Below are 91,497 nucleotides of genomic sequence, written 5' to 3' on the forward strand. Positions count from 1 at the left end.
AGCACAGGTCGACCTGGAAGCAGTACCCCTTCGACGCGATCCCGGCCAACTCGATCCGCTCCAACGCGCTGCGGGTGAAGACCCGGAACCCGCCGGTGGCGTCCCGCACCGCGATCCCCAACGCGATCCGGGTGTAGAGGTTCCCGCCACGGGAGAGCGCTTCCCGGTACCAGGGCCAGTTCTCGACCTGCCCGCCCCGGACCCAGCGGGAGCCGAGGACGAGGTCGTTGGTGTCGGCGAGTTCGAGCATCCAGGGCAGGTACTCCGGGTGGTGGGAGCCGTCGGCGTCCATCTCGACGAGCTTGTCGTAGCCGTGCTCGAGCCCCCACGCGAACCCGGCGAGGTACGCCCCGCCCAGACCGTCCTTCACCGTGCGGTGCAGCACGTGCACCCGGTCGGTCTCGGTCGCGAGATGGTCGGCGATGTCACCGGTGCCGTCGGGTGAGTTGTCGTCCACGACCAGCACGTGCACCGACGCGTCCGTGGCCGCGAGCGTGCGCGCCACGATCGCACGGATGTTCTCCGCTTCGTCGTACGTCGGGATGATGACCAGTGACTCGTCCATGGTGGTGCTCCTTGCTCGCTCGCCAAGGTATCGGTCGCGCGGTGCGAAGGTGCCGCGACGCCACTTCGAACCCGGACAGGGTCCCTACGAACTGGCTGACCAGCGCCTGGGAGCGGACGCGACCGCACGGACGACGGGAGGCACGGTGCGGAACCCGCACCGTGCCTCCCGTCCGTCCGCCGGGTCGTCGATCAGGCGACGCGCGAGGCGGGCGACACCGTCTTCGCGACGTCGCGCTCCGGGATGTCCCCGAGCGCCGCGTCGATCGCGGCCAGCGCGTCGGCGTCGAGCCGCACGCCGGACGCCTTGACGTTGTCGGTGACCTGCTCCGGGCGCGAGGCCCCGACGATCGCCGAGGCGACGTTCTCGTTCTGCAGGGTCCACGCGATCGCGAGCTGGGCGAGCGTGAGGCCGGCCTCGTCCGCGACGGGCTGCAGGCGCTGCACGGCCTCGAGGACCTCGTCGCGCATGAACCGCTTGATCATGTCGGCGCCGCCCTTCTCGTCGGTGGCGCGCGAGCCCTCCGGCAGCGGCTGACCCGGCTTGTACTTGCCGGTCAGCACGCCCTGCGCGATGGGCGACCAGACGATCTGCGACAGGCCGAGCTGCTTCGAGGCCGGGACGACCTCGCCCTCGATGACCCGCCACAGCATCGAGTACTGCGGCTGGTTCGAGATGAGCTGGAAGCCGAGCTCCTTCGCGAGCGCGGCGCCGGCGCGGATCTGCTCGGCGTTCCACTCGCTGACGCCGATGTAGAGCGCCTTGCCCTGCCGGACCACGTCGGCGAAGGCCTGCATGGTCTCCTCGAGCGGCGTCTCGTGGTCGTACCGGTGCGCCTGGTAGAGGTCGACGTAGTCCGTCTGGAGGCGCTCGAGCGACCCGTCGATCGACTCGAGGATGTGCTTGCGGCTGAGGCCGGTGTCGTTGTGCCCCTTCGGCCCGGTCGGCCAGTACACCTTCGTGAAGACCTCGAGGGACTGCCGACGCTCCCCCTTGAGCGCTTCGCCGAGGACGGTCTCGGCGGCGGTGTTGGCGTAGGTGTCGGCCGTGTCGAACGTGGTGATGCCGGCGTCGAGCGCTGCCCGCACGCACTGGGACGCGACGTCGTTCTCGACCTGCGATCCGTGCGTCAGCCAGTTGCCGTAGGTGATCTCGGAGATCTTGAGTCCGGAGTTGCCCAGGTACCTGAATTCCATGGTCCCGACGCTACTGGCTCATGCGGCGACCAGAGGGGCAGTGCCGGTACCCGTGAGCGTGATGCGACCTGTTCGGCAAGAATTGGTTGACGCTTCAACCAAACAGGTGCAGAATGGCGTACAGTTCAAGTCGATGCAGGCGCATGGAACACTCGGCGCCGCTCGGGACCGCAGACACCGTTCGAAGGACACACCATGACGCTCACCGCCTCCGCCATCCCCGGCTACCAGACCGGTACCTGGAAGATCGACCCGACGCACTCCGAGGTCACCTTCTCGGTCCGCCACCTCGCGATCAGCAAGGTCAAGGGCTCGTTCGAGCGCTTCGACGCCACGCTCGTCACCGCCGAGAACCCGCTCGACTCGACCCTCGAGGCCTCGATCGACGTCGCCAGCGTCAACACCAACCAGCAGCAGCGCGACCAGCACCTCGCAACCGGCGACTTCTTCCTCGCCGAGGAGCACCCGCAGATGACCTTCCGCTCGACCGGCATCCGCGAGGACGGCGACGACATGCTCATCGACGGCGAGCTCTCGCTCCGTGGCGTCACCAAGAACGTGACCCTCAAGACCGAGTTCGGCGGCGTCACCACCGACGGCTACGGCCAGGTCAAGCTCGGCGCCGAGGCGACGACCAAGATCGACCGCACGGAGTTCGGCGTGAACTGGAACGCCGCGCTCGAGGCCGGTGGCTTCACGCTCGGCAACGACGTGACGATCAACCTCGACGTGCAGTTCGTCCTCCAGGCGGCCTGAGCACCACACACCCCGGCGACACCGGTCAGGCCGGTCGCCCGAGCCTGAGGTCCGCCTGACCCGCGCGACCTGAGGACACCGAACAGCAGTACTGCAGCACCCGCCTCGACGCCCCGACTCCTCCCCCACGGAGCCGGGGCGTCGTCGTGTCCGGAGGTCGTGTCCACAGATCGGCCGGCGGTCGCTCGTCGAGGGGGCCCGGCGCAGTAGCGTGTGGGGCACGGGAATCGCCCGACCCGAACACGGGTTCCGGTTCGTGGCGTCCACCGCCGCCACACGACCGGCACACGGAACGACCCGCACCACGGAACGACCCGCACCTCGGAACGACCCGCACCACGGACAGGAGCACCCGCATGGATACCGACTGGATCGCACTGCAGGCCCTCGCCGCCGCCGAGTTCGGCCGCCGCGTCGCCGCCGTCACCGACTGGGACGCTCCCACCCCGGACTCCGAATGGACCACCCGCGACCTCGTCGCACACGTGGTCGACGAGCAGCGGTGGATCCCCCTGCTCCTGACCGGGTGCGAGTACGCCCAGGCCGAGGCCGACCTCGAACCGATCGGCGACGACCTGACCGCCGAGTGGTCGAAGCACGCCTCCCGTGCGACCGAGGCCTGGCGCGACGCCCCGGCCGACGTCCCGGTGCACCTCAGCACCGACGTCGTCCCCGCGCACGAGTACCTCGCGGAGCAGACGAGCGACATCACGATCCACACGTGGGACCTCGCGCGCGCCACGGGATCGGACGAGACGCTCCCGGACGAGCTGGTCGAGGCCGTGTGGCACCGGTTCGAGCCCAAGATCGAGGACCTCGCCGCCACCGGCCTCTACGCGCCGCCGGTCCAGGTCCCCGACGACGCACCGCTGCAGGTCCGGCTCCTCGCGGTCACAGGGCGTGATGCCAGGGTGGACGCATGACCACCGCCACCACCCGACTCGGCGCCACCGGCCTCGAGATCAGCAGCGTGATCCTCGGCATGATGTCCTACGGCGACCCGGCGAAGGGGTCGCACGAGTGGAGCGTCGGCATCGACGAGGCCCGTCCGTTCGTGCGCCGCGCGTACGAGGCGGGCATCACGACGTTCGACACCGCGAACGTGTACTCCGCCGGCAGCAGCGAGGAGATCACGGGCCAGCTCCTCAAGGAGGTCGCCCCGCGCGAGGACGTCCAGGTCTTCACGAAGGTGTTCAACCGGATGCGGCCCGGTCGCAACGGTTCCGGGCTGTCCCGCGCCGCGATCATGCACGAGATCGACGCGTCGCTCACCCGACTCGGCACCGACTACGTCGACCTGTACCAGATCCACCGCTTCGACCCGCACACGCCGGTCGAGGAGACGATGGAGGCACTGCACGACGTCGTCAAGGTCGGCAAGGCGCGCTACATCGGCGCGAGCAGCATGTGGGCGTGGCAGTTCGCCGAGATGCAGCACGTCGCCGAACTGCACGGCTGGACGCGGTTCGTCGCCATGCAGGACCAGTACAACCTCCTCGAGCGCGAGGAAGAGCGCGAGATGCACCCGTTCTGTGCCCACGCCGGCGTCGGCGTGATCCCGTGGAGCCCCCTCGCCCGCGGCCGGCTCACCCGCCCGTGGGACGCGCAGGGCTCCGGCTCGCGCGCCGACACCGACGAGTTCGGCAAGACCCTCTACCGGCAGGACGAGGACGCGAACCGCGCGATCGTCGACGCGGTCGCGCAGGTCGCCGACGAGCGCGGCGTGCCGATGGCACAGGTCGCCCTCGCGTGGGTCGCGGGCCGGTCCGTGGTGAGCGCGCCGATCGTCGGTGCGACGAAGGAACACCACATCGACGACGCGGTCGCCGCGTCCGCGATGGAGCTGACCGCGGACGAGGTCGCGCGGCTCGAGCAGGCCTACACGCCCCGGGTGCCGTCCGGGTTCTGACGCTCGCACCGGACGGCCTGGAGGCCCGGGGCGGGCCCGCACCGCGCCTCCAGGCCGACAGCGGGTCGCGTCCGCCACCTCCGGGGCGGGATCGCGGACTAGGACGCCGCAGCGGACCCGGCCGACCCCGCCGCCTCAGCCGACTCCGCTGCGAGCCGCGCGATGCGCCGCCTCGCCGCCGTCTCCGTGTCCGGCCGCCCGCCGAGGACGCCGGTCATCCCGTCGATGACGAGTCCCGCTGCCCGACGCGACGGGAACTCCAGCGGCCCCACGGTCGGCACCCGGAGGTCGAGCATCTCCCGGTGCCGCGGGTCGAGCGTCGACACCGCCCCCGCGAAGAGCGCCCGGTAGCCCGGTCGGAGCAGCTTCGCGAGCGGCGGGTCCTTGATGAACCGCACGACCTCGTGGGTGCGCGCCGTCGCGACGAGTTCGCCACGCTCGAGGTAGCCGTCCATCTGCGCCCGGAGCTCGGCTTCGGACTCCGGGGCGTCCGTCACGCCCATGAGGTGTCCGGCGGTCGCCCATTCCCGCACGTACGCGTCGGGCCCGCCCGGGATCGGCGCACCCCACGTCTGGGCACTGCGGAGGAAGGCATCAGTGAACGCCAGGTGCACCCAGCGCGCGAGGTCCGGGTCGTTCGCCGCGTACGGCCGCGTCACCCCGTGTCCGTCGACGTACTCCCCCCGGACCTTCTCGTGCAACCGCACGACCCAGGCGCTCGCGTGCTCCGCCGCGGCCCGGTCGCCGTGCGAGACGGTGTAGATCCAGCGGATGGTGCCGGCGAGCCGCCCGAACGGGTCCTCGCGGTAGCGCGAGTGGTCGACCACTCCGGCGAGCGCACCTGGGTGGAGTGCTTGGACCAGCAGCGCCCGGACGCCGGCGAGCACGGTCTGCCGGCCGCCGTGGACGTTCCACGTCGCGGACCCGGGGCCGAAGTACCCGGCGTCGGAGCCCTGCTCGAGGGCATCGATCCACTCGGGACGGCCGGGAGAGCCGCCGGTGAAGGTGTCGTCGAGTCGGGAGCGGAAGGCGTTCGAGAGCGAGGCCATGTCCCCATGTTCCGTCCGGCCCCTGACACTCCGCCGAGGGATCGACGCAGCGCGGCACCTCCCAGGCGCCCTGGGGCCCGGCCGCTAGGTTGGACGGCGTGAGCATCGACACGCCTCGTCCCTGGCTTGCCTCGTACGCCCCGGGGGTCCCGCACGACATCGACGAGCCGACGGGCTCCCTGTACGACCTGGTCGAGGAGTCCGCACGGCGGTTCCCGAAGCACGTCGCCCTGGAGTTCTTCGGCCGCACGACGACCTACGCCGAACTCGAGGAGCAGGTGCTCCGCGCCGCGAACGGCCTGCGCAGGGCCGGCGTAACGGCGGGCGACCGGGTGGCGATCGTCCTGCCGAACTGCCCCCAGCACGTCGTCGCGTTCTACGCCGCTCTCCGGCTCGGTGCGATCGTCGTCGAGCACAACCCGCTGTACACCCCGCGCGAGCTCCGCCACCAGTTCGAGGACCACGGCGCGAAGGTCGCGATCGTGTGGGACAAGTCCGTCGCCACCGTGCAGGACTTCCCGGCCGACGTGGCGCTCGACACGATCGTCTCCGTCGACCTCACCCGGGCGATGCCCCGCAGCACGCGGCTGGCCCTGTCGCTGCCGGTCGCGAAGGCCCGCGAGAGCCGCGCGAAGCTCACCACGAAGGTCCGCGGCACGACGAGGTGGGACGACCTCGTCGGGAGCCGGAAGCTCGCGAAGCGGCACCCGCGCCCGGCGACCGACACGGTCGCGTTGATCCAGTACACCTCCGGGACGACGGGCACGCCGAAGGGGGCGGTGCTGACGCACGGCAACCTCATCGCCAACGCCGCACAGGCACGGGCGTGGGTCCCGCAGATCCGCCGCGGCGACAACACCGTCTACGCGGTCCTGCCGATGTTCCACGCCTACGGCCTCACGCTCTGCCTGACCTTCGCGATGAGCATGGCCTCGCGGCTCGTGCTCTTCCCGGCGTTCGACCCGGCCCTCGTGCTCAAGGCCATGCGGAAGCACCCGCCGACCTTCCTCCCGGCAGTGCCCCCGATCTACGCTCGACTGCAGCACGCGGCGGACTCGGCGAAGGTCTCGCTCGAGGGCATCGAGATCGGCATCTCCGGCGCCATGCCGCTGTCGCAGGACGTCGTCGAGCCGTGGGAGGCCCGCACCGGCGGCTACCTCGTCGAGGGCTACGGGCTCTCCGAGTGCTCCCCCGTCCTCATGGCGAACCCGGTCTCCCCGGAGCGCCGACTCGGCTCGATCGGCCTCCCGCTGTCGTCGACCGAGGCACGCGTGACCGACCCGGACGACGCCACGAAGGTCCTCGGGACCGGCGAGGCCGGCGAACTCCAGGTCCGTGGCCCGCAGGTGTTCCGGGGCTACTGGGGCAAGGCGGAGGCCACGGACGAGGTCTTCACCGCCGACGGCTGGTTCCGCACCGGCGACATCGTCGCGATCGACCCCGACGGCTACGTCCGGATCGTCGACCGCCTCAAGGAGCTCATCATCACCGGTGGGTTCAACGTCTCACCGTCCGAGGTCGAGGACACCCTCATGCGCCACCCCAGCGTGCGCGAGGTCGCGGTGGTGGGCATCACGCAGGGCGGCAACGAGCAGGTCGTCGCCGCGGTCGTCCCGAAGGACCCGTCGTCGTTCGACGCGGACGCGCTCCGTGCGTGGTCGCGCGAGCACCTCACCCCGTACAAGGTGCCGCGGCGCATCGTCGTGGTCGAGGACCTCCCCCGTTCCATGATCGGGAAGGTGCTGCGCCGCAAGGTGCGCGACCAGATCACCGGCGGCTCCTGACGCGACCGGCACGACGGCCGGGAGGCCCGTGGCGGCGCCGCCACGGGCCTCCCGTCCGTCCCGCGGTCACGTCCATGGCGTGCACCGTCACGTCGACGGCGTGCACCGTCACGTCGACGGCGTGCGCCGTCACGTCGCGTCAGGACACGTGGACGCTCGGTCGGCGGTGCACGTCCGGCTCGGCCTCGCGCAGGACCTCGCGCGTCACCGGCGCGACGTCGCCGACGCCCGTGAACACGAAGCGCAGCGCGTTCTGGATCGGGCTGCCCTCGTTCCACTCGAAGTAGATGCTCGGCACGACCCCCGCGAGGTCGCGGATCGCGAGCAGCGTCGACGCGATGGTGTTCGGCACGTTGCCGGACCGGACCCGCAGGACCCGGTGACCGTGCACGACGTGGCCCTCGACGACGAGGTCCTCCTCGAAGTCGGACGAGTCCGCCGGCAGGACCTCGAGGAACATCGTCGGGACGCGCGCCGGGATGCCCGAGTCGCGGCGTTCCTCCCGCCCCTTCGACCGGTACGCCTCGGCCGTTCCCGCCCCGGGCTCGTTGGCGATGATGCAGACGGAGCTGAACTGGTCGGCGTCGGCCTCGACGAACTGCCGGGCGACGGCGTCGAGCTCGATCGACGAGGCGCGGAGCTCGAACGACCGCCGCACGCGGGACACCAGCGAGACGACCACGATCGCGATGATGAACACCGCGGCGATCCGGACGCCGTCCGGGCGTTCGATGACGTTCGCGACCGTCGTGTAGACGAAGACCACGGTGATGATCCCGAAGCCGATCGTGCGCTTCTTCTGTCCCTTGCGTCGTGCCGAGAGCGTCACCGCGACCGCCGCGCTGGTGATGAGCACGAGCACGCCGTTGGCGTACGCGCCACCCTGCGCGTCGACGTTCGCGTCGAAGAGGACCGTGATCGCGAAGGCGATGAGGGTGAAGATGACGACGAGCGGTCGGGTCGCGCGCGCCCACTGCGGCGCCATGCCGTAGCGCGGCAGGAAGCGGGGCACGAGGTTGAGCAGCCCGGCCATCGCACTCGCGCCCGCGAACCACAGGATCGCGACGGTCGAGAAGTCGTAGATCGATCCGAAGACGCCACCGAGGTACTCGTGCGCGAGGTATGCGAGCGCACGGCCGTTCGCCTGCCCGCCGGCCTGGAACTCGCGCTGCGGGATGAGGAACGTCGTGACGATCGACGAGGTGATGAGGAAGCTGCTCATGATGATCGCCGCCGTGGTGAGCAGTCGCTTCGTCCCGCGGATCCGACCCTCGGGCCGGGGCGACCCCGCGTCGGACGCGTCGCCGCGGACCTGCGGCATCACCGCGACGCCGGTCTCGAAGCCGGAGAGGCCGAGCGCGAGCTTGGGGAACACCACGAGCGCGATGCCGATCATGACCAGCGGGTTGCTGTGCTGGGCGGTCAGGCCGCTCCACCAGTCGCTCGCCACCATCGGGTTCTCGAACACGTGCGCGAGCGCCACCACGACCACGACCGCGTTGAGCGAGAGGTACACGGCGACGAGTCCGACCGCGATGCCGATGGCCTCCCGGAAGCCGCGGAGGAACACCACCCCGAGCAGGAGCAGCAGCGCGAGCGTGAGCGGCACCGGGATCTCGGTGAACCAGTGCGGCGTGAAGGGGTTCTCGGCGATGTGCGCGGTGGCGTCGGCGGCCGAGAGCGTCATCGTGATCATGAAGTCCGTGACCGCGAACCCGAGCAGCACGAGCACGAAGAGCTTGCCCGCCCACCACGGCAGGAGCTTCTCGAGCATCATGATCGACCCCGCACCCTTGAAGCTGTCCTGGGCCACCCGGCGGTACACGGGGAGCGCACCGAACAGGGTCACGAGCACGAGGACGATCGTCGCGATGGGCGAGAGCAGCCCGGCCGCGAGCGCGGCGATGGCCGGCTGGTAACCGAGCGTCGAGAAGTAGTCGACGCCGGTCAGGCACATCACGCGCCACCAGGAGTGGGTCTTCTCGACCTCGACCTGGTGCGGCCCCTGGTGGGAGGCGCCACGGTCGGTGCCCTCGAGCATCCAGCGCTTGAGGCGGCTTCGACGCTCGGGCAGGCGTCGGGGTTCGGTCGCGGTCACGGGATGATGCTAAGCGGTCACGGAGTCGTCCCGGTGCACCCTGTCGCGCTCCTCACTTCGCGCTGATGCGGGTGTACTTGTTCACCGCCCACGGGACGAACACGACGAGCATCACCGCGATGCCGATGAGCACGGTGACGACGGGGTGCTGCATGGTCCAGATGTCCGGCACCGGTGCCGACCCGACGTTGCCGAAGAGCTCACGGGCGGCCTGCACGAGGGAGGACACCGGGTTCCACTCCGCGAACACCCGCAGCACGAGCGGCAGCGTGTCGCTCGGCACGAACGCGTTCGAGATGAAGGTCAACGGGAAGAGGATCATGAACGAGGCGTTGTTGATCACCTCCGGCGTCTTGACGCTCATCCCGAGCAGCGCCATCACCCAGCTGAACGCGTAGCTGAACAGCAGGAGCAGCGCGATGCCGGCGAGGAACTCCAGCGGCGAGGAGTTCACCCGCCACCCGACGGCGAGCCCGGTGAGCATCATGATCACCATCGAGATGCCGTTGAGGACGAGGTCGGAGTTCGTGCGTCCGATGAGCACCGCCGAGGCCGACATGGGCAGCGTGCGGAAGCGGTCGATCAGGCCCTCCTTGAGGTCCTGCGCCATCGCCGACCCCGAGAACGTGGCACCGAACACGACGGTCTGCGCGAAGATGCCCGCCATGAGGAACTGCGTGTAGTCCGTGCCCTTGACGTCGATCGCGCCGCCGTAGACCTGGCTGAAGAGCAGGACGAACATGATCGGTTGCAGCACGGCGAACACGAGCATGTCCGGCGACCGCTTGATCTTCGTGAGGTTCCGCTTCGTGACGGTCCAGCCGTCCTCGAGCCAGACGGCAACCGGCGAGGTGATCGCGACGGGGAGCGCCCGACCCGGCGCCGAGACGGTGGCGGTCATCGCGCCGACTCCTTCTGCTTCTGCTTCTGCTTCGTGCGGCTCGGTCCCGTGGCGGTGTCGTCGGGTTCGTCCTCGGTCGCGGCGTGACCGGTGAGCCGGAGGAACACGTCGTCGAGGGTGGGACGACGCATCCCGGCGTCGTGCAGGTCGATGCCCGCCTCGCCCAGGTCGGCGAGCACCCGCTGGAGCGCGGTCGGCCCGGCGTCCACCGCGATGGCGTACGTGCGGCCGTCGCCGGAGACCTCGACGTCACCCACGCCGTACCGGCGGAGCGCGGTGGTGGCGGCGTCCCCGTCCGCAGCGTCGACCAGGGTCACGACCACGCGGTGTCCGCCGACCTGTGCCTTCAGCTGGTCGGCGGTGCCCTCGGCGATGACGGTGCCGCCGTCGATCACCGCGATGTCGTCGGCGAGACGGTCGGCTTCCTCGAGGTACTGGGTCGTGAGGAGCACCGTCGCACCGTCCGCGACCAGGCCCTCGATGATGTCCCAGAGGGCGAGTCGGCTCCGCGGGTCGAGTCCGGTGGTGGGCTCGTCGAGGAACAGCACGCGCGGGTTCATCACGAGGGCGCCGGCGAGGTCGATGCGGCGACGCATGCCGCCCGAGAAGCCCTTCACCGGCCGGTCGCCGGCCTCGGACAGGTCGAACACGTCGATCAGCTGCCGGGCTCGTTCCCGCGCGGTCCGACGGCCGAGGTGGTACAGCCGGCCGATCATCTCGAGGTTCTCGAACCCGGTCAGGTTCTCGTCGACCGCGGCGTACTGCCCGGACACCCCGATGGACCGGCGGGTCGCCTGTGGGTCCCGCACGACGTCGACGCCGTCGATCGTCGCGGTGCCGCTGTCAGGGGTGATGAGGGTGGTCAGCACCTTGACCGTGGTGGTCTTGCCCGCGCCGTTCGGGCCGAGCAGGGCCTTGACGGTGCCCTGGGGGACGGCGAGGTCGAGCCCCGCCAGTGCGTGCACGGGGCCGGACTTCGACCGGTAGGTCTTGGTCAGTCCGCTTGCTTCGATGATCGCCATGTCGCTCCTCGTTCGAGCATGGAGAATACCAGTGTGTCAGCGAGTGACCGGACACCTGTGGGCGACCGTTGCCGATCGTTCCGCGCGCTCAGACGTCGAAGTCACCACCGAAGTCGCCACCGAAGTCGCCGCCCCAGTCGGAGCCGCCGTCGGCAGACGCTTCGTCGTACCCGCCACCAGTGTCCCCCGAACCGCCGTCATCCGCAGCGTCGGTACCGCCGTCGAACGAACCGGGATCCGGCAGGAAGGCACTCATGATCGCCGAGCCGATGACGTAGCCCGCCACCGTGCCGAGGATCGAGGCTCCGACCATGCGGCCGAACGACGGCCCCTGGCGTCCGCCGAACCCACCGCCGACACCGCCGCCGCCCATCCCGCCGAGCGAGCGCTCCATGAACCCCGGCTGCCGGATCTCGGACCGCGTCGCCGCCTGGGCGAGGGAGCGCGGGTCGTCCCCGCGCGGGGCCTCGCCCGCGGGGGCGCTGCGGGTGAACTCGTCGTAGACCATGCGCCGCTGCTCGGGCGTCAGGGTCGCGAACGCCTCGGCGTGCACCTCCTCGATGCGCTCCGGCGGCGCGGTGCGGAGCAGGTAGCGGTAGCGCTCGACGGCGCGTTCGTCCTCGGCCGACCCGGCCTGCGGCGCCGGTCCCCCAGCAGGAGCGCCGGCTGGTGATCCGGACCCCCACTGCGGCGCTCCGGACGGCACCTGGTACGACTGCTGCCCGTAGCGGTAGCCCTGTTGCTGCGGCTGCTGCGGCTGCCCCCACTGGTTCTGGTCCTGCTGCGGGCGCTCGGGGCGGCCGAGCAGTCGATCGAGGAAACCCATGGTCCGTGCTCCTTCGGGAGGTCGGTGCGGTGCTGGGATGCCGAGCCTACGAGCGGCGAGCGGCCGGTCCCTGTACGCCGACTCAGAGAACGCCGAGCGCCGACGCCCAGACCGTGTGCAGCTCGTCGGCGGCACCGGGGTGGGCGACGAGGAACGGCTCGCCGAGCGGAGGGAACCCGTCGACGGGACCGCTGCGCGTCAGCACGACGCCACCGGCCTCGTGCACGAGCAGCACCGCGGCGCCGTGGTCCACCGGGTCGAACGCGGACACGCAGCCGCCGATGCCCCGTCCGGCTGCGACCTGCGCGATCGTGAGCGTGCCCGAACCCAGCACCCGGAGCGTGCACGACCGCTCCGCGAGGGCGTCGAGGAACCTCCCGAATGCGGGCCAGGGCCGGTGCCCGTCGAGCTCGGTGCCGACGACCGCGCCGGCGAGCGGCCGCGGGTCGTCGTCCAGGCGCAGGGGTCGGTCGCGCAGGACGGCCCCGCGCCCGCGTCGGGCCTCGAGGACCTCGCCGCGCCACGGGTCCGCCACGACCCCGACGACCGGCTGCCCGCCGCGGGTGAGGCAGAGCGACATCGACGTCCACGGGACGCCGTTCGCCAGGTTGGTGGTGCCGTCGACGGGGTCGAGGTACCAGCGGTGCCGGTCGCCGGGCGCGTCGCCGTACTCCTCTCCGGTGAAGCCGTGGGTCGGGAAGGCTGCTCGGACCCGTCCTCGGACGTGTTGCTCGACCAGACGGTCCACGTCCGTGACCAGGTCGGCGGCGTGGGCCTTCGTGGCGACCTGCCCGACCGGGTGCTCGCGGGTGAAGGCGACCACCTCGTGTGCGATGCGGTGCGCGAGGGCCTGTGCCCGTGAGGCGACCTCGGCCTCCGTGGGCTCGTGCGCGGCCGTCGGCCAGCCGTCCCGCTCCGCCGCCGCGAACGTCGCGTGCAGGGTCGCGAGGTCGTCGGTCGCGACGAGGTCCGCCCCCGTCCTGGCCGCCCAGAGCGCCGGCTCCGGGTCGTCGACGGTCCGCACCGCGACCCGCAGGCCGAGCCGGTGCGCGGCCGCCACGGTGCGCGGCGTGAGGAACGCGACGTCGAGGTCGAGCGTCGACGGCTCGGCACCGGCATCGGTACCCGCAGCGGCACCGGCGAGGTCGTCGCAGGTGGGCGGCTCGAGCGACTCCCACGCGAGCCACGTGTCCGCGTCCGGCAGGGCCTCCCGGACAGCGCGCAGGGCGTCCGGGGCCCCGCGCCAGGCCACCGACACGTCGGCGGACGACGTCGCGACCGTGTCCGCCGCGACCTCGGCGTCCTCCGCCGAACGGCACGTGACCACGAGGGCGGACCGGCAGCCGTCGAGCCGCTCCAGCACGGCGTCGAGTCGGGGGATGCGGTCGAGACCGTTGCCGAGGCGGGCGACCTCGCACCACGGCACCTCGTCCACACGGCGGGCGTCGCCCCACAGTCGTCCGAGGGTCTCGTCGTGGAGCAGGACGGCGACACCGTCGGACGTCCGGCGGACGTCGACCTCGATCACCTCCGCGCCGAGCGCCTCCGCGACCGCGACGGCGGGCATCGTGTTCTCCCGTCGGACCCGCGGCGCGCCGCCCCGGGCGACCAGCGCCGGACGCGTCCCCGGTCGCAGGTGACCCGTCGTCGGTGCCTGGTCGAGCGTCGTCATCCGAGCATCGTGCCGCCGCCGGGCGAACCCCCGGTGACGCGCCGGTGAACGCCGATCGTCAGCGCACCCGCACCCGACCGTCAGCGCACCCGCGTCCGACCGTCAGCGCATCCGCGCCCGACCGTCAGCGCGCCGGCGCCCCGACCGAGCGCCGCTCGCGCCGGGCGACGAGCAGCCCCGCGACCAGACGCCACCCCAGCAGGAACACCGCGAGCACGATCGTCGCGACGATGACGAACGACACCGGGAGCGGGTTCCCGTCGACGACGCCCTGCCCCGTCTCGACCCGGACGGCCATCCCGATGAACACGGTCAGGACCCACACGACGACCCCGGTCGGCCAGAGGCGCAGCGGACGACCCCACGCACCGCTCGAGACGTAGCCGATCGCCCAGCCCGCGAGGAACGGGTACGCGGTGGTCCAGAGGCCGAGCGGCGAGAACGCCTCGGCGTGCGAGGACCGACCGATCGCGGCGAATGCGACGATGAGGACGATGTCGACGACGGCTGCGAGCCAGCCCCAGGTACGAGTCACCCCGCCATTGTCCCGCGCCGATCAGAAGAGTCCGTCGCGCCGGTCCTCCCCGAGTCCGTCGAACCCGCGGAACATGTCGGACACGAGCGCCTCGATCTGCGGCTCGACCAGCCGCTCGACGGCCTCGGCGATCCGCGGCCGGTGCTCGATCAGCGCCAGGCACACGGCCGTCCCGGTGGCACGGGCACACTCGTCGGAGAGCTCGATCTCGTGTCGGAGCGCGGCCTTCGCCTCGTCGGACAGCGGTTCGCGCGGCGTCTGCTCCCCCGCCCCGGTACCGGTCATCTCGCCGAGCGTGAACAGGAACGGCGATCCCGGCGAGGGCTCCGGGTCGACGTCGAGCCCCTGGAACTCGGGCGACAGCCCCTCGGTCGGCTGGTAGCCCGCGTGCCGCTTGCGCGCCGCCGCGCGCTCGAGTTCGCGGTGCAGCAGCGGAAGGTTCCGCGCCGTGTAGTCGTCGACCGCGTCCTCGATGATCGTCGAGATGCGTCCGATGAGGGCGTGCTGGACCGCGTGCGGCACGTCCGGCCCGAACCCGGCCGCGCTCGCGATCGGCGACCCGGTGCACTTCCGGCAGATGCGGGTCCGCGGGCGTGCGGTGCCGATCTGCCACCGCGGCAACCACCGCAACCAGACGTCGACGGCGCTCCGCACGCGACCGTCGATGCCGTCCATCCCTCAACAGTAGGCCTGGAGGCCCGGATCACCCCCGCCATCCCGCGCGCGTGGACGAAACGGTCGGGTCGTCAGGCCTTCGGTTCCGTCACGAAGTCGATGAGCTCCTCGACACGGCCGAGCAGCTGCGGCTCGAGGTCCGCGAACGTGCGGACCCGGCCGAGGATGCGCTGCCACGCGCGCGCGATGTCGGCCTGCTCGGCGTGCGGCCAGCCGAGGTGCTGGCAGATGCCCTGCTTCCACTCGACGGAGCGCGGGATCGTCGGCCACGCTTCGAGGCCGAGCCGCGCGGGCTTGACCGACTGCCAGACGTCGACGAACGGGTGCCCGACGACGAGCACGTGCGCGCCCCACTTCCCGCGCATCACGGCGTCGGCGAACCGGGACTCCTTCGAGCCCGGCACGAGGTGGTCGACGAGGACGCCCACGCGGCGCTCCCGGGTCGGCCGGAAGTCGTCCAGGACGTCCGCGAGGTTGTCCACCCCGGAGAGCTCCTCGACGACGACGCCCTCGACGCGGAGGTCGGCTCCCCAGACCTTCTCGACGAGTTCGGCGTCGTGCTTGCCCTCGACCATGATCCGCGACGGCAGCGCCACACGCGCGCGCTGCTGCTCGACCGCGAACGATCCGGACGCGGTGCGGAGGCGACCACCGTCGGACGCGTGCTGCACCGCTGGAGCCGATCCGGGCCTCCTGGCCGGTGGAGCAGCCGCGGCAGACCGCCCGGCCGTACCGGTCACACCGGCACTGTTGCCCGCTCGACGCCCGACGGGCGCCTGCGGACGCCCCAGCGTGACGAGCTCGCCCTCGAGCAGGAACTGCCCGGTGAAGGGGAACGACCGCGTGCGGCCCTTCCAGTCCTCGAGCTCGACGTTGCCGGCCTCGAGCCGCACCACCGCGCCGGCCCAGCCGGTCGTGGGGTCCTCGAGCACCATGTCCCGCTCGAGCGGCACCTGCCGCACCTTCTTCACGCCCCGCGAGCGCCAGTCGCCCGAGAGGACGTCGTTGCCGTACCGGTCGTCGTCCACCCGCAGGAGCGTAGTGTCGATGCGGCCCAGGACGACGTCGCCGGGCCGGACACCCACCCATCCGACGGAAGGCACCCCCGTGCGCGCAGCCATCATCCACGCCCCGAACGACGTCCGCGTCGAGGACCGCGACCGACCGACCGTCCTGACGCCGGGGGACGTCGTCGTCCAGGTCGTCGCGGCGTGCGTCTGCGGCTCCGACCTCTGGCCCTACCGCGGCGTGACCGAGACGAAGCGGCCGCGGCCGATCGGCCACGAGCTCGTCGGCACGGTGGTGGAGGTCGGCGACGCGGTCACCGACCTCCACGAGGGCGACTTCGTCATCTCCCCCTTCACCATGAACGACGGCACGTGCCAGGCCTGCCGCCACGGCATGACCACCGGGTGCGAGCACCTGTCCGGGTTCGGCGGGAAGGACGCGTACGGCGACCCGGTCGGCGGCGCGCAGGCCGAGTACGTGCGCATCCCGGACGCCTCGGCGACGCTCGTGGCGGTCCCCGGGCCGGTCGATCCCGCGCTCGTCCCGTCGCTCCTCACCCTGTCGGACGTGTTCTCCACCGGACACCACGCAGCGGTGTCGGCACAGGTCGGCCCGGGCCGGACCGTCGTCGTGGTCGGCGACGGTGCGGTGGGGCTCTCGGCGGTGCTCGCGTCGAAGCGACTCGGGGCGGAGCGCATCATCGCGATGAGCCGGCACGCCGACCGGCAGGCCCTCGCACGGGAGTTCGGCGCCACCGACATCGTCTCGGAGCGCGGTGCCGAGGGCGTCGCGGCGATCCGCGAGCTGCTCGGCGGGGACCTCGCCGACTCCGCGGTCGAGGCCGTCGGCACCGAGGAGAGCATGGACCAGGCCCTGCACTCGGTCCGCCCCGGAGGTGCACTCGGGTTCGTCGGGGTCCCGCACGGGGTGCCGACCATCGGGACGCGCTACCTCTTCGACACGAACATCTCCGTCGCGGGCGGGATGGCCCCGGCACGGAAGTACATCCCCGAGCTGCTGCCCGACGTGCTCTCGGGCGCGATCGACCCGGGCCGGGTGTTCGACCTCGAGCTGCCGCTCGACGAGACCGCTGAGGCGTACCGGGCGATGGACGAGCGTCGCGCGATCAAGGTGCTGCTCCGCCCGTAGCCCGCGTTCCGCGGTGCGGAACCCGTGTTTCGGATCTGTGAACAAACCTTTCAGTAAAGAAGGTTGTCCGTTACAGTCCTCGCATGAGCACTCGTGGACGCACTCCCGGCCAGCCCGGTCTGCTGCGCGTGCTCAACGACCGAGCCGCTCTCGAGCTGCTCCTCGACGAGGGGCCGCTCACCCGGAACGAGATCGCGGGCCGCACCGGGCTGAGCAAGCCCACCGCAGCTGAGATCATCCGCCGACTCGAGTCCGCCGACCTCATCCGCGCCGCGGGCACCGAGGCCCAGGCCGGCCGGCGTGGCCCGAGCGCGGCGGTGTACGAGGCCATCACCGACCGTGACCTCGCGGTGGCCGTCGACGTCCAGCTCGTCGACGTCCGCTCCACCGTCGTGGACGCGGTCGGTCGGCCCTACCCGGTCGCCACGCACACCATGACGCCCGACGAGGTGCGCGCCCCCGGAGCGGACATCGTCGCCGCCGCGATCGCCCGTGCAGCGTCGGCTGCCGGCATCGACGAGGACCTCGTCACGGCGGTCGCGGTCGGTGTGCAGGCCTCGGTCGACCACACCACGGACACCCTGATCTTCACCGACGGCCTGCCCGGCTGGCCGCGTGAGCGTGTCGCGGCGACGCTCTCGGCCGAACTCGGTGTGCAGGTCGTCGTCGAGAACGACGCCAACCTCGCCGCGATCGCCGAGCGGAGCATGGGCGCCGGCCGGACCGTCGGCTCCTTCGCCCTGTTCTGGATGGCCGAGGGCCTCGGCATGGCACTCGACCTCGACGGCCGCTTGCACACCGGGGCCTCCGGAGCCGCCGGTGAGATCGGCTACCTCGGTGTGCCCGCCGACGCACGCCCCATCGACCCGACGGCCACGATCATCGCGGACCTCATCTCCGAGTCCGCGATCACCGCGCTCGCCGCCGAGCACGGGATCACCGCACCGGACGGCTCACCGGCCGACTGGCGCGAGGTGCTCCTGCGGCTGCCCGGACTCCCCGAGCAGCACCCCTTCACGACCGCCCTCGGCGAGCGCATCGGGCACAACGTGCTCCCCGCCCTCGCCGTCGCCGATCCCGAGACGGTCGTCCTGCACGGCCCGACCGGCATCGCGGGCGGTCCCGCCCTGGCCGCCGCCGTGACCGCCTGGCTCCGGACCCGCACCCGCTGGTCCACCGCCGTGGTCGCACCCGGTGTCCCCGACACACCCGTCCTGCACGGAGCACGGCACGTCCTCATCGACGTGGTGCGCTCCGCACTCGCCGCCCGGGTCGACCGCATCAGTGACGATGCACCGACCCCCGTCGAGCGCACCTGACCAGCACCACCCACCCGCACCACTCGAGGCACCACCACCAGCCCTGTCCCAGGGCTCTTCGGCGCGCCCGGAAACGGGCCGCGCCGGAGCGAGCGCAGAGAGCGAGTCCCACATGTCACTCCCCAGTCCCAGGATCCGGCGGATCGTCGCCGCGACCGCCGTCGCCGCCACCGGAGCGCTCGTCATCGCGGGCTGCAGTTCGGGGTCGAGCGCCGACAGCATCGACAAGACCGCGCCGAAGGAGCTCACGGGCACCGTCTCCCTGTGGCACTTCTTCACGGGCCGTGAGGCCGGCGTGGTCAAGTCGGCCGTCGCGGGCTTCGAGAAGGCCAACCCCGGCGTCACGGTCGACATCCACGCCGGCCAGGACGACGAGAAGCTGCAGAAGGCGATCTCGTCGGGCCAGAACATCGACGTCGGCCTGTCCTACTCGACCGCGATCGTCGGGAGCTTCTGCTCGTCCGGTGCCTTCCGCGACCTCACTCCGTACGTCGAGCGGGACAAGGTCGACCTCTCCGACATCCCGAAGGCCGTGCGGTCGTACACCGAGTACAAGGGCAAGCGCTGCACCCTCCCGGCCCTCGCGGACGTCAGCGCGCTCATGTACAACAAGCCGCTGCTCGAGAAGGCCGGCATCAGCACCCCGCCGAAGACCCTCGACGAGCTGAAGACCGACGCACTCAAGCTCACGACCTACAACGCCGACGGGTCGATCAAGCAGCTCGGCTTCAACCCGCTGATCGACTTCTACGAGAACTCCCCCGAGCACTGGGCGCCGATGATCGACGGCCGTTGGCTCGACAGCAAGGGCAACAGCGAGATCGGCACCTCTTCCGCGTGGAAGCAGCTCATCGCCTGGCAGAAGGACTTCGTCGACGAGATCGGCTACGACAAGCTCAAGGCGTTCACGTCCGGCCTCGGGCAGGAGTTCGCGGCCGACAACGCGTTCCAGACCGGCCAGGTCGCCATGCAGATCGACGGCGAGTACCGGACGGCGTTCATCAAGGACCAGAAGCCGGACCTCGACTACGGCACCGCCCCCACCCCGGTGATGGAGGGCCTCGGCAACTACGGCTCGACCTACATCGCGGGCAACGTGGCGGGCATCGCGAAGGGATCGAAGCACCCCGAGCTCGCCTGGGCACTCCTGAAGTACCTGTCGACGAACACCGACGCGCAGGTCACGATGGCGAACGGGCTGAAGAACATCCCGACGATCACCTCGGCACTCGAGTCACCGAAGCTCGAGGTCGACGAGAACTACAAGACCTTCGTCGACGTCGCGGGCAACAAGGACACGATGACGTCGCCCGGCACCGCCGACGGCGCCGCCTACATCGGCACGTTCACGAAGTTCTGGCAGGCCTACCAAGAGAACGGCGGGAACCTCGACCAGAAGCTGAAGCAGCTCGACGAGGACATCGACAACGCCAACCAGCTGGCGGGTCCGTGATGACGGACGTCACCACCCCCGGAACGGACAGCCTGGAGGCGCGGCCCACCCGCGCCTCCCGGCCGGCCGGCCCAGCCGGGTCGCCTCGCACCCCGTCCGGTGCGCCCGCGCGCACGTCGCGTCGGCGCCGCAGCGCCGAGTCCCGGCGTCGCACCGTCGCCCTGACGATGCTCGCGCCGGCGATCCTCGGGCTCGTGGTCTTCTTCGCGTACCCGTTGGTCGCGTCGATCGTGTACTCGTTCACGCGGTACAACCAGCTGCAGGAGCCGCAGTTCGTCGGACTGCTCAACTACCGCTTCCTGTTCACGCAGGACCCGCAGATCGGGGCCGCGGTCGTCAACACGATCTGGTTCGTGGTGATCCTCGTGCCGGTCCGGATCGTCTGCGCACTGCTCGTCGCCGGGCTGCTCAGCCGAGCGAAGGCGGCCACCGGGTTCTGGCGGACGCTGTTCTACCTGCCGGCGCTGGTGCCGCCGGTGGCGAGTGTCGTCGCGTTCGTGTTCCTGTTCAACCCCGGCACCGGGCCCGTGAACCAGATCCTGCGGTTCTTCGGCATCGACGGTCCCCTGTGGTTCAACGACCCGGCGTGGTCGAAGCCGTCGCTCGTGATCATGGGCGTCTGGGTCATGGGCGACATCATGATCATCTTCCTCGCAGCGCTGCTCGACGTCCCCCGTGACCTCTACGAGGCAGCGTCACTCGACGGCGCGAACGGCCCACAACAGGTGCGCCACATCACCCTGCCGACCATCGCGCCCGTCATCGGGTTCGCGGTCGTCACGGGGGTGATCGCGGCGCTCCAGTACTTCACCGAGGCAGCCGTCGCGTCCGGGGTGGCGTCGGGCAAGGCGACGATCGGTGGTGGCACGGCGGCGCAGCTCGGGTACCCGGGCACCTCGCTGCTGACCTACACCGAGCTGCTGTACCAGCACGGGTTCGCGAACTTCCAGTTCGGCTACGCCTCCGCGATGGCCGTGGTGCTGTTCGTGGTCACCGCGATCGTCCTCGTCCTCACCATGCGCCGCATCTCCGTCTTCCGACCCGAGGAGTCCTGATGACCGCCGTGTCCCAGTCCCCGCTCGCCCGGGCACCCCGCGGAGCCGCTCCGGGCGGCTCGACGCCCGGCACCGCCCGCGGCCCGCGCCGGAGCCTGCTGGTCTGGATCGCCGAGCACGCGGCCCTCGTCGCGCTCGGGGTGGTCACCATCGCCCCGATCGTGTTCGTCGTGCTGACGTCGCTCATGTCGAGCAACCAGGCCCTGACGGCGTCGATCATCCCGAAGCCGTTCGACCTCGCGAACTACGGCCGGGTGTTCACCGAGCTGCCCCTCGCGCAGTGGTTCGGCAACTCCGCGCTGTACGCCGTGCTCGCGACCGCGTTCATGCTCCTCAGCTCTGTTCCGGCGGCGTACGCCCTGGCCCAGATCAGGTTCCGGGGCGCGAACGCGATCTTCACGATCATCATCGTGGCGATGCTCCTGCCACCCCAGGTCACCGCCGTGCCCGTCTACGTGATGTGGTCCGAACTGCACCTCACCGGGACGCTGTGGCCACTGATCCTGCCGAACCTGCTCGGCGACGCGTTCAGCATCTTCCTGCTCCGCCAGTTCTTCCTGACGATCCCGAAGGAGTACGGCGACGCCGCCCGCATGGACGGCTGCAGCGAGTGGGGCGTGCTCGCCCGCGTCGTCGTCCCGATGGCACTGCCGGGTATCGCGTCGGCGGCGATCTTCATGTTCTTCCACTCCTGGAACGACTACTACGGGCCGCTGCTCTACGCGTCCGAGAACCAGGCCGCGTGGCCGGTGGCGTACGGCCTCGCCACGTTCCGCGGTCAGCACGGTACCGACTGGTCGATGACGATGGCGATGACCGTCGTCGTCATGGTCCCGGTCGTCGTCATCTTCTTCTTCGCACAGAAGGCATTCGTCGAGGGCATCGCGCTCACCGGCGTGAAGGGATAGCACCACAGTGAAACTCACGGTCATCGGTGGCGGATCCACCTACACCCCCGAACTCGTGGACGGCTTCGCCCGGCTCCGCGAACAGCTGCCGATCGACGAGCTCTGGCTCGTCGACCCCGACCCCGAGCGCCGCCGGTTGGTCGGCGGCGTCGCGCAGCGGATGTTCGCGCACGCCGGGCACCCGGGCACGGTGCACGTCACGGACGACGTGGTCGCCGGGGTGTCGGACGCCGACGCCGTCATGTTCCAGCTCCGCATCGGCGGACAGGCGGCGCGGCAGCAGGACGAGACGTGGCCGCACGAGGCGTGCTGCATCGGCCAGGAGACCACCGGACCCGGCGGGTTCGCCAAGGCGCTCCGGACGGTTCCGGTGGTCCTCGAGTACGCAGATCTGGTCCGCGAGCACGCGAAGCCCGACGCCTGGATCGTGGACTTCACGAACCCCGTCGGCATCGTCACCCGTGCGCTGCTCGACGCCGGGCACCGCGCGGTCGGGCTCTGCAACGTCGCGATCGGGTTCCAGCGCCGCTTCGCCCGCGAGTTCGACGTCGCCCCCGAGGCGGTCCGGCTCGACCACGTCGGCCTGAACCACCTGACGTGGGAGCGCGGGGTGCACGTCCGGTCCGCCGACGGGACGGAGCGCGACGTCCTGCCGGACCTCCTCGCTGCCGACAGCGGAGCCCTCGACCGGATGGCCGAGAGCGTGCACATGCCCGCCGACCTCATCCGACTCCAGCACGCCGTGCCCTCGTACTACCTCCGTTACTTCTACGCCCACGACGTCGTGCTCGAGGAGCAGTTGCACGAGCGCACCCGCGCCGAGGCCGTCATGGACACCGAGCGGGCACTGCTCGCGAAGTACGCCGACGAGGCCGTCGTGACGAAGCCGGCCGAGCTCGAACAGCGGGGCGGCGCGTACTACTCCGAGGCCGCGATCGACGTGCTGTCCTCGATCCTCGGCGACCGCGGCGACGTGCAGGTCCTCAACGTGCGGAACGACGGCACGTTCCCGTTCCTCCCCGACGACCACGTCATCGAGGTCCCCGCGCGCGTCACCCGGCAGGCGATCACCCCGCTGCCGGTCGCGCCGCTCGCTCCGGACACGGCCGGACTCGTCTCGCACGTCGCCGGCTACGAGCGGCTCGCCCTCGAGGCCGCGCTCCACGGTGGTCGCGACCGGGTGCTCCGGGCGATGTGGGCGCACCCGCTCGTCGGACAGGTCGACAAGGCCGAGCGCCTGACCGACCTGCTGCTCGCCGCGAACGCCGACCTCCTCCCCTGGGCGGGCGGCGCGCTCGCCGGAGCACGATGACCACCGCGGACGGCGTGGTCCGCGCGCCGAGCTCCTCCGGGTACGGCTCAGACGACGTCGTGCGCTCCGACGACGTCGTGCTCGCCGTCGACGGCGGCGGCAGCAAGACCGACGTCGTCGCGATCGGGCTCGACGGTTCGCTGATCGCCCACGCCCGAGGGCCGGGATCGAATCCGCAGACGCGGGGTTGGGCGGCCGTCGGGCCGGTGCTCGACGAGGTCCGCGCCGCCGTGCTCGACGAGATCGGCACACGCGAGGTCCGGACGACACACGTCTACCTCGCCGGGCTCGACCTGCACGACGAGCTCGTCGCGGCCGAGGCAGCACTCGCCCACTGGTCGGAGGACGGCGGAGCACCGGACGTCCTCGACAACGACCTGTTCGCCCTGCTCCGTGCCGGGACGCTCTCGCCCGACGCCGCGGCGCTCGTCTGCGGCACGGGCATCAACGCCCTCGCGGTCCGGGCCGACGGCGCCACGATCCGCTACCCGGCGATCGGGGACGTCTCGGGCGACTGGGGCGGTGGCGCCTACCTCGGCAACCGGGCACTCTGGCACGCCGCCCGCGCCGACGACGGCCGCGGCCCGGCGACCGCCCTCGTCGACGCCGTCCCGCGGTCACTCGGGTTCCGGTCCGTCCGCGAGGTCACGGAGGCCCTGCACTTCGGACGCCTCGACCCCGCTGCCGTCGGTCGGCTCTGCCCGGTCCTCTTCGACGTAGCGGGCGACGGGGACGCGGTCGCCCGGTCGGTCGTCGAGCGGCAGGCGGAGGAAATCGTGCTCATGGCCTCGGTCGCACTCGAACGCCTCGGTCTCGGCGGCACGGACACCCCGGTGCCGATCGTGCTCGGCGGCGGGGTCCTCGCGGCACGGCACCCACTCCTCGTCGAGCCGGTCGTCGCCGGGTTCGCCGAGCGGGTGCCGGGTGCGGTCCCGACGTGGGTCACGGCGCCGCCGGTGCTCGGCGCGGGACTCGCGGCGCTCGAGTCGGTCGGGGCCGGACCGGAAGCGCTGGACCGGTACCGCGCAGCGGTCCTCGGACGCGAGTTCGCGTCGACGGCCGCGCCGATCGTCTGAACGCACCACACGACGGACGGGAGGCCCGTGGCGGCGCCGCCACGGGCCTCCCGTCCGTCTGCTGCGTGCGTCGCGCGCAGAGTGCGGACAGCACGACGAGACTCGTGGTGCGCGACATGCCTCGCGCTCCTGAGCACGAGACCGGTCGCTCAGCACGAGACCCGCGCCGCGCAGCTGCTGCTGCTACGCGGCGGCCGTGACCGCCCGCCCGAGCAGGCCGAGCGTGTCCACGACCCGGTTCGAGAAGCCCCACTCGTTGTCGTACCAGGCGACGACCTTCACGTGCCGGCCACCGTCGACCCGGGTGAGGAGCGAGTCGAAGATGCTCGACGCCGGGTTCTGCTGGACGTCCGTCGACACGATCGGGTCGCTCGTGTACGCGAGCACCCCGGCGAGCGCTCCTCCGGCGGCGGCGCGGTAGGCGGCGTTGACCTCGTCGACGGTGACGTCCCGCCCGACGACCGTGTTGAGCTCCACGATGGACCCGACCGGGACCGGCACCCGGATCGCGTCGCCGGACAGCTTGCCGTCGAGGCGCGGCAGCACAAGACCGATCGCCTTCGCCGCGCCGGTGGTGGTCGGCGCGATGTTGACCGCGGCCGCGCGGGCCCGGCGGAGGTCCCGGTGCGGGCCGTCCTGCAGGTTCTGCTCCTGTGTGTACGCGTGCACGGTCGTCATGAAGCCGTGCTCGATGCCGGCGAGGTCGTCGAGGACGGAGGCGAGCGGTGCCAGCGCGTTCGTCGTGCAGGACGCGTTCGACACCACCGTGTGCCGGTCCGGGTCGAACGCGTCCGTGTTGACGCCGTACGCCAGGGTCACGTCGGCACCGGTCGCCGGAGCGCTGATGAGCACCCGTCGTGCGTCGGCGTCGAGGTGCTGCGCCGCGGCGTCGCGGGAGGTGAACCGGCCGCTGGACTCGAGGACGACATCGACGCCCAGCTCGCCCCACGGCAGGGCGGACGGTTCGCGCTCGGCGAGCACACGGATGCGGTGCCCGTCGACCACCAGGAAGTCGGTGCCGTCGTCGTGCGCGACCTCGACGGTCCCGGCGAAGGGCCCGAGGGCGGAGTCGTACCGGAACAGGTGCGCGAGGGTGTCGGGCGCGGTCAGGTCGTTGACGGCGACGACCTCGAGCCGGTCACCGTCGGAGCGGTGGGCGGCGTCTCCTGCGCGCGCGAGCAGGGCGCGGAGCGTGTTGCGACCGATGCGGCCGAAGCCGTTGATGCCGATGCGGGTCATGGCGTTCCTTTCGTTCGACCTCCATGCTCACCGGCGGCCGCGGACTCCCCCAGTGGCGCTCGCGCCCTCTTCCGGAAGGATCTCGCCAAGCTCCCTCACTCCTGCTGGAAGGTCCTCCGGTACGCCGTCGGCGTCACCCCGAGCACCCGCCGGAAGTGCAGCCGGAGGTTCGCGTCCGTCCCGAGTCCCACCCGCGCGGCCACCTGGTCGATCGCCAGGTCGGACCGCTCGAGGAGCTCCCGTGCGAGGTCGACCCGTGCCCGCAGCACCCACTGCATCGGGGTGTACCCGGTCCCCTCGACGAAGCGCCGCGAGAACGTCCGGGTGGAGACCGCCGCGTGTCCGGCCAGGTCGGCGAGGGTCAGCGGATCCCCGAGGTGTCGCAGTGCCCACTCCCGGGTGTCGGCGTACGTCGCATCGGTCGGCTCCGGGACCGAGCGCTCGATGTACTGCGCCTGCCCGCCGCTGCGGTGCGGCGCACTGACGAGCCGTCGCGCGACGTGGTTCGCGAGCCCGACGCCGTGGTCACGCCGAACGAGGTGCAGGCAGAGGTCGATGCCGCTCGCCGCTCCCGCGCTGGTCAGGACGCTGCCCTCGTCGACGAAGAGGACGTCCTCGTCGACGTCGACCGCGGGGTACCGGTCACGGAGGACCCGCGTGTAGTGCCAGTGCGTCGTCGCCCGGCGCCCGTCGAGGAGTCCTGCGGCGGCGAGCGCGAACGCTCCGGTGGAGATCGCCGCGATGCGCTTGCCGTCGGCATGGGCTCCCCGGAGGGCGCGGACGACGGCCTCGGGCGGCGGGGTGTCAGCCGGGAAGCGGTAGCCCGGCACGAAGACCGTCTCGGCCCAGTCGACGGCTTCGAGCCCGCGGCCGACGGCGTACGAGAGTCCGTCGCCGCCCCGTACCGTGCCCGCCCGTGGCCCGCAGACCCGGACCTCGTACGGCATGCTCGGGCGGTTCGAGAACACCTGCGCGGGGATCCCGACGTCGAGGGGCTTCGCGCCGGGCAGGACGAGGACGGCCACGCGGTGCGGACGGTCGGCCATGCGCCGACGCTAGCCGATCAGCCGCGGCCACCGGGCGGACCGGCCGCGGCCACCGGGCGGACCGGCCGCGGCAGCCGCCGGGTCAGGTGTCGTGGACGGCCAGGACGCGGTGCGGGGACGCGGCCTCGGCAACCCATCCGGTCGGCAGCGCCCGTCGGAGCTCGTCCACCGTGAAGCTCCGTCGGATCGACCGGAGGCCGTCGACCCGCACGAAGGTGCCCGCGGCCACGAGGGGCGACGCCAGGGCGTAGGAACGGTAGGCGCTGCGCGAGCGCCGGATGTCGGAGTGCACCACCCGTGACGCGGCGAGGCGCACGGAGTCGGCGAGGAAGCCGGAGCGTTCGTCGTCGCCGAGGTGGTGCAGCACGTGGTTCGAGACCACCACGTCGAAGCGTTCACCGGCCGCGACGAGGTCCCCGCTCGACGCTTCCCGGAACGTCGCGCCCCGGAGCCGCGATCGGCTGGCCGCGGCGATCGCACGCGGGTCGGGGTCGACGCCGACGACCTCGACGTCGAAACCGTCGCTCGCCGCCCACCGGACGAGTGCGCGGGCGAGGTCGCCGCCGCCGCATCCGAGGTCGAGCACCCGGCCCCGCCCGGTCGGCGGCAGCGCGGGCATGACGTGTGTCCGCCACGCCGTCCGCCACCCGCTCACGAGGGCGTTCACCACGGCGAAGCGCCGGAAGGTCCGGTCCAGCGCGCGCGGGTCGCAGTCGGGGTCGTCCATCAGCTCGCGCAGCGCGAGGTCGCGGACCGAGAGGTCGACCGGGAGGCCCGGCCCGGCCCCGTGGCGCCGGCTCACGGCCGGCCTGCGGTCACCGCTGTGCCGATGGCGAGCGGGTCGGTGTCGGCGTCGGTGGCGTCGGCGTCGGCGTCGGTGTCGGCGTCGGCGTCGCCCGCGACGGTCCCCGGCGCGGCTCCGGCGATCCCGGTGCGCGCCGGAGCCGCCACGGTGAGGCGCGCGCACTCCACGGTGAGTCCCGGCCCGAACGCGAGGGCGATGACCGGGTCACCGTCCCCGAGGCCGCTCCCGAGTGCCTCGGCGAGCACGAACAGGACGGTCGCGCTCGACATGTTCCCGTGCTCCCGGAGGACGGTCCGGCTCGCGGCGATGGCGTCGGCGGGCAGCCCGAGCGCCTCCTCCGTCCGGTCGAGGATCGCCCGGCCACCGGGGTGCACGGCCCAGGTCGGGACCGCAGCGGCCGGAGCGTCGCCGAGCAACGGGGCGACCGCGGCACCGACGTGCTCCCCGATGAGCTTCGGGACGGCCGCGGAGAGCACCATCTCGAAGCCCTCGTCACCGATGTTCCACGCCATGTCGCCCGCACCCTCGGCCACGACGCTCGTCGCGAAGTCGTCGATCCGGAGGCCCGGGCCGTCAGCGGCGACCACCGCCGCCGCCGCCCCGTCGCCGAAGACGCTGTTCGACACGATCTGGTCCGGGTCGTCCGAGGTCCGGACGTGGAGCGTGCAGAGCTCGGCGCAGACGACGAGCACCACCGCGTCCGGGTCGGCGTCGACGAACGCGGCGGCGATGCGGAGCGCCGGGAACGCCGCACAGCAACCCATGAACCCGATGTGCTGCCGGAAGACCGAGGGGCGGAGGCCGAGCTGTTCGACGACGTCCAGGTCGGGCCCGGGCTGGGTGAACCCCGTGCACGAGACCGTCACGACGTGGGTGATCGTCTCCGGCGCCGTCCCCGCACGGTCGAGCGCGTCACGGGCGGACGCGACGAAGAGCGGCGGGGCGAGGACCCGGTACGCGTCGTTCCGGGACCCGGTCGACGGGGAGACCAGCGCACCCCGGACGTCGCGGAAAGCACCGGCGTCGGCCGCCGGGTCGAGCTCGGGCAGCACGGTGTGTCGGGTGTCCACGGCGGACCCGTCGAACGCCGCTCCGATGAGCCGCTGCGCCAACCGCGACGTGGCGGTCTGACCGCGGAAGAGGTCGCGGACGGCGGACTGTCCGAGGGTCGTCTGCGGGACGGCGGTACCGATGGCGCGGATCGTTGCAGACACGACTCATCCTGTCACCGGGTCGCTGACGCGTCCCCAGGTTGCGTCGGAACGGGAACGGCACCGTGGAACGGACACAGCACCGTGGAGGACCACGGTGCTGTGTCCAAGCTGGTTCCGCCGGGCTCGGCGGCGGGTGTGTCAGCCCCGCTGCGTCAGCCCTGCTGCGTCAGCCCTGCTGCGCCCGTTCGAGCACGAGCTCGCGGACGCGCGCGGCGTCGGCCTGGCCCTGCATGGCCTTCATGACCGCGCCGATGATCGCGCCGGCCGCCTGGACCTTGCCGTCCTGGATCTTCGCGAGGACGTCCGGCTGCGCGGCGAGTGCCTGGTCAACCGCGGCCGTGAGCGCGGAGTCGTCCGAGACGACCTTCAGCCCGCGCGACTCGACGACCTGCGCCGGCGATCCCTCGCCGGCGATGACGCCTTCGAGGACCTGACGCGCGAGGCGGTCGGTGAGGTCGCCGGACTCGACGAGCGCGATGAGCTCGGCGACGTGCTGCGGCGACACGAGGTCGCCGGCGGAGGCGTCCTGTGCGTTCGCGACACGGGTGATCTCACCCGTCCACCACTTGCGCGCGGCCTGGGGCGCTGCACCGGCCGCGACCGTGCCCTCGACCTCGTCGAGCAGGCCGCCGTTCACGACGTCCTGGAACTCGAGGTCGGCGAAGCCCCACTCGCCCTTGAGCCGACGACGACGAGCGACCGGCGCCTCCGGCAGCGCGGCACGCAGTTCCTCGACGAGCGCGGGGTCGGGCACGACGGGCAGGAGGTCGGGCTCCGGGAAGTAGCGGTAGTCGTCCGCGTCCGACTTCGGACGGCCGGCCGACGTCCGACCGGTGTCCTCGTGCCAGTGCCGGGTCTCCTGCGTGATCGTGCCGCCGGCCGCGAGGATCGCCGCCTGCCGCTGGATCTCGTAGCGGATGGCGCGTTCGACCGAGCGGAACGAGTTGACGTTCTTCGTCTCGGTGCGGGTCCCGAGCTTCTCCTGTCCGCGCGGGCGGAGCGAGATGTTCGCGTCGCAGCGGAGGTTGCCGCGCTCCATGCGGGCCTCGGAGACACCGAGCGCCCGGACGAGGTCACGGATGACCTGCACGTACGCCGCGCCGAGTTCGGGTGCACGGTGCTCGGTGCCGAAGATCGGCTTCGTGACGATCTCGACGAGCGGGACACCCGCACGGTTGTAGTCGACGAGCGAGTACTCGGCGCCCTGGATGCGTCCGGTGGCACCGCCGACGTGCGTGAGCTTGCCGGCGTCCTCCTCCATGTGGGCGCGCTCGATCGGCACCTGGAAGATCGTGCCGTCCGCCAGCTCGACCTCGACCTCGCCCTCGTACGCGATCGGCTCGTCGTACTGCGAGATCTGGTAGTTCTTCGGGTTGTCCGGGTAGAAGTAGTTCTTCCGCGCGAACCGCGACGACTCGGCGATCGAGCACCCGAGCGCGAGCCCGAGGCTGATCGAGTACCGGACGGCCTGCTCGTTCACGACCGGCAGCGACCCGGGCAGCCCGAGGTCGACCGGCGTCACGTTGGTGTTCGGCTCGCCGCCGAAGAAGTTCGGCGCGTCGGAGAACATCTTGGTCTTCGTGCCGAGTTCGACGTGCACCTCGAACCCGAGCACCGGCTCGTAGCGTTCGAGTGCCTCGTCGAAGTCCATCAGGGCTTCCTTCTGCGCCATCAGATCACGCCTTCCTGCGCTGCCGACTGCTGGGAGGCGTCCAGGTCGGGGATTCGGTCGATGAGCGGGGCGCCCCACTGCTGCTCGAGCAGACGCTCGAGCGCGGCACCGTAGCGGTAGAGCCGGGCGTCCTCGCGCTGCGGCGCCATGAGCTGCACACCGGTCGGCAGGCCGTCCTCGGGCGCGAGGCCGTTCGGGATGCTCATGCCGGGCACACCCGCGAGGTTCGCCGGGATCGTGGTGAGGTCGTTGAGGTACATCGCCAGCGGGTCGTCCATGCGGTCGCCGAACGGCAGGGCCGTCGTCGGCGCGGAGGGGCTGAGGAGCAGGTCGACCTTGTCGAAGGCCGCCGCGAAGTCGCGCTGCACGAGCGTGCGGACCTTCTGCGCGGAGCCGTAGTACGCGTCGTAGTAGCCGGCGCTCAGCGCGTAGGTGCCGAGGATGATGCGTCGCTTGACCTCGGGGCCGAAGCCGACCTCACGCGTGGCGGCCATGACGTCCTCGACGGTCGCACCGTTCTCGGGCGTGACGCGGAGGCCGAAGCGCACGGAGTCGAACTTCGCGAGGTTCGACGACGCCTCGGCCGGCAGGATCAGGTAGTACGCGCTGATCGCGTAGGCGAACGAGGGGGCGTCGATCTCGACGACCTCGGCGCCTGCCGACTCGAGGAGCGCGACGGTCTCCTGGAACCGCTGGGTCACACCGGCTTGGAAGCCCTCGCCACCCGCGAGCTCCTTGACGACACCGACCGTGAGTCCGCGCAGCGTGTCGGCCTGGAGCCCCGCCCGGGCGGCGTCCGCCATCGAGGGCCACTCCGCCGGGATCGAGGTCGAGTCGCGCGGGTCGTGCCCGCCGATGACGTCGTGCAGCAGCGCGGCGTCGAGCACCGTCCGCGACACCGGGCCGATCTGGTCGAGCGACGACGCGAGGGCGATCGCGCCGTACCGGCTCACGCCGCCGTAGGTGGGCTTCACGCCGACGGTGCCGGTGAACGCGCCGGGCTGCCGGATCGAGCCACCGGTGTCGGAGCCGAGCGCGAAGGGCGCCTCGTACGCGGCGACCGCAGCCGCCGAGCCACCACCGGAGCCGCCGGGGACGCGGTCGAGGTCCCACGGGTTGTGGGTCGGGCCGTAGGCCGAGAACTGCGTGGTCGACCCCATGGCGAACTCGTCCATGTTGGTCTTGCCGATCGGCACCAGGCCGGCGGCACGCAGCTTGGCGACCGGGGTGGCGTCGTACGGGGGCCGCCAGCCCTCGAGGATCTTCGAGCCGGAGGTCGTCGGCATGTCCTGCGTGCACAGGACGTCCTTCACTGCCACGGGCACGCCGGCGAGCGCCCCGAGCTCGTCACCGGCCGCGCGGCGGGAGTCCACCGACTTCGCGACGGCGAGCGCGTTCTCGTTGACGTGGAGGAACGCGTGCACGTCCCCGTCGACGGCAGCGATGCGGTCGAGGTGGGCCTGCGTGGCCTCGACGCTCGAGACGTCGCGGGCGACGAGGGCATCGGCGAGCGCAGCGGCGCTCAGCTTGGTGATGTCGGTCACGGTCGTGGCCCCTTACTGCTCTTCGCCGAGGATGGCGGTGACCCGGAAGCGCTCACCGTCGGAGTCGGGCGCACCGGAGAGCGCCTGCTCCTGCGTGAGGGTCGTCCCGACCTCGTCCGGGCGGGTGACGTTCTCGAGCGGGACCGGGTGGCTCGTCGCCGGGACGTCGGGCGTCGCGACCTCGGTGACCCGGGCGACGCTCTCGACGATGTGCGCGAGCTCCCCGGTCATCTTCTCGATCTCGTCGGGCGTGAGTGCGATACGCGCGAGGCTCGCCAGGTGGGCGACCTGCTCGCTCGTGATGTCAGGCATGGTGCTCCGTCGATTGCGTTCGTGGGATGCGCACCAGTCTACGGCGGACGCCAGGGCGGCCTGGTCGAGGCCGCCCCCCCCCCCCTGTGGACGAGACGACCCGTCACACCACCGGTGCAGGGACGAACTGACCAACGCGACCCGGCGAGGCGGGGTCGCGCCGCGCCTCCCGACCGTCACCGGCCGGTCGTACCGCCCTTGCCCGTCCCGCCGCTCTTCCCGGTGGCACCGGATCCGCCGGCGGTGCCGGCACCCGCCGGTGCAGCCGGCGCGCCCGTCTGCTGCTGACCGGGCTGCTGCGTCCCGCTCGTCGGCTGGTCCCCCGGCGTCGCGGGCGAAGCCGCCCCGTTGCCGGACTGCGAGCCCGCCGAGCCCGCCGAGCCCGACGAGGACGACGACGCGTGTCCGATCATCGCCGGGTCCGGCGTCGGCAGCGCATCGCCGCCGTAGTGCCCGTCGAGGTAGGTCATCATCTGCTTGCCGACGCCGAACTTCGCGCTGTACCCGGTCGTGTTCTGCAGGAACGGCGTGTTCGCGAGCCCGACGTTGCCCTGCACGTTGCCGATCCACGTCGCGTTCGTGTACTTCGTGCTCGACGCGACGAGCCAGTTCTGCACGTCGCTGTCGGTCGTACCGGTCTTCGCGAACTTCGGGGTCGAGTCGTTCGGGTTCGCCTTCGCGGCCGTGCCGTTGCCCTTCAGCACGCCCTGGAGCGCGTAGTCGACCGTGCCCGCGACGGCCGGGTCGACGCCCTGGGTGCAGGACGACTTCGTGGGCGTGATCTTCGTGCCGTCGGCCTCGGTGACGGAGTCGATCGCGGTCGGGGTGCAGACGATGCCGTCGTTCGCGAAGCCCGCGTACGCCTCGGCGAGGTCGATGGGAGACAGGTTGTTCGTGCCGAGGATCATCGACGGGACCGAGCTGATCTTGCCGCCGTTCGCGAGGTGGATGCCCATCTTCTCGGCGAGGTTCGCGATGTTGCACAGGTCGAGCTGCTTGCCCATGGCGGCGAACGCGGTGTTGATCGACTCGCTCGTCGCGGCCTGCACGGACATCGAGGCCGGGACCGCCTCGGCGTTCGCCACGTTCCACACTCCCCCGATCCCCTCGCACGAGTTGGTGAACTCGGATGCCTGGTAGGTGTGCTCGGTCGTGCTCACCGAGTCGCTCAGCGTGTGCCCGGTGGCGAGCCACTCCGCGAGCGTGAACACCTTGAACGTCGAACCGGTCTGGAACCCGCCCGAGTTGCCGTAGGCGGTGTCCGCGCTGTAGTTGACCGCGGTCGTGCCCGGCGCGCTGCTGTCGCCCTGCGTGTAGGCGGTGTTCTGCACCATCGACAGGATGCGGCCGGTCCCCGGTTCCACCGTGACGTTCGAGCCGCCGACGTCGACGCCGGCCATCGTCGCGGGGACGTACGCGGACAGTGCTAACTGCCCCTGCGCCTGCAGGTCGAGGTCGAGCGACGTGTGGATCTGCAGACCCTTCGTGTCGAGCGTCGCGATGCGCTCGGCCGCGGTCTTCCCGAACGCCGGGTCCTGCAGCACCTCGTCGCGCACGTAGTCGCAGAAGTAGCCCGCGTCGAAGCCGGAGGCCGCGGTCGAGCAACCGTTCGCCGTCGCGGTGATCTTCGGCTGGACCGGCGTCGCGATGGCCGCGGTCATCTGCGCCTTGGTGATCGAGTGGTGCGCCTCCATCCGCCGGAGGACGTAGTCGCGACGCTCCTTGGTGAGGGCGTACCCGTTCGCCTTGCCGTTCGCCTTGTCGGAGGGCTGGTCGATGCGCAGGTTCGACGGGTTGTTGAGGATCGCCACGAGGGTCGCGGACTGCACGAGGGAGAGGTCCTTCGCGTGCACGCCGAAGTAGTACTCCGCACCCGCCTCGGCTCCGTAGACCCGGCCGCCGAGCCCGACGATGTTGAGGTAGCCGGTGAGGATCTGGTCCTTCGAGTACTTCTTGTTCACGGCGATCGCGTACCGCATCTCCTGCAGCTTGCGCTGCGGGGTGACACCGGCCGCGTCCGCGTAGCAGGCGTCGACCTTCGCCTTCGTGGCCGCCGCGTCCTTGCCGGTCAGCGACTCGCACTGCTGCACGAGGACGTTCTTGACGTACTGCTGCGTGATGCTCGACCCGCCCTGGACGTCGCCGCCGACCGCGGTCGCCGCCGCGCCCCGGAGGGTGCCGATGACGTCGATGCCGCCCTCGTCGTAGAAGCGGGGGTCCTCGGTGTCGATGGCGGCCTGCTTGAGGGAGTCCGCCATCTGCGCGCTCGTCACGTTCGTCCGGTTCTCGGCGTAGAAGGACGCGATCTTGACCTGCTTGCCGCCCTTCGTCGCGTAGACGGCGGACACCTGCTGCGGCGTCTGGATGTCGAGGTAGTCGGGCAGGTCCTCGAAGAAGGACGCCGCGCCGGACGCGCCCTCGCCGACGACCGCCACGGCGGGCGTGACGGCCACCGTCACGAGCATCCCCGCGAGGACGGACATGCCGAGGAAGGTCAGGAGGGCCGCCGGCCACCGGATCACACGCATGGCGAGCACGCTAGGTGGGCGCCCTGGGTTGGTTCTGCCGCGGAACCACCGCAGACTGCACCGTCGCTCAGGTTGCCGCTCAGGCTGACCACGTGGCCGCTCGGCTCCCGCGCAGGGCTGCGGATCCGGCCTGGAGGCACGGCGAACGCCCGACGGACCGGCCGGCGGTCACGATCGGGTCACGGTGCGCCCCGGCACGGTCGCGTCCGGCGGCGCGGTCGCGTCAGTCGCGCTGCTGGACGTCCTGGGGCCGGACGAGGTACATGTCCGGCGTGCCGGGCACGCCACCGCCGCCGGTGCCCTCGCCCCGTCGGAGCTGCTCGCGCACCAGGTCTCCCCGGCCGACGGCGATGAGGGCCACGTCGTGCAGCGATGCGGTGCCGGGTTTGAGGTAGTCGTTGTGTCCCGACGGACGACGGAACGCGTCACCCGCCGCACTGGTGTCCGCGCTCCCGGCGAGGTCGAGCAGGGTCGAGCCGAAGGACGCCGAACCGGGGTCGGTGCCGAAGTACCCGGATCCGGCGATCGGGTCGCTGTGTGCACCCCCAACGAAGACCTCGCCCCGGGTCACCGCGAGCTGCGATGCCGTCCGGACGGAGCTGCCGGGCGACCCGAGCACGGTGAGGCTGTCCGCGTGCATCCGCCCCGAGGCCAGGGCGATGAGCGCCGTCGTCGAGCCGTACGAGTGCGCGACGATGTTCAGGCGCGGCTGTTCGGTGTCGCGGACCTCACGCAGCCCGGTCACCGCACGCTCGAGCCGTTCGGCTCCGGTCTGCGCGAGCGAGAGCGACAGGATGTTCGACAGGTCCGGCGTGCGGTACCCCATCCACGCCACGACGGCCACGCCGTGTCCGTGCCCCGCGGCGGCCAGGGGCGCGAGCGTCGCCTGCTCCGTGGCGAGGTCGTTCGCGGTGTCGGTGAAGTCCCGCATCTGCCCGGTGACGGTGAAGAACATGCCGGGGACGACGACGGTCACGTCCGCCGCGGTCGTGAGGTCGCCGATCGCGATCGCTGCCCGTCCGGCACCGCGGGTGTCGAGCGTGACGAGCGTCCGCCGGGGGTCGCCGGGAGCGGACTCGAGCGAGCGGCGGACCTGGCCGAGCATCGCGGTCTCGGCGGACGGGGTGGCGGGGTCGTCGAGGGCCGCGGTGAGCGTGATGCGGTTCGCGCGGTCCCGGACGGCGTACGGAACTCCCTCGAGGTTGCCGACGACCCCCGGCGCGAGTGTCTCCAGGACCTGGTGCTCGTCGTCGCTGAGACCTGCCCACCACGACGCGACCTGCCGCGCCGTCGGCGGGTCGTCCTGCACGGTGGCCACGACGGCCGGGTCGACGGCCACGCGCCGGAGGTCGGCGGTCGGCATCGACACCAGGTCGTCGAGGAACTCGTTGCCCGGGGCGTGCGCGACGGCGTCGGCGTCGATCTGTACCCCGATCGCCCCGCTCTGGGGCGCTGAGAGGTCCTCGAGGACGCGCTGCGCGGTGTGCACGACGGCCACCGGCGTGGGAGCGGGCACGGCGGGGGCCTCGACCACTCCGAACGAGTGCATCGAGGCGGTGAGCAGAGCCGCGGCGATGAGCAGCAATCGGGTCTCCCCCGGGAAGGCCGTCCCGTCGTCCCCCTGCAGACGACGGGTGATGCTCCGTCGAGTCTACGGAAACCGGCCCGTCTGGGAACATGCCTGTTGCAACTTGGCCCCCCAACTGGGTGCACCGAGGGGTGTGCCGCTCTGAGCGGACACGAGTACGGCGTGCTCCTGAGTGCTGCTCAGTCTTCTGCGGGCGTCTCCGGTGCGTCCCCGAGCGCGTCCGGACCCTCGGTCACGAGGACCCGGAACTGCTCGGCATCGATGATCCGCACCCCGAGCTGCTCCGCCTTCGTCAGCTTCGACCCAGCCCCCGGACCGGCCGCGACGAAGTCGGTCTTCTTGCTGACGCTCGACGCCGCCTTGCCGCCCGCGGCGAGGATCGCCTCCTGCGCACCTTCGCGCGTGTACCCCTCGAGCGCGCCCGTGGCGACGACCGTGACCCCGGTCAGGACCCCGCCCTCGGCAGCGGCCGCACCCGGCCCGGGGTGGCCCGGGATCGCGAACCGCACCCCTGCCGCGGTCCACCGGTCGACGATGTCGCGGTGCCAGTCGACGTCGAACCAGGCGAGCAAGGCGTCGGCGATGATCCCGCCGACACCGTCCACCGCCGCGAGGTCGTCGCGGGTCGCCGCACGGATCGCTTCGAGGGAGCCGAAGTGCGTGGCGAGTGCACGCGCCGCGACCGGTCCGACGTGCCGGATGTTCAGCGCAACGAGCTGGCGCCAGAGGTCCTTCGTCTTCGCGGCGTCGATGTTCGCGAGCATCTCGAACGCGTTCTTGGACGGGTAGCGGCTCGGCTGGCCCGTGTAGTCCGCGCCGTGGGCTCCGGGGTCGAACGGCGGGTCGGTCTTCTTGCGCGCGCGGCTGAACGGCGTCACGCGCTTCGGCGAACCGGCGTCGTCGGTCTTCTGCATGCCGGTCTCGGCGTCGCGGACGATCACCTCGATCGGGACGATGTCCTCCATCGTCAGGTCGAACAGCCCGGCCTCGGTCACGAGCGGCGGGGTCTCCGGGTGCGACGGCTGGGTCAGCGCGGCCGCGGCGACCTCGCCGAGGCCCTCGATGTCGAGCGAGCCGCGCGAGGCGATGTGCTCCACCCGACCCCGGACCTGCGCGGGGCAGCTCTTCGCGTTCGGGCACCGCAGGTCCTTGTCGCCCTCCTTCGCCGGGGCGAGGGGCGTCCCGCACTCCGGGCACGCCGCGGGCATGACGAACTCGCGCTCGGTGCCGTCGCGGAGCTCGACGACCGGGCCGAGCACCTCCGGGATGACGTCGCCGGCCTTGCGGAGCACCACCGTGTCGCCGATGAGGACGCCCTTCGCCTTGACGACGTCCTGGTTGTGCAGCGTCGCCTGCCGCACGACGGACCCGGCGACCTCGGCCGGCTCCATCGAGGCGAACGGGGTCGCACGGCCGGTGCGCCCGACGCTCACCACGATGTCGAGCAGTTTGGTGTGGACCTCTTCCGGCGGGTACTTGTACGCGATCGCCCACCGTGGCGCGCGCGAAGTCGATCCGAGTTCCTCGTGCAGGGCGAGGTCGTCGACCTTGATCACGATGCCGTCGATCTGGTGCTCGACCGATGCGCGACGGTCGCCGTACTCGCGCACGAAGGCGAGGACCTCGTCCACGGTGTCGAACACCCGGTAGTGCGAACTCGTCGGCAGGCCCCAGGTCTGCAGCAGCTCGTAGACCTCGGACTGCGAGTGCGCCTCGGTCGCGCGCTCGAGCTCGCGCACGGGCCACGCGCCGATGCCGTGCACGAGCATCCGGAGCCGGCGCAGACGGTCCACCATGAGGGCACGCTTCGCCTCGGACTTGCCCTCCTCCTTCTGCCGGAGGGACCCAGCGGCCGCGTTGCGCGGGTTGGCGAAGACCTTCTCGCCCGCCTCGCGCTGCTTCGCGTTGAGCTCGTCGAACTCGGCGACCGGGAAGAAGATCTCGCCGCGGACCTCGACGATGGGCGGGTGACCGGTGCCCGACAGGCGGTCCGGGATCGTGCCCATGGTCCGCACGTTGCCGGTGACGTCCTCGCCGACGACCCCGTCGCCGCGCGTGGCGGCCGAGACCAGTCGGCCGTCCTCGTACCGCAGGTTGATCGCGAGCCCGTCGATCTTCAGCTCGGTGAGCCACCGCACGCGTTCGGCACCGGCGTCGCGCTCGACCTTGGTCGCCCACTCGGTGAGTTCCTCGGGGCTGAACACGTTGTCGAGGCTGAGCATGCGCTCGGCGTGCTCCACCGGGGCGAACTGCGTCGTCTGCGCCTGGCCGCCGACGGTCTGCGTCGGGCTGTCCTCGGTCAGGAGCTCGGGGTGGAGCTCCTCGATCGCGGCGAGCCGGTGCTGCAGCGCGTCGTAGTCGGCGTCCGACGCGGTGGAGGCGTTGCCCTCGTAGTACTCGTGCCGGAGCTCGGTGATGCGGGCGCGGAGCCGGTCGACCTCACGCGCCGACTGGGCGGCGTCGAGGTCGGACGGGGCGGTCGTCTCGAACGTCGTGTCGTCGTCGGGCGTGCTCTCGCTCATGCCCTCAGTTCTACCGGCAACCACCGACCGAGCGCGCAGCGGGCACCCGGCCCGGGAGCGGCCAGGCGGCCGCGCGGTCAGGCGCCGACCGGCACCGCCGACACCGTCGCGTCGATCGTGCACTGCCCGAGCACGCGCGTGCCGACGTACACCACGGCCGTCTGCCCGGGAGCCACCCCGGACAGCGGCTCGTCGACGTCGATGACGAGCCGGCCGTCGGACACGCGTGCGGTCGCGGGCACCGGGTCGGCGTGCGCGCGGATCTGCACGTCGCAGGCGAACGGCACCGACGGGTCTGCCGGGGCCGTGCCCGCCCAGGTGAAGCGCGCGCCGGACATCGAGGACACGTCGAGCGCCTCCTTCGGGCCGACGACGACGGTGTTCTCCTTCGGGCGGATCTCGAGCACGAACCGCGGCTTGCCGTCCGGCGCCGGACGGCCGAGGTGCAGACCCCGCCGCTGCCCGACGGTGTAGCCCGTCGCGCCCTGGTGCTCCCCCACGACCGTACCGTCGCGCTCGACGACGTCGCCGGGGGCGGTGCCGACGCGGTCCGCGAGCCAGCCTCGGGTGTCGCCGTCGGGGATGAAGCAGATGTCGTACGAGTCCGGCTTCTGCGCCACCGTCAACCCGCGCGCGGCGGCCTCGGCCCGGACCTCGTCCTTCGACGGCGTGGCACCGAGCGGGAACATCGCGTGCTGGAGCTGCTCGGCGGTCAGCACCCCGAGCACGTAGGACTGGTCCTTCGCCCACGCTGCCGCGCGGTGGAGCTCACGCGAGCCGTCGGAACCGGTGACGATCGAGGCGTAGTGCCCGGTCGCGACCGCGTCGAACCCGAGGGCGAGCGTCTTCTCGAGCAGCGCCGCGAACTTGATCCGCTCGTTGCACCGCATGCAGGGGTTGGGCGTCCGGCCGGCCTGGTACTCGGCCACGAAGTCGTCGACGACGTCCTCCTTGAACCGCGCCGAGAAGTCCCACACGTAGTAGGGGATGCCGAGCACCGAGGCCGCGCGCTGGGCGTCCATCGAGTCCTCGATCGTGCAGCACCCCCGGCTGCCGGTGCGGAGCGTCCCGGGCATCCGGCTGAGGGCCAGGTGCACCCCGACCACGTCGTGTCCGGCGTCGACGGCCCGTGCCGCCGCGACCGCCGAGTCGACGCCGCCGCTCATCGCTGCCAGTACTCGCATGCCTCCAGGGTAAGCACCGGCGTAGCGTTGTGCGAACGATGCCCTCCGAGACCCCCGCCTTCGACCTCCGGGCGGTCGTCCTGTCCGGCTTCCTGCCCGCCGCCCTCTTCGCGATCGGCGAGGGGGCGATCATCCCGATCATCCCGATCGCCGCCGACAACCTCGGAGCGGGGCTGGCGTTCGCGGGGTTCGTCGCGTCGCTCATCCTCGTCGGCGAGCTCATCGGCGACGTGCCGTCGGGAGTCGTCGTCGGGCGGATCGGCGAGCGCAACGCGATGATCGGTGCTGCTGCGGTCTCGGTCGTCGGGTTGCTCGTCTGCGTGTGGTCGCCGAACCCGTGGGTCCTCGCAGTCGGCGTGTTCCTCGTCGGCGTCTCGACCGCGGTGTTCGCCCTCGCCCGCCACGCCTACATGACGACCGCGATCCCGGTGCACGTCCGCGCCCGCGCACTGTCGAGCCTCGGTGGCGTGTTCCGCTTCGGCTACTTCGTCGGCCCGTTCGTCTCGGCCGGGGTGATCCACCTCACCGGCGCGACGCAGAGCGCCTTCTGGATCCACATCACCTGCTGCCTCTTGGCCGCCGTGGTGCTCCTCGTCATCCGCGACCCCGCGACGGGCGCACGCGGCTTCCGGAGGCCGACCCGTGCCTCCAGGCCGGATACGACGAACAGGCCGGACGCGACGGATGCGACGGACGCGGCGACCGCACCCACCGGCTCCGGCACGACCCACCCGACGGAGCCGCCCACCGACACCGGCGCGCAGTTCGTGCAGGACGAGGCCCACGGCCTCTTCCGCACCATCCGCACGCACCGGAAGGTCCTGCTCCGCCTGGGCAGCGGCGCCGGCCTCATCGGCGCGCTCCGCGCCGGACGGCAGGTCATCCTGCCCCTGTGGGCCGTGAGCGTCGGCCTGGACGACTCCACCGCCGCGCTCGTCATCGGCATCGCCGGAGCCGTCGACTTCGCACTGTTCTACACGAGCGGGCAGATCATGGACCGGTGGGGGCGCCTCGCGAGCGCCCTGCCCTGCATGCTCGGACTCAGCGTCAGCTACTTCCTCCTCGCCTGGTCGGGCCACCTCGATGCGCGGGTCGGGTGGTTCGTCGCGATCGCGATCGGGATGTCCCTGGCGAACGGCGTCGGTTCCGGCATCCTCATGACGCTCGGCGCGGACCTCGCTCCGCGCGACCACCCGGCGCCGTTCCTCGGCGCCTGGCGCTTCACGGGGGACTTCGGGTCCGCCGCCGCGCCGCTGCTCATCTCCGGGATCACCGCCGTCGCGTCGATCGCGGTGGCGAGCGGCGTGATGGGCGTCCTCGGCCTGGTCGGGGCCGGGGTGCTCCTGCGCTACGTTCCGCGGTACCTCCCACGCCGGTTGCGCTGACGGTGTCGACGGCGCTGCGCGCGTCGGGACGGCCGGGAGGCACGGTGCGCGTCCGCCCCGCCGGTCCCGCTCGGTAGACTGCCGCTGCTCGCGGGAGTGGTGGAATTGGTAGACACGCAGGATTTAGGTTCCTGTGCCCCGGCGTGAGGGTTCGAGTCCCTCCTTCCGCACGGCGGTTCTCCGCACCCTTCCTGACCACGTCCGCAGACTCATACCGTCGGCGGATGGTGCCGACACACGGGGACGGTAGCCTGACCCCTGCGGGGTCGTCCTCGTGTCCCCGCCCGCTCGACCGGAAGAACCATGCACTCCGTTGCACTCGCCCTGATCCCCTGGCTGGATCCGCAGTACATCCTCGACCACTTCGGGGCCGTCGCCGTGCTCGTCGTCTGCGCGATCATCTTCGCCGAGACCGGCCTGCTCGTCGGGTTCATCTTCCCCGGCGACAGCCTGCTCGTCATCACCGGCCTCTTCGCGTTCGACCGGGGCGGCGCGATCGGTGGCATCCCGATCTGGGTCGCGGCCCTGATGATCGCGGCGTCGGCGTTCATCGGCGGTGAGCTCGGCTACTACATCGGCAAGAAGGCCGGTCCGCCGATCTTCGAGCGCAAGGAGAGCGGGCTCTTCTCCAAGGCGAACGTCGACCGCACGAACGCGTTCTTCCACCGGTTCGGTCCGCTCGCCGTGATCCTCGCCCGCTTCGTGCCGGTCGTCCGCACGTTCCTGCCGATCGCCGCCGGTGTCGGACGGATGAACTACAAGAAGTACTCGCTCTACAACGCGATCGGTGCCGTGATCTGGGGCGTCGGCGTCACGTTCCTCGGCTACTTCATCGGGCACATCCCGTTCGTGGCGCACATCGTCCGCTCGTACATCGACGTGATCCTGCTCGCCGCCGTCGTGGTGACGGTGGTCCCGATGGCGCTGACCTACTTCCGGAACGCGCGCAAGGCGAAGCACGCCGAGGAGCACGACGCCCCGACCGTCGACCCGCGGGTCTGATCGACCCGTTCGCAGGGCCGTCGCCGCGCGCGGCTGCGTCGGCAGTCGGGAGCGTGTTCACGTTCGCGTTCGCACAACCAAAGTCGCTCCGAACCACGCGATCACGTGGTTCGGAGCGACTTTGCTTGTGCGCTGGCCATCGGCACCGGCACCGCGCGGCGGCATCGGCGGCACCCGCGGGCGCCGGCTACTCCGCGCCGAAGTACTCCCGCACGATCGGCGCGATGCCGCGGAACGCCTTCGACCGGTGGCTCAGGGCGTTCTTCTCGTCACGCGTCAGCTGCGCCGAGGTCCGGTCCGCGTCGTCCGGCCGGAAGACCGGGTCGTACCCGTGTCCGCCGTCCCCGATCGGCGCCGTCGTGACCTCGCCGTTCCAGACCGCCTCGAACACGTGCTCGGTGCCGTCCGGCGTCACGAACGCCGCGGCGCACACGAAGGCCGCGGTCCGCTCGACCACGCCCTCGAGGTTCTGCAGCAGCAGCGCGATGTTGTCGGCGTCCACCCGGGTGCCGGCGTACCGGGCCGAGTGGATGCCGGGCGCACCGTCGAGCGCGTCCACGGCGATGCCGGAGTCGTCGGCGAGCGCCGGGAGCCCCGTGTGCGCGACCGCGGCCCGGGCCTTGATGAGCGCGTTCGCCGCGTAGGAGTCGCCGTCCTCGACGGGCTCCGGTCCGTCGTACCCGACGAGCTCCACGCCGTGGCCGAGTGCGTCGCCGAGGATGTCACGCAACTCGACGAGCTTGCCGGCGTTGTGGCTGGCGAGGACGACCCGACGGTCGGTCACGAGGTCTGCCCCAGCACCTCGCGCTGGATCGCGGCGAGCGACGCGTTGCCTGCGAGCCCGAGGTCGAGCAGGGTGTTCAGCTCGTCGCGGTCGAACGGCGCGTGCTCGGCGGTGCCCTGGACCTCGATGAACTTGCCCGAGCCGGTCGTGACGATGTTCATGTCGGTGTCGGCCGCGGAGTCCTCGGTGTAGGCGAGGTCGAGCATCGGCTCCCCCTTGACGATCCCGACCGAGATCGCCTGCACGCTGTCGAGCAGCGGGGTCGCCTTCTTCCCGACGAAGCCGCGCTCGCGGCCCCACTCGATCGCGTCCACCATGGCCACGTACGCGCCCGTGATCGACGCCGTGCGGGTACCGCCGTCAGCCTGCAGCACGTCGCAGTCGATCACGAGGGTGTTCTCGCCGAGGCCCTTCGTGTCGACGACCGCGCGGAGCGATCGGCCGATGAGCCGGGAGATCTCGTGCGTGCGGCCGCCGACCTTGCCCTTGATCGACTCCCGCTGCATCCGCTCGTTCGTGGAGCGCGGCAGCATGGAGTACTCGGCGGTGACCCAGCCGGTGCCCTTGCCGGCGAGCCAGCGGGGCACGCCGTTGGTGAACGACGCGGTGCACAGCACCTTCGTGTTGCCGAAGGAGATGAGCGCGCTGCCCTCGGCCTGCGTGCTCCACCCCCGCTCGATCGTGACGGGACGGTGGTCGGTCGCGGCGCGGCCGTCGATGCGGGTGCTCATGGCGTCCTTTCGGTGTGGGGCAGCAGGATCGCCCCGGTCTGGAGGTGGCCGACGCTCGAGACCTCGGGTCCGAGGAAGCGTCGGGCGAGCCGGATGAAGCCGTTCTTGTCGTCGCCGGTGGCCTCGAACGCGTAGGTCGGCGGCTCGGGGGCGGTGCGTTCGAGGCCGTGCTCGACGAGTCGGCGGTAGACGTCGTTCGCGGTCTCCTCGGCGCTCGACACGAGGGTGACGTCGGGGCCCATGACGTACTGGATCGCCGCGGACATCAGCGGGTAGTGGGTGCAGCCGAGCACGAGCGTGTCGACGTCGGCGGCCCGGACCGGGGCGAGGTACTGCTCGGCGACCGTGCGGAGCGCCGGCGACGAGGTGTCCCCGGCCTCGACGAACTCGACGAAACGGGGGCAGGCGGCGAGCGACAGGGAGACGTCGGCCGCGACCGCGAAGGCGTCCTCGTACGCCCGCGAGGCGATGGTCCCCACGGTCCCGATCACCCCGACGCGGCCGGTGCGGGTCTGCTTCACGGCGGCTCGGGCCGCGGGCTGGATGACCTCGACCACGGGGATGCCGTACGCCTGTTCGTAGCGCTCACGGGCGTCGCGGAGCACGGCGGAGGAGGCGGTGTTGCACGCGATCACGAGCGCCTTCACGCCCTGCTCGACGAGGTCGTCCATGACCTCGAGGGCGTAGCGGCGGACGTCGGCGATGCGCTTCGGGCCGTACGGCGAGTGCAGGGTGTCCCCGACGTACCGGATGCTCTCGCGCGGCAGCTGGTCGATGATCGCCCGCGCCACCGTCAGCCCGCCGACCCCGCTGTCGAAGACTCCGATCGGTGCATCCGTCACGGTGACCAGCGTACCGACGCGAGCCGACCGCCCGACGCAACCCGTGCCTCCCGGCCGACCCCTGCCGTAGTGTCGGGGAGGTGACCAGCGCGCTCCTCACGGACCAGTACGAACTCACCATGGTGGACGCCGCACTGAAGGACGGCACCGCCGACCGTCGGTGCGTCTTCGAGGTGTTCACCCGCCGCCTGCCGGACGGCCGCCGGTACGGCGTCGCGGCCGGCCTCGGACGCTTCCTCACCGCGCTGGGCGACTTCCGCTTCGGCGACGGGGAGATCGGCTTCCTGCGCGACCGCGGCGTCATCGACGAGGGCACCGCGCGGTGGCTCGCCGACTACCGGTTCACCGGGAACGTCCGGGCCTACCGCGAGGGCGAGGTCTTCTTCCCGAACTCCCCGGTCCTCCAGATCGAGGGCACGTTCGCCGAGGCCGTCGTCCTCGAGACCCTCGCGCTGAGCATCTTCAACGCCGACAGTGCGATCGCGAGCGCGGCCGCGCGCATGGTGTCCGCCGCGGACCACCGCCCCCTCGCCGAGATGGGGTCCCGCCGCACGGGTGAGTGGAACGCGGTCGCCGCCGCCCGCGCCGCGTACATCGCCGGGTTCGGTGCGACGAGCAACCTCGAGGCCGGACGCACGTGGGGCATCCCGACGATGGGCACCGCCGCGCACGCGTTCACGCTGCTGCACGACTCCGAGGAGGCGGCGTTCCGGTCGCAGCTCGACGCCCTCGGCAACGGCACGACCCTGCTGGTCGACACGTACGACATCGAGGCCGCGGTCGAGACCGCCGTCCGGCTCACCGACGGGAAGCTCGGTGCCGTGCGCATCGACTCCGGTGACCTGCCGTCCGTCGTGGCCGCGGTCCGCGCGCAGCTCGACCGGCTCGGCGCGACCGGCACGAAGATCACCGTGACGAACGACCTCGACGAGTACACGATCGCGGCGCTGCGGGCGGCGCCGGTGGACTCCTACGGCGTCGGCACGTCCGTCGTGTCCGGCTCCGGTCACCCGGCCGCGGGCATGGTGTTCAAGCTCGTGGCCCACCGCGACGCCGCGGACGAGGCCTGGGTACCGGTGGCGAAGAAGTCCGCCGACAAGGCATCGACGGGTGGGCGCAAGGAGGCGGGCCGACGACTCCGCAACGGCATCGCGACCGCCGAGGTCGTGCTCACGACGGGAGCGGTCGGGCCGGACGAGCGACCGCTGCTCGTGCCGGTCGTGACGAACGGCGAGGTCGACCCGGCGTTCCTCGGCAGCCAGGGCGTCGAGGCGGCACGGAAGCACCACAAGATGGCGAAGGCCGAGCTGCCCGCCGACGCGTCGCGCATCGGGCGGGGAGACCCGGCCATCCCCACGCTCGTCATCTGACCGGCGGTCGTGGGTCGCGGAGGGCTACTCCGCCTTCATGCGCTCGTAGATCTTCTTGCAGTCGGGGCAGACCGGGAACTTCTCCGGGTCGCGCCCGGGGATCCACTTCTTGCCGCACAGCGCCTTGACGGGCTTGCCGCTGAGCGCCGACTCGAGGATCTTGTCCTTCTTCACGTAGTGCGAGAACCGCTCGTGATCGCCGGGCTCGATCCCCTCGTCCTCGAGGAGCTTCTCGAGCTCGCGGTCCATCACGTCGAGGCCGCCACCGGGTTCCGTCATGCTCATGGGTCCAGGGTACGACGCGGCGCGCGACGGTGCGATGCGGTCGCGTCGCGCGCGGCCGCCACCGGGTGCGGGACTCGACGGATGACGGCCGGGAGGCGCGGGGCGGACCCGCCACGCGCCTCCCGGCCGTCGGTCGGTCGTCCCGCGCCGGGGGCGACCCGCCGGGTCCCGCTGCACGGTCGGCCCGGTGGGGGCGCACAGGTCGGCGCGCGCTGCGCGACCGGTCAGTTGCGCTGGGCCGCCGCCAGGAGGTCCGGTCCGTGCCGGTCGAACGCCCGGCCGCCGATCGCGACCCCGGCGACGAGCACGAGCACGCCGACGACCGCACCGACGACCAGCGTCGCGGTCGCCCACGGGTCCGCGCCGTCGCGGAACGCGAGCACCGCGAGCCACACGGCCGGGATCGAGAAGATGACGGTCCCGATGACCATCACCGACTGCGCGACCGTCGCGGTGACGCCAGCGGCCTGCGGCTGCTGGAACGGGTGGTCACCCGGACGCACCGTCGGGTAGGGCAGCAGGACGGAGACGATGCTCGAAAGACCGAGGCCCGCCAGGAGCGCCGATGCGCCGATCCCGATGAGCACCGGGAACGCCACCCAGTCGCCGAAGAGCCGCGCGGACACCGCTGCACCCGCGACGAGCGCCGGGATCCCGACCACGAGCACGGGGACGACCCGACCGAGCCGATCACTCCAGCCGGGCGCGCCGGACGCGACGTGCAGCCAGACGGCGGTGTTGTCGTACGAGACGTCGTTGTGCGGCAGGAACCCGGCGATGAGCGCCATGAGCGGCAGTGGCACGAGCGCCGTCCAGTGCCACGGCACGCCGGCGACGCCGAGCGGGATGACGACGATCGGCACGAAGACGAGCACCAGGTACGAGGTGCGGTAGCGGGGGTCGCGTCCCCAGTAGGTCAGGGCGCGTGCAGCGACGGCGGCGACCGGCGTCGAGCCGAGCCGGTCGAACCATCCGAGCCCGCGGTACCGACGGCTGCGCGTCCGGGACTCGACGGTCTCGAGGGCGTGGCCGACCTGTGCCCACCAGGCCCAGGCGAGCAGGGCGACCGTGACGACGGCGACGAGCAGCTTGAGGACGCCGGCTCCGACCGCGCCGACCGCGACGTCCGCGGGGACGGCCCACGCTGCACCCCACGGGGTCCAGCCGGCGACGTTCGCGACCCGCTGCGTCTCGACGCCCGCCGGGTCGATCCAGCCGCTGTCGACCAGGAGCGAGACGGTGGGCACGGCCAGGACCGCGATCACGAGCGCGACGAGCCAGCCGGCGTCACGGGTGCGGTGCTGCCCGATCAGGCGGGACCCCGCCGTGGACGCGACCCGGACGAGCAGGGCGCACGTCGCGATCGCGAGGAGACCACCGACCACTCCGAGCACCGCCGTGCCGCCGCCGCGCATCCACGTGACGGACTGGCCCACGGCGACGATCGCCACCGCGACCACCGGCACGCCGACGAGGCCGGCGACGAACAACCCGACCGCGAGGTCCTTCCGGCCGATCCCGAACACGGCGAAGCGGCGCGGGTCGAACTGGTCGCCGTGCCCCGCGACGAGCGGGACGACCGTGAAGCCGAACGTGACGAGGGTGCCGACCGGGACCACGACCGCGCGTGCCGACCCCGGGTCGACCGTGCGCAGACCGGCGGCCACGACGGCGATCGCCACCGCGACGACGAGCCCGACGAGGCACCCGAGGACGACCAGGACCGAGCGACGTGCACTCCCCCGGACGCCGCCCGCGAGCAGGTCGGCCCTCAGGCGGAGAAGCTGTGCAACCATTCCATGCTCTCTGCCACGACGCGGCCGCCCGCGAGTTCGACGAACTTGTCCTCGAGGCTCTTGCGCCCGCGGACCTGGGCCATCGTGCCGGAGGCGAGGACCTTGCCGCCGACGATGATCGCGACCGAGTCGCACGTGCGCTGGACGAGTTCCATCGAGTGGCTGGAGAGCACGACCGTGCCGCCACCCGCCGTGTAGCGACGCAGGATCTCCGTGATGGTCGCGGCGCTCACCGGGTCGACGGACTCGAACGGCTCGTCGAGCACGAGCACCCGCGGCGAGTGGATGAGCGTCGCGGCGAGCGCGATCTTCTTCGCCATGCCGACGGAGTAGTCGGCGACCTGGCGACCGAGGGCCTCACCGAGACCGAACGCCTCGGCGAGGTCGGCGCTCCGATCCCGTGCCGTGGCGCCGTCGAGGCCCCGGAGCGTGGCCGAGTAGTAGAGGAGCTGTGCACCGGTGAGGCGGTCGAACAGCCGGAGCCGGTCGGGCAGGACGCCGAGGCTGCGCTTGGCGGCGGTCGGGTCGGCCCAGACGTCGTGGTCGAGCACGGTCACGGTGCCGGCGTCCGGACGGAGCAGGCCGGTGACCATGGAGAGCGTCGTGGTCTTGCCGGCACCGTTCGGGCCGACGACGCCGAAGATCGAACCCTGCCGGATCTCGAGGTCGACCTCGTCCACGGCGAGGGTCTGGCCGTAGCGCTTCACGAGGCCTTCGGCGCGGAGGACCACGGGCTGCTTCGGTGCGGCGGCCGCGGGGCGCTTGGCGGTGGCCCGGGGCGCGCGCTTCTTCGACGGCGTGCTGCCCGAGCCGCCGGCGCTGCCCGAGGAGCCGGCGCTGCCCGCGGCGGTGTCGCTGCTCCGGTCGGTGTTGCTGCCCGCGGCGCTGTCGCTGCTCGGGGCGGCGTCGCTCGGCGGTGTGCTGCTCGACGTCGTGCGGGACGACGTTGCGCGGGCCGTCGCTCCGTCGCGCTGCTGCGGGCCGTCCGGGGCGCCGGCCGGGCGCTTGACCCGTCCCTTGGCGCCGCGTGACCCCGACGGCCGCTTCGACGTCGTCTTCTCCGCCGCAGGGAGCGCAGCGTCGCGCGTGTCGCCGGCTTCGTCGCGCGTGTCGCCGGCCTCGTCGCGCGTGTCGGGAGCCCCGCCCGCTGCCGTGCCGGTCGCGTCCTCGACCGTCGGTGTCTCGACGCCGTCGGCCTCGATCGTGGTCGTGTCGTCGGTCATCTCGTCACCTGCGGGCGCGTCACGCGCATCCCCGTCCCCCATGTCGCTCTCGGCCTCGGTCAGCCAGGCAGCGTCGGACGTCGCGTACACGTCCTCGTCGTCTGCTCCTGCGGCCATCGCCCCACCGTACCAACGGTGCGACGACCGGTGACGACCGTGACCGGACCGTCACCGACGTCGCCCGTAGGAGGGTCACGAAACGAGAACGAAGCGGCTCCGGGTGTACCCCTCCGGCCCGGTCGTTCCGTATCATTCACCGGGACACGCCGAAGTGTTCACCACTTGGAAACCCGCTCGGGCCTCCCAACGTGATGCAGCCCGCGCTGGGAGTCTGATCCGAGAAGCGCAGGGTTCACGGCGGATCCGGACCCTGCGGGAGCAGACTCGACCAGGCCCGCCCGTGCCCATCGGCGCGCGGGCGGACACCAGAAGGGACCAGCATGACCACGCAGATCGTCATCCTCGCCGCGGGGATGGGCAGCCGCCTCGGGCGCAGCCTGCCGAAGCCGCTGACGGAGCTCTCCGACGGCCGCACCATCATGCAGCAGCAGTTCGACAACATCCGCGCCGCGTTCGGCTCGAGCGCCCGCGTGACGATCGTCGTCGGCTACAAGTCGGAGTACATCGTCGAGGCCTTCCCCCAGGCGAACTTCGTCTACAACGAGTCCTACGACTCCACGAACACCTCGAAGAGCCTCCTCCGTGCGCTCAAGGCCACCGGCAAGAGCGGCGTGCTCTGGATGAACGGCGACGTCGTCTTCGACCCGCGCGCGCTCGTCCGTGCCGCGGACATGATCGACGAGGACCGCTCGTTCGTCAGCGTCAACACCGACAAGGTCTCCGACGAAGAGGTCAAGTACACGGTCGACGCCGAGGGCTTCATCGAGAAGCTCTCGAAGCAGGTCGTCGGTGGCCTCGGCGAAGCCGTCGGCATCAACTACGTCTCCGCCGCCGACAAGCAGGCGCTCATCCGCCAGCTCGGCCGCGTGGACGACCAGGAGTACTTCGAGGGCGGCATCGAGGCGGCCATCGCCGAGGACGGGCTACGCTGGTCGCCGGTCGACATCTCGGACCTCTACGCGGTCGAGATCGACTTCGCCGAGGACCTCGAGCGCGCGAACAACCTGTTCGCCTGAACGATCCCCGTCCCCTCGGCGGTTCCGCCCGGAGGGAAACCGTGACCACAGCGAGTGCGCCGACCGTGCCCGCGGCTGCTGCCCCGATGGCCAGCCGGAGTGCCGGTCGGCGCTATCGCCATGCTCTCTGGCTGCTGACCGTCCGCGACCTCCGGGTCCGCTACTCGACGTCGGCACTCGGCTACCTCTGGTCGATCCTCGACCCGCTCGTGATGTCGGCGATCTACTGGTTCGTCTTCACGCAGGTCTTCCACCGCGGCAAGGTGGGCGAGGAGCCGTACATCGTGTTCCTGCTCTCGGCACTCCTGCCGTGGATGTGGTTCACGGGCGCGGTGTCCGACTCGACCCGCGCGTTCACGAGCGAGGCCAAGCTCATCCGTTCGACGACGATCCCCCGGAGCATCTGGGTCGCCCGGATCGACGCGTCCAAGGGCATCGAGTTCGTGCTGAGCCTGCCGGTTCTCGCGATCTTCGTGCTCGCGACGGGTGCACACCTCCACTGGGAGGTCCTGCTCTACCCCCTGGCGATCGTGCTCCAGTGCGCGCTCATCTACGGCCTCGGCCTCATCGTCGCGCCGCTGGTGGTCTTCTTCCGTGACCTCGAACGCGCGGTCAAGCTGGTCCTGCGCTTCCTGTTCTACGCGTCGCCGATCATCTACGGCACGTCGGCACTCCCCGAGCGCGTCCGTGACCTGATGGCGCTGAACCCGCTCTCCGGGATCATCGGGATCTACCGCTCGGCCTTCTTCCCGAGTCAGCTGAACTGGCTCGAGGTGGCCTCCTCGACGGTCGTGACCGTGGTCGTCCTCGTCGTCGGCGTCGTCGTCTTCAAGCGGAGCGAGCACCGCGTCCTGAAGGAGCTCTGATGACCGCCACCGACCAGCCACGTCGCAGCACCACCACGACGCCCGTGATCTCCGTCCGCGGCGCCGGGATCCGGTTCAAGCGGAACCGTCGGGCGAGCCGCAGCTTCAAGGACCTCTTCGCCGGACGCAGCCGTCGGAAGCGCGGTGACGAGTTCTGGGCGCTCCGCGACGTCTCCTTCGACGTCCGACCCGGTGAGGCGATCGGCGTCGTCGGTCGGAACGGCCAGGGCAAGTCCACCCTGCTCAAGCTCGTGGCACAGGTGATGCTCCCCGACGAGGGCCGCGTGCAGGTCGGCGCCGGCGTCGCACCGCTCATCGAGATCACCGGCGGGTTCGTCGGCGACCTGACGGTGCGGGACAACGTCTACCTCACGGCGGGCCTGCACGGCATGTCGCGAGCGGAGATCCGCGACGCCTTCGACGAGATCATCGCGTTCGCGGAGATCGGCGACTTCGTCGACACCCCGTACAAACACCTGTCGAGCGGCATGAAGGTGCGGATCGCGTTCTCGGTCATCTCCCGCCTGGACGAACCGGTGCTGCTCGTGGACGAGGTCCTCGCCGTCGGCGACAAGGGGTTCCGCGAGAAGTGCTACAAGCGGATCGACGAGCTCCTGGCCGGAGGGCGGACGCTGTTCTTCGTCTCCCACAGCGACAAGGACCTGCGCCGGTTCTGCGACCGCGGGCTCTACCTCGACAAGGGGCAGCTGCAGTTCGACGGTCCGATCGACGAGGCCCTCGCACGCTACAGCGCCGACTACGCCTCCTGAGCAGTGCCCGGCACCCCTCCACAACGGCACGCACCACGGCCTCCCTCCACAACGCCGGGGGTCCACGGTCTCCCCGACCGCACCGACGTCGGTACCCCCACCTAATGTTCGTGGCATGCACCCCACCGCCACCGCGTACCGTGTCCCGTTCCACCTCGATCGCACCGACGCCCCGCGCCGCTACACCCTCGTGAACACCGGGCCGGAGCCCGTCGACGGGTTGACGCTCACCCACCTGGGGACCGGCTACGCACCACCGATGGCCGTTCGTCGGCTCGAACCGGGTCGGGCACTGTCCATCGCCGTGTTCGGAGCGGCCCCGGACGACACCGGCGCGGTGGTGCTCCGGTGGCGGCGACCCGACCGGACCGAGTACCTGTGGCAGGTGCCGCTCGTCGCCCACGCCACCGGACGGTGACGTGCCGTGGCGGCCGGGCCTGGACGGACGTCCGGGTCAGCGCCCGTCGTGCTCGGCCGCGACGGTGCGCCACCGCTCGAGCAGCTGCTCCACGGCCGCGTGGAACCGTGCGGTGGCCGCGCCGGGCGTCGTGTCGCCGAAGTACCGCTCGACCCAGTGCCGGAGGCGTGCCAGCTCCTCGGCGTCGTTCGCGGCGGCGTCGATCCGTTCGACGACGTCCGCCGCCTCCGACGCCTGCAGCCAGTTCGCGTCGCCCAGGTACCCACGTTCGTCGACGTCGGCGTCCGGTGACACCGGCCGCGTCACGATGAGCGGCTTGCCCACCGCGAGCCGGTCGTAGATCATCGCCGAGATGTCCGTGATGGCCACGTCGGCACCCGCGAGCTGCCAGCCGAGCGTCGGGCCGTCGTCGTACACGTGGTGTGCCGAGGGGTCGGCGGCGTTCGCGGCCGAGATCGCCGCGATGATGCGCTCGTGGGCGGCCTTGTACTCCGCGTCGAGCACGCCCGAGCGCGGGTGGGGTCGGTAGACGAGCCGGTGCGCCGGCGACGCGAGCACCCGCTCGGCGATCGTCGTGCCGTGGCTCGCGATGGAGCCGTAGGCCGCGGCGGCGCGGTCGCCCTCCCACGTCGGGGCGTACAGCACGACGGTGCGGCCGTCCGCGGGCCACGGGACCTCCGCGGCGAAGTGGTCGGCCTGGGGGCGCCCGATCGCGGTCGTCCGGGCGTCGAGGTCGTAGTCCCACAGCGCGGCGGCCAGGCGGTCACGAGCGGCGTCCCCGGCGATCAGGGCGTGGTCGTACGCCTTGAACTGGTTCGTCGTCATGTACATCTTGTCGCTCTCGCCGTGGTTCACGAAGACGTGCCACATCCGCCCGTACCGCATCATCTGGAAGTTGCGGGCGTTCTGGTTGACGTAGAGGACGATCTTCGGGGCCTGCTCGTCCACGAACCGCTCGAGGTCCACCACCTGTCGCGCGTACACGACCGGCACCGGCGACTCCTCGAGCAGGGTGAGCATGGCACCGGGGCTCCGCGAGATGATCGCGACCGGGTGCTCGGTGTGCAGTTCCGCCAGGGGGCCGTACCACTGCCGGACCTGGTACAGGTTCACCGGACCGTCGGCGAAGTACACGGCGATCTCGGCGGAGCGCGGCGCGAGCGGCGGCTCCTGCTGCAGTCGTCGGGCGAGGGCGTTCCGGTTCTGCCGCGACTTCAGGAGTCGCTGCACGAGCCGGACGGCCGTGCGCACGTCGCTGGTGATCGACATCGGTCTCCTCAGATGATCGGGGGGCGGCCGGCGAGCGTCATCCGCCCGATGGTCAACCACCCCATGGTCGCTGCCGGCCCGCATTCCGTGGTCCAGCCCTCGCGCACGCCGCCGAACCACGTCGCCAGACGCCGGGGGTGCCGCCACCAGCGGGCGACCTGGATCGCCGCCCACGAGCCGACGTACAGCGGCCGCAGCACCGGGGGCAGGTTCCGCCGGGCGAGCCACACCCGGTTGCGGGCGTTCAGCCGGTAGTACTCACGGTGCCGTGCGGGATCGATCGCTGGGTGGTGCGCGACGAGGTCCCCCGCGTACCAGGTCCGGCGGCCCGCGTCCCACACGCGCCAGGCGAGCTCGATGCCCTCGTGCGCGTAGAAGTACGGCGCTCCCCAGCCACCGACCGCGCGGTAGACGTCGGTGGGGAGCACGACGGCGCCCTCCCACACGGAGAACACCGGGGACGACTCCCGAGGCGAGCCCTTGCGGATGCGCGGGATCCAACGCGTCGGGTTCGCGGCACCGGTCGGATCGACGACGCGGGGCTGCACGAGCCCCAGCGACGGGTCGTGCTCGAACAGCGCGATCGCGTCGCGCAGGAAGGTCGGCGACGGCACCGAGGCGTCGTCGTCGAGGAAGAACACATAGTCGCCGTGGACGACCTCGGCGCCGGCGTTCCGCCCGGCCGGGATGCCGACGTTCTCGGGCAGCGCGAGCGCACGGACTCCCTCGGGCAGCCCGGTCGGCTCCCAGCCGTTGCCGACGCACACGACGTCGAGTTCGACGTCCTGCTGTGCGAGGACGCTCTCGAGGCCCCGCCGCAGGTCGTCGGGGCGCGTGCCCTGCGACAGGCTCACCACGGCCACGCGGGGTCGTTCCCGGTGCGGGACCGCGTGACGACGCACGGTCCCGGGCATCACGCGCGGACCCGCTTCGAGGCGATGATCGCGAGGAAGTGCCCGGCGGTCGCGAGGACCGCGAGCGGCAGGAGCGCCCCGACGAGGATCCGCGACGCCAGCGTGTCACCGATGACGAGTCCGAGGAGCGCGAACACGAACGCGAGGATGCTCAGCTCGACCGAGTGGTACAGGCGGTGGAACGGCAGGAAGCGAGCGGCCTTGCGGAGCGTCGCGAGTCGGCGGCCGGACGGCGCGGTCGAGGCGTCGCGGCGGTCGACGAGCTTCTCGAGCCCGGCGTTGGCGCGGGCCACGTGCACCATGTCGTTCAGCGCCTTGTTGAGGACGATCACGAGACCGAGCGCGCAGCCGATCGTCGTCCACATCCAGTCCGCGTCGTGGACCGGCCACGTGGCGGCGCGGATGCCGAGGGCGATCGGGATCAGCCCCTCGGTCGTGTAGTGCCCGACCTTGTCGAGGAACACCCCGGCGGGCGAGTGTGTCCCGCGCCACCGGGCGACCTCGCCGTCGCTGCAGTCCACCAGCATCTGCAGCTGCCCGAGCACGAGCGCGAGCGCCGCGCCCCAGATGCCCGGGATCAGCAGGGCGGCCGCGACGCTCCAGCCGACGAGGATCATCAGTCCGGTGACCTGGTTCGCGCTCACTCGGGTCTTCAGCAGCACCCAGGTCAGGTACGGCGAGACGTCCCGGAGGTACAGCGAGGCCGTCCAGTGCTCGGCGTTCGCCCGCATCCGCACGGCGTCCGGCTGCGCGACCGCGCGGAGTTCGGCGATCGAGGTCGGCCGCGCGGCGCGTCCCGTGGTGGCGTCGTCGGTCATGTCGGTCACCGTCCCGTGTGCGTCGTGAGCTCGGACGTCCTGGTCAGGAAGCCGATGATGAACCCGATCCCCCAGCCGACGTGGATGCACGGCAGGACGACGAGGAGCCAGAGGAGCGTCGCCGCCCCTGATCGCCGAGCGACGGCGACGGCGCCGACCACGACGAAGAGCACGTACACGGCGGGGACCACGAACCCGAGCAGCGCCCACGCCGCACCGGTGCCCGTGGCGGCGCCGACGATCCCGACGACCCCGGTGACGATGCCGACCGCCATCGCCGCGACCATCGCCGGCGGCACGAAGTAGCGCAACCCGTTGTTCGCCGGGAACCGCCGGGCGAGTTCCCCGCGCCACAGCCCCGTCGCGACGAACTGCCGCACGAGCCGCTTCAGGCTCGGCCGCGGCCGGTACGTGACGACGAGCTCCGGCGTGAACCAGACGGTGCCGCCGGTCTGCCGCAGCCGCCGGTTGAGCTCCCAGTCCTGGCCACGTTTGATGCCCTCGTCGAAGAGCCCGACCTCGAACAGGCGGTCGCGCCGGAACACGCCGAGGTACGCGGTCTCGGCCGGTCCGGCCTGCCCGCCGACGTGGTGCGGCGTGCCCCCGAGCCCGACCCGGCTGCCGTACGCGAGGGCGACGGCCCGCTCGAACGGCGTGCGCCCCTCGGCGCGCATGATGCCGCCGACGTTGTCCGCGCCGGACTCCTGCAGCACTCGGACGGCGATGCGGGTGTAGTCACGCGGCAGCACCGAGTGCGCATCGACCCGGACCACGACGGGGTGCTCGGACGCGCGGATCGCGACGTTCAGCCCGGCGGGGGTCGACCCCACCGGGTTCTCGATCGCCCGGATCCGCGGGTCGGCCGCACTCATCTCCGCGACGAGCTCGTTCGTGCCGTCGATCGAGGGCCCGAGCGCCAGGATGACCTCGAACGGACCGGCGTAGTCCTGTTCGAGCAGGCTCTGCACGGCAGCACGGACCTCGGTGACCTCGTTGAGCACGGGCATCACGTACGAGACGCCCGGCAGGGGCTGTCCGTCTGGCTGCATGCGTCCCTCGGGGTGGTGGCTTGGTGCGCGGGGCGCACCGCGAGCGGTGCCGCCCCGCAGAGCGACCATGAGCCTATCAAGCCGGGCACCGCCAGGACGGACGGGAGGCCCGGTGCCAGCTGGCACCGGGCCTCCAGGCCGACCGTCGGTCGCGTCAGCCCTTGCTGTCGTACGTCCCCAGCGTCACGTCCGCCGTGTAGGACTTCCCGCCACGCAGGTAGGTGATCTCGGTCTTCGTGCCGCCGGCGAAGAAGCGCACCTGCGCGGTCAGGTCAGTCGCGTCGGAGACGGTGGCCGAGCCGATCTTCGTGACGACGTCGCCCGCCTTGAGGCCCGCCTTCGCGGCTGCTCCACCGGACGTCACCGACTTGATCAGCGCGCCCATCTGCGTGGCGTTCGAGGCGTCGGTCGAGTCCGCGACCCCGGCGCCGAGCAGACCGTGCGTCGCCGAGCCGTTGTCCTTGATCTCGTTGGCCACGCGCTTGACGAGGTTGGACGGGATCGAGAAGCCGACGCCGATGCTGCCGGACTGCGACTCGGACGAGGAGCTGCCGGCGGACGCGATCGCGACGTTGATGCCGATGAGCTTGCCCTTCGAGTCGAGCAGCGCACCGCCCGAGTTGCCCGGGTTGATCGACGCGTCGGTCTGGATGACCGGCAGCGACACCGTCGAGTTCGCCGAGGAGCTCGACCCGTTGTCGCCGTTTCCCCAGAAGTCGAACGGGCCGCCCTGGCTGCCGTTGCCGCCCTCGTTCGAGTCGCCGCCGGGGTTCGGGGCGCTCGACGTGACCTGGATGCTCCGGTTCAGCGTGGACACGATGCCGTCCGTGACGGTGTTCGACAGGCCGAGCGGCGCACCGATCGCGACGGCGGTGTCACCGACGTTGAGGTCGGACGAGTCCGCGAACGAGATCGGCTTCATGTCCGTCGCGTCGATCTTGATCACCGCGAGGTCGACCGTCGGGTCGGTGCCGATGAGCTTGGCGTCGTAGATCTTGCCGTCCGAGGTCGTGACGGTGATCTTGCCGTTCCCGCTGTCACCGTCGAGCGTCACCACGTGGGTGTTCGTGACGATGTAGCCGTCCTTGCTGAACACGACGCCCGAGCCGGTGCCGGCCTCGCTGCTCGCGGAGACGTTGATCGTCACCACGGACGGGGTGGCCTGCGCGGCGACGGCGGTGACGACGGTGGCGTTGTTGTAGTCGTTGACCGTCAGGTTGCCACCCTGCGCGGCGCTGCTCGTCGGGGTGCCGTTGCCGCCCGTCGCCGAGCCCGCGAGCCAGCCGGCGCCGCCGCCGACCAGGCCGGCGATGACGATGCCTGCGACGAGGGGCAGGACGAGGCGGCCCCGCCCCTCGGCCTTCGTGCCCGTCGGTGCTGCGGTGGCGGAGTCGGCGAAGTAGTGGCCGTTGCGCTGGTTAGAGCCGTCGACGTCTCCGAAGGAGGAAGCGGACGCGGGAGCGCCGGTCGCGGAGCCGGGGGCCTGGGCCGACGCGTACGCGCTGGCGGAGGCGGGAGCGGCGGCGGAACCGGTCTGCTGGGCGTACTCGCCGTAGCGGGGGCGGTCCTGGCCGTTCTGCTGCGACGGGTCGCTCTGCTGGCCGTACGCCGAGCCGTGGGTGCCGTAGGGGTTCTGCTGCCCGTACTGGCCCTGCTGGCCGGACCCGTACTGTCCCGAGCCGTACTGACCCGAGCCGTACTGGCTCGTCTGGCCGTACTGGCTCGACTGACCCGAGCCGTACTGGCTCGTCTGGCCGTACTGGCTCGTCTGGCCGTACTGGCTCGACTGACCCGAGCCGTACTGGCTCGACTGACCCGAGCCGTACTGGCTCGTCTGGCCGTACTGGCTCGACTGACCCGAGCCGTACTGGCTCGTCTGACCCGAGCCGTACTGGCCCGCCTGGCCGTACTGGCTCGACTGACCCGAGCCGTACTGGCCCGTCCGGCCGTACTGGCTCGACTCGCCGGACCCGTACTGGCCGCCCTGCCCGTACCGGCCCGCGTCCTGCCCGTACGCGCCCTGACGGCCGTCGCCCACCGATGGGTAGGGCGCCGTGTACTGCGAGGTCTGCTGGTCGTCCGCGCGCGGGAACACGTCGGTCTCGTTCGCGGCCGCCGGCTCGATCACGTCGGTGTGGTCCGCCTGGCCGTGCTCGTCGGGGGCGGAGCCGTTCGTGGTGCGCTCGGCACCGTTCGTCTCCGCAGAAGTGGTCTCCTCAGCGCGGCGGTCGTCGTCGGCCTGCCCGTGGGGCGTGTTGTCGCTCATGCTGGACGTGCTCCTCTCAAGCTCGTGCAGTCTGTCGCACGCACCTGAGCGCCGGTCCTGGCCGGGCTGCACGCGACCTATGGCGATCGTATGCGTGCGCTGTGGGCGCTTCCCGGGGAGTCGTCTGCCCCGCCGCTAGGTTGGGTGGCGACCGGCACGACGACCCACGGCGGAGGACCACGATGCGACTCGACGGACCCTGGCTGCGTGCGGCGGAGGGAGCGATGCTGCTCGGCTCCGACGGCGTGCCCGCACCGACCGTGTTCGCGGAGATGAGCGCCCTCGCCGCCGCGACCGGCGCGATCAACCTCGGACAGGGTTTCCCGGACGAGGACGGTCCGCAGGAGGTCCTCGACGCCGCCGTCCAGGCGATCCGGGACGGCGCGAACCAGTACCCGCCGGGTCGCGGTACCCCGGACCTGCGTGCGGCGATCGCCGAGCACCAGACGCGCTGGTACGGCCTGGAGGTCGACGCCGACCGCGAGGTCCTCGTCACCGCCGGGGCGACCGAGGCCCTCGCGGCGACGCTCCTCGCCCTGGTCGAGCCCGGCGACGAGGTCATCACGTTCGAGCCGTTCTACGACGCCTACGGCGCCCTGGTCCGGCTCGCCGGGGGCACCCACGTCACCGTCCCGCTCACGGCACCGGACTTCCTGCCCGACGAGGCGACCCTCCGCGCGGCGTTCACGGACCGCACCCGCGTCGTGCTGGTGAACACCCCGCACAACCCGACCGGCCGCGTCCTCCCCGCCGAGGTCCTCCGGACGGTCGTCGAACTCGCCGAGCGCCACGACGCCCTGATCGTCACCGACGAGGTCTACGAGCACCTCACCTTCGCGACCCCACACGTGCCGATCGCCACGCTCCCCGGGGCCCGCGACCGCACCGTCACGATCTCGAGCGCTGGGAAGACCTTCAGCACGACGGGCTGGAAGATCGGCTGGCTGACCGCTCCCCCGGCGTTCGTCGACGCGATCACGTCCGTCAAGCAGTTCCTCACCTTCGTCAACGGGTCGCCGTTCCAACCGGCGGTCGCGGCCGGGCTCCGACTGCCGACCGAGGTCTTCACGGGCATCGCGTCGACCCTGGCGGCGAAGCACGAGCTCCTCGCCGCCGGGCTCCGGAGCGCCGGCTTCGAAGTCATGCGTCCCGACGGTGGCTACTTCGTCATCGCCGACGCGGCGCCCCTCGGCTTCGACGACGCCCGCGCGTTCAGCATCGCCCTGCCCGAGCGAGCGGGAGTGGTCGGCGTCCCGGTGTCGGCGTTCGTCCGGCCCGAGCACGCAGCGAGCTACGGCTCGCTCGTGCGGTTCGCGTTCTGCAAGCGGCGCTCCGTGCTCGAGGACGCCGTGTCCCGCCTCGCGGCCCTCGCCCCCACCGGCTGAGCGCCGGCGCGGCGGTCGCGGTCCTCGGACCGGTGACGGCAGTCAGGGCGGTCACGGGGCCACGGCGGTCACCGCAGTCGCGGCGATCACGGCCTGGAGGCACGGCTCGTCGCCGACACGCCACGCACGACTCCGGGTCAGTCCCGTGGCACGACCGCGTAGCGCCGCAGCGACAGCGACGGGTTCACCGACCGCACCGCGGTCGTCGTGTCGGTGTCGATCGTCGCGACGAGCAGACCCGGTGTCGCGCCGGCTGCGGCGACCGCGACCCCGGACGGGTCGAGCACGACCGACCCCCCGACGCCGATCGGCGGCGTCTGCCCCACCCCCACGACCCAGACGGTGTTCTCGATCGCGCGCGCTGTGAGCAGGGTCCGCCAGTGGTGCTCCTTGCCAGGACCCCGGACCCACTCCGCCGGGAGCACGACCACGTCCGCGGCACCCAGCTCCGGATCGGCGAGGCGTCGGGTGACCTCCGGGAAGCGCAGGTCGTAGCAGGTCTCGAGCCCCACGCGGACGCCTGCGAGCTCGAACACGGCCAGCTGCTCCGGGTCCCCCGCGTCGATCCGGTCCGACTCCCGCGACCCGAACGCGTCGTACAGGTGCACCTTCCGGTAGGCCACGTCGAGCGTGCCGTCGGGCCGCACGGTCACGAGGGTGTTCCGGAACCGCCCCGGAGCGTCGGCCGTCTCGGCGACACCGACGACGAGCGCGAGCCCGGTGTCGCGCGCGATCTGCTGCAGGCCGGTGACGAACGGTCCGTCGAGCGGCTGCGCGGCGGCGACGAACCGGTCGTCGATGTCGGCCGTGAAGTACGAGCTGTACTCGGGCGTCACGAGGAGCTGCGCGCCTCGCTCGACTGCCTGCTCCGCGAAGGTCCGGACCGAGTCGAGGTTGGCGACCGGGTCGTCCACGGGCGCGAACTGTGCAGCGGCGATCGTGAGGGAGCCCATGCCGCGAGCGTACTGCCCGCACCGATCGTCGCTGCGAGGAAGGGTGGCGCGGGAACGACGAAAGCCCCGGTCCATCGGACCGGGGCTTTCGTGTGACGCTTGGTTGCGGGGGCAGGATTTGAACCTACGACCTCTGGGTTATGAGCCCAGCGAGCTACCGAACTGCTCCACCCCGCGGCACATTCAATAGCTTAGCGGGGCCCGTGGCGGGGTGCAAATCGAGCGCCCCGCCACGGCGTGTCAGTTGCCGCCCTCGGCCCTGGTCGCGGCCTCGATCGCATCCTGCAGCCGCTGGTCCGCCTCGGCAGCGGCGACGAGGTCGTTGTTCGCGTACGCCTCCTGCCGGTCGGACAGCGCCTGCTTCGCCTCGTCGAGGGCCTTCTGCAGTGCCGCGTTGTCCGTGCTGCCCGAACCGGATTTCGACGACCCCGCACCCGTGGAACCGGAGTTCGACGAACCGCTGTCGGACGAACCGCTGTCGGACGAGCCACTGTCGGAGGAGCCCGAGTCGGACGAACCGGAACCCGAGTCCGACGAGCCGTCCGAGACACCCTGGTCGCCCGCGTTCGCTCCGGAGTTGCCACCGAAGAGCGTGTCGAGCGCCTGGTCGAGGGTGTCCTCGAACGCGATCTTGTCGCCGAAGGCCACGAGGACCTTCTGCAGCAGCGGGTACGAACCGCTCGACGTCGACTGGACGTACACGGGCTGGACGTAGAGGAAGCCGCCGCCGACCGGGAGCGTGAGCAGGTTGCCCTGCTTCACGGTCGAGTTGCCCCGCTTCAGGATGTTCAGCTCCTGCGAGACGTTCGTGTCCGAGTTGAAGAGGTTCTGCACCTGCAGCGGACCGGGGATGTTGTCGGTCTTCGGCATGGTCAGCAGCGTGAGCTTGCCGTACCCGGACGCCTTCTTGCCCTTGCCCGCTCCGCCGGCGTCCGAGTCGACCGCGAGGTACCCGGTCAGGACGTTCCGGCTGTCCGCACCACGACCCGACTGCTGCGGGATGTACGTGGTGTAGAGCGAGTACTTCGTCTCGGACCCGGGCACCTTCATCGTCAGGTAGTACGGGTCCTGCAGGTCGTCGGCGTTGGTCGTCGTCGTGCTCTGCACGCCGAGGCCGTTCGTCGTCGTGTTCGTGATCGCCGACGAGTCGGAGGACGACGAGTCGCTGTTCGCCTCCTTGGTGGGCTCCTGCGGCGTCTGCCAGGCGTCGTCACCCGAGTAGAACGAGTTCGCGTCCGTGACGTGGTAGGTCGCGAGGATCGACCGCTGCACCTTGAACAGGTCGGTCGGGTACCGCACGTGGTCGAGCAGTTCGGCGCTCATCGACGACACCGGCTCGAGCGACGTCGGGAAGATCTTCTGCCACGTCTTGAGCAGCGGGTCCGAGGTGTCCCACGCGTAGAGCGTCACCTTGCCGGTGTACGCGTCGACCGTCGCCTTCACCGAGTTCCGGATGTAGTTGACCTGGTCGGTGCTGTAGGCCGACGACTCGGCCCCGCTGATGCTCGCCTGCAGGCTCGCGCTCTGCGAGTACGGGTACGCGTTCGTGGTGGTGTAGCCGTCGACGATCCACACGATGCGGTGGTCGACGATGGCCGGGTACGCGTCCTGGTCGGTCTGCAGGTACGGCGCGACCTTCTGGACGCGCTGCACGGGGTTCCGGTCGTACAGGATCTGCGAGTCGGCGTTCACCCGCTGGGACAGCAGGATCTGCTCGGACTGGAACTTCGCCGCGTAGACGAGTCGGTTGAAGAAGTTGCCGATGCTCGGTCCGCCGTTCGCGGCGTACGTCGTCGTGGCGTTGCCGCCGCTGTCCGCGTCGTCGCTCTCCTCGGACCCGGACGGGTAGTCGAGCTCGATGTTCTTGGAGCCCTTCGGCGCACCGACGATCGAGTACTGCGGCGAGTTCTCACCGAAGTAGACGCGCTGCTGGAAGTCGCCGAGCGCTCCGCTCGAGGGGATCCCCGACTCGAGGAACACCGGCTTGCCGTCGCTCGCACGCTGGTTGCCGTACGCCGCGGCCACACCGTAGCCGTGCGTGTACACGAAGGTGCGGTTGTACTGCGTGTTCGTCTTGGCGCTGAGCCCGTCGAGGTTGATGTCGCGCACGGCGATCACGGTGTCCTCGGTCTGGCCCTTGATGTCGTAACGGTCGACGTCGAGGGTGTCGGGGAACTTGTAGTACTGCCGGTACTGCTGGAGCTGGCTGAAGGTGTCCGAGACGATCTTCGGGTCGATCAGACGGATGTTCGCCGTCGTCTGGGCGTCGGAGGCCAGCGCGCCCGAGGACGCGCTCGTCTTCGCGTCGTAGTTCTGCTCCTGCGTGGTGGCGACCCCGTAGGCGTCCCGCGTCGCGTCGATGTTCCGCTGGATGTACGACGACTCGTACGAGCCCTCGGACGGCTTCACCTGCAGACGCTGGACGATCCAGGGGTAGATGCCGCCGACCACGATCGCGGCGACCAGGAGCAGCCCGGTCCCGACGATCGAGATGCGCCAGCGCCCGATGACCGCGGTCACGATGAAGAGGATCGCGACGATCGCCGCGATGCCCGCCATGATCTCGCGGCCGGGGATGACCGCGTTGACGTCGGTGTACTGCGCACCGGTGATGAGCGAGTTGTTCTTCGCGAGGGTCGCGTACTGGTCGAGCCAGAGGCTGACCGCCTGGAGCGCGATGTACACGGCGGCCGTGACCGCCAGCTGGACGCGGGCGGCGCGGGAGATGCGGACCTCACGCCCGCCGAAGCGCATGGCGCCGTAGAGGTAGAGGGCGGCGAGCGCCGCGAGCCCGGCGATGAGCACGACCGCCGAGGAGTACGCGACGATCGACCGCCAGAACGGCAGCTCGAAGACGTAGAACCCGATGTCGAGGCCGAACTGCGGGTCCTTCTTGCCGAACGGGGTCCGGTTGAAGTACTCGAGCACCATGCTCCAGCGCCCGGACGTCGAGAGCCCCGCGAAGACGCCGAGGACGACCGGGATGCCGATCATGACCGCGCGCCGGAGCGGCTCGATGACCTGCTGGTAGCGGTCGAGCTGCGAGTTGAGCTTCGCGTAGACCGGCCGGAACCGGAACGCCAGCGCGATGCTGAGGTACACCGGGACCGCCATGCCGAGGAACCCGGCGACGAACATCAGCGTGCCGGCGATCCACCGCGTGGTGAGGACCTGCTGGAACCCGAGCTGCGCGAACCACGCGTAGTCGGTGTAGAGGCTGGCGAAGATGAAGAAGGCGATCACCAGTGCCGCCAGCACGATGATCGTGACCACGATGGGGACCCGCGGCGAGCGCCGCCCAGAGGAGGATGGACCCGAGGTGGACGAGGTGGTCGTCACTTGATGTGCTCCAGACGTGTCGGACCGGCGGGCCCGGCGCGGCGGGCCGTCAGTGCGTCGATCCTATTGGTCGCGACCGACAGTGAAACTGTACGGGGACTCAGGAAGGCGACCCGTGCCTCCCGGCAGACGGCCTGGAGGCGCGGATCGCGACGTGCGCGCACGTCGCGTGGACCGTGTGGCCGGCCTAGGACGTGCAGCGCGCGAGCCCCGCGGTGCTCTTCCCCGCCGCGATGGTCTGCAGGTCGGTGACCGCCTGGTCGAGCGTGCCGACCTTGTAGACGTCGAGCCCGTCCGGCACGTGCCCCACGACCTCGTCGCAGTTGTCCGCCGGAGCGAGGAAGATCGTCGCGCCCGCGTCCTTCGCGCCGTACATCTTCTGGCGGATGCCGCCGATCGGCCCGACCTGCCCCTGCGCCGTGATCGTGCCGGTACCGGCGACGTGCTCGCCGCCGTTGAGCTTGCCGGGGGTGATCTCGTCGATGATCCCGAGCGCGAACATCATGCCGGCCGAGGGGCCGCCGACGTCCTGCAGGGTGATCTTCACGTCGAACGGGAAGTCGTAGCGCTCGACGACGCCGACGCCCAGGAGCGCGGTGCCGTCCTGCTCGCGCGGCGTGACCCGGACCTGGCGTTCCGTCCCGTCGCGTTCGATGGTGACCGTCGCCGGGCTGCTCGTCCCGTGCTTCGCCACGGCGGCGCGGAGGCTCGACGCGTCGACGTCCTCGGTGAGTTGCGTGCCGTCGAAGGCGCGGATGACGTCGCCCTTCTCGATCGTGCCGTCGGCCGCCGACCCCTTCTGGACGGTCCCGACCTCGAGTTCGGTCGGCACCGGGATGTCCTGCTGGACGAGGGCTGCGGCGACGGCGGACTGCTGCGACTGCTGCATGTCGGCGGTGTCCTGCTGGCTGATCTGCTCGTTCGTGGTGCCGGGCGGGTAGATCTGCGACGCGGGGACCACGGCCTGGGACTTCGTGAACAGCGCGCGGATGACGCTCGTCCAGCTCGGCCGGTGCGTGGCGTCGCCCTGGACGCCGACGGTCAGCATGTCGAGCGCACCGGACGTCGGGTAGGTCTTCCGCCCGGAGATCTGGATGAGCTCGACCTCCTTCGCGTCCTTGCCCTGGCCCTGCTCCTGCGTACCGATGGTGTTGTAGACCGGACCGGGCACCTCGATGAGGTACGGGCTCGGCAGGAAGCTGGCGAGGAGGCCGAGCACGACGGCGCCGATGACGAACGCCCAACCGAGCGTCCGGGCACGCGATCGACGACGGGGCTCGGGGGCGAAGAGCGTCACGCAGGGTCCTTCCACAGGGGTGTTCGCCCTCGGCGCAGCGGTTCGGGCGTTCCCACGGGAGCGTCCCAGGTCGGTGCCCGTGAGCAGCGGTTAGCGTAGTCGGCATGCCTGATGAACCGCAGCCGGGGCCGGACGACGACTTCCAGGAGATGCTGCGCAAGCTGCTGTCCGGGGAGGGCCAGATCGACCCGTCGCAGCTCGCCGGTGCGGCTGGGCTCCCCAACGACCCGGCGTTCGTGGCCAACCTGATGAGCCAGCTCCAGCGGGCCGCGCAGTCGGGTGGGGACGGCATCGACTTCTCGGTCACCGCCGAGCGTGCGACGGCGATCGCGCGGGAGGGCGGCCACGCGGTCGACCCCGCGACCTCGCAGGCGTCGGACCAGGCGTTCCAGGTCGCGGCGCTGTGGCTCGACGAGGTCACGACCGTCGCCGAGCTCACGGCCACCCCGAGCCTCTACACCCGCGAGCAGTGGGCGAAGGCCACCGCTCCGGTGTGGACGCAGATCGCCGAACCGGTCGCCTCGAGCATCGCGAACGCCCTCACCGAGGCGATCGACCAGCGCGCGCCCGAGGAGCTCAAGGCCATGCTCGGCGACGTCTCGAAGGCGATGCGCGGCGTCGGCGGTGCCCTGTTCGCGGTCCAGCTCGGGCAGGTCGTCGGACAGCTCTCGAAGGAGGTCGTCTCCGGCGGCGACGTCGGCGTCCCGCTGCTCGACGAGCAGGTCGCGGCGCTCCTCCCCCAGAACGTCGCGGAGTTCGCCGAGGGGCTCGACGTCCCCGAGGACGAGGTCCGCATCTGGTTGGCCGTCCGCGAACTCGCGCACGCCCGGCTCTTCCGCTCGGCCCGGTGGCTGCGACTGCACATCATCTCCTCGATCACCGACTACGCGAAGGGCATCCACATCCCCTTCGACCGCGTCGAGGAGCTCGCCGCCGACATCGACCCGACCGACCAGGAGCAGCTCCGCGACGCCCTCGCGTCCGGCGCGCTCATCCCCCCGCGCACACCCGAGCAGGACGCCGCACTCGCCCGCCTCGAGACGATGCTCGCGCTCGTCGAGGGCTGGGTCGACACCGTCACCGCGGCAGCCACCGCCCGGCTCCCCCGCGCGGACGCGATCGCCGAGATGGTCCGGCGGCGTCGAGCGGCCGGCGGTCCGGCCGAGTCGGCGTTCGCCACGCTGGTGGGGCTCGAGCTCCGGCCGCGCCGTCTCCGCGAGGCCGCGGCGATGTGGCAGCGGGTCACCGACGAACTCGGCGCCGAGGGCCGGGACGCCCTGTGGTCGCACTTCGACGCGGTGCCGACGTCCGAGGACATCGACGCCCCGGACGCGCTCGTGCTCCGCCTGAAGAACCCGGGCTTCTCCGCGGAGGACGACGAGTTCGACAAGGCGCTGCAGGACCTCCTCGACGACAGCACCGGCAGCCGTCCGCACGAGGACGAGCAGGGCCGGGTCGCGGACACCGACGGCAGCGGGGACGCCGACGGGAAGGAGGGCGGCGCCGACGGCGACGAGGGCGGCGCGGGGCCGAAGGCCTAGCGGCGCGGGTTCTCCACAGATCGCCACCGCCCGCCCCGAGCACGGCCCGGGTGCGCGACGGTGGGTGCATGGGCATCCGCATCGACCCGACGCTCGAGTTCGTGTGGCGTGATCCGGCGACCGTGCAGCTCGGGGTCGATCCGCCACGGGCCGTCGTCCCGGTGCCCACGACGGCCGAGGAGCGCTTCCTCTGCGCGCTGCGCCGTGAGACCGGCCGCGACGCGCTGACCGCGCTCGCCGACACGCTCGGCTGCCGACCGGAGGTCGCGGCGTCCGTGCTCGCGGCCGCCTCCCCCGCCGTCGTCGAGGTCCTGCCGCCGCCCTCGCCCCGCGTGCAGGTGCACGGCAAGGGGTCGCTCGCCGACGTGATCGCCGCACAACTCGCCGGCGAGGGCACGGAGGTGGTCCGGACGGAGCCCTCCCCGACCGCGCGCGACCGGCCGACCGCGGTCACGGAGCCCGACGACGTTCCGCTGGCGTTCGCCGTCGTCGTCGCCGACCACGTGGTCGACCCCGCGCTCCGGGCATCGTGGACGCGGCGCGAGGTCCCGCACCTGGCGGTGGTGGTGGGCGACGGCACGGTCCGGATCGGTCCGGTGGTGTCGGACGACGGTGGTCCGTGCCTGCAGTGCCTCGAGTACGCCCGTTCGGACGAGGACCCTGCGTGGCCCGCCGTCGCCGCACAGGTGTGGGGGCGTCCTGCTGCCGCACTCGGCCCCTGGCGCACGGCGGCGGTCGCGGTCGCCGCGGTGCGGGTCGTGCTCGGACGGCTGCCGAGTGCGACCGTCGCCCGCGGTCGTCCGGGGGACGCAGACCACCGGGACCAGCTCGTCCTCGACCGGTCCGACCTGGCGGTCACACGCCGCTCGGTGCCGCCCCATCCACGCTGTGCGTGTCGAGCGCTGCCAGGAACCGACTCGGCGCCCGGCTGCCCCCGCGCACCGAACCCTGCCGCGACCACGTCACCGTCACCGAGCGACGCGCTCGGGTGAGGCCCACGTAGAAGAGGCGTCGTTCCTCGTCGACCTCGGTGTCGGTGGTGGCGTGCGAGATCGGCAGGAGCCCCTCGGCGGCGCCGACGATCACCACGTGCGGCCACTCCAGCCCCTTCGAGGAGTGCAGGGTCGCGAGCGTCACGGCGTCGAGTTCCGGCTCGTGGTGCGTGGCAGCGCGGTCGACGAGGTCCTGGGTGAACTGCTGCATCGTCGTGCCGGCGGGGGCGTCCTCGGCCAGACCCATGATCGCCTGCAGCGCCTCCCACTGCTCGCGCACCGCGCCGGTCCCCTCCGGCGGTGTCGGCGTCCAACCGCTGACCTGCAGCACGAGACCCACACGACGTGTCAGCTCGTCGTCGGTCTGCCGGACGGCCTCGCCCCGCATGTGGTGCACCGCGAGCTTCACCTCGGGTCGGTCGAAGAAGCGGGTGCCGCCCTGGACCCGGTACGGGATGCCCGCACGGCCGAGCGCCGCCTCGAGTGCCGCCGACTGCGCGCCGACCCGGAAGAGCACCGCGACGTCACCGAAGGCCGCACCACCGGCGACGACGTCACCGATCGTCCGCGCGACGGTCTGCGCTTCGTCACCGTCGTGGACGCAGGCGACGACTGACGGCTCCGGCCCGGGGAACGTGCTCTGGGCGACGAGGTCGAGCGCACCCGGCTGCCCGCGCATGAGCGTGTTGGCGGCGTGCACGACCTCGCGTGTCGAGCGGTAGTTCCGCTCGAGCCGCAGGACGGAACCACGGGGGAACTCCGACCCGAACCCGAGCAGGAACCCGCTCGACGCCCCCGCGAACGAGTAGATCGTCTGGCTCGCGTCGCCGACCACGCACACGTCGTCCCGGCCGCCGAGCCAGGCGCGGAGCAGTGCGTGCTGCACGGGCGAGACGTCCTGGTACTCGTCGACCACGAAGAAGCGGTACTGCTGCCGCACGTAGGACGCGACCCGGGGCTCCGACTCGACCATGCCGAGCGTCGCGAGCAGCACGTCCTCGAAGTCGAGCTGCCGACGGTCGTCCTTGAGCTGCTCGTAGGCGCGCATGAGGTCGACCACCCGCCGCGGGGTGGTGTCCCGCGGCATGGTGCGCTCGGCAGCGGCGGCCTCGTACTCGTCGAGCGTGAGCATCTGGACCTTGCGCCACTCGACCTCGGCGGCGAGGTCCCGCAGCACAGGGGTGTCGACGTGCAACCCGACGGTGTCCGCGGCGTGCGCGATCACCCGCCCCTTCTTGTCGACGAGCCGCGGAGCGTGGCCGCCGACGGTGTCCGGCCAGAAGTAGCTGAGCTGGGCCATCGCCGCCGAGTGGAACGTGCGTGCCTGCACCGTGCCGGCGCCGAGCGCTCGGAGTCGCGACCGGAGCTCGCCGGCGGCCCGGGTGGTGAAGGTCAGGGCGAGGACGTGGTTCGGCGAGTAGGTGCCGGTCGCGACGCCGTACGCGATCCGGTGCGTGATCGCCCGCGTCTTGCCGGTACCGGCACCGGCGAGCACCGCGACGGGGCCGAGCAGCGTCCGGGCGACGGTGCGCTGCTCCGGGTCGAGTGCGGCGAGCAGCTCGTCCGGCGAGGGCGACGCCGGACCGACGGCTGGGGCGTTCGGAGTGCGGTCCGCGCCGACTCCGCTCACGGCAGGTCCAGCGGCCCGCCGTACCACTCCTCGATGATGGCGCGGGCGATGGAGGTCCGACCGGGCAGCAGCAGGGTGTCACCGGCGCGCTCGCGGATCTCGTCGCGCGAGAACCACCGCACGTCGAGGATCTCCACGCCGTCCGGACGCGCCGTCGTCGGGTCGCCGTCCACCGCACGGGCGCGGAACCCGAGCATGAGGGACGCGGGGAACGGCCACGGCTGCGACCCGAGGTACTCGGGCTCCTCGACGCGCACGCCGGACTCCTCCCAGACCTCGCGCCGCACGGCGTCCTCGAGGGACTCCCCCGGCTCGACGAAGCCCGCGAGCAGCGAGTAGCGGTCGGCGTCCCAGGCGGCGTTCGAGCCGAGCAGGATGCGGTCGTCCGCGTCCGTCACACCCACGATGATCGCCGCGTCGGTCCGCGGGAAGAGTTCGTGCCCCTCCGGGTCGCGGCGGACCCAGCCGCCCGTGGTGACCTCCGACGGGGACCCGGTGCGGGGCGAGAAGCCGTGCACGGCGTGCCAGTTCGCCATCGCGACCGCCTCGACCGCGAGACCCTGGTCACGCGCGGACAGCTCGGTGCCGAACATGCGCAGGCTCTCCCAGGCGTCCTCGTCCGGCTCGATCGTCCGTGCGGTGTCCGCGTCGACGAAGGCCGCGACGAACCGGGTGCCGGCCGGGGCGTCGGCCGCGTCGGTGATCGCACGCCCGAGGTAGAGCGTCACGGTGTCCGCGGGGACGTCCGCCGCCGACACGAAGCGCAGCGTGCCGTCGGCGTTCCGGAGCATCTCGGCTCCACGCAGCGGCAGGTACCGGGTCGAGCGGTCCTCGCGCAGGACGCGGTCGAGGTCGGGCGTGGTGCGGAACTCGGCATCGCGGTCGAGTTCGTTCCGGGACAGCGGCAGTCTGGCGGCGAACTCGACGGTCACGGCGGAGGGCTCCTCAGATCAGCGGCTTCGGCCGGGAGCGCCCGGGTCAGCGTGGCGCGCCCGGATGGCGACGACACGGACCTACCCTGATGGGCATGGCGGGATCCCAGTTCACTCTAGCCGCGTTGGCGACGACGGCCGTGCCCGGGCTCGTCGTCACGGGCACGCGCACGCTCGGCTCGGCGGCGTCCGGGGACTACGAGTCGGCGGTCCTCCGCGACGCCGACGGCACCGCGCTCGCGATCCGCCGACCACGCAACCAGCGGGCCGAGGCGCGGCAGTCCGCCGACCTCGTCGCGATCCGTGCGCTGAGCGCCGGCATCCGCACGCGCCTCCCGTTCGCGGTGGCCGAGTACCGCGGCCAGGCGCCGATCGGGTCGACCCGCGCCATCGTGACCACCTACGTGCCCGGCACGCACCCGACGCTGCGGTCGCTCGCGGACCGGCCCGACCTCGCCACCTCCGTCGGCCGCGCCGTCGCCGCCGTCCACCAGCTCCCCACGAGCTTCGTCACCGACGCCGGCCTGCCGTCGCTCACCCCCTTCGAGGTGCTGCGCTCAGCGGTCTCGGTGATGGACCGTGCGGTCGCCACGAAGCTCGTCCCGGCGGCGCTCAAGGAGCGCTGGGAGGGCGCGGCCCGCGACCAGCAGCTCTGGCAGTTCACGCCGACCGTCGTGCACGGCTCGTTCGGAACCGAGTCGGTGCTCGTCGAGGGCGACGCCGTGTCGGGTGTCCTCGGGTGGGGCGAGCTGCGGCTCGGCGACCCCGCGAAGGACCTCGCGTGGGTGCTCGCCGGTCGCGCGGAGGCGTTCGACACCGTCCTCAGCGCGTACGAGGCGAACGGCGGCGGCCGGGACCGCCAGCTCGCGCAGCGCGCTCGCGTGCACCACGAGCTCGAGACCGCGCAGTGGCTGCTGCACGGCGTGCAGGTCAAGAGCACCGAGGTCGTCGACGACGCGGTCGCGATGATGCACCGGCTGGTCGACGCGGTGCACGCACCGAGCGCCGCGCCGCTGCAGTCCGTGTCCCCTGAGACGATGGAGATCGGCGAGGTCGAGCAGCTGCTGTCGTCGACCGAGCGTCGACACGGCTGACGCCACCGGTCGCGACTCCCCGCTCAACTCCGCCGGACGGTCACGAACCGTCGCCGCGGACGCCCGGAACCGACGGGTCGTGACCACTCGACACCCTGCACGCGGGGTGTCATGACCGGGGCTGGCGCGGGTGCCCGGCTTCCGCCGGGTGGTCGACGCGACCGCCTGGAGGCCCGGTGCCGGTCTGCGAGACAGGCACCGGGCCTCCAGGCGGTGCTGACGGATGCCGGGTACCGACCCGTGCGCCGGTTCGGGTCGGCCTGCGCCGAGGGGCGGGGTCAGCCGATCGCGTCCTGCCACGCCCGCTCGAGACCGGCGCGGTCGAGGAGTCCGGTCGGTCGCACCTCGAGGTCGTCGGCCACGAAGTAGAACACCGCATCGACCTCGGCGAGCGGCCGCCCCGTGAACTCCGCGTAGGCGACGCGGTACAGCGCGAGCTGCAACTGCCGCTTCGCGAGGTCGTCGCGTCCGCTCGGCGCCTTGCCGGTCTTCCAGTCGACGACCTCCGCCCGCCCGTCGATCTCGTACACGGCGTCGAGCTTGCAGATCACGCTGTGCCCGAGGAAGGGGATGTGGATCTCGCGCTCGACCTCGACCGGCGTCAGCTCGGCCCACCGCGAGCGCGCGAAGGTCTCCTGGAACGCCGCGAGCCGCCGGGCGTCGTCGTCGGTGACGGGTACCGTCGCCGAGGCGTCCGGCAGGTCGTCCGTGTCGAGATCCGCCTCGCCCGCCCACGGGTCGAGTGTCTCCAGCGAGCCGCCCGCACGCGCACGCCGCTCGACCCACTGGTGGAACAGCGTGCCGAGCCGGGTCGCGCGGTAGGGCCGCTCCGGCATCGGGCGTCGGAGCCGCTCGGCGACCCGGTCCGGCTCGGACAGGTAGTCCTTGAACCCGGAGGCGGGCACGCGGTGCGGCACCACCACGGCGTGCCGGGCGCTGCGGACCGCGGCCCGCTCGGCGAGCAGCAGGTCGATGTCCGCGGCGAACCGGCCGGCGGCACCGGGGTTCGCGTTCCGGACACGGTCGGCCGCGGCGTGCACCCGCGCCGCCCGCTGGCCGAACGGCACGTGCGGCCACGACTGGGTCGCACCGGACTCGCCCAGCGGGTCGTGTTCGTGGTGCGACTGCTCCGGAACGGCATCGGCCGCGATCACCCCGGCGTCCCGGAGGTCGGCGAGGTAGCGGCTCGGCGCCGTCGGCTTCACACCGCCGGACCAGAACGAGCCGGACACGAGCAGGTCGTGCTTCGCCCGGGTGAGCGCCACGTAGGTGAGGCGTCGCTCTTCGTCCTCGTTGCGGATCTGCATCTCGGCCTTGAACGCCTCGATCGCGTCGCGGACGTCCTTCTGGGTCTCCTGCCCGCGCCACGCCAACCGGGGCAGCTCGTCCGCGTCGCCGCGGAACTCGTACGGCAGCCGGCCGAAGCCGATCCAGCCCGAGGAGCCCTCCTGCGGCCGCGCGGGGAGGCCCCCCTCGACCATGCGCGGCACCGCGACGGCGTCCCACTCGAGGCCCTTCGACCCGTGGATCGTCAGGATCTGGACCGTCCCGGCCTCGGGTTCCTCGGACCGCGGTCCCATGTCGTCCCGTCGGGCGGCGGCGTCGATCCAGCCGAGGAACGCACCGAGGTCGGCACGGTCGTCGGTGGTGACGAACCCGGCGAGCTCGTCGAGGAAGGCGTCGAGGAACGCCTGGCTGCCCTGCTCGTGCGCGGCGACCTCGACGTCGAGCCGCATCTCCTGCACGACGAGCGTCACGAAGTCGACGAGGTCCCCCCGAGCACGCTGCCGCAGGGCCTGGAGCTGCTGACCGAGCGCGCGCATGCGTGACCGTCCGGCCGGGGAGATCCGGTCGAGGGCCCCGTGCTCGTCGGGCGCGGTCGCCACGAAGTCGAGCGCGTCGACGACCGAGCCGTGCTCCCCCGCGGCGACCGACGCCCGGAACGCCGCGGTCAGGTCGTCGTTGAGCCGCTGCTGGGTGTGGTCGCGTCCGAACAGCCACTTCGCGAGGTCGTGCAGTGCGGCGATGTCCGCGGCGCCGACCCGCCACCGAGCACCCGCGAGCAACCGGATGAGGTCGTTGCCGGCCGCCGGGTCGTGCAGCACCCGGAGGCACGCGACGAGGTCCACGATCTCCGGACGCTGCAGCAGCCCGCCCGTGCCGAGCACGTGGAACGGCACCCCGAGCTCGCCGAGCGCCCCGGTGAAGGCCGCGAGGTCCTTCCGGGCCCGGAGCAGCAGCGCCATCGACGCACGGGGATCCCGCCGCCGGTGGGCACGGAACCACTGCGCCACCGACGCGGCTTCCTCCGGCAGGGTCTCGGCGAAGACGACCTCGACCGAACCGTCGTCGGCACCGGGTCGCGGGGAGAGCCGCTCGACCGCGACGTCCGAGGCCTCGGACAGCGGCGACACGACGGCGTTCGCGGCCGCGAGGACGTCGACCGGGTTGCGCCAGCTCGTCGACAGCGGGAAGGTCACCGGGGTCGGCTGGTCGTCACCGCCGAAGTCACGCGGGAACCGGCCGAGGTTCGCCGCGCTCGCGCCCCGGAAGCCGTAGATCGACTGGTGCGGGTCACCGACCGCCATCACCGGGTGCCCCCGGAACAGTCGTGCGAGGAACCGGGTCTGGACGACGGACGTGTCCTGGTACTCGTCGAGGAGCACCACGCCGAACCGGCTCCGGAGGTCGTCGACCACACGGGGCGCCGACTCGGCCGCGGCGAGCGCCAGGGCGATCTGGTCGGAGAACTCGACGAACCCTCGGTCGACCTTCTGCCGACGGAACCGCTCGACGAGGTCGGCGAGGGGCTCCAGGCCGCCGACCGCCGCCACGGCCTTCGCGACGTCGGCGTAGGGCTTGCCACGGTTGCCCGGCAGTTCCAGGACCTCCGCGAACTCGATCGCGAACCGCCGCAGCTGCTCGGGTTCGACGAGGTGCTCGGACGCTGCTCCGGCGAGGGCGACGACGGCCGCCGTGACGGTGTCGACGTCGCGGTCCAGGCCGGCGAGCCGGTCGTCCCGGGCCTCGACCACGACCCGGCGGGCGAGCTGCCAGGCGGAGGGCTCGGTGAGGACCTGCGACTCGCCGTCCCGGCCGACCAGGAGCGCGTTCTCGCGGAACACCGAGTTGGCGAACGCGTTGTAGGTGGACACGGTCGGGGCCTCGAACGCGTCACCAGGGGTGATCAGGCCGACGTCCTCGAGGGCCCGGATGCGGTCGTTGATGCGCACCGAGAGCTCGCCCGCGGCCTTGCGGGTGAAGGTCAGGCCGAGGACCCCGTCGGGGCGGACCAGACCGTTGGCGAGGAGCCACACGACCCGGGACGCCATGGTCTCGGTCTTGCCGCTGCCGGCGCCGGCGACGACGAGGGCGGGGGCGAGCGGCGACTCGATGACGGCGCGCTGCTGGGCTGTGGGACGGGGACGGCCGAGGGCGTCGGCGATCTCGTCGGCGCTGCGTGCGACAGCGACGGCGACCTGCTCGGTGCTCACCAGGTGACCTCCCCCACCACGTGGATCCGGCACTCGGCGCCGGTCCGGGACTGCTCGCAGTGAACGTCCACGTTCGCGAGGAACGTCCGACCGGCCATCCCGCGGGCGACCCCGTGCAGGCGTTCCCGGTATGCCTCACGCGTGTCGGGGTCGAACGCGTGCTGCGTCCGCTCCGAGTACGCGTGGGCGCTCCGGGCGTTCTGCACGAACACCAGCCGGGCGTCCGCCATCGGCGCACCCGCCGGGACGCCCTCGACGGCGCCGTCCTCGACCGCGAGCTGGTACGCGCCGAGCTGCGGGTGCTCCGGCATGTCGTTCTTCTCGCTGGGCATCGACCGACCGGTCTTGAGGTCGACCACGCTGATGCGTCCGTCGGCGTCGACCTCGATGCGGTCGATGCTGCCGCGCATCCGTGCCGGCCCGGTCACGAGGGAGAACGCGGTCTCGGCTCCGAGGAGGCGCCGGCCGGCCGCGGCGAAGGTGCGGAGGTAGTCGCTCAGCCCCTCGATCATCCGGCGGGTGCGGGCACGCTCGCGGTCGGCGATCCACGGGGACTCGAAGGTGAGCTCGCCCCAGCGGGATTCGACGTGCGCCCAGAGGGACTCGACGTCGACGCTCGTGGCGTGCTCCATGGCGTCGTGGACGATCGTGCCGATGCCCATCGCCGGGCTCGGGGCGCCGCCGCCGAACGTCTGCACGAACCAGTGCACCGGGCACTCCTCGAACGTGCCGATGCGCGACGGCGAGACGCTCACGGTCGGCGCGACCACCGGTCCGCCCTCGTACTCCGGCGCCGGCTCGGCGTCGAGGTCGACGAGCGGTGCGTCGGTCGTCGGTTCCGCCGTGCCGTACCAGTCGTCCGGGTCGGCGCCGGGGACCTCGGCCTCGGCCAGACGGGCGAGCGCGGACGCGGCCTCCGGGTCACCAGAGGCCACGACCCGTCGTCGGAGCGAACCGGCGAGACCGCGCAGCGACAGCGGGTGCACGGTCGCGGTGCGGTCCGGCGGCTCCGGGACGAGGCGGACGAACGGCGACGGGGACTCGTCGTCGTTCGCGACCGTGCCGATCACCACCTGGGTCGTCGCCCGGGACACCGCGCGGGCGAAGAGGCGGAGCTCGTCGGCGATGACCGCGGCGCGGTCGTCCACGGCCGAGCGCTCGGTGCCCTCGGCCGCGCGGACCATGCCGTCGGGGTCGAGCAGGCTGCCGCGGACCCGGGTGTTCGGCCACACGCCGTCCTGCAGCCCGAGCACCACCACCACGTCGCACTCGAGGCCGACGGTCGCCGACGGGGTGAGCACGCGCACCCGGCCGGCGGTCCGGTCGGGTCCGATGGAGTCCTCCGGGAGGTCCGCGTCGAGCAGGTCGTCGACGAACACCCGCGCTGGCGCGTCCGGCGTGCGCTCGACGAACCGCTTCGCCGCGGTGAAGAGCCCGACCACGGCGTCGAGGTGCCGGTCGGCCTCCCCCGCGCCGACGCCGCCGGCCTCGGACTGCGACCGCCAGACCTCCGCGAGACCGCTGCGCTCCCAGAGCCCCCAGAGGATCTCCTCGATGCTGGCATCCGCCTCGGCGTCGGCGCGGGCCTGCACGAGGCTCTTCGCCAGCCGGGTGGCCCGCCGCGCGAACCCGGCGTCGATCGTCGCGAGGCGTTCCGGAGCGCCGAGCGCCTCGACGAGGAGCTCGTCGGCGGTGCGGGTGCCGTCACCCGCCAGTTCCTCGCGGCGGAGGGCGAGCCGCAGGCGCCGCATCGCGAGGGTGTCGAGGCCGCCGAGCGGCCCGGTCGCGAACGCGGTGGCGAGGTCGGCGTCGAGCGGGAGCACCCCGAGGGCGACGGCCGCCGCGTCGAGGAGCGACCGCGCTGCCGAGTCGTCGCGGACCCGCACGGGCGCTGCCCCCGCGGTCGCGGGAACCTCGGCCACGGACAGGGCCCGGACGAGCTCGGGGATCGCGGCGCCGCTGCGGGTCACGACGACCATCCGGTGCCAGGGCACGCCGTCGAGGAGCCGGTGCTCGCGGAGTCGCCGGGCGATCGCGACGACGAGCGCCGCACGGCTCGCGCCCTGCACGTGCACGACCGCGTCGGACCGGGCGTCGGTGACCGTGGCGACCGCGGAGCGCTGCCGACCGGCCGCCGCCGCGCCGATCCGTGCGGTGATGCCGGTGACGAGGGCCCGGACCGGTGCGGCGTGCCGGTGGACCGTCCCGAGGACGACCTGCTCGACGTCGGCGACACCGAGCCGTGCGCCGAGCCGACCGAGCACGTCCGGCACGGCGCCGCGGAACGCGGACGCCGCGATGTCCGGGTCGCCGAAGGCCACGACCTGCACGCCCGAGCGGGCCAGCGCGCCGAGCAGCGCGATCTCGCCCTCGACGAGCTCCTGCGTGTCGTCGACCACGACGGTCCGGAGTGCGGCGACCGCCGGCGGGACCTGCCCGCGGAGGACGGCGGCGGTGGCGTACGCGACGAGCTCGGCGGCGTCGAGGCTGGTCGCGCGGAAGGCCGAGAGCGCGGCGCGGTACCCGTCGACGAAGTCCCCGACCGCGCGCCACTCCGGATGGCCGGTCTCGTCGCCGAGTTCGCGCATCTCGTCCGGCTCGATCCCCGCGGCGACGGCGCGCATCATCACGTCGCGCAGTGCCGTGCGGAACCCGGCGCGTTCGCGGACCACGGCCGTGATCGGCTCCGGCCAGTCCGGGCCCGTGCCGTCGGACTCGTGCCCGGCGAGGAGGTCGGCGATGATCCGGTCCTGCTCGCCGCCGGTGAGGAGCGTCGGGACCTCCTGCCCCTGTGCGACGGCGGCGTGCGTGACGACCTGGAACGCGAGGGAGTTCACCGTGCGGCCGAGGGCCCCGGGGACCACGCGGTCCACCGCGGTCGCCAGGCGGTCGCGCAGGGCCGTCGCGGCGGTGCGCGCCGAGGTGAGCGCGAGGACCGTGGAGTACCCGTCCGAGGAGATCGCGTCCGCCGCCCGGAGGCGCCCGGCGACGAACCGGGCCAGGGTCGTGGTCTTGCCCGTGCCCGGCGCACCGATGACCGCGGCGTGCCGGTCCGGGGGCAGCGCGAGCACGGCGTCCTGCGCCGCGTCGGGGGCCAGCGCACGCGCGACGCCCGTGTCGTCGGGGGTGGGCGTGAGGGTGGTCCGGGGCACGCTCGTACGGTACCCACGACGGCCGACACCGCCGACGCCCGACACGGCGCCGTGGACCGTTCCGCGCGGGTGGTGTGCGCCCGCGGCGAACGGCCGGAGCAGCCGGGGACCGCCCCGCTACGCTGTGGTCGTGGACATCAAGATCGGCATCATGAACAGCCCGCGCGAGATCGCGTTCGAGAGCGCGCAGACCGCTGACCAGATCGAGCAGGCGGTGTCGGAGGCCCTCACGGCGAAGGCCACGCACCTCTCCCTGCAGGACGAGAAGGGCCGTCGCTTCATCGTGCCGGTCGCGTCGCTCGCGTACGTCGAGGTCGGCGCGGAAGAGGCTCGTCGCATCGGCTTCGTCGCCTGACGTGGAGCTGCTCTTCGCCGTGCTCGGCGGCCTGCTCGTCGGGGCCGTCGCGCACGTCGTGCTGCCGTGGCGCGCGAGCCGGGGCGTCCTGGTGGGTCCGGTCGTCGGCGGCGTCGCCTCGGCCGTGCTCTGGGAGGCCCTGACCTGGGCCGGGTGGCCGTACGACGGCGGCTGGATCTGGGTCGTGGCACTCGTCGGCGCGGCCGTCGCGGCGTCCGTGGCCGCGTGGGTGCTCGGCAGCCGTCGCCGGGCAGCGGACGACGCGTACTACGAGCGCGTCCGGGCGAACGGCGCCTGAACCGCTGAGCCGCGCCGCGGCCGACCGCTCCGGCGAACGCAGCAGAGCCGCCGGCGCTGCGAACGCAGCAGAGCCGCCGGCGCTGGTCCGCGACTCAGGCGGTGAGACCGAGCGCGTCCATCCGCCGACTGTGCGCCGCGATGAGCTCCGTCCAGACCGGCTCGAGCCGCGACTGGTCCTCCCGGGCGTGCGACGCGAGCGCCGAGCGCGCCACGAGCAGGGTGTCCCCGACGAGTCGCCGGCCCCACATCGCCAGTCGCGAGCCCACGCGGGGATCGGCCTCGATGTGCGCGGTCAGCTCCTCCACGACCGCTGCCTCCTCACGCGCGTCGAACACCGTGCGGAGCCGCTGCCGGACGTCGATCGGGAGCGAGCGCAGCAGGTCGTCGAACAGGTCGTTGAGGATGCCGGCGGTGACGTAGCCGGTGAGCATCGACTCGTACCAGTCGGCACCGCTCGTCCGCTCGAGGAAGCGGTCGATCGCCTCGCGGTGCGGGGCCATGAGCTCGGCCGGGTCCTGCCCGTTCCGCTCGATCTCGGCGACGATGGTCCGGTGTCGCTCGAGCGCGGTCGTCGCGAGCACGCCCGTGACCAGCCGTCCGGAGAGCGTCGGCGCCGCTGCCCCGGCGCGGCCCATCGTCTCGTACATCGACAGCTGCAGGTACGCGGCCTGACCGAGGTAGACGTCGAGCTCGGGGCTGACGTCGTCCAGCCGGAGCCGCTCACCGGACGCCTTCTTCGGGTTGCGCGAGGCGAGCCAGGCGGCAGCCAGCCGCGCAGCACGTTTCCGGTTCCACCAAGAGACCACGCCAGCAGCATAGGGGTCCGGACCCGGGACCCCGGTCCGCGTCGGTAGACTGGTCGGGACTTCCACCAGGACTAAGGTGATTCTTTGACTTTCGCAGACCTCAACATCGAGCAGGACATCGTCGACGCGCTCGCGACGAAGGGCATCATCGAGCCCTTCCCGATCCAGCAGCAGACGATCCCGCTCGCCCTGACCGGGCAGGACATCATCGGTCAGGCCAAGACGGGCACCGGCAAGACCTTCGGCTTCGGCCTGCCGCTCATCCAGCGCCTCGGAGCCGCTCCGGAGCCGGGCGTGAAGGCCCTCGTCGTCGTCCCGACCCGCGAGCTCGCGGTCCAGGTGACCGAGGACCTCGAGCTGGCCACCTCGAACCGCCCGACGACCATCGTGTCGATCTACGGCGGCAAGGCGTACGAGGGCCAGATCGAGCAGCTCAAGGCCGGCGCGCAGATCGTCGTCGGCACCCCGGGCCGCCTCATCGACCTGCAGCGCCAGCGCCTCCTCGACCTCTCCCACGTGCAGGAGGTGGTCCTCGACGAGGCCGACCGCATGCTCGACCTCGGGTTCCTCTCGGACATCGAGCGCATCTTCCAGGCCGTCCCGGCCGTGCGGCACACGATGCTGTTCTCGGCGACGATGCCCGCCCCGATCGTCGCCCTCGCCCGTCGCTTCATGTCGCGCCCGGTGCACATCCGCGCGACCGACCCGGACGAGGGCCTGACGCAGGCGAACATCAAGCACGTCATCTACCGCGCGCACTCGCTCGACAAGGACGAGGTCATCGCCCGCATCCTGCAGGCCGAGGGTCGCGGCAAGACCGTGATCTTCACCCGGACGAAGCGCGCCGCCGCGAAGCTCGTCGAGGAGCTGAAGGACCGCGGCTTCAACGCCGCCGCCGTCCACGGCGACCTCAACCAGGAGCAGCGCGAGCGCGCCATGGCCGCCTTCAAGGCCGGCAAGCGCGACGTCCTCATCGCGACCGACGTCGCGGCCCGCGGCATCGACGTCGACGACGTGACGCACGTCATCAACCACACGATCCCGGACGACCCCGACACCTACCTGCACCGTGCCGGCCGCACGGGCCGCGCCGGCAAGACCGGCATCGCGGTCACGTTCGTCGACTGGGACGACCTGCACAAGTGGACGCTCATCGACAAGGCGCTCCAGTTCGGCATCCCGGAGCCCGTCGAGACCTACTCGTCGTCCCCGCACCTCTTCGCCGACCTCGACATCCCCGCCGGCACCAAGGGCCGCCTCCCCGGTTCGTCGGCGCACGCCGCGTCGGCCGGCACCGGCGAGGGCAAGGGTGGCGACCGCCAGCGCGGCGGTCAGCAGGGCGAGGGTCGTTCCGGCGGCTCGCGGTCGCGTTCGCGCAGTCGCACCCGCTCGGGAGGCTCGGCACCGGCCACGACGGAGCCGTCCGACACGCAGGCGCCCACCTCTCCCCCCGCGGACGGCGCGACCGCCGAGGCCGGTTCCGGTGACGGGGCCGCCAAGCGCCGCCGTCGACGTCGTCGCCGCAGCGGTGCCGGCTCGTCCGAGGCGACCGCCTCGGCACCGCAGGCCGCCGGCGAAGGCGAGTAGCGCCTCCGGGCCGAAGGGTCCGTCGCTGACGCGACGGACCCTTCGTCGTCCCCGCCCACCGGGGTCGGGAAGGGACCGGGTTGCCGGGTCAGGCCAGGCGGGCGCCCGGACCGGAGACGGGTGCGGAACCGGTGGCCTCGGCGACGATCGCGTCGAACGCAGCGCGGGACGTGCGGTGCTCACCGAGTCGGTTCGGCTTGCCGGTGCCGTGGTAGTCGCTCGACCCGGTGACGAACAGGTCGAAGCGCACCGCCCAGTCGAGCAGGGTGCGTTTGCCGTGGGAGACGTTCTCGCGGTGGTCGACCTCGAGGCCGCCGAGCCCCGCGCCGACGAGGGCGCGCAGCATCTCCTCGTCGATGACGATGCCGCGCGACGACGCTGCTGGGTGCGCGATGACCGGGACGCCGCCGGCACCGCGGATGAGCTCGACACCGCGCAGTGGCGACGGAGCCTCGTGCGGTTCGTAGTACCCGGAGGCCGGGTGCAGGATGCCGCGGAACGCCGCGCTCCGGTCCGGTTCGAGGCCGCGGGCGACCAGGGCGTCCGCGATGTGCGGGCGTCCGATGGTCGCGCCCTCACTGGCCTGCGCGAGCACGTCGTCCCAGGTCAGCGGGTGGTCGGCGCCGATGCGCTCCACCATGCGGCGCGCGCGGGCCAGGCGGCCGTCGCGGATGCGGGTGGTCTCGGCGACGAGCGCAGGGTCGGTCGGGTCGACGAGGTACCCGAGCACGTGCACGCTGCGGTACCCGATGCGGGTGCTGAGTTCGAGGCCTGGCAGGAGCGTGACCGGGAGCTCGCGGGCGGTCGCGATCGCCTCGTCCCAGCCAGCGGTGGTGTCGTGGTCCGTCAGTGCGACGCCGTCCAACCCGGCGGCTGCGGCGGCCCGGACGAGCTCGGCGGGGCGCTCGGTGCCGTCGGACACGCTCGAGTGCGTGTGCAGGTCGATGAACGGATCGGGCACGTCGCCAATGGTATCCACAGGCGAGCACGCGCACAGGCCGCGGTGGTCGGGACGGTGCGAGGATGGGTGCATGGCCGACACCACTCCCCGCGCGACGAGCAACCGTTCCACGACCCCCGGCTCCTCGACCTTCAAGGACTACATCGGGTCACAGTGGGCCGAGCGCGAGCGCCCGCTCCCCGGACCCCGCGAGCAGGCCGCGCACGCCGCCGCACGTCGGGCACGCATCTCCGAGCTGCACACCGGCCGCACGATCGTCGTGCCGGCCGGCCAGGCGAAGGTCCGCTCGAACGACTGCGACTACCCGTTCCGACCGCACTCCGCGTTCGCGCACCTCACCGGCTGGGGCTCCGACACGGTCGTCGGCTCCGTGCTCGTGATGACACCGAACGGCTCCGGGCACGACACCACCCTGTACTTCCGGGCGACGGCGGGCCGCGACTCCGAGGAGTTCTACGCCAACCCGGAGATCGGCGAGTTCTGGGTCGGGCCGCGTCCGTCCCTGGCCGAGGTCGCAGCCGACCTCGGCGTCGCCACCGCCGACCTGGGCGACCTCGACGCGGTCGTCGACGGCCTCGACGCCACCGTGCTCGTGGTCCGCGACGCCGACACCGACCTGACCCGCTCGTTCGACGAGCGTCTCGGCAGCGCGGTCGGCGGCGCCCCCGAGCAGGACGGCGCCCCGGCGACCGACGACGTCCTCGCCCGCGACCTCTCGGAGCTCCGCCTGGTGAAGGACGCGTACGAGGTGCACGAGCTCCGCCAGGCCGTGGCGGCGACGAAGGCCGGGTTCGACGACGTCATCGCCGACTTCGACGCCGTGCTGGCGCACCCCCGCGGCGAGCGCATCGTCGAGGGCACCTTCAACCGCCGTGCCCGCGCGGACGGCAACACCGTCGGGTACGACACGATCGCGGCGTCCGGACACCACGCCTGCATCCTGCACTGGACCCGGAACGACGGCGCCGTGCAGCCGGGCGACCTGATCCTCATCGACGCGGGGGTCGAGGTCGACTCGTTCTACACCGCCGACATCACCCGCACCCTGCCGGTGAGCGGCACCTTCACCGAGGTGCAGCGGATGGTCTACGAAGCCGTGCTCGAAGCGGCGGACGCGGCGTTCGCGATCGTCAAGCCGGGCATCACCTTCCGGCAGGTGCACGCCACCGCGATGGAGGTCATCGCCCGGAAGACCGCCGAGTGGGGCTTCCTGCCCGGCACGGCGGACGAGTCGTTGCAGCCCGAGAACCAGTTCCACCGCCGGTACATGGTGCACGGGACGAGCCACCACCTCGGACTCGACGTGCACGACTGCGCGAAGGCCCGCCGTGAGATGTACATCGACGGCGTCGTGCAGCCCGGCATGGTGTTCACGATCGAGCCCGGCCTGTACTTCCAGCAGGACGACCTGACGGTGCCGGAGGAGTTCCGCGGCATCGGCGTGCGCATCGAGGACGACATCCTCGTGACCGAGGACGGCGCCGAGAACCTGTCGATCGGGATCCCCCGGACCCCCTCGGAAGTGGAGGGGTGGATCGCCCGCTCCGGCCGCTAGCCTGAGCGGGTGACCACGCCCGAGCACACGCCGACGACGGACGACCTCGACATCGAGGTCGAGCACTTCGACTCCCCGGACGCCCAGCGCCTCCGTGCCGCGCAGCGCCTGGAGATCGACCGCGCCTACGGGCAGGACACCGAGCCGGGCGAGAAGCCCACGGCCGAGTCGATCGCGGTGTTCTTCGTGGCGCGGGACGCCTCGGGCACGCCGCTCGGCTGCGGTGGGCTGCGGGTCGTGCAGGACGGCATCACGGAGATCAAGCGGATGTACGTGCGGCCGGAGTCGCGCGGCGCCGGGGTGTCGACCGCGCTCCTCCGTCGTCTGGAAGAGGCAGCGTTCGACCTGGGTTCACCGGCGCTCGTGCTGGAGACGGGCACGGAGCAGAAACGGTCGATCGGGTTCTACGAACGCGAGGGCTTCACGCGGATCGCGAACTTCGGCCCGTACGCGGGCGTGCCGACCTCCGTCTGCTACTCCAAGGTCCTGTAGCCCCGGCCGCCCGGCGTCGCGCCCGCGCCGCGCCCGCGCCCTCGGTTGGTCGCACGACCTGCCGCTCGACCTCGCGCGCTCCGACACTTCGTGCGACCAACACGTTCGGCGCGCGGCACGTCGTGCGACCAGCGGCGCGTCGTCCCAGCGCCGTTCGGCGCACGGCACGTCGTGCGACCAGCAGCGTCGTCCCGGCGGCGGAGCACCCGTCAGGAGCGCGGAGACTCCTCGTCACCCGGACGTCGCTCCCCGTCGCCACGGCCCTGCTCCGGCGCGGACGTGGGGGTCACCCGTTCGCCGAACTGGGGCTGCTCGTCGGTACGTGCTGCCTCGTCGGGGCGGTCGGACCCGGCTGCCGGCGGCTGGTACCGGGGACCGTCGTTCGTGCCGTAGCGCGGCGGACCCGCCGGAGCGCTCGACGAGGCCCCGGGCTGCCCGGCGGCAGGACCGGCCGGAGCGCCGGACGGCACCTCGCCGTACCGCGGCCCGTCGTTCGTGCCGTACCGCGGCGCTCCCGTCTGCGCGCCGGGAGCCGAAGTACCGGACTGCTGCGTGCCTCCAGGCTGCTGGTGGGGCGTCGCGTGCCCGCCGTAGGGCGCCTGCTGCTGACGCGGGTCAGGCCGCCACGGCTCCTGCGGCTGGCGCGGCTCGGGCCGCCAGGGCTCCTGCCGGTTCACCGGCGCACCCTGCGAGGACGACGGCGAGTCCCAGTGGGTGGACTGCGTCGCACCGAACTGCCCGAGGATCTTCTGCGCTTGCCCGGTCAGCTGCGGGTCCACCACGATCTGGTAGTTCGTCGCGAGCACCTGGTGCACGCTCGTGAAGTCCCGCTGCCGCTTCGTGATCGCGAACGAGACGATGCCGTAGAGCATGCCGAACGCGGCACCGATGATGGCCGCAGCGATGATGAGGCCGCCGGCGGTCGGCGAGAAGAGGGTGAGGACGATGCCGAAGAAGATGCCGAGCCAGAGGCCGGACAGCGCGCCCGCGATGGCGGCACGGCCGTAGGTCATCTTGCCGGTGACCCGCTCGACGGTCTTGAGGTCGTTGCCGACGATCGCGATCTTGGCGACCGGGAAGTCCGACTCGGCGAGCTTCGCGACGACGCGCTGCGCCTCCGGGTAGCTGTCGTAGGTGCCGAGGACGTCGCCACGTGGCAGCGTCGGGAATGCCTGGGCCGTCCGGCCGCCGAAGGGGCTCTGATTGCTCACTCAGCCATCATCCACCGGACACCTTGCAATCGCACGTGCGCTCCCAGGGAAGCCGCCGACCGGCACCGCACCGAACGGCTACGCTGGTCTGGTGAGCGCCACGAAGGTCTTCGTCGCCCGCCTCGCCGGGTGCTCCGTCTTCGACCCCGCGGGCGACCGCGTGGGCCGCGTCCGGGACGTCCTGGTCGTCTACAGACGCGTCGACTCCCCGCGCGTCGTGGGGCTGATCGTCGAGGTCCCCGGCAAGCGCCGCATCTTCGTGTCCGTGGGCCGCATCACGTCGATCGGTGCCGGCCAGGTCATCACCACCGGCCTCGTGAACATGCGCCGCTTCGAGCAGCGCGGCGGCGAGGTCCGCGTGATCGCGGAGATGCTCGGCCGCAAGGTGCTCATCAAGAACCAACGCATCCGGGCGACGATCGAGGACGTCGCGATCGAGGACCGCGGGCAGGGCGACTGGGAGGTGTCGCAGCTCTTCCTCCGCAAGCCGAAGACGACGCCGTCCCCGTTCGGCAAGGGTCCGACGACGTTCGCGACCTGGAACGAGGTCACCGAGGACGAACTCCCCGGCGAGGCACAGTCCGCCGAGCACGTCATCGCCGCCTACTCCGACCTGCTGCCGGCCGACCTCGCGTCGACGCTGCTCGACCTGCCCGAGGAGCGCCGGTTCGAGGTCGCAGAGGAACTCCCGGACGACCGGCTCGCCGACGTCCTCGAGGAGATGCCCGACCAGGAGCGCATCGAGATCCTGAGCCGCCTCGAGGACGCCCGCGCCGCCGACGTGCTCGACCAGATGCAGCCGGACGACGCCGCCGACGTGCTCGCGCAGTTCCCGGACGACCGCTCCGAGGCCCTCCTCCAGCTCATGGAGCCGGAGGAGGCGCAGGACGTCCGCATGCTCCTCGAGTACGAGCCCGACACGGCCGGTGGTCTCATGACGACCGAGCCCGTGATCGTCTCGGCCGACGCGACCGTGGCCGAGGGGCTCGCGCTCGTCCGACGCCACGAGCTCGCACCGGCCCTCGGCGCGAGCGTCTGTGTCGTGCTCCCGCCGTACGAGCCGCCGACCGGCCGGTTCCTCGGGCTCGTGCACTTCCAGCGGATGCTCCGCTACCCGCCGAACGAGCGGCTCGGCACGCTCATCGACCAGCAGACCGAACCGGTCCGGGTCGACGCCAGCGCCGCGGAGGTCACGCGGATCATGGCGACCTACAACCTGCTGTCCGTCCCCGTGGTCGACGACGCCCACCGTCTCGTCGGGGTGGTGACGATCGACGACGTCCTCGACCACGTCCTGCCCGACGACTGGCGAAGTCAGGGTGAGGGAGAACCCTCACCCCTGCCTCGCCAACGCTCGCGCAAGACGCCCGTGACCACGGGAAGGAGGACCACCAGTGGCCCGAACGGATGACACCCGCCAGGAGCGCCTCGACTCCCCGAAGGGCATGCGCACCCGTGTGCTCCCGACCCGCCGTCGCGGTCGGGGCGACACGTTCGGTCGCGCCACCGAGGGCATCGCACGGGCCATGGGCACGCCGTGGTTCCTCGTCGGCCTGACCCTCTTCTGTGCGGTCTGGATGATCTACAACACGGTGGCGCCGAAGCCGTGGCAGTTCGACTCGGCGGCGATCGGCTTCACCGCGCTCACCCTCGTGCTCTCGCTGCAGGCCTCGTACGCGGCTCCGCTCATCCTGCTCGCGCAGAACCGGCAGGACGACCGTGACCGCGTGCAGTTCGAGCAGGACCGACAGCGCGCGGAGCGGAACCTCGCCGACACCGAGTACCTCGCCCGCGAGGTCGTCGCGCTGCGCCTCGCGATGCGGGACATGGCGTCCAAGGACTTCATCCGCGCCGAGATCCGGTCGCTGCTCGAGGAGCTCGACCGGCGAGACGCGGACTCCGCCGGCTTCGCCGACGAGCCCGGCACCGCGGCCCGTGGCTGACCCCGGCCGCTCCGACGAGCAGCTGGGCGGCGCGGTCCTCGCGGCGCTCGGCCGCGTCGTGGACCCCGAGATCCGCCGGCCCGTCACGGAGCTGGACATGATCCGTGGTGTCGACGTCCAGCCGGGAGGCACGGTCCGCGTCGACCTGCAGCTCACGATCACGGGGTGCCCGGCCGCCGACACGATCGAACGCGACGTCCGTGCGGCCGCCGGTTCCGTGGACGGCGTGACCGCGGTCGACGTGGACGTCTCCGTCATGTCCCCGGCGACCCGGGCTGCCCTCACCGAGCGGCTCCGTGCCGGTCGCCCGCGCGGCGTGCAGTTCACGCCGGACTCGTTGACGCGGGTGATCGCGGTGACGAGCGGGAAGGGCGGCGTCGGCAAGTCCACCGTCACGGCGAACCTCGCCGTCGCGCTCGCAGCCCGGGGCCAGCGGGTCGGCATCGTCGACGTCGACGTGCACGGCTTCAGCATCCCGGGGCTCATGGGCCTCACGGACGACGCTGGCGTGGCCCCGCGACCGACCCGGGTCGACAGCATGATCCTGCCGCCGGTCGCCCACGACGTGAAGGTCGTCTCGATCGGCATGTTCGTCGACGACGTCTCCACTGCGGTGTCCTGGCGGGGGCCGATGCTGCACCGAACGGTGTCGCAGTTCCTCACCGACGTCTTCTTCGGCGACCTCGACGTGCTGCTCCTCGACCTCCCGCCCGGCACCGGCGACGTGGCGATCTCGGTCGGCCAGCTGCTCCCCCACGCCGAGGTCCTCGTCGTCACGACACCGCAGGCGGCTGCCGCGGACGTGGCGGAGCGCAGCGGGGTCGTGGCACGGCAGACCGGGCAGCGGGTGATCGGTGTCGTCGAGAACATGGCCGGGCTCGTCCAGCCCGACGGCTCGGTCCTGCACCTCTTCGGCGAGGGCGGTGGCGCCGAGACCGCCGCTCGGCTCTCACGCGGGCAGGACACCCCGGTGCCGGTCCTCGGCAGCGTGCCACTGTCGGTGCCGCTCCGGGAGGGCGGGGACGCCGGGGTGCCGGTCGTGACCGGCGCGCCGGACGATCCGGCAGCGGTGGCCCTCGGAGCGATCGCGGACCGGGTGACGACGATGGGCCGTGGCCTCGCGGGGCGGAAGCTCGGGCTGTCCGTCGGCTGACCGTCGCCGAGGGTCGGACGTCCGCTCGGTAGGGTCGAGTCCATGAGCACTGATCACGTCAGCGTCGACTGGGACCAGGCCCGCGACACGAATCGCGCAAACTGGGACGACCGTGTCCCGATCCACGAGGGCGCCTACGATGTCGACGCACTGAGCGACCCCGACCACCGTTCCGGCGTCGTCCGCGAGGACCTGCCCGTCCTCGCCCGTTGGCTCCCCGGGGGCTCCCTCGACGGGCTCGATCTCTGCCACCTGCAGTGCCACATCGGTACGGACACGGTGTCGCTGGCGCGCGAGGGTGCTCGGGTCACCGGCGTCGACTTCTCCCCCGCCGCCCTGGCCTCCGCCCGGGGCCTGGCCGACCGCCTCGGCGTCGAGGCCACCTGGGTCGAGACGGACGTCCTCGACGCCCGGGCCGCGGTCACCGGCGACTTCGACGTCGTGTACACGAGCATCGGGACGATCTGCTGGCTCGACGACCTCGACCGTTGGGCACGGCAGATCGCCGCGCTCCTCCGGCCCGGCGGCGTGTTCTTCATCCGCGACGGACACCCGGCGATGTACGCCCTCGACGAGGACGCCGACGAACTCGTCGCACGACACCGGTACTTCGCCGACGGCACGGCGCAGCAGTGGGACGACGCCGGCACCTACGTCGGTGACGGCACGGTCGCGAACACCAGGACCTACGAGTGGCCGCACCCGCTCTCGGAGATCGTGAACGCGCTCCTCGGCTCCGGTCTGCGGCTGCGCTTCCTGGACGAGGGCCGGACGCTGCCGTGGCGGTTCAGTGCCCGGATGGACGAGCTCCCCGACGGCGACTTCGCCTGGCCCGGTGCCGATCGCGACCGTGTGCCGACCACGTTCACGATCGTGGCGACAAAGGACTAACCGACTCGCCTGTACGTCCTTTCATGGACAGGTCGTTCCACGCGGGTGCATTGTGCAGGGGTATTCCACAATGCTCCTGCGAAATCGGGTCCGCAGGAGCTCCACCCCGCTCGGCAACGTCGCCGGGCCGAGGACAGGAGGACCGTGTGATCAGCATGACCAGGACCAGGATCGGGATCGTCGCGGCGGTCGCGGCCGCGTTGGCGGGCGGGGCCGTCGCCGCGGCTCCGGCCACGGCGGCCACGCCGACGTGCGCGACCGCGTGGAGCGCGGGCACCGCGTACTCGGGCGGCGCCACCGTCAGTGAGAACGGCACGAACTACACCGCGAACTGGTGGACGCAGGGCGACGAGCCGGCGACCCACTCGGGCGCGTCGGGCAGCGGGCAGCCGTGGACGTCGACGGGCGCGTGCAGCGGCACGAGCACGGGCGGCGGGACCGGCGGCGGCACCGGGACCGGCGGCGGCACCGGGACCGGCGGCACCGGGACCGGCGGCAGCGGCGGGACCGCGAGCGGCCTCGTGTTCAGCCCGTACAAGGACGTCACGGTGAACCTCGACTGGAACACGAACGTCATGAACACGGCGGCCACCGGGACGCGCATCCCCGTCGTCGGCTCGTCGAACAGCCTCGTCTCCACCCGCGAACCGGGCCTGAAGGCGATCACCCTCGCCTTCGCCACCGGCACCTGCGGCAGCGAGAACTGGGGCGGGGTCGCCGCGGACGCGTTCGCGAGCGCCAACATCCCGAAGCTCGACGCCGCGGGGGTGAACTACATCGTGAGCACCGGCGGGGCTGCGGGCTCGTTCACGTGCTCGGGGACGGCACTGCAGTCGTTCATCGCCAGGTACGCGACCTCCCACATGATCGGCGTCGACTTCGACATCGAGAGCGGGCAGTCCGTCGCCGACGTGCAGAACCTCGTGAACGCCGCGGCGCTCGCGCAGTCGAAGTACCCGGGCATGCGGTTCTCGTTCACCCTCGCGACCCTCGCCGCGTCCGACGGGTCGTACGGCGGCCTGAACAGCACCGGTGACGCCGTGGTCAAGGCCATCAACGCGTCGAGCCTGACGCACTACACGGTCAACCTCATGACGATGGACTTCGGCCGCGCGTCCGCTGCGAACTGCGTGCTCTCCGGCTCGACCTGCGAGATGGGGCGGTCGGCGATCCAGGCCGTCACCAACCTCGAGCACACCTACGGCATCGCCCCGTCGAAGATCGAGGTCACCCCGATGCTCGGCGTGAACGACGCCTCGGACGAGGTCTTCACCCTCGCCGACGTGGACACGCTGACGTCCTACGCGAAGGCGAACGGCCTCGCCGGCGTCCACGTGTGGTCGCTCGACCGGGACACCCCGTGCTCCTCGACGACGGCGATGGCGACGTGCAGCTCGGTCCCGAGCGCACCGGCACTCGCGTGGACCGACCGGTTCCTCGCGGACCTGGAGTAGACGCCACCCACGACGGACTGGAGGGGGGGGGGGGGGGGGGGCCGCCGCCCCCGCGGGGGGCCGGGGGGGGGGGGGGGCGGTGGGGGGGGGGGCCCGGGGCCCCGCCCCCCCCCCGGGCCTCGATCTGTGAGTCG

At 72.0% G+C, this 91,497-nt stretch carries 74 protein-coding genes and 2 tRNA genes (1 of these 76 cut by a window edge); 32 read left to right on the top strand and 44 right to left on the bottom strand.

Annotation, left to right across the window (positions count from 1 at the left end):
* Together ACIPYW_RS00965 and ACIPYW_RS00970 are read right to left on the bottom strand one after the other, a co-directional pair.
* Positions 1–565, bottom strand: the 5' portion of a protein-coding gene (locus ACIPYW_RS00965; RefSeq protein WP_400409982.1) for a polyprenol monophosphomannose synthase. Its footprint begins 230 nt before the window's first position; the window shows 565 of its 795 coding nt (coding positions 1–565); it begins with the start codon at positions 563–565; its stop codon lies beyond the left edge, outside the window.
* Positions 566–756: 191 nt separating this feature from the next.
* A complete protein-coding gene (locus ACIPYW_RS00970) occupies positions 757–1,761 on the bottom strand; it encodes an aldo/keto reductase family protein (RefSeq protein ID WP_290132432.1) in 1,005 nt (334 codons plus the stop codon).
* 195 nt (positions 1,762–1,956) lie between these two features.
* Between ACIPYW_RS00970 and ACIPYW_RS00975 the strand changes: the two genes are divergently transcribed.
* The 3 genes from ACIPYW_RS00975 (at position 1,957) to ACIPYW_RS00985 (ending at position 4,426) form a co-directional block, all read left to right on the top strand.
* Positions 1,957–2,517 (top strand): YceI family protein, encoded by a 561-nt coding sequence (locus tag ACIPYW_RS00975; RefSeq protein ID WP_058726641.1) that lies wholly within the window; start codon positions 1,957–1,959, stop codon positions 2,515–2,517.
* 356 nt (positions 2,518–2,873) lie between these two features.
* Complete coding sequence (locus ACIPYW_RS00980) at positions 2,874–3,440, top strand: TIGR03086 family metal-binding protein (RefSeq protein WP_400409985.1); 567 nt, start codon at positions 2,874–2,876, stop codon at positions 3,438–3,440.
* Positions 3,437–4,426 carry an aldo/keto reductase gene (locus ACIPYW_RS00985; RefSeq protein ID WP_400409986.1) on the top strand — a complete coding sequence of 330 codons (990 nt, stop codon included), beginning with the start codon at positions 3,437–3,439 and terminating at the stop codon, positions 4,424–4,426. Before ACIPYW_RS00980 ends, ACIPYW_RS00985 begins: the two co-directional genes overlap by 4 nt.
* Positions 4,427–4,524: 98 nt before the next feature.
* Here ACIPYW_RS00985 and ACIPYW_RS00990 read toward each other — a convergent pair whose 3' ends face one another.
* Complete coding sequence (locus tag ACIPYW_RS00990; protein WP_400409989.1) at positions 4,525–5,475, bottom strand: oxygenase MpaB family protein; 951 nt, start codon at positions 5,473–5,475, stop codon at positions 4,525–4,527.
* A 98-nt stretch (positions 5,476–5,573) separates the two neighbouring features.
* Between ACIPYW_RS00990 and ACIPYW_RS00995 the strand changes: the two genes are divergently transcribed.
* The gene (locus ACIPYW_RS00995) at positions 5,574–7,259 is read left to right on the top strand and encodes a long-chain-fatty-acid--CoA ligase (RefSeq protein ID WP_400409991.1); all 1,686 of its coding nucleotides are present in this window, start codon (positions 5,574–5,576) and stop codon (positions 7,257–7,259) included.
* A gap of 139 nt (positions 7,260–7,398) precedes the next feature.
* Here ACIPYW_RS00995 and ACIPYW_RS01000 read toward each other — a convergent pair whose 3' ends face one another.
* The 8 genes from ACIPYW_RS01000 to ACIPYW_RS01035 form a co-directional block, all read right to left on the bottom strand.
* A complete protein-coding gene (locus tag ACIPYW_RS01000) occupies positions 7,399–9,300 on the bottom strand; it encodes an amino acid transporter (protein ID WP_400412480.1) in 1,902 nt (633 codons plus the stop codon).
* A gap of 109 nt (positions 9,301–9,409) precedes the next feature.
* Entirely contained in the window at positions 9,410–10,258 is an 849-nt protein-coding gene (locus ACIPYW_RS01005) for an ABC transporter permease (protein ID WP_400409994.1), read from the bottom strand.
* Positions 10,255–11,280: an ATP-binding cassette domain-containing protein gene (locus tag ACIPYW_RS01010; protein ID WP_400409996.1), complete on the bottom strand. Its 1,026-nt coding sequence runs from the start codon at positions 11,278–11,280 to the stop codon at positions 10,255–10,257. Before ACIPYW_RS01010 ends, ACIPYW_RS01005 begins: the two co-directional genes overlap by 4 nt.
* Positions 11,281–11,368: 88 nt before the next feature.
* Complete coding sequence (locus ACIPYW_RS01015; RefSeq protein ID WP_400409998.1) at positions 11,369–12,106, bottom strand: hypothetical protein; 738 nt, start codon at positions 12,104–12,106, stop codon at positions 11,369–11,371.
* An 82-nt stretch (positions 12,107–12,188) separates the two neighbouring features.
* A complete protein-coding gene (locus ACIPYW_RS01020) occupies positions 12,189–13,778 on the bottom strand; it encodes an inositol monophosphatase family protein (protein WP_400410001.1) in 1,590 nt (529 codons plus the stop codon).
* A gap of 124 nt (positions 13,779–13,902) precedes the next feature.
* On the bottom strand, positions 13,903–14,313 hold the full coding sequence (locus ACIPYW_RS01025; protein ID WP_290132441.1) for a DUF3054 domain-containing protein: 411 nt from the start codon (positions 14,311–14,313) through the stop codon (positions 13,903–13,905).
* A gap of 21 nt (positions 14,314–14,334) precedes the next feature.
* A complete protein-coding gene (locus ACIPYW_RS01030) occupies positions 14,335–14,988 on the bottom strand; it encodes a spermidine/putrescine ABC transporter substrate-binding protein (RefSeq protein WP_400410004.1) in 654 nt (217 codons plus the stop codon).
* Between the two features lie 71 nt (positions 14,989–15,059).
* The gene (locus ACIPYW_RS01035) at positions 15,060–16,016 is read right to left on the bottom strand and encodes a DUF3097 domain-containing protein (RefSeq protein WP_290132443.1); all 957 of its coding nucleotides are present in this window, start codon (positions 16,014–16,016) and stop codon (positions 15,060–15,062) included.
* A gap of 79 nt (positions 16,017–16,095) precedes the next feature.
* Between ACIPYW_RS01035 and ACIPYW_RS01040 the strand changes: the two genes are divergently transcribed.
* The 7 genes from ACIPYW_RS01040 (at position 16,096) to ACIPYW_RS01070 (ending at position 24,268) form a co-directional block, all read left to right on the top strand.
* Positions 16,096–17,145, top strand: coding sequence for a zinc-binding dehydrogenase (locus ACIPYW_RS01040; protein ID WP_290132444.1), 1,050 nt, complete (start codon positions 16,096–16,098; stop codon positions 17,143–17,145).
* Between the two features lie 83 nt (positions 17,146–17,228).
* A complete protein-coding gene (locus ACIPYW_RS01045; RefSeq protein WP_400410007.1) occupies positions 17,229–18,464 on the top strand; it encodes an ROK family protein in 1,236 nt (411 codons plus the stop codon).
* Positions 18,465–18,576: 112 nt separating this feature from the next.
* Positions 18,577–19,917, top strand: a complete 1,341-nt coding sequence (locus ACIPYW_RS01050; protein ID WP_400410010.1) for an extracellular solute-binding protein — start codon at positions 18,577–18,579, stop codon at positions 19,915–19,917.
* A complete protein-coding gene (locus ACIPYW_RS01055; RefSeq protein ID WP_400410013.1) occupies positions 19,917–20,972 on the top strand; it encodes a carbohydrate ABC transporter permease in 1,056 nt (351 codons plus the stop codon). The genes ACIPYW_RS01050 and ACIPYW_RS01055 overlap by 1 nt, the downstream gene beginning before the upstream one ends.
* On the top strand, positions 20,972–21,880 hold the full coding sequence (locus tag ACIPYW_RS01060; RefSeq protein WP_400410016.1) for a carbohydrate ABC transporter permease: 909 nt from the start codon (positions 20,972–20,974) through the stop codon (positions 21,878–21,880). Before ACIPYW_RS01055 ends, ACIPYW_RS01060 begins: the two co-directional genes overlap by 1 nt.
* Positions 21,881–21,887: 7 nt before the next feature.
* Positions 21,888–23,192 carry a 6-phospho-beta-glucosidase gene (locus ACIPYW_RS01065; protein WP_400410019.1) on the top strand — a complete coding sequence of 435 codons (1,305 nt, stop codon included), beginning with the start codon at positions 21,888–21,890 and terminating at the stop codon, positions 23,190–23,192.
* A complete protein-coding gene (locus ACIPYW_RS01070) occupies positions 23,189–24,268 on the top strand; it encodes an N-acetylglucosamine kinase (protein ID WP_400410021.1) in 1,080 nt (359 codons plus the stop codon). The genes ACIPYW_RS01065 and ACIPYW_RS01070 overlap by 4 nt, the downstream gene beginning before the upstream one ends.
* A 183-nt stretch (positions 24,269–24,451) precedes the next feature.
* On the opposite strand, the gene gap is transcribed toward ACIPYW_RS01070, so the two are convergent.
* From gap to mnmA, 11 genes are all read right to left on the bottom strand, one after another.
* Positions 24,452–25,507: a type I glyceraldehyde-3-phosphate dehydrogenase gene (gap, locus tag ACIPYW_RS01075; RefSeq protein WP_400410024.1), complete on the bottom strand. Its 1,056-nt coding sequence runs from the start codon at positions 25,505–25,507 to the stop codon at positions 24,452–24,454.
* Positions 25,508–25,602: 95 nt separating this feature from the next.
* On the bottom strand, positions 25,603–26,553 hold the full coding sequence (locus ACIPYW_RS01080; RefSeq protein WP_400410026.1) for a GlxA family transcriptional regulator: 951 nt from the start codon (positions 26,551–26,553) through the stop codon (positions 25,603–25,605).
* An 82-nt stretch (positions 26,554–26,635) separates the two neighbouring features.
* Positions 26,636–27,355, bottom strand: coding sequence for a methyltransferase domain-containing protein (locus ACIPYW_RS01085; protein WP_400410028.1), 720 nt, complete (start codon positions 27,353–27,355; stop codon positions 26,636–26,638).
* Positions 27,352–28,572, bottom strand: coding sequence for a type III polyketide synthase (locus tag ACIPYW_RS01090; RefSeq protein WP_400410029.1), 1,221 nt, complete (start codon positions 28,570–28,572; stop codon positions 27,352–27,354). The genes ACIPYW_RS01085 and ACIPYW_RS01090 overlap by 4 nt, the downstream gene beginning before the upstream one ends.
* A gap of 166 nt (positions 28,573–28,738) precedes the next feature.
* On the bottom strand, positions 28,739–30,244 hold the full coding sequence (gene gatB, locus ACIPYW_RS01095; RefSeq protein WP_400410031.1) for an Asp-tRNA(Asn)/Glu-tRNA(Gln) amidotransferase subunit GatB: 1,506 nt from the start codon (positions 30,242–30,244) through the stop codon (positions 28,739–28,741).
* The gene (gatA, locus tag ACIPYW_RS01100; protein WP_290132456.1) at positions 30,244–31,788 is read right to left on the bottom strand and encodes an Asp-tRNA(Asn)/Glu-tRNA(Gln) amidotransferase subunit GatA; all 1,545 of its coding nucleotides are present in this window, start codon (positions 31,786–31,788) and stop codon (positions 30,244–30,246) included. Before gatA ends, gatB begins: the two co-directional genes overlap by 1 nt.
* A gap of 12 nt (positions 31,789–31,800) precedes the next feature.
* Positions 31,801–32,100 carry an Asp-tRNA(Asn)/Glu-tRNA(Gln) amidotransferase subunit GatC gene (gene gatC / locus ACIPYW_RS01105; RefSeq protein WP_058725353.1) on the bottom strand — a complete coding sequence of 100 codons (300 nt, stop codon included), beginning with the start codon at positions 32,098–32,100 and terminating at the stop codon, positions 31,801–31,803.
* Positions 32,101–32,276: 176 nt separating this feature from the next.
* A complete protein-coding gene (locus ACIPYW_RS01110) occupies positions 32,277–34,628 on the bottom strand; it encodes a transglycosylase domain-containing protein (protein WP_400410032.1) in 2,352 nt (783 codons plus the stop codon).
* A 223-nt stretch (positions 34,629–34,851) separates the two neighbouring features.
* Complete coding sequence (locus tag ACIPYW_RS01115; RefSeq protein ID WP_400410034.1) at positions 34,852–36,213, bottom strand: alpha/beta hydrolase; 1,362 nt, start codon at positions 36,211–36,213, stop codon at positions 34,852–34,854.
* Positions 36,214–36,395: 182 nt separating this feature from the next.
* Entirely contained in the window at positions 36,396–38,738 is a 2,343-nt protein-coding gene (gene ligA / locus ACIPYW_RS01120; protein ID WP_400410036.1) for an NAD-dependent DNA ligase LigA, read from the bottom strand.
* Positions 38,739–38,815: 77 nt separating this feature from the next.
* Positions 38,816–39,922, bottom strand: a complete 1,107-nt coding sequence (gene mnmA / locus ACIPYW_RS01125; RefSeq protein ID WP_400410038.1) for a tRNA 2-thiouridine(34) synthase MnmA — start codon at positions 39,920–39,922, stop codon at positions 38,816–38,818.
* A 38-nt stretch (positions 39,923–39,960) separates the two neighbouring features.
* Between mnmA and ACIPYW_RS01130 the strand changes: the two genes are divergently transcribed.
* From ACIPYW_RS01130 to ACIPYW_RS01140, 3 genes are all read left to right on the top strand, one after another.
* Positions 39,961–41,307 carry an MFS transporter gene (locus ACIPYW_RS01130; protein WP_400410040.1) on the top strand — a complete coding sequence of 449 codons (1,347 nt, stop codon included), beginning with the start codon at positions 39,961–39,963 and terminating at the stop codon, positions 41,305–41,307.
* A gap of 90 nt (positions 41,308–41,397) precedes the next feature.
* A tRNA-Leu gene (locus tag ACIPYW_RS01135) sits at positions 41,398–41,477 on the top strand.
* 133 nt (positions 41,478–41,610) lie between these two features.
* Positions 41,611–42,309, top strand: coding sequence for a DedA family protein (locus ACIPYW_RS01140; protein WP_400410042.1), 699 nt, complete (start codon positions 41,611–41,613; stop codon positions 42,307–42,309).
* 187 nt (positions 42,310–42,496) lie between these two features.
* Here the strand turns inward: ACIPYW_RS01140 and rdgB are convergent, their stop codons facing one another.
* From rdgB to murI, 3 genes are read right to left on the bottom strand one after another with little or no spacing between them, the layout of a single operon-like run.
* Positions 42,497–43,093, bottom strand: a complete 597-nt coding sequence (gene rdgB / locus ACIPYW_RS01145) for an RdgB/HAM1 family non-canonical purine NTP pyrophosphatase (RefSeq protein WP_400410044.1) — start codon at positions 43,091–43,093, stop codon at positions 42,497–42,499.
* Positions 43,090–43,824, bottom strand: coding sequence for a ribonuclease PH (rph, locus tag ACIPYW_RS01150; protein WP_400410046.1), 735 nt, complete (start codon positions 43,822–43,824; stop codon positions 43,090–43,092). The genes rdgB and rph overlap by 4 nt, the downstream gene beginning before the upstream one ends.
* Entirely contained in the window at positions 43,821–44,666 is an 846-nt protein-coding gene (murI, locus tag ACIPYW_RS01155; protein ID WP_290132466.1) for a glutamate racemase, read from the bottom strand. The genes rph and murI overlap by 4 nt, the downstream gene beginning before the upstream one ends.
* A gap of 80 nt (positions 44,667–44,746) precedes the next feature.
* On the opposite strand from murI, the gene ACIPYW_RS01160 reads away from it, so the two are divergent.
* On the top strand, positions 44,747–46,036 hold the full coding sequence (locus ACIPYW_RS01160) for a nicotinate phosphoribosyltransferase (protein WP_400410048.1): 1,290 nt from the start codon (positions 44,747–44,749) through the stop codon (positions 46,034–46,036).
* Between the two features lie 24 nt (positions 46,037–46,060).
* Here the strand turns inward: ACIPYW_RS01160 and ACIPYW_RS01165 are convergent, their stop codons facing one another.
* From ACIPYW_RS01165 to ACIPYW_RS01175, 3 genes are all read right to left on the bottom strand, one after another.
* Positions 46,061–46,321: a DUF3039 domain-containing protein gene (locus ACIPYW_RS01165; protein ID WP_022904204.1), complete on the bottom strand. Its 261-nt coding sequence runs from the start codon at positions 46,319–46,321 to the stop codon at positions 46,061–46,063.
* A gap of 224 nt (positions 46,322–46,545) precedes the next feature.
* Positions 46,546–48,117 (bottom strand): ABC transporter permease, encoded by a 1,572-nt coding sequence (locus ACIPYW_RS01170; RefSeq protein ID WP_400410051.1) that lies wholly within the window; start codon positions 48,115–48,117, stop codon positions 46,546–46,548.
* Positions 48,093–49,457, bottom strand: coding sequence for an ABC transporter ATP-binding protein (locus ACIPYW_RS01175; RefSeq protein ID WP_400410053.1), 1,365 nt, complete (start codon positions 49,455–49,457; stop codon positions 48,093–48,095). The genes ACIPYW_RS01170 and ACIPYW_RS01175 overlap by 25 nt, the downstream gene beginning before the upstream one ends.
* A 323-nt stretch (positions 49,458–49,780) precedes the next feature.
* On the opposite strand from ACIPYW_RS01175, the gene ACIPYW_RS01180 reads away from it, so the two are divergent.
* The 4 genes from ACIPYW_RS01180 (at position 49,781) to ACIPYW_RS01195 (ending at position 52,530) form a co-directional block, all read left to right on the top strand.
* On the top strand, positions 49,781–50,476 hold the full coding sequence (locus ACIPYW_RS01180) for a phosphocholine cytidylyltransferase family protein (protein WP_290132470.1): 696 nt from the start codon (positions 49,781–49,783) through the stop codon (positions 50,474–50,476).
* Positions 50,477–50,562: 86 nt separating this feature from the next.
* Positions 50,563–51,342, top strand: a complete 780-nt coding sequence (locus ACIPYW_RS01185; protein WP_400412481.1) for an ABC transporter permease — start codon at positions 50,563–50,565, stop codon at positions 51,340–51,342.
* Positions 51,342–52,112, top strand: coding sequence for an ABC transporter ATP-binding protein (locus ACIPYW_RS01190; RefSeq protein ID WP_290132471.1), 771 nt, complete (start codon positions 51,342–51,344; stop codon positions 52,110–52,112). Before ACIPYW_RS01185 ends, ACIPYW_RS01190 begins: the two co-directional genes overlap by 1 nt.
* A 115-nt stretch (positions 52,113–52,227) precedes the next feature.
* On the top strand, positions 52,228–52,530 hold the full coding sequence (locus ACIPYW_RS01195; protein ID WP_290132472.1) for a hypothetical protein: 303 nt from the start codon (positions 52,228–52,230) through the stop codon (positions 52,528–52,530).
* Positions 52,531–52,566: 36 nt separating this feature from the next.
* On the opposite strand, the gene ACIPYW_RS01200 is transcribed toward ACIPYW_RS01195, so the two are convergent.
* The 5 genes from ACIPYW_RS01200 to ACIPYW_RS01220 form a co-directional block, all read right to left on the bottom strand.
* Complete coding sequence (locus ACIPYW_RS01200; protein WP_400410055.1) at positions 52,567–53,799, bottom strand: CDP-glycerol glycerophosphotransferase family protein; 1,233 nt, start codon at positions 53,797–53,799, stop codon at positions 52,567–52,569.
* An 8-nt stretch (positions 53,800–53,807) separates the two neighbouring features.
* Positions 53,808–54,713 carry a glycosyltransferase family 2 protein gene (locus ACIPYW_RS01205; protein WP_400412483.1) on the bottom strand — a complete coding sequence of 302 codons (906 nt, stop codon included), beginning with the start codon at positions 54,711–54,713 and terminating at the stop codon, positions 53,808–53,810.
* A complete protein-coding gene (locus tag ACIPYW_RS01210; RefSeq protein ID WP_400410058.1) occupies positions 54,713–55,531 on the bottom strand; it encodes a CDP-alcohol phosphatidyltransferase family protein in 819 nt (272 codons plus the stop codon). Before ACIPYW_RS01210 ends, ACIPYW_RS01205 begins: the two co-directional genes overlap by 1 nt.
* Positions 55,532–55,536: 5 nt before the next feature.
* Positions 55,537–56,580, bottom strand: coding sequence for a glycosyltransferase family 2 protein (locus tag ACIPYW_RS01215; protein WP_400410060.1), 1,044 nt, complete (start codon positions 56,578–56,580; stop codon positions 55,537–55,539).
* Between the two features lie 154 nt (positions 56,581–56,734).
* Entirely contained in the window at positions 56,735–58,846 is a 2,112-nt protein-coding gene (locus ACIPYW_RS01220) for a S1C family serine protease (RefSeq protein ID WP_400410063.1), read from the bottom strand.
* Positions 58,847–59,028: 182 nt separating this feature from the next.
* On the opposite strand from ACIPYW_RS01220, the gene ACIPYW_RS01225 reads away from it, so the two are divergent.
* On the top strand, positions 59,029–60,231 hold the full coding sequence (locus ACIPYW_RS01225; RefSeq protein ID WP_400410065.1) for an aminotransferase class I/II-fold pyridoxal phosphate-dependent enzyme: 1,203 nt from the start codon (positions 59,029–59,031) through the stop codon (positions 60,229–60,231).
* 137 nt (positions 60,232–60,368) lie between these two features.
* On the opposite strand, the gene ACIPYW_RS01230 is transcribed toward ACIPYW_RS01225, so the two are convergent.
* The 4 genes from ACIPYW_RS01230 to ACIPYW_RS01245 form a co-directional block, all read right to left on the bottom strand.
* Positions 60,369–61,184: a carbon-nitrogen hydrolase family protein gene (locus tag ACIPYW_RS01230; protein WP_400410066.1), complete on the bottom strand. Its 816-nt coding sequence runs from the start codon at positions 61,182–61,184 to the stop codon at positions 60,369–60,371.
* A 100-nt stretch (positions 61,185–61,284) separates the two neighbouring features.
* Positions 61,285–61,361, bottom strand: a tRNA-Met gene (locus ACIPYW_RS01235).
* Positions 61,362–61,424: 63 nt separating this feature from the next.
* Complete coding sequence (locus ACIPYW_RS01240; protein ID WP_400410068.1) at positions 61,425–64,457, bottom strand: UPF0182 family protein; 3,033 nt, start codon at positions 64,455–64,457, stop codon at positions 61,425–61,427.
* Between the two features lie 253 nt (positions 64,458–64,710).
* Entirely contained in the window at positions 64,711–65,820 is a 1,110-nt protein-coding gene (locus ACIPYW_RS01245) for a PDZ domain-containing protein (protein WP_400410070.1), read from the bottom strand.
* A gap of 104 nt (positions 65,821–65,924) precedes the next feature.
* Between ACIPYW_RS01245 and ACIPYW_RS01250 the strand changes: the two genes are divergently transcribed.
* A complete protein-coding gene (locus ACIPYW_RS01250) occupies positions 65,925–67,361 on the top strand; it encodes a zinc-dependent metalloprotease (protein WP_400410072.1) in 1,437 nt (478 codons plus the stop codon).
* Between the two features lie 855 nt (positions 67,362–68,216).
* On the opposite strand, the gene ACIPYW_RS01255 is transcribed toward ACIPYW_RS01250, so the two are convergent.
* Positions 68,217–69,983, bottom strand: coding sequence for an ATP-dependent helicase (locus ACIPYW_RS01255; protein ID WP_400410073.1), 1,767 nt, complete (start codon positions 69,981–69,983; stop codon positions 68,217–68,219).
* Entirely contained in the window at positions 69,980–70,915 is a 936-nt protein-coding gene (gene nudC, locus ACIPYW_RS01260) for an NAD(+) diphosphatase (RefSeq protein ID WP_400410075.1), read from the bottom strand. The genes ACIPYW_RS01255 and nudC overlap by 4 nt, the downstream gene beginning before the upstream one ends.
* Before the next feature lie 95 nt (positions 70,916–71,010).
* Between nudC and ACIPYW_RS01265 the strand changes: the two genes are divergently transcribed.
* A complete protein-coding gene (locus ACIPYW_RS01265; RefSeq protein ID WP_290132484.1) occupies positions 71,011–72,009 on the top strand; it encodes a phosphotransferase in 999 nt (332 codons plus the stop codon).
* Between the two features lie 278 nt (positions 72,010–72,287).
* On the opposite strand, the gene ACIPYW_RS01270 is transcribed toward ACIPYW_RS01265, so the two are convergent.
* Together ACIPYW_RS01270 and ACIPYW_RS01275 are read right to left on the bottom strand one after the other, a co-directional pair.
* Positions 72,288–75,503, bottom strand: a complete 3,216-nt coding sequence (locus ACIPYW_RS01270; protein WP_400410078.1) for a UvrD-helicase domain-containing protein — start codon at positions 75,501–75,503, stop codon at positions 72,288–72,290.
* Positions 75,500–78,655 (bottom strand): ATP-dependent helicase, encoded by a 3,156-nt coding sequence (locus ACIPYW_RS01275; protein ID WP_400410081.1) that lies wholly within the window; start codon positions 78,653–78,655, stop codon positions 75,500–75,502. The genes ACIPYW_RS01270 and ACIPYW_RS01275 overlap by 4 nt, the downstream gene beginning before the upstream one ends.
* A 130-nt stretch (positions 78,656–78,785) precedes the next feature.
* Here ACIPYW_RS01275 and ACIPYW_RS01280 point away from each other — a divergent pair, with 130 nt between their 5' ends.
* The gene (locus tag ACIPYW_RS01280; RefSeq protein ID WP_400410082.1) at positions 78,786–79,010 is read left to right on the top strand and encodes a DUF3107 domain-containing protein; all 225 of its coding nucleotides are present in this window, start codon (positions 78,786–78,788) and stop codon (positions 79,008–79,010) included.
* Between the two features lies 1 nt (position 79,011).
* Positions 79,012–79,308: a hypothetical protein gene (locus ACIPYW_RS01285; RefSeq protein WP_400410084.1), complete on the top strand. Its 297-nt coding sequence runs from the start codon at positions 79,012–79,014 to the stop codon at positions 79,306–79,308.
* Positions 79,309–79,402: 94 nt separating this feature from the next.
* Here ACIPYW_RS01285 and ACIPYW_RS01290 read toward each other — a convergent pair whose 3' ends face one another.
* The gene (locus ACIPYW_RS01290) at positions 79,403–80,116 is read right to left on the bottom strand and encodes a ferritin-like fold-containing protein (RefSeq protein WP_400410086.1); all 714 of its coding nucleotides are present in this window, start codon (positions 80,114–80,116) and stop codon (positions 79,403–79,405) included.
* A gap of 84 nt (positions 80,117–80,200) precedes the next feature.
* On the opposite strand from ACIPYW_RS01290, the gene ACIPYW_RS01295 reads away from it, so the two are divergent.
* Positions 80,201–81,703: a DEAD/DEAH box helicase gene (locus ACIPYW_RS01295; protein WP_400410088.1), complete on the top strand. Its 1,503-nt coding sequence runs from the start codon at positions 80,201–80,203 to the stop codon at positions 81,701–81,703.
* Positions 81,704–81,791: 88 nt separating this feature from the next.
* Here ACIPYW_RS01295 and ACIPYW_RS01300 read toward each other — a convergent pair whose 3' ends face one another.
* Entirely contained in the window at positions 81,792–82,664 is an 873-nt protein-coding gene (locus tag ACIPYW_RS01300) for a PHP domain-containing protein (protein WP_400410090.1), read from the bottom strand.
* Positions 82,665–82,734: 70 nt separating this feature from the next.
* Here ACIPYW_RS01300 and ACIPYW_RS01305 point away from each other — a divergent pair, with 70 nt between their 5' ends.
* Together ACIPYW_RS01305 and ACIPYW_RS01310 are read left to right on the top strand one after the other, a co-directional pair.
* Positions 82,735–84,219: an aminopeptidase P family protein gene (locus tag ACIPYW_RS01305; RefSeq protein ID WP_400410092.1), complete on the top strand. Its 1,485-nt coding sequence runs from the start codon at positions 82,735–82,737 to the stop codon at positions 84,217–84,219.
* 9 nt (positions 84,220–84,228) lie between these two features.
* Positions 84,229–84,711: a GNAT family N-acetyltransferase gene (locus ACIPYW_RS01310; RefSeq protein WP_400410094.1), complete on the top strand. Its 483-nt coding sequence runs from the start codon at positions 84,229–84,231 to the stop codon at positions 84,709–84,711.
* A 209-nt stretch (positions 84,712–84,920) separates the two neighbouring features.
* Here ACIPYW_RS01310 and ACIPYW_RS01315 read toward each other — a convergent pair whose 3' ends face one another.
* A complete protein-coding gene (locus ACIPYW_RS01315; RefSeq protein WP_400410097.1) occupies positions 84,921–85,922 on the bottom strand; it encodes a general stress protein in 1,002 nt (333 codons plus the stop codon).
* Positions 85,923–86,013: 91 nt separating this feature from the next.
* On the opposite strand from ACIPYW_RS01315, the gene ACIPYW_RS01320 reads away from it, so the two are divergent.
* From ACIPYW_RS01320 to ACIPYW_RS01340, 5 genes are all read left to right on the top strand, one after another.
* Positions 86,014–87,333 (top strand): magnesium transporter MgtE N-terminal domain-containing protein, encoded by a 1,320-nt coding sequence (locus ACIPYW_RS01320; protein WP_290132495.1) that lies wholly within the window; start codon positions 86,014–86,016, stop codon positions 87,331–87,333.
* Between the two features lie 34 nt (positions 87,334–87,367).
* The gene (locus ACIPYW_RS01325; RefSeq protein WP_290134277.1) at positions 87,368–87,865 is read left to right on the top strand and encodes a DUF1003 domain-containing protein; all 498 of its coding nucleotides are present in this window, start codon (positions 87,368–87,370) and stop codon (positions 87,863–87,865) included.
* A complete protein-coding gene (locus ACIPYW_RS01330; protein ID WP_400410099.1) occupies positions 87,858–89,018 on the top strand; it encodes an Mrp/NBP35 family ATP-binding protein in 1,161 nt (386 codons plus the stop codon). Before ACIPYW_RS01325 ends, ACIPYW_RS01330 begins: the two co-directional genes overlap by 8 nt.
* 42 nt (positions 89,019–89,060) lie before the next feature.
* The gene (locus tag ACIPYW_RS01335; RefSeq protein WP_400410102.1) at positions 89,061–89,909 is read left to right on the top strand and encodes a class I SAM-dependent methyltransferase; all 849 of its coding nucleotides are present in this window, start codon (positions 89,061–89,063) and stop codon (positions 89,907–89,909) included.
* Positions 89,910–90,064: 155 nt separating this feature from the next.
* A complete protein-coding gene (locus ACIPYW_RS01340) occupies positions 90,065–91,363 on the top strand; it encodes a carbohydrate-binding protein (protein WP_400410104.1) in 1,299 nt (432 codons plus the stop codon).
* Positions 91,364–91,497: the final 134 nt, after the last annotated feature.

The organism is Curtobacterium sp. NPDC089689 (genome assembly GCF_044749145.1).
In the GTDB taxonomy this organism is placed as follows: domain Bacteria; phylum Actinomycetota; class Actinomycetes; order Actinomycetales; family Microbacteriaceae; genus Curtobacterium.

Bases quoted from the DNA above. Each gene is read 5' to 3' on its own strand.
- ACIPYW_RS01070 (WP_400410021.1), top strand. From the start codon at position 23,189: ATGACCACCGCGGACGGCGTGGTCCGCGCGCCGAGCTCCTCCGGGTAC.
- ACIPYW_RS01325 (WP_290134277.1), top strand. From the start codon at position 87,368: ATGCGCACCCGTGTGCTCCCGACCCGCCGTCGCGGTCGGGGCGACACG.
- ACIPYW_RS00990 (WP_400409989.1), bottom strand. From the start codon at position 5,475: ATGGCCTCGCTCTCGAACGCCTTCCGCTCCCGACTCGACGACACCTTC.
- ACIPYW_RS01175 (WP_400410053.1), bottom strand. From the start codon at position 49,457: ATGGCCGCAGGAGCAGACGACGAGGACGTGTACGCGACGTCCGACGCT.
- ACIPYW_RS01015 (WP_400409998.1), bottom strand. From the start codon at position 12,106: ATGGGTTTCCTCGATCGACTGCTCGGCCGCCCCGAGCGCCCGCAGCAG.
- ACIPYW_RS01140 (WP_400410042.1), top strand. From the start codon at position 41,611: ATGCACTCCGTTGCACTCGCCCTGATCCCCTGGCTGGATCCGCAGTAC.
- ACIPYW_RS01005 (WP_400409994.1), bottom strand. From the start codon at position 10,258: ATGACCGCCACCGTCTCGGCGCCGGGTCGGGCGCTCCCCGTCGCGATC.
- ACIPYW_RS01050 (WP_400410010.1), top strand. From the start codon at position 18,577: ATGTCACTCCCCAGTCCCAGGATCCGGCGGATCGTCGCCGCGACCGCC.
- ACIPYW_RS00985 (WP_400409986.1), top strand. From the start codon at position 3,437: ATGACCACCGCCACCACCCGACTCGGCGCCACCGGCCTCGAGATCAGC.
- ACIPYW_RS01220 (WP_400410063.1), bottom strand. From the start codon at position 58,846: ATGAGCGACAACACGCCCCACGGGCAGGCCGACGACGACCGCCGCGCT.
- ACIPYW_RS00980 (WP_400409985.1), top strand. From the start codon at position 2,874: ATGGATACCGACTGGATCGCACTGCAGGCCCTCGCCGCCGCCGAGTTC.
- ACIPYW_RS01180 (WP_290132470.1), top strand. From the start codon at position 49,781: ATGACCACGCAGATCGTCATCCTCGCCGCGGGGATGGGCAGCCGCCTC.
- ACIPYW_RS01195 (WP_290132472.1), top strand. From the start codon at position 52,228: ATGCACCCCACCGCCACCGCGTACCGTGTCCCGTTCCACCTCGATCGC.
- ACIPYW_RS01010 (WP_400409996.1), bottom strand. From the start codon at position 11,280: ATGGCGATCATCGAAGCAAGCGGACTGACCAAGACCTACCGGTCGAAG.
- ACIPYW_RS01200 (WP_400410055.1), bottom strand. From the start codon at position 53,799: ATGTCGATCACCAGCGACGTGCGCACGGCCGTCCGGCTCGTGCAGCGA.
- ACIPYW_RS01055 (WP_400410013.1), top strand. From the start codon at position 19,917: ATGACGGACGTCACCACCCCCGGAACGGACAGCCTGGAGGCGCGGCCC.
- ACIPYW_RS01335 (WP_400410102.1), top strand. From the start codon at position 89,061: ATGAGCACTGATCACGTCAGCGTCGACTGGGACCAGGCCCGCGACACG.
- ACIPYW_RS01170 (WP_400410051.1), bottom strand. From the start codon at position 48,117: ATGGTTGCACAGCTTCTCCGCCTGAGGGCCGACCTGCTCGCGGGCGGC.
- ACIPYW_RS01110 (WP_400410032.1), bottom strand. From the start codon at position 34,628: ATGCGTGTGATCCGGTGGCCGGCGGCCCTCCTGACCTTCCTCGGCATG.
- ACIPYW_RS01265 (WP_290132484.1), top strand. From the start codon at position 71,011: ATGGCGGGATCCCAGTTCACTCTAGCCGCGTTGGCGACGACGGCCGTG.
- ACIPYW_RS01210 (WP_400410058.1), bottom strand. From the start codon at position 55,531: ATGACCGACGACGCCACCACGGGACGCGCCGCGCGGCCGACCTCGATC.
- gatB (WP_400410031.1), bottom strand. From the start codon at position 30,244: ATGGCGCAGAAGGAAGCCCTGATGGACTTCGACGAGGCACTCGAACGC.
- ACIPYW_RS01020 (WP_400410001.1), bottom strand. From the start codon at position 13,778: ATGACGACGCTCGACCAGGCACCGACGACGGGTCACCTGCGACCGGGG.
- ACIPYW_RS01340 (WP_400410104.1), top strand. From the start codon at position 90,065: ATGACCAGGACCAGGATCGGGATCGTCGCGGCGGTCGCGGCCGCGTTG.
- ACIPYW_RS01080 (WP_400410026.1), bottom strand. From the start codon at position 26,553: ATGGCCGACCGTCCGCACCGCGTGGCCGTCCTCGTCCTGCCCGGCGCG.
- ACIPYW_RS01030 (WP_400410004.1), bottom strand. From the start codon at position 14,988: ATGGACGGCATCGACGGTCGCGTGCGGAGCGCCGTCGACGTCTGGTTG.
- ACIPYW_RS01225 (WP_400410065.1), top strand. From the start codon at position 59,029: ATGCGACTCGACGGACCCTGGCTGCGTGCGGCGGAGGGAGCGATGCTG.
- ACIPYW_RS01250 (WP_400410072.1), top strand. From the start codon at position 65,925: ATGCCTGATGAACCGCAGCCGGGGCCGGACGACGACTTCCAGGAGATG.
- ACIPYW_RS01165 (WP_022904204.1), bottom strand. From the start codon at position 46,321: ATGAGCATGACGGAACCCGGTGGCGGCCTCGACGTGATGGACCGCGAG.
- ACIPYW_RS01190 (WP_290132471.1), top strand. From the start codon at position 51,342: ATGACCGCCACCGACCAGCCACGTCGCAGCACCACCACGACGCCCGTG.
- ACIPYW_RS01305 (WP_400410092.1), top strand. From the start codon at position 82,735: ATGGCCGACACCACTCCCCGCGCGACGAGCAACCGTTCCACGACCCCC.
- ACIPYW_RS01045 (WP_400410007.1), top strand. From the start codon at position 17,229: ATGAGCACTCGTGGACGCACTCCCGGCCAGCCCGGTCTGCTGCGCGTG.
- ligA (WP_400410036.1), bottom strand. From the start codon at position 38,738: ATGAGCGAGAGCACGCCCGACGACGACACGACGTTCGAGACGACCGCC.
- ACIPYW_RS01215 (WP_400410060.1), bottom strand. From the start codon at position 56,580: ATGCAGCCAGACGGACAGCCCCTGCCGGGCGTCTCGTACGTGATGCCC.
- ACIPYW_RS01060 (WP_400410016.1), top strand. From the start codon at position 20,972: ATGACCGCCGTGTCCCAGTCCCCGCTCGCCCGGGCACCCCGCGGAGCC.
- gatC (WP_058725353.1), bottom strand. From the start codon at position 32,100: ATGCCTGACATCACGAGCGAGCAGGTCGCCCACCTGGCGAGCCTCGCG.
- ACIPYW_RS01230 (WP_400410066.1), bottom strand. From the start codon at position 61,184: ATGGGCTCCCTCACGATCGCCGCTGCACAGTTCGCGCCCGTGGACGAC.
- ACIPYW_RS01185 (WP_400412481.1), top strand. From the start codon at position 50,563: ATGGCCAGCCGGAGTGCCGGTCGGCGCTATCGCCATGCTCTCTGGCTG.
- ACIPYW_RS00970 (WP_290132432.1), bottom strand. From the start codon at position 1,761: ATGGAATTCAGGTACCTGGGCAACTCCGGACTCAAGATCTCCGAGATC.
- ACIPYW_RS01000 (WP_400412480.1), bottom strand. From the start codon at position 9,300: ATGCTCGAGGGCACCGACCGTGGCGCCTCCCACCAGGGGCCGCACCAG.
- rph (WP_400410046.1), bottom strand. From the start codon at position 43,824: ATGAGCACCCGCATCGACGGCCGCGCCGCGACCGACCACCGTCCCGTC.
- mnmA (WP_400410038.1), bottom strand. From the start codon at position 39,922: ATGCGAGTACTGGCAGCGATGAGCGGCGGCGTCGACTCGGCGGTCGCG.
- gap (WP_400410024.1), bottom strand. From the start codon at position 25,507: ATGACCCGCATCGGCATCAACGGCTTCGGCCGCATCGGTCGCAACACG.
- ACIPYW_RS01205 (WP_400412483.1), bottom strand. From the start codon at position 54,713: ATGCCCGGGACCGTGCGTCGTCACGCGGTCCCGCACCGGGAACGACCC.
- ACIPYW_RS01130 (WP_400410040.1), top strand. From the start codon at position 39,961: ATGCCCTCCGAGACCCCCGCCTTCGACCTCCGGGCGGTCGTCCTGTCC.
- ACIPYW_RS00975 (WP_058726641.1), top strand. From the start codon at position 1,957: ATGACGCTCACCGCCTCCGCCATCCCCGGCTACCAGACCGGTACCTGG.